The organism is Flavonifractor sp. An306 (assembly GCF_002159455.1).
Lineage (GTDB): Bacteria > Bacillota > Clostridia > Oscillospirales > Oscillospiraceae > Flavonifractor.
Window position 1 is genome coordinate 1 of sequence record NZ_NFIQ01000001.1, and the last position, 111638, is coordinate 111638.

Here is a 111638-nt window from a genome sequence, read left to right on the forward strand (position 1 = left end):
TCTCGTCCTGCTGCCGCTTTGGGATACAAAAGCCCCGTTCAGTACAGAACCGAACAGGGCTTTCGATAAATTCACTTTTTCTGTGTCTACTTTTGCTTGACAAGTGCAATGGCTTTGCCATCCGCCTTGTTTTTTTGCGTTAATTGCCCTCCCGGCGCAGCAGCTCCTGCTTGATGTCCCACAGCCGCTGGGACAGGTCCACATAGTAGTTGTGGGGGTTTTCAAACCGCTTGACCTCGTCCCACAGCAGGTCGATCTGCCCGGCGCACCAGGCCCGCATCTCGGCGATGGGGGGAGACTGGTACACCAGCTTGCCCCCCAGGAAGATGGGCACCAGCAGCTCCTTGGCGGTGAAGTTGGTGAATACGCTCCGCTTCCAGGTGGCGTCCGGGTCGAAGAGCTCCAGCGGCCGGGTCTGGTCCACCGTCTCGTCGTGGAGGGTGATGAGGTCGGCGAAGGCCTTGCCCGTCTCGTTGTCGAACAGCCGGAACACCTTTTTGAAATGGGGGTTGGTGATCTTGCCGGGGTTGGCGCTGATTTTGATTTTGGGGATGATGTTTCCCGCCTTGTCCTCCACCGCCGCCAGCTTGTACACCCCGCCGAACACCGGCTCGCTCTTGGAGGTGATGAGCCGCTCGCCCACGCCGAAGGAGTCGAGCTTGGCCCCCTGGAGCAGCAGGTCCCGGATGATGTACTCGTCCAGGGAGTTGGAGACCACGATCTTGCAGTCGGTAAGTCCCGCCGCGTCCAGCATCTTGCGGGCCTTCCGGGACAGGTAGGTCAAGTCGCCGCTGTCCAGCCGGATGGCGCAGTTGGTGATCCCCTGGGGGAGCAGCACCTCCTTGAAGGCCCGGATGGCGTTGGGTACCCCGGACTTGAGCACGTTGTAGGTGTCCACCAGCAGGGTGGCCGAGTGGGGGTAGAGCTGGCAGTAGGTCTTGAAGGCGGTGTACTCGTCGGGGAACATCTGCACCCAGGAGTGGGCCATGGTGCCCCCGGCGGGGGAGCCGTACATCTCGTCGGCCAGGGTGCAGGCCGTGCCGGCGCAGCCGGCGATATAGGAGGCCCGGGCCCCCAGAACAGCCGCGTCGGGCCCCTGGGCCCGGCGGGAGCCGAACTCACTCACCGGCCGGCCCTCCGCCGCCCGCACGATCCGGTTGGTCTTGGTGGCGATGAGGGACTGGTGATTCAGGGTGAGCAGCAGGAAGGTCTCGATAAACTGGGCCTCAATGGCGGGGGCCCGCACCGTCAGAATGGGCTCCCGGGGGAAGATGGGGGTGCCCTCCGGCACCGCCCAGATGTCGCCGGTGAAGCGGAAACGGCGCAGATAGTCCAGAAATTCCTCACAGAAGCAGCCCTTGCTCCGCAGGTACGCGATGTCCTCCTCAGTAAAGTGCAGCTGCTCGATATAGTCGATGACCTGCTCCAGCCCGGCGGCGATGGCAAAGCCGCCTCCGTCGGGAACGGTGCGGAAAAACACGTCGAAGTAGCAGATCTGATCGGCGTATCCCTCGGTCTGGAAGTAGCCGTTGCCCATGGTCAGCTCGTAAAAGTCACACAGCAGTGTGTAATTCATATGTTCCTGCATGGTTATTCAACCTCCCGGTTACGCACCGTGATCTGAAGGGCCTCCATCAGCTCCAGCACGTTGGCGTGGAGCCTGGGGTCGGGCCCGGCGGTACAGGCGGCGTCCACCACCAGCTCCGCCTCCGGCAGAGCCCCCTTGGCGATGATGGCGTTGGACAGCACGCACAGGTAGGATACCAGCCCCACCAGCTCGATGCGCTCATACTTCTGCTCCTTCAGCCAGCTGCCCAGCCAAAGGGAGGGAAAGGCGGGCTTGCAGATCACCATGTCCCGGGTCCGGTCCAGGGCCTCCGCCGTTTTTCCATAGAGCTGCCAGCCCTCCGAGTTCATCAGGCAGTGGGGCACCGGCAGCTTTTTTCCCTCCTGGGTGTCCAGATAGTTTTCCTGGTGGGTGTCCAGGGTAAAGGCCACGTCGTCCCCGGCGGCGTGGTAGGCCGCGATCTTCTCCGCGATGGGGCCGTCCAGCCGCTCCGCGCCGGGAAAGCCCAGAGCGCCGTCCACAAAGTCCTTCTGGTAGTCTACCACCAGCAGCAGCTTTTTCATACTCCCACGTCCTTTTGCAGGTCTTTTTCAAAGCAGGGATAGGTGAGGGGCCGGCCGTGGAGGTGGATCTCCCCCACCTGGGTAAAGCCCATCTTCCGGATCAGGGCCTGCATCCTGTGGTTCAGGGAATAGGTGTCCAGCCGCATGGCCTTGAGCCCCAGCCGCTTCGCCTCGCCCTCGGCGAAGCGGAAGAAGGCGGAGCCCACGCCCACCCGCTGGCAGTCCGGGTCCACCGCCATGCGGTGGATCACCACCGCCGGACGGGCGGTGGTCCAGGGCAGCGGGTCGTACTCGGGAGACTCGGCGGTGTTGATACAGGCCACCCCCGCCAGCCTGCCCTCCACCAGGGCGGCGTACAGCTCCCCCCGGTCCAGGTCCCCGGCGTAAAAGTCCAGGGTGGGGTAGTCCTCCCCCCACTGGGGGTTGCCCAGCCCGTTCATGTGGGCCACCGCCCGGCGGACCAGAGCCCAGATGTCCTCCAGCTCCTCCCGCCGGGCGGGGCGTATGGCGATTTGTTCCATGGCCTTATTCGCTCAGCGGGGTGGGGCCCATGGCCTGGTGGAGCTCGTCGGTGATGGCCCCCCGGAACAGGCACAGGGCGAAGCGGTGCATATCCTCCAGCTTGGCGGGCACCGAGTCGGCGGTGAGCTGGCCGGCGGCGGAGAAATCAGAGTCCAGGATGAACTTGACCTCCTTGTCGGTCTTGCCGCCGCCGATGAGGCCGGGGCCGGCGTGGACCTTCATGCGGTAGCCCCCCACCAGCGGGGTCTCCACATCCAGGGAGCACTTGGTGATCTCGGTCTCCTCCACGTCGGGCTGGCCCAGGATGCCCACGTAGTGGTCCCGGATCAGGTCGTCCCACAGCTGGTCCTCCAGCCCCAGCCGCTGGCGGGAGATGGCGTTGACGTACCGCAGGCCCAGCCGCTCAAAGAAGGCGGGCTGGTAGATCTGGATGAACTGGGCCAGGGGCTGGTCCAGCCGGGCGGCGAAGTCCTCCCACCGCTGATAGCTCAGGGTGGACAGGGCGATGAAGTTCTGGGTCAGGTTCAGCTTCCACCGGCCGTCCTCAGAGACAAAGTGGTAGTTGGTGATGGGCTTCTGGGGTTCCAGGGCGGTGGCGTTCCCCTTCTTCACCACCTTGGGAGGCACCTGTTCCTGCCGGGCGGCGTAGCGGGGAAAGTCCTTTCGCACCGCCTCCTGAAAGGCGGCGGGCTCGTTGGCGCCGATGGACAGGATGGTGGGGAAGCGAAGCTGGCAGATGACCTCCACCAGAGGGGAGCGGGCGTACTGGAGGCGCTCATATGGGGCAAACAGCATAATGGGCTGCTCCTTCCTATTTACAGAATACCTCTATTTTATCCCCGAATGGCCCGTATGTCAAACGCTTCGGCCTTGCAATCCTTGGGCGGGAGAGGTATCATACAGATAATTGCAAGAAGGAGGCGTTTGGTATGGAACTGGAGCTGAAGCGGAGCGGGCGGACCGCCCGGGTGGAGACCCTAGGGGCTGAGCTGGTGTCCTATCGGGACGAGGGGGACCGGGAGTACATCTGGTCGGGGGATCCGGCCTACTGGCCGGGCCGCAATCCCCTGCTGTTTCCCATTGTGGGGGGATTGAAGGACGGGAAGATTTACGTGAAGGGGAAAGAGGTATCTATGGAGCGCCACGGCTTTGCCCGCCGGCGGGAATTTGCCGTCACTGGCCGGGGGGAGGACTGGGCGGAGCTCACCCTGGAGCAGGACGAGGACACCCTGGCCCTCTATCCCTGGCCCTTCCGGCTGACGGTGCGCCAGCAGCTCACCGACGGGGGCTTTTCCACCGCCGTGACGGTAACCAACACCGGCAGCGAGCCCATGCCCTTCTGCCTGGGAGCCCACACCGCTTTCCGCTGCCCCCTGGAGCCGGGGGAGGCTTTTGCCGACTACGACATCGTGTTCCCCCAGCGGGAGACCTGCCCCACCCTGCTGCCCGATGCCAACGGGCTGGACTGGAACCGCGCCCTGCCATGCCTGGAGGACGCCGACACCCTGCCCCTGTCTTACCGCTGGTTCGATGAGATGGATACCCTGATCTTCCGCGGCCTCAAGTCCCAGTCGGTTCGGCTGGTGAGCCGCAGGAGCGGCCGGGGGGTGGAAATGGCCTTCCCGGGCTGGCCCGTACTGGCCTTCTGGACCATAGCCCACAAACAGGCCCCCTATCTGTGCATTGAGCCCTGGCACGGCTGCCCCGCCGTGGTCGGAGAGGGCCCCGAGCTGGCGGACAAGACCTTCTGCATCACCCTGGCTCCCGGAGAGAGCCGTACCCTGGACTATCAGGTGAAAACGCTGTAACAGAAATCGGGTTCGGCCTTTGGCCGAACCCGATTTTGTTTTCTCGCTCAGTCCACTTTCTGGCTGTCCAGCCGCTTGCGTACGTTCCGGCGGAGCAGGGTATAGAGCACCGAGGCCACCGGTACGCTGAAGAGCACGCCCTCCAGGCCCAGCAGCCCGCCGCCCACCGTGACGGCGGCCAGCACCCAGATGCCGGGCAGGCCGATGGAGGAGCCCACCACCTTGGGGTAGATCACGTTGCCCTCGATCTGCTGGAGGATGACCAGGAACACCAGGAAGATCAGCGCCTTCAGCGGGGAGACCATCAGCAGCAGCACCGCTGACAGCATGGCCCCGATATAGGCCCCCGCCACCGGAATGATGGCCGAAGCGCCGATGGTGACGCCGATCAGGGGGGCGTAGTCCGGCTGGATGAACAGCATCCCCACCGTACACAGCCCGCCCAGGATGCAGGCCTCAATGAGCTGGCCGGTGACAAAGCGGGTAAAGGTGTCGCTGGTCAGGTGGACCACATCGGTGAGGGGGTCGGCGATCTTGGCGGGCACATAGGCCCGCAGCACCCGGCGGCACTGGCCCAGCAGCTTCTCCTTGCCGGAGAGCATATAGATGGAGAATACCAGGGCCAGCACCCCGGTGACCACCAGGGAGACGATGCTGGTGGTGAACTCCAGCAGCTGGGGGCCCAGGCTGGACAGAAAACCCAGCGCCTGCTTGAGCAGGTTTTCCAGGGTCTGGTTCAGTCGGGACAGGTCCAGGGTCTGCATATCCAGATGGAAGTAGTCGGCCAGCTGATTGAGCCACCCCTGAACATTGGAGATATAGGTACTCAGGTTGAGGATAAAGGTCTGGATACTCTCGGCCAGCTTGGGCAACACGAAGGAGAACACCCCGGCCACCACCAGGACCAGCGCCACATAGGAGGTGACCACCGCCAGAGGCCGGGCAGCTCCGGCGGCGGGGTTTTTTCCCAGCGCACGGCGGTACAGCCGGAAAAAGAAGTGGCAGGGCCGGTTGAGAATGAAGGCCAGGGCAAAGCCGATGATCAGGGGCCGGAACAGCCCCAGCACATACCCCACGGCCCCCAGCACCACGTCCAGCCGGGCCAGCGCGATCACCAGCACCACCGCGTAGGTGATGATGAGCAGGATACTTTTGAAAAGTCGTTTGTCCATAATCCACCCCTGGTTCATATACGAAATATGGGCCTACGCACACTATATCATCCCCAGGATTTCCCGTCAACGGAAATCCGCCGGGAAAGTTTTGCTTGACAAACTGGATTGGCGTGCTATAATCATAGTAAACATATAGGAATTAAGTAAATAGAAAGGAGTTCTCTCCATGAAACATAAGATGATCTACGCCGACCACGCCGGGACCACCGCCGTCACTCCCAAGGCTCTGGAGGCCATGCTGCCCTACTTCACCCAGGGCTACGGCAACCCCTCCAGCCTGTACGCCTTCGGCCAGCAGGCCAAGAGCGACCTGGAGCAGGCCCGGGCCACGGTGGCCCGCTGCCTGAACGCCCAGCCGGAGGAGTTCTATTTTACCTCCGGCGGCACCGAGGCGGACAACTGGGCCCTGCGTGGGGTGGCCGAGCTGATGGCCCTCAAGGGCAAAAAGACCGGCCACATCATCACCACCGCCATCGAGCACCACGCCATTCTTCACACCGCCCAGTGGATGGAGAAGCAGGGCTATGAGGTGACCTACCTGCCGGTGGACGGAGAGGGCCGGGTGGACCCCGCCGCCGTGGAGGCGGCCATCCGCCCCGACACCATCCTCATCTCGATCATGGCTGCCAACAATGAGATCGGCACCATTGAGCCCATTGCTGAGATCGGTGCCATCGCCAAGGCCCATAAGGTGCTCTTCCACACCGACGCCGTCCAGGCGGTGGGCCATATCCCGGTGGATGTGCAGGCGTGGAACGTGGACCTGCTCTCCCTGTCCGGCCACAAGTTCGGCGGACCCAAGGGGGTGGGGGCCCTGTATATGAAAAAGCCCCTGCGGCTGCCCGCCCTGATCCAGGGCGGCGGCCAGGAGAAGGGCCGCCGCTCCGGCACCGAGAACGTGCCCGGGGCCGTGGGTCTGGCCGCCGCCCTCCAGGAGGCGGTGGACCACCTGGCCGAGGAATCCGCCCGGCTGGCCGGTCTGCGGGACCAGCTGCTGGAAGGGCTCACCAAGCTGCCCTACGCCAGCGTCACCGGCAGCCGGAGCCAGCGGCTGCCCGGCACCGCCTCCTTTGTATTTGAGGGGGTGGAGGGGGAGGCCCTGCTCCTCCATCTGGACGCCAAAGGGATCTGCGCCTCCTCCGGCTCCGCCTGCTCCTCCGCCTCCCTGGACCCCTCCCACGTGCTGCTGGCCATCGGCCTGCCCCACGCCATTGCCCACGGGTCCCTCCGCCTCTCCCTGGGGCCGGACAACACACAGGAGGACGTGGCGTATATTTTGAAGGAAGTGCCCGCCGTGGTGAACTACCTGCGGGAGATGTCCCCCGTGTGGGATAAAGATGCTCAAAAGCCCACCTGGGTCTTATAATTGGAAAGGAGAATATCACATGCTGTATTCGGAAAAGGTCATGGACCATTTTGAACATCCCCGGAATGTGGGGGAGATCGCAAACGCCGACGGGGTGGGCCAGGTGGGCAACCCCAAGTGCGGGGATATTATGAAGATGTACCTGAAGATCGACGGGGACGTGATCACCGACGTAAAGTTTAAGACCTTCGGCTGCGGCTCCGCCATCGCCACCTCCTCCATGGCCACCGAGATGATCAAGGGCAAGACCATCGGGGAGGCCATGGAGCTGACCAACGCGGCGGTGGCCGAGGCCCTGGACGGGCTGCCCGGCTACAAGATGCACTGCTCCGTGCTGGCGGAGGAGGCCATCAAGGCCGCCCTGGCCGACTACTATAAGCGGCAGGGGAAAGAGGTGCCCGACAACCTGAAGCTGCCCTGCGAGGACGAGGAGCACGGCGGCTGCTGCTCCTGCGGACACTGATTCCAAGCCCTCCGGCGGGCCCGCTGGCCCGCCGGAGGGCTTTTTGGCTTGACAGTTGGACAGGCTTGGCATAGAATATCGTATGCGCGAAATTCCGCCCTTTTGGTCCTATCCGGGCGGTTTCCAGACCATTTTTACAGTTAGAGAGGTACGGTTCCGTGATCGAACTAAAACAGGTATCCAAAACCTTTCCCACGCCTGACGGGGATTTCCAGGCCCTGAAGGAGGTCAGCCTGACCATTCAGGACGGGGATATTTTCGGCATCGTGGGTATGAGCGGCGCGGGCAAGTCCACCCTGGTCCGCTGCATCAATCTGCTGGAGCGGCCCACCTCCGGCCAGGTGCTGATGGACGGGGAGGACCTGATGACCTTTTCCCCCGCCCGGCTGCGGCAGGCCCGCCGGTCCATCGCCATGATTTTTCAGCAGTTCAACCTGCTCATGCAGCGCACCTGCCTGAAAAACATCTGCTTCCCCATGGAGATCGCCGGGGTGCCGGCGGCGGAGGCCAAAAAGCGGGCCCTGGAGTATCTGGACATCGTGGGTCTGCCCGACAAGGCCAACGCCTACCCCGCCCAGCTCTCCGGCGGTCAGAAGCAGCGCATCGCCATCGCCCGTGCCCTGGCCTCCAACCCCAAGGTGCTGCTGTGCGACGAGGCCACCTCCGCCCTGGACCCCACCACCACCCGGTCCATCCTCAAGCTGATCCAGGACATCAACCAGCGCATGGGCATCACCGCCATCATCATCACCCACGAGATGGCGGTGGTGGAGGCCATCTGCACCCGGGTGGCCATCCTGGAGCACGGCAACATGGTGGAGACCGGCACCGTGGAGGAGGTGTTCTCCAACCCCAAAAGCGAGGCCGGCCGGAAGCTGGTGTTCCCCGAGGGGGCCAACATCGACCAGTTCCCGGTGGCCGACGTGGTGCGGGTGGTGTTCAACGGCGGCTCCTCCTACGAGCCCCTTATCGCCTCCCTGGCCATCGACTGCGGCGTGAAGGTGAACATCCTGGGGGCCGACACCCGCAACGTAAACGGCAAGGCCTTCGGCTCCATGCTGCTGGGCCTGCCGGAGGACAAGAACGACGCCGCCAAGGCCATGAGCTACCTGAAAGCCCAGAAAGACGTTACCGTGGAGGAGGTGCCCGATTACCATGCTTGATTTTTTCAACAGCCCTGACGTGCAGGAGCAGCTGAAGGTTCTGATGGACAATATGGGCAGCGACATCTGGGCCACCCTGTACTCCACCGTGCTGGCCACCATCTTCTCCTATATCATCGGTCTGCCCCTGGGCATCCTGCTGGTCACCGGCGAGCAGGGAGGCGTGCGGCCCCTGCCCCGGCCTTTGATGAGCGTGATCAACTTCATCATCAACATCCTCCGCTCGGTGCCCTTCCTGATCCTGATGATCATGGCCATCCCCCTGTCCCGGGTGATCCTGGGCACCAGCGTGGGCACCAACGCCATGATCCCGCCCCTGGTCATCGCCGCCTTCCCCTTTGTGGCCCGGATGGTGGAGTCCTCCCTGCGGGAGGTGGACCACGGGGTGCTGGAGGCCGCCGAGTCCATGGGGGCCTCCCCCTTCCAGATCGTGCGCAAGGTGCTGCTGCCCGAGGCCATGCCCTCCCTGCTCACCAGCGCTACCACCGTCACCATCACCATCCTGGGCTACGGCGCCATGGCCGGCATCATCGGCGGCAACGGCCTGGGCGCCACCGCCATCAATTACGGCTACTACCGCAACAAGGTGGTGATCCTCTACGGCGCGGTGATCGTGCTGGTGATTTTGGTGCAGATTATCCAGTCCATCGGTACCCATACCGCGGTGGGAGTGGACCGCCGCCTCAGCAAGAGCGGCCGCAAGAAGGGCCGCCGGGACGCCAACCGGCAGGTGAACCGGGACAAGCGTACCCCCCCTGGCGCACTGTAAAATCAGCGGGGCGGGCAAACCGGAGGGTTTGCCCGCCCCCTTTTTTGTGCACAATATCCGGTTGACAGGAGAGCTGGGGGGTTGTAAACTAAATGCAACCCAAAGGGAACTGAATAACGCCCCTCAAACGCAAGGAAGAGAAGAGTAACCGTTAAGATACGGCACAGAGAGCCCGGATTGGTGGGAACGGGTACGGAAGGTTTCGGTGAAGATGGTCTCGGAGCGGCGCACCGACTGCGTGAATACGCACAGGCTGCGACGGGTGCGCCCGTAAGCGCGCAGGAGTATGGTTGTACTCCATAAGGCCCCTGTCGTGAGGCATGGGTGAAGCAAGGTGGTACCACGAAGCGAAAGCTCTCGTCCTTGAAATGGATTCAAGGGCGTTTTTTTGTGCTCATATTTGGGGAAATACGCGAAATGAAAAGGAGAAATGTACCATGAAGAAGCTTGCCTCTCTGCTCCTCACCGGCGCCCTGACCTTCGGCCTGCTGGCCGGCTGCGTCTCCACCTCCGGCAATACCGAGACCCCCGCCGGCGGCAATGAGACCACCCCTGTGGAGTCCAACACCCCTTCTGAGACCGGCGCCAACCTGGAGGGCACCGTCATCAAGGTGGGCGCCACCCCCGCTCCCCACGCCGAGATCCTGGAGGTGGTGAAGGGGATCCTGGCCGAGCAGGGCATTACCCTGGAGATCGCCCAGTACAACGACTATGTGCAGCCCAACAACGCCGTGGAGGATGGCTCCCTGGATGCCAACTACTTCCAGCACATCACCTACATGAACGACTTCAACACCGAGTACGGCACCCATCTGGTGAGCGCCGCCGCGGTCCACTATGAGCCCATGGGCCTGTATGCCGGCAAGACCACCAGCCTGGACGAGCTGGCCGACGGCGCCCTCATCGGCGTGCCCAACGACGCCACCAACGAGGGCCGCGCCCTGCTGGTGCTCCAGCAGGAGGGCCTGATCACCCTGTCTGAGGACGCCGGCATCACCGCCACCATCAACGACATTGTGGAGAATCCCAAGAACCTGCAGTTCTCTGAGATGGAGGCCGCTCAGCTGCCCCTGCGCCTGGCCGACCTGGATATGGCCGTCATCAACGGCAACTACGCCATCGACGCCGGCCTGTCCATGGCTGACGCCCTGGCCGTGGAGTCCGCCGAGGGCGAGGCCGCCCAGGCCTACGCCAATGTGCTGGCCGTCAAGGAGGGCCGGGAGAACGACCCCGCCATCCAGGCTCTGGCCGCCGCCCTGTGCAGCGACGAGGTGAAGGCCTACATCGACGAGACCTACAACGGCGCCGTGGTCACTGTGTTCTAATCCATGCCCGTAAAAGCAAGGCCCGCCTTCCGGCGGGCCTTGCTTTTTTTATAAAATGCTCCGGCGGCGCAAGCAAAGTGCCTTGCTTCGCCGTCTAATGGGTGAAAAGGAAAGGAGGGAGGGACCTTGACCGAGCTGGAATACCTGGAGCGGGCGGAGGAGGCCCGGGGAAAGCTCTACCGGGCGGCCCTGCTCACCCTGGGCAGCGAGACGGCGGCGGTGGATGCGGTGGACGAGGCGGTGTACAAGGGGTATCTGAGCTACCGCAAGCTGCGGGAGCCCAAATATCTGGAGACCTGGCTGGTGCGCATCCTGCTCAACGTGTGCCGGGACGAGCTGCGCCGGCGGAAGCGGGAGCTGGCGGTGGAGGAGCTGCCCGAGACCGCCGGGGAGGAATTTGACGCCCTCCCCCTAAAGGAGGCCATCCGCCGCCTGCCTGCCCAGCTGCGGGATGTGATCATCCTGCGGTACTTCACCGGCCTGACCCTGGAGGAGACCGCCGCTGCCCTGGAGCTGCCCCGGGGCACCGTGTCCACCCGGCAGCGGCGGGCGCTGGAACTGCTGAAACTGGACTTGACCGACGAGGAGGGAGCATCATGAACCGACAGCAGGAATATTGGGACCTGATCCGGGAGCTGGACCAGCCCCCCGCCGCCCTGGAGGGCGCCGCCCTGCGGGCCAGGGCCCGGGCCAAGCGCCGCCGGGCGGGGAGACGGTGGGGGATCTCCCTGGGGAGTGCGGCGGGGGTGTGCGCCGCCTTCGTCCTGGCGGTGAATACCCTGCCCACTTTCGCCCTGGCCTGCGGCAAGGTTCCCGTGCTGCGGGAGCTGGCGGCGGCGGTGGCCTTCTCCCCCAGCCTGTCCGCCGCGGTGGAGCACGACTACGTGCAGTATGTCGGCCAGAGCCAGAGCTTTGAGGGGCTTACCCTCACGTTGGAATATGTCATCGCGGATGCCCAGCAGATGGTGGTGTTCTACCGCACCGACGGCGGCGCATACCCCTATTACAGCGTTTCCTGCGACCTGAAGGACGAAACGGGAGGCCCCCTGCAGGGCTACGCGGTGACCAGCGGCGACAGCCGGGAGGAGCTGAAGCAGTTTGAGGTCCACTTCAGTGCGCTGGAGGAGATCCCCCAAAAGCTGACCCTGGAGGTGGAGCTGTGGGGCAGCGACCATGAGGGGAACGAGGAGCGGCTGGGCCATGTCTACACCTTCCCCATCACCCTGGATCCGGCCAAGACTGCCCCGGCGGTGGAGATCCCGGTGGACCGGTGGGTGGAGGTGGACGGCCAGCGGCTGCTGGTGGACCGGCTGGAGCTCACCCCCACCAAGACCGCCCTCTATCTGGCGGACGACCCGGACAACACCGCCTGGCTGGAGGATCTGGATTTCCACTTCACCGGCGAAAACGGAGCGGTCTACGACGCCATGGACAGCACCATTTCCGCCTCCGGAGGGTACACCTACTATTTCCAGAGCCTGTACTTCGTGGAGGACCGTTCGGATCTGACCCTGCACCTGGACGGGGCGGTATGGCTGGACAAGGAGGCCGGACCGGTGGCAGTGGAGCTGGCCGCGAACACCTGGACCGGCCAGCTGCCGGAGGAGGTGACCGGCCTGACCGTGGAGCGGGTGAGCACGCATGGCACAGGGGAGGAATGGGCGGTGAAGGTGAGCAGTACCACCAGCCGCTCCCCCTTTGAGCTGGAGTTTCGCGACCCGGAGGGAGGTGCCCACACCACCGGCGGCTACAGCATGCGAAACGACCGGGAGGCCCCGGGCAATTACGAATTTGAGTATATTCTGGAGGGCTACCCCTGGGACAGCGCCCAGTTTACCCTCAGCTTTACCCACGCTGGCTCTCTGGACCTGGCCATCCCCCTGGGTGACTCATAAATTCCTATTGATTTTGTGGGGATTGTGTGCTATCCTTGACAAAAACACCAGGAGGTCTGTTCCATGAAGATTGCGGATTCCATTGCCCGGCTGATCGGCAACACCCCGCTGCTCCGGCTGGCCGATAACGGCGGCGGGGCGGTGCTGGCCAAGCTGGAGAGCTTCAACCCCCTGTCCTCGGCCAAGGACCGGGCGGGGCTGTATATGATCCTGGACGCGGAGGAGAAGGGGCTGCTGAAGCCGGGGGCCACCATTGTGGAGCCCACCAGCGGCAACACCGGCGTGGCCCTGGCCTACATCGGCCGCCAGCGGGGGTACAGGGTGATGCTCACCATGCCCGAGACCATGAGCCAGGAGCGGCGGAGCCTTCTGGCCGCCCTGGGGGCGGAGCTGGTGCTCACCGAGGGAGCCAAGGGCATGGGCGGCGCCATTGCCAAGGCGAAGGAGCTGCTGGACACTGTGCCCGGCGCCTGGATGCCCGACCAGTTCAACAACCCGGCCAACGCCCGCGCCCACTACGAGACCACCGGCCCGGAGGTCTGGCGGGACACCGACGGCAAGGTGGACGTACTGGTGGCCGGGGTGGGCTCCGGCGGCACCATTACCGGGGCGGGCCGCTACCTGAAGGAGCAGAACCCCGCCATTACCGTGGTGGCGGTGGAGCCCGCCGAGTCTCCCGTTCTCTCCGGCGGCCAGCCCGGGCCCCACAAGATCCAGGGCATCGGCGCGGGCTTTGTCCCCGGCACCCTGGACCTGAGCGTGGTGGACAAGATTGTGCCCGTCCCCGGCCAGGCGGCCATGGATGCCGCCCGGGAGTTGGCAAGAGACAGGGGTGTGCTGGCGGGCATCTCCTCCGGCGCGGCCTGGTGGGCGGCTCTGGAGCTGACCAGGGATCCCGCCTTCCAGGGCAAGACCATCGTGGCCGTCCTCCCTGACACCGGAGAGCGCTACCTGTCCACCGGCATTTACGATTAAAGCAAAGGGACGCTGCAAAACCTTGCAGCGTCCCTTTTGTCTATGCTGTTGGAAACCGGAACATCAGCCGGCGCTCTCCTGGTCGTCCGGGCACTTTTCATGATAGCGGGCCACCAGATCGGCAAGGGTCAGGTGGTCCACCACGCTGGACACCGCCGCCTGGATATCCCGCCATACCTCCACCGTAACGCACTTGGCCGCCCGGCTGCAGCGGCACACATCGTCGCTGTCGGCGCAGCTCACCGGGGCCAGGTTGCCCTCCAGCGTGCGCAGGATCTCCCCCACGGTGTACTCCTCCGGCGGCCGGGTCAGCAGATAGCCGCCCCCCGCGCCCCGGACCGAGCGCACCAGGCCCGCCCGGGAGAGCTGGGTCACGATCTGCTCCAAATATTTATCGGAAATCTCCTGCCGCTGGGCCACATCCCGCAAAGGAACCGCCGTCCCGTTGCTGTTCAGCGCCACATCCAGCATGAGCCGCAGGGCATAGCGCCCCTTTGTGGAAATTTTCATGTGCATCCCTACCTTGCTTTAGTCGGTTATATAATACCACATTGGTGGTAGGATTTCAAGAGAAAATTCCTCTTGACTTTCGCGCCTAAAAGTGCTAAAGTGCTTACAAGGAAAGGAGGGTGTGCCCGGATGAAGTACATGACCGGTTCTGTGTACGGCTATTACCGCTGGTATGTGACCAGCGGCGATTTTGCCTGCCCATGACCGGCCTGCGACGGGGACATACCTCCCAGCGAGGAGCAGAGAGACCCGCGGCCGCCCTGGGGCGGCCGCGGGTCTTTGTTTTTTCCGGAAAGGGGTTATAACAATGGTAGTGATCATGAAACCGGGCTTTACCCCGGAGCAGCTGCAGCAGGCCATCCGCACCATGGAGGCGGGGGGCGTGAAGGTCATGGTGTCCAAGGGCTCCGAGATCACCATTTTGGGGGCCGAGGGCAACGCCGCCGGCATCAATCAGGAGGAGCTCTCCCTGCTGCCCGGCGTGGACCGGGTGATGCGGGTTACCGAGCCCTACAAGAAGGCCAACCGGAAGTACCATCCGGACGACAGCCTGGTGGACCTGGGAGGGGGCGCCCTGGTGGGGGGCAAAAAGCTGGCGGTGATCGCCGGGCCCTGCTCGGTGGAGAGCGAGGCGCAGATCGTGGCGGTGGCAAAGGCCGTCCAGGCCGCCGGGGCCGCCGCCCTCCGGGGAGGGGCCTTCAAGCCCCGCACCTCCCCCTACGCCTTCCAGGGCATGGGCAACGACGGCATCCGCCTGCTCCAGGAGGCACGGGCGGTCACCGGCCTGCCCATCGTCACCGAGATCATGTCCACCGACAATGTGGAGATGTTTGAGATGTGCGTGGACGTCATCCAGGTGGGGGCCCGGAACATGCAGAATTTCGACCTCTTAAAGCAGCTGGGCAAGACCACCAAGCCCATCCTGCTCAAGCGGGGGCTCTCCTCCACCATTGAGGAGTGGCTCATGTCCGCCGAGTATATCATGGCCGGGGGCAACGAGCGGGTGATCCTGTGCGAGCGGGGCATCCGCACCTTTGAGACCTTTACCCGCAACACCCTGGACCTGTCGGCGGTGCTGGCGGTGAAGCAGCTGTCCCACCTGCCGGTGGTGGTGGACCCCTCCCACGCCTGCGGCAAGGCCTGGATGGTGGAGAAAATGAGCCTGGCCGCCGTGGCCGCCGGGGCAGACGGCCTCATCATCGAGGTCCACAACGACCCGCCCCATGCCCTGTGCGACGGGGCCCAGTCCATCACCCCCGACCAGTTTGCCGCCCTGATGGAGCAGCTGCGGGCCCTGGCCCCCTGCGTGGGAAGGGAGCTGTAAGGGATGAAAAAGACGCTTGCCATCATCGGCCTGGGCCTGATCGGCGGGTCGCTGGCCATCGCCCTGAAGGGGTTTGAGGACTACGAGATCGTGGGAGTGGACGTGTCCCAGCCCACCCTGCGCTACGCCGCCGAGCACGGCGTGGGGGACCGGGTCACCGAGCGGGCGGAGGAGGTGCTCCCCCAGGCCGACGTGGTGGCCCTGGCCCTCCACCCCCAGGGGATTCTGGACTTCCTGGCGGCGCACCGGGACCGCTTCAAGCCCGGAGCCCTGGTGTGGGACGTGTGCGGCGTCAAGACCGCCATTCTGGAGGGGGCCCAGGGGCTGCCCGACACGGTGGACTTCATCGGCTGCCACCCCATGGCGGGCACCGAATTCTCCGGCGTGGAGCACGCCTTTGGGGAGATGTTTCAGAATTCCCATTTCCTCATGGTGCCCCGGACGGGCAGCAAGCCGGAGCACATGGCCCTGCTGGAGCGGCTGGCGGCCTACATCGGCTGCAAGGACGTGTGCCGCACCACGCCGGAGGCCCACGACGCCCTCATCGCCTACACTAGCCAGGTCATGCACATCATTGCCGTGGCGGTATGCGACGACCCGGATCTGTTCTCCTGCCGGGGGTTTGAGGGCTCCTCCTTCCGGGGCTGCACCCGGGTGGCCGCCCTGGACGTGGGGCTGTGGACCCAGCTGTTCTCCCTGAACCGGCCCGCCCTGCTGACGGTGCTGGACCGGCTGCTGGACAACCTCCAGTCCTACCGGGATGCCCTGGCCTCCGGCGACCGGCAGGCCCTGGCGGACAAGCTGGCCCGCTCCGCCGCCCGGAAGCGGCAAATGGAGCTCCCCGGCCCCGACCTGCTGGGGTGAGAGAGGACCTGTTTGGCTATGCGGAGTCCCGCAGACACCCCTCTTTTTGGTGCCAAAAAGAGCGATGCGGAAACAGCAAAGTTGTGTCATAATGATGCCATCAGCACAAGGGAGAACCCCTGTGTCAGAAAATGAGGAGGCGTCAGGTATGAAAAAACAACTGCTGCGGCTGCTGCTGTGCGCCGGTCTGCTGGCCGGCCTGTTCACCGTCACCGCCCTGGCGGCGGATTGGACCTATGATCCGACCGCTCAAACACTGACCTATACCCTGTCCAGCGACACCGTTGTGCTCAAGAACGTGACGGACGACGGTTCTGGTAAGCTGACCATTGGGAGTTACCAGAATTTTACCGGCGCCGCACTGGATCTGACGGGCCAGATTACGGACAGCGACGGCAACACATACGCCATCACCGCCCTTGGAGGTTCTGCATTTCACAGATGCGGGAATCTCACCACGGTGGCGCTGCCCGAAAGCCTCACCAGCATCGAAACATACGCATTTTACAGTTGTTCCGATCTCACCACAGTGGATTTCAGCAGATGTACCAACCTCACCATCATTGATATGTACGCATTTCCGATTGCACTAGCCTGGCCGCGGTGGACCTGAGCGGCTGTACCAGCCTCAGCACCATTGAGGGCTACGCATTCCAAGCTTGCGGTCTCACCACAATGGATCTGAGCGGCTGTACCAATCTCAGCAGCATTGGGCAGTGCACATTCACCAGTTGCGACGATCTCACATCAATGACCCTGCCCAACAGTCTCACCGGCATTGGGGATGAAGCGTTCTACGGCTGCTCCAATCTTGACGAGCTGGTGCTGCTCTCTAAAAATCCTCCAACTCTGGGCGAAGATGCCCTGCTAGCCGTCAGCCAGGACTTCCGCATCATTGTGCCGGAAGAGAATGCGGAGGCTTATAAAACGGCGGAAGGGTGGAAGGATGTTGCCGGCTCCGTCCATGGACTGACCTATCAGCTGGAGGTGACCCCGCCCAATGGCTCCCTGGAGATATTCCGGGGGGGGACCTCCACGGGGTCAAATCCCACGTCGGTGACCTTCACTGTAACCAACAAGAGCGCCGTTCCTCTTTCCGGCCTTAAGGTCTCCTTGGACAACGCCGAGAATTTCACATTGGATATTGCGCTGATGGATGCCTCTCTGGCGCCAGGCGAATCCACCACCTTTACTGTCTCTCCGAAGGCGGAGCTGGCGCAGGGGAGCTATCAGACCAATATTACAGTGACCAGCGACATTCCCGATGTTGTGGCACAATATATTCCCGACCAGGTGGCGCCGGCTGAAGCCACCATGGTCTGTACCGTAAAGACAGTTGGGCTCACCGCCGCCCCCGCCAGCCTGGACTTTGGCAGCGTCTACACCGGCTATACCCAGCCCGAGGCCAAGACCGTCACCGTCACCAACACGGGCGAGCAGGCGATTACCCTGACTCAGCCCGCCTCCCAGTATTACGATGTGATCACCGCCGGCAGCCTGGAGCTTCATGTGGGCGGCAAAGCTACCTTCACCGTCCAGCCCAAGACCGGGCTTACCGCGGGGGAATATAGCGAAACCCTTACCGTTTCCGGCACCTATGGCGTGAGCGTCGACGTGGCGCTGTGCTTTGTGGTGGAGCAGCAGAGCGGCGGCGGCAGTTCCGGCGGCTCCAGCTCCGGCGGCGGTGGCGGCGGCTCCGGCAGCGCCATGTATGCCGTGTCCCTTGCCGCTCCGGAGCACGGCACGGTTACGGTATCCCCCTAGAGCGCCGTCAAGGGCAGCACCGTGACGGTGACCGCCACCCCCGACGAGGGCTATCAGCTGGACACCCTGACCGTCACCGACAACCAGGGCAACCGGCTGAAGCTCACCGACCAGGGCGGCGGCAAATTTACCTTTATCATGCCCGGCTCCCAGGTGAAGGTGGAGGCCTCCTTCGTCCTGATCCCCGAGGAGCCGGACCAGCCGGAGCCCCTGCCCTTTGCCGACGTGGACGAAACCGCCTGGTACTACGACGGGGTGGCCTATGTGTATGAAAAGGGCCTGATGACCGGCACCGGCGACGGCTCCACCCTCACCCCCCAGGGCCAGGCCACCCGGGCCCAGGCCGCCGTCCTGCTCATGCGGTGGCAGGAGGCCCTTTCCTGAGAAAATCTGCAGGCGAACTTTGAAAAAACCCTTGACATTTCGCGGAATTTTTATATAATAATAGGGCTTGTTTGAAAAACAGGCACTATCCTTGCCCCCGACAACGGGCGGGGGCCATACGTCCATAAGGAGGTGCAAACAAAATGGCAAAACTCAGCGGAAATTATGAGGTGGTTTACATCCTCGATCCCAACCTGAACGAGGAGGCCACCGCTGCCATGGTGTCCAAGTTCCAGACTCTGGTGGAGCAGAACGGCACCCTGGCCGAGGTCAACGAGTGGGGCAAGCGCCGCCTGGCCTATCCCATCAACGACATGACCGAGGGCTACTATGTGCTGATGACCTTCAGCTCCAAGCCCGAGTTCCCCCGGGAGCTGGACCGTATCCTGCGGATCACCGACGGCGTGATGCGTTCCCTGATCGTCTGCACCGACGAGTAAGAGAGAGGGGGAGGCAGCTATGCTGAACCGGATTATTCTCATGGGCCGCCTGACCCGTGACCCCGAGCTCCGCCACACCCAGACCGGCACGCCTGTGGCGTCCTTCTCTCTGGCGGTGGACCGGGACTTCAAAGACAAGACCACCGGCGAAAAGAGCACCGATTTCATCGACATCGTTGCCTGGCGCCAGACGGCGGAATTTGTCTCCCGCTACTTCACCAAGGGCCGGCTGGCCGTGGTGGAGGGCCGGCTCCAGCTGCGTGACTGGACCGACCGGGACGGCAACAAGCGCCGCTCTGCCGAAGTGGTGGCCGAAAACGTATACTTTGGCGACTCCAAGCGGGACGCCGAGGGCGGCGCTTACGCCGCGCCCTCCGGCGGTTACGGAGCCCCCGGCGGCTATGCGCCGCCTCCGGCACCGGCCAGCGGCGCTTACGCGCCTTCCGCGGCGGGGGATCAGTTCGCCGAGCTCTCCGAAGATGACGGGGAGCTGCCCTTCTGATTGAACTTTTTGCGGCGGTGACACCGCCCTGATCAAACAAACGGGCTGCAGGCCCGTCAAAAGGAGGTTTTCCTGTTATGGCTATGGATAGAGAGCGTCCCCGCGGCCGGAAGCGCCGCAAGGTCTGCACCTTCTGCGTGGATAAGGTGGAGCACATCGACTATAAGGATGCCGCCAAGCTGCGCCGGTTCCTGTCTGAGCGGAGCAAGATCCTGCCCCGCCGCACCACCGGCACCTGCGCCATGCATCAGCGTCAGCTGACCGAGGCCATCAAGCGCGCCCGCCAGATCGCGCTGCTGCCCTTCGTCACCGACTAATTGAGCAGAAGAAAACCGCCTGTCCGTTTGGACAGGCGGTTTTTTTACGCCTCGGGCGCCTCCGGGCGGAAGGACTTTCGCAGGGTGAAGAGCTGCCACACCAGGATGAGGCGCACGATAATGCCGGTCAGCAGCAGGAGGACAAAGAGCACGGTCAGAAGCTCGTTATCCTCCCAGGGCAGGGGAAGGAGGATGAGAACGCTGATGGCTGCGTCCACATTGCGGCACCCCCGCAGCACCGCCGAGGGCAGGCCGTGCTCCTCCGCCAGCAGAGCCAGGTCGGTGATCAGCTGGAACTGGAAGTAGATGGACACGCACACCACCAGGAGGTAGACCAGGAAAAACCGCCCCACCAGGCTCTCCCCGGTGACCAGAATGGCCAGCCAGTCCACCACATCCACCGCCGCCAGCAGGATGCAGAAGGGTTTTAACAGGGGCAGGTCCCGCAGTTCCTCCCCCAGCAGGCCGATGGCCGCCAGGAAGAACAGGTAGCCCGCCCAGTTGGGCAGCACGTTCAGGGTGCCCAGGTTCAGATTGAAGGTGAGAAACACATAGCCCCAGGCTACCTTGCTCAGGCCCCGGTAAATCTGTTCCTGATTCATGACTGGCCTCCTCTCTCCAGTGTGGCCGTCCAGGTGTAGGTGTCCGCCCCGTCCCGGATGGACACCGCCAGGGCGGCGGGCATTTCGGTGAGGGTGAGGTTTTCTCCTCCGGTGATCCCGCTGCTGGATTGGACCGGATCCTCGTCCAGGCTGCCGGGGCTCAGTGTGAAGGTGTAGTTGCTCTCCGCCAGAGCCCGGACGGGGTCGTCACCCGGCTCCATGGGGGCCACGGTGATGGGCAAAGAAATGGCCTCCCCGGTCCCGGTGGACACCAGCCGGGCCCCCACACCCGTCTGCAGCTGGGTAAAGGAGGCGTGGGGCCGGGGCTTGGGGTCCAGATAGCCGGAGGTGGAGAAGGAGGAAAAGAAGTCGGAGGAGCCGGTCTGAACGGTGTTGTCCACCCACAGCCGGCACTGGAAGTCCACCTCCAGATAGAGCCCTTCTCTCTCTGCCGTGTAGGTGGCATAGGGGGTGCTGGTGCTGGGGCAGAGCCACCAGTCCTCCCGCAGCTGGGCGGTCAGCTCCCCAGTGGGCTCCACTGTCCAGAATTCCCCCAGGGGCCGGACGGCCACCGGCTGCCAGGCCAGACCCTGGGCCTCGTCACCCCTCATGGGAGTGAAGAGCAGCACCCCGGTGTAGCCCCCCGCCCCATCGGGCAGCAGATTCATCACCGACCACTCCGCCTGCCAGGCCGGGCGGTGCCAGCGAAACCCCAGGTCGTGGAAGGGAGCGCTGTATAGATAGTCCTCCAGCTCCGCCTCCCGATAGGGGGCGGAGGCCGCCTCCACGGCGGCCTGCCGGGAGGCTTCGGGGGCCACCATGGCGTAATACAGGGGGCTGTCGCACAGCAGGGCCTTGGCGTAGGTGTCCAGAGCCCCGGCCACGGTGGTGGGCCGGTTGACCTGGGCCCGGGCCAGGGCCAGGGGGCCCCGCTGGTCAAAGTCGGGAATATCTACCGCCCCGCTGGTGCCCGCCAGGCAGGCGATGGCCAGCACCGCCGCCACGCACCCGGAGCCGAAGCCCATCCCCCGGGGATACCGCTTGAACCGGGCGATGGAGGAGATGCGGGCCTTGATGTTTTTCCCGCCGTTGGCCATGGAGGTGGTGCCCGGTGCCCGGGCGTACCGGCCGTCCGCCATGGACAGGAGGATCACGCCGTACGCCCGGCGTTCCTCCCCCTCCAGCCGCTCCAGCACCCGCTGGTCGCACAGGGCCTCGCAGTCGTTCTGGGCCCTGTCCCAGCAGAACCACAGAAAGGGGTTACACCAGTGGAGGCACCGCAGGGCGCACAGGACCACCCCCGCCCACAGGTCGCCGTACTCCAGGTGGAGCAGCTCATGGAGGAGGACCTTGTCGTCCACCTCCCGCTCCGGCAGCACCAGCACCCGGGCCAGAGGGCCGCACACAAAGGCGCTCTCCACCCCCGGAAGCACCACCACCCGCCGGGGACGGGCCAGGCGGTAGCGGGCGGCCACCGCCTTCACCTGCTCCAGCGCGGCGGGGGAGGGGGTCCGGCCCCCCGCCACCCGCCGCCGGAGGGCCAGATAGGACAGGAAAAACCACAGCAGGGAGAGAACCACCCCGGCGGCGTAGAGGTAAAACAGCAGATCAGTGACGCTGCCCGGCCGGATCAGCCGCACCAGGGGAATGGGGGAGAGCACCTCCGTGATAGCATAGGGGGAGGAGAGGGCGGAGGACAGATGGGATTCCGCCCCGGTTTTCACCGCCTCCACCGCCACGCTCAGGCCGGGCAGGGGCGTCCGGCCCCAGAGCCCCGCCGGCAGCAGCAGCCGGACGGCCAGAATGGCCCACACCCCGTACTGCACCGGGGGGAGAGCTTATCCAGAAAGAGCCGCTTGGCCAGGAGCAGCACCGCCGCCGCCACCGAAGCCGTCAGCGTTTGCAGCAAAAAGGCCCAGATGTTTTCCATGGGTCATACCTCCATGTCGTCCAGCAGCCTGCGCAGCTCCTCCCGCTCCTGGGGGGAGAGCTTCTCCTCCTTCAGAAAGGCGGCCACCAGTCTGCCCGCCGAGCCCTGGTACACCCGCTCCAACAGACCCCGCCGCTCCTGGGCGGCGCAGGCCTCCCGGTCCACCCCCGCCCGGTAGCGGTGGGGAGCATTCTCCTTGTGGATGACCACCAGAGTCTTGGCCTCCATCCGGGTGAGATAGGTGAGCACCGTGTTCCGGCTCCAGCCGGTGGCGGGACGGAGGGCCTCCACCACCTGCCCCAGGGTCAGCCCCTCCGGGCCCTCCACAGAACCTCCAGCACCTGCCACTCCTTGTCGCTCAGACGCATTGCCATCCCTCCTACAGCTGTAGTATCTATAAGCATACTACAGCTGTAGGAGGATTTTGTCAACCCCGGCCGGAAATTTTGCCGAATCGAGAAAAAAGCCTACAGACCAGGCCGGAATTGTGGTACAATACCGGGTGAGTGAATTTTGCGAGAAGGGACGGGAAACCGGAACATGGACAGGATCGGTTTTGACAATCAGAAGTATCTGGAGCTCCAGTCGGCCCACATCAGGGAGCGCATCGGACAGTTTGACAACAAGCTCTATCTGGAGTTCGGCGGCAAGCTCTTTGACGATTACCACGCATCCCGGGTGCTGCCCGGCTTTGAGCCGGACAGCAAGATCCGGATGCTCAAGGAGCTGCGGGACTCGGTGGAGGTGGTCATCGCCATCTGCGCCAGCGACATCGAGAAAAACAAGGTGCGGGGAGACCTGGGCATCACCTACGACGTGGACGTGCTGCGGCTCATCGACGCCTTCCGGGGCCAGGGCCTGCTGGTGGGCAGCGTGGTCATCACCCAGTACGCCGGACAGCCCGCCGCCGACGCCTTCCAGCGGCGGATGGAGCACCTGGGCGTCAAGACCTACCTCCACTATCCCATTGCCGGCTATCCCCACAACACCGGCCTCATTGTCAGCGACGAGGGGTACGGCAAAAACGACTATATCGAGACCAACCGGCCCCTGGTGGTGGTCACCGCCCCCGGCCCGGGCAGCGGCAAGATGGCGGTGTGCCTGTCCCAGCTCTACCACGAGTACAAGCGGGGGGTGAAGGCGGGGTACGCCAAGTTTGAGACCTTCCCCATCTGGAACCTGCCCCTCCAGCATCCGGTGAACCTGGCCTACGAGGCGGCCACCGCCGACCTGGGGGACGTGAACATGATCGACCCCTTCCACCTGGCCGCCTACGGTGTGACCACGGTGAACTACAACCGGGATGTGGAGATCTTCCCCGTTCTCTCGGCCATGTTCGAGAAGATCATGGGGGAGTGCCCCTACAAGTCCCCCACCGACATGGGGGTGAACATGGCGGGCAAATGCATCGTGGACGACGAGGCGGTGTGCGCCGCCGCCCGGCAGGAGATCGTCCGCCGGTACTACACCGCCCTGTGCGACCGCCGCATCGGCACCGCCGGGGACGAGCTGGTGTTCAAGCTGGAGACCATCATGCAGCAGGCCCATGTGGACGTGTCCATCCGGCCGGTGGTGGCCGCCGCCGCCCAGGTGGCCGAGGAGACCGGCAAGCCCGCCGGGGCCATCGAGCTGCCCAACGGCGAGGTGGTCACCGGCAAGACCACCGACCTGATGGGGCCCTCCTCCTCCACCCTCCTCAACGCCCTGAAGGCCCTGGCGGGCATCGACCATGAGCACCATCTGATCTCCCGGGAGGCCCTGGAGCCCATCCAGCAGGTGAAGGTCCACCACCTGGGTTCGGTGAATCCCCGGCTCCACTCCGACGAGATCCTCATCGCCCTGGCCATCTCGGCCACCACCAACCCCCTGGCCAAGCAGGCCCTGGACCAGCTCTCCGCCCTGCGGGGGTGCGAGGCCCACTCCACCGTCATCCTGTCCCCGGTGGACTCGGGCACCTACAGCCGCCTGGGCCTCCGGCTCACCTGCGAGCCCCAGTACGAGACCAACAAGCTCTATCACAAGTGAGAGACCACAAAAACGCCCCCCGGCTCAGGCTGAGCCGGGGGGCGTCTTGCGGTTTATGGGTCAGAGGGAAGAGAAAGGGCCTCCTCCGTCTGGGGCGGAGCCTCCGGGAAGGAGAGGGTGGCCTTGAACAGGTCTCCGTCAATGGCGATGTCAAACTGGCCGCCCTGGAGCTCGGTAAGGCTGCGGGCGATGGACAGACCCAGGCCGGAGCCCTCAGTGGTGCGGGACTCGTCTCCCCGGACAAACCGCTCCATCAGCTGCTGGGCGGGGATGTTCAGCTGCTGGCGGGAGACGTTCTTGATGGTGAGCACCGCCTGGCCCTCCTGCTGGAGGATATCCACGTAGATCCGGGTGCCGCTCTGGGCGTACTTGTTGCAGTTGGAGAGCAGGTTGTCGATGATCCGCCACAGATGGCGGCCGTCGGCCATGATCCACAGCTCCTCCGGGGGAAACCGGGGCACCACCGTCAGGCCGCTCTGGGCAAATTTCTCCTCAAATTCCCCCAGGGCCTGCTGGAACAGCTGCACCATGCCCAGCCGCTCCAGGTGGACGCTCAGGCTGCCGGTGGAGGCCTTGGAGGCCTCCACCAGGTCCTCTGTCAGCTTTTTCAGCCGCTGGCTCTTTCGGTCCAGCACATCCAGGTAGGCGGGGGCGTCGGGGCTGTCCAGCCCATGCTTTTTCAGCAGGTCCACGTAGTTGATGATGGAGGTGAGGGGGGTTTTCAGGTCGTGGGACACGTTGGTGATGAGCTCGGCCTTGAACCGCTCGCTCTGGATGCGCTCCTCCACCGCCGCGCCGATGGCCTGGCCCAGGTCGTTGAGCTGCCGGGCGTGGGAGGCCAGGTCGTGGTACATATGGGCGGTGTCGATCTGATAGTCGGGCTCGCCGCCCAGAATGTGCTCCGCCCCCGTGCGCAGCCGCTTCCACTGGATGGTCCAGCGGCACAGGGCGTAGAGCACCGCCCCCTGGTAGATGGGAAAGAGAAAGACGGTGAGCCCGGTCAGCACCGAGCCCAGCAGATACAGCAGAAACACCAGCACCAGGCGCCAGGTGAGGGGCCAGCTCCGGGCCATGGCCCGGGCGGCCCGGACCACCAGCCGGCAGCAGGCAGCCACCAGGGTGCAGGACAGGACGGTGTGGGTTTTGACCCGCACCGCGATGGTAACCAGGCAGGACAGCAGGCACAGAGCCACCCCGCAGGACATGAAGGCCAGCCCCACCACCAGATCGTTGGTCAGGCCGTTGAGGTTGGCGGCGTAGGTCATGGAGTCGCCCCCGGCCAGCATCAGCATCACCAGCCAAAAGACGCAGAAGAGAAGGCCGTCCAGAGGGATGCGGTCAAAGCCGCCCCGCACCGGCTGCTCAGATCCCTTCCGCCAACCGGCGGAGCGGAGGAGGAACACCAGCAGCATGGCGAACAGGGCATCCAGCGCCAGAGCCAGCAGGGCCAGGGCGGGCAGATAGCTGGCATACTCGCTGTACTCCTGCTGGCCGATGTAGAACTCATCCTCCACGGTAAGGGGGTCGGTAACGCCATACTCCAGAGCCAGCTCTGAGGTGAGAAACTGGAGCTCCTCCCTGGTATCTACAGCCACCTTCGGCTGCTGACCTGTGGGGTAGAAGGCCTCCCGGCCCATGGTAATGGTCACCGCCTGCCGCTCCACCGTGTGAACCTGCTCATTCAGGGGCAGGTTGGCGTCCCCGTTGGTATAGAGCAGGGTGCCGGTATCGTTGCGGCGGATGGCGAAGCGGAAGTTGGTCTGCTCCGGGGAGAGCAGCTCCTGCAGCTCCTCCATCCGCTGCTGATCCAGGTAGGGCAGGGAACCGTCGCTCCACTCCTTTTGCTGGAGCAGCCAGGCCAGCTCATTGGCCTGATAGAACCGGTTGCTCACATCCTGATAATAGGAGTTGCTGGTGTAGTAGCCTGTCCCCGTCCACAGGGTATCCCACTGGGACAGAATGAACAGGGAGGCCCAGAAGCCCCCCGCGCCGGTGGCTATGGCCAGAAAGAACGCCGCCAGCTTGACGGCCAGGTTGGTTTTCAGGGTTTTCATGGCGCTGCGTCCCTCCGGGCGGAGGGGCGGTGGCCCCCTCACACCTTTTCCATCTTATAGCCCAGCCCCCACACCACCTTGATATACCGGGGGTTGGCCGGGTCGATCTCAATTTTCTCCCGCAGGTGGCGGATGTGGACCGCCACCGTGTTCTCCGAACCCAGGGAGGGGTCGTTCCACACCAGCTCGTAGATTTGGCTGGTGGAGAACACCCGGCCGGGGTTTTTGATCAGCAGCAGGAGGATGTTGTACTCCAGGGGGGTGAGGCTCACCGGCTCCCCGTCCACCGTCACCGACTTGGCTCCGTCGTCCAGGGCGATGCCCCCGTTGATGAGCACCCCCGGGTCCCCTGCCGGTCCGCCGCCTCTCTTGCCTCCCAGGCTGGTGTACCGCCGCAGCTGGCTCTTCACCCGGGCGATCACCTCGATGGGGTTGAAGGGCTTAGTGATATAGTCGTCCGCCCCGATGTTCAGGCCCAGCACCTTGTCTGCGTCCTCGCTCTTGGCGGTAAGCAGGATGATGGGTACGTTGCAGCTCTCCCGCAGCTTGGCGGTGGTGCGGATGCCGTCCAGGCCGGGCATCATCACGTCCAGCAGGATCAGGTCCACCGGATTGGCCTGGGCCAGCTGGAGACACTCCAGCCCGTCATAGGCCTTCAGGGTGGCAAAGCCCTCGCTGGACAGGTAGATGTCCAGGGCGGATACAATGTCCTTGTCGTCGTCGCAGATCAGAATGGTATTCATAGCCTCACCTCATACCGTGGTCACAGTTTAGCGGAAAGAAATTAAGTTCTGGCGGGGAAATGTTTTAAGAGTGCTTTAAGACCAGGAACATTTTACCCCACTTCCCGTCTAAAAAGCAACCGAAGAAAAAGGAGGGCCTTTTATGAAACGTAAGCTGCTGGCGCTGCTGCTGCCCCTGGCCCTGCTGGCCGGGTGCGGCGCCAACCCATCCGCTCTCCGGGTGGCGGGGGCGGTCAGTCTCATCCCCGAGCACGAGGCGGGGGACAAAGGGGATTTTCAGACTCAGCCCCAGGCCGACGCCGCCATCGGGAATCTGGGTGCCAACCTGCTCCGGGCGGTGCGGCGGCCGGGGGAAAATACCCTGCTCTCCCCGCTGTCGGTGACCCTGGCCCTGTCCATGACGGCCAACGGGGCGGCCGGGGACACCCGAGCGGAATTTGAGGCCCTGCTGGGGGCGGATGTGGACGCCCTTAACGAAAACGCCGCCTCTCTCCTGGCCGATTACCTGGCCCTGGAGGGGAGCACCCAATCCGCCATCGCCAACTCCCTGTGGGTGGATGAGATGCTGACGGCCAACGACCTGTTTCTGGAGCGGTGCGCCGCTTTTTATGAGGCGGGGGTCTACCAGGCCGACCTGGGGGCAGAGCGGACCCGAAACGCGGTGAATGACTGGATCGACCAGGTCACCCGGGGCATGATCCCCCAGATGCTGCAAAAGCCCCTGGCGGAGGATACCGCCCTGCTGCTGGTCAACGCCCTGTGGCTGAAGACCGCCTGGGCGGACGAGTTTGACCCCAACGACACCGATACCCACCCCTTTACCGCCGCCGACGGCACGGTGACCGATACCGACTTTCTCTCCAACGGCGTGCGGACCGAGGGGCATTTTCGCACAGAAACCGCTGCCGGGGTGGTACTGCCCTATGACGACGGGCGGCTGGTCTTTGTGGCGGTCCTGCCGGACGGGGAGCTGGATAGCTGGCTGGAGGAGCTGGACGGGGAGACCTTTTCCCATCTGCTGGAGTCGGCGGAGGACACCCTGGTGTACCTGCGTATGCCCAAGTTTGAGGCGGAGTGGGGCGGCAGTCTCTCCCGCGCCTTGAAGGAGCTGGGGCTGGAGTCCGCTTTCGACCCCAGCCAGGCCGACTTCTCCGCCCTGGGGAGCGTGGAAGGAGGCCTGCCCCTGTTTGTCAGTTCCGTGGACCACCGGGCGAAGATCGAGGTGAACGAGAAAGGCACCGAGGCCGCCGCGGCCACGGTGGTGGCCGTGCCGGCGGGAGCGCCTGCGGAGCCGGTGGACCCGGTGGAGCTGTGCCTGGACCGGCCCTTCTGCTACGCCGTGGTGGACCTGGAGCGGGGGGTGCCCCTGTTCCTGGGCACGTTTGAAACGGTGGAATAACGGGAATATTTGTGGTATCTTGAGGAGAAAGGGGGGAGGGCCATGGTGCTCTGGCTTGGAACAGGAGAGGCATACGGGCTATTGGCGGAGCTGCTGGCGGCCGAATACGGCTTGCCCGGACTACCGGAGCTGGAGCGGCAGGCGGGGGACAAGCCCTTCTTTCCCCACCGGCCGGACCTCCACTTCAACCTGAGCCACAGCGGAGACCTGGCCCTGTGCGGGGTGGGGGCCGCCCCTCTGGGGGTGGATCTGGAGATGGTCCGGCCCCGGCGGGCCGGTCTGGCCCGGTATATCTGCTCCCCGGAGGAGTACGCCTGGTATGAGGAATTGGGGGGAGACTGGGAGAGCCTGTACACCATTTGGACCCTGAAGGAGGCCCGGGTGAAATGTACCGGAGAGGGCCTGCGGCAGCGCCCCGAGACCATCGCCGTGCCCCGGCTCGGCCCCGGCCAGACGGGGGAGCTGGAAGGGCTTATCTTCCGCTCTTACGCCGGGAACGGCTGGCGGGGAGCGGTCTGCTGCGTTCCCCCGGAGGAGCCGCCGGAGCGCATATTGGAACACCATCCATAAAATGTTTCTTTTTCTTAATTTCTTTTTAAGAAACTGGCTCTGGTTTTCTAAAGAAAGCTCCTTTATACTAGAGCTGTAAGCTAGGAAAGGGAGGGGAACACCGTGAAAATCCTGATTCTGACCGGAAAATTCGGCATGGGCCACTGGTCCGCATCCATGTCTCTGCGCCAGCAGCTGCTGCGGGCGTTCCCCGGCGCGGAGGCGGAGGTGCTGGATCTGATCGCCTACACCAGACCCAACAGCTCCGAGGCCATGTACCGCTGGTTCAACCTGCTGGTGACCCAGGGCAGCGGACTGTTCAACCTCTATTATAAGCTCACCGAGGACCTGCCCGCCGGAGACTGGCGGCTGTTTGAGGAGCAGGAGATGGACCGGCTGGAGGAGCTGCTGGCCGACCGGCAGCCCGACGCGGCCATCGCCACCCACCCCATTTGCGCCCGGATGATGTCCCGCTGGAAGAAGGAGACCGGCAGCGCCCTGCCCCTTATTACCTGCGTCACCGATCTGTCCAGCCATTCCGAGTGGATCCACAAGGGCACCGACTGCTACCTGGTGGGCTCGGAGGAGATCAAGGAGAAGCTGGCCGCCAAGGGGGTGGACCGGGAGATCATCTGCGTCACCGGCATCCCGGTGCGCCTGGAGTTCAAGCGGCCCGGCCGGCGGCGGGCGGACGGACAGCGGCGGCTGCTCATCATGGGGGGCGGCCTGGGGCTGATGCCCCGGAAGGACTCCTTCTACGAGGCCCTTAACGCCCTGCCCAATGTGCGCACCACCATCATCACCGGCAGCAACCAGAAGCTGTACGACCGCCTGGCGGGCAAGTATCCCAACATCGAGGTGCTGGGCTTCACCGACCGGGTGTATGAATACATGGCCGCCTCCGACCTGGTGCTCACCAAGCCCGGCGGCATCACCATGTTTGAGAGTATTTTTTCCGAGCTGCCCATCCTGGCCTGGGAGCCCTTCCTGGAGCAGGAGAAGAACAACGCCCGCTTCCTGGTGAAGCGGGGGATGGGCCGGGTGGCGTCCAAGGAGCCGGAGGCCTGTCTGGAGGCCATTCGGAATCTGATCTATAACGATGTGGCCCTGGCGGCCATGTCGGCCCGGATGCGGGCCATGAAATCCCGCCTGGAGGAGGAGAGCCTGAACCGGGTGCTCTCCGGCCTGGCGGCGGAGAAGGGAGTGCGGGTAGGATGAGCAAGCGGAAAAGTCTGCTGGGCATCGGCATGATCCTGGCGCTGATGGCCCTCACCGGCTATCTGCTGCTGAAGGACCTGTCCCCCGGCAAGCTGGCCGGCGCTCTGGCTCAGGTCCGGCCGGGCTGGCTGGTGCTGGGCCTGGGCCTGATGCTGGCCTTCGTGGGGTGCGAGGCCATGTGCTCCCGGCTGATCCTGGGCCGACTGGGCCACAAGACCTGTTACCGCCGCTGCCTGGGCTATTCCTTTGTGGGCTTTTACGTCAGCGCCATCACCCCCTCCTCCACCGGTGGACAGCCCGCCCAGGTCTACTATATGTCCAAGGACAACATCCCCGCCGCCCACGGGGCCCTGAACATGATGCTCATTGCCGTGTGCTATCAGGTGACGGTGGTGGGCTATGCCCTGGCGGTGGTGCTCTCCCATTTCTCTCTGGTGTCCAACCTGGGGGGTGGACTGATGCTCCTGCTGCTCTACGGCGCCCTGGTCAACGGGGTGCTGACGGCGGGGATGCTCTGCCTCATGTTCCTGCCCAACGCCGCCCGCAAGCTCACCGGCGGGGTGCTGCGGCTGCTGGTGCGGCTGCGCCTGGTACGCAACGAGACCGCCGCCCGGGAAAAGCTGGAGCGGCAGCTGGCCGAGTACCGCCGGGGAGCGGAGTGCGTCAAGGCCAACCCCGGCCTGGTGCCCGTGCTGCTGGGGCTGAGCTTCCTCCAGCTGACCGCCCTGTTTGCCGTGCCCGTGATGGTGTACTACGCCTTCGGCCTCACCGGCAGCAGCGCGGTGAGCATCATCTGCACCCAGGCGCTGGTGACCCTGGCGGTGTCCAACCTGCCCCTGCCCGGGGCGGTGGGGGCCTCCGAGGGGGGCTTTGTCACTGCCATGGCCCTGTTCTTCGGCCCCGCCCTGGTGACCCCGGCGGTGCTGGTGTCCCGGGGGATCAGCTTCTACGCCTTCCTGCTGGTCAGCGGCGTCATCACCCTGGCCGTCCACCTGCGCTCCCGCCGGAAAAGGCAGGTGGAGCTCTCTCCTAGACTGCCCCGGCCCGCCCGGGGAACGGTAACCACATAAGCGCCCTCAGTTTACGCCCCGGCGGGGAATCTCTCCCACCGGGGCGTTTTTGTGCTTGTGCCGGGGGCGGAGGTGTTTTATAATGTCAGCAGAAGAAACGGAGGAGGCTGGGAGTATGCACTATCTTGGCATTGATCTGGGCGGCACCAACGTGGCGGCCGCCGTTGTGGACAGGGAGGGAACCATCCTGGGTAAGGTCAGCCTGCCCACACCCCGGACGGGCGCCGAGGCCGTGGCCGACCAGATGGCCGCCGCCGCCCGGGCCGCGGCGGAAAAGGCCGGGGTGCCGCTGGAGCAGGTGGAGTCGGTGGGCATTGGTTCCCCTGGTACCATCGAGCCGGAGCAGGGACTGATCAGGTTCTGGTCCAACCTGAATTTTGTGGATGTGCCCCTGGGCGGGCTGATGGAGGCGCGCCTGCACAAGAAAATTTATCTGGAGAACGACGCCAACGCCGCCGCCCTGGGCGAGTATGCCGCCGGGGCGGGCAAGGGCAGCCAGTCCATGGTGGCCATTACCCTGGGCACCGGCGTGGGCGGCGGCGCGGTACTCAACGGCAAGCTGTACACCGGCTTCAACTACGCCGGTATGGAGGTGGGCCACTTCGTCATCGAGTACGGCGGCCGGCTGTGTACCTGTGGCCGGAAGGGCTGCTTTGAGGCCTACTGCTCCGCCACCGCCCTCATCAAGCGCACCCGTGAGGTGATGGAGGAGCATCCCGACTCCCTGCTGTGGCAGCTGGCGGGGAGTCTGGAGGGGGTTGACGGCCGTACCCCCTTTGACGCCGCCGCCCAGGGGGATGCCGCCGCCGGGAAGGTCATTGACGAGTATGTGAACTACCTGGGCTGCGGGGTGGCAAGCCTGGTGAACATCTTCCAGCCGGAGGTGTTCTGCATCGGCGGCGGGCCCTCCGCCCAGGGGGAGACCCTGATGGCTCCGGTGCGCTACATCCTCAACCGGGAGGACTACGCCCGCAACAGCGTCCGCCGCACCCGGCTGGTGCGGGCCGCCCTGGGCAACGATGCCGGCATCATCGGCGCGGCCCTGCTGCCCCTGTTCCGCTGATGCAAAAGGACCCGCCTTCTGGCGGGTCCTTTTTGCGCTAATCCACCGGGACGTAGCCCTCGCAGGGGTCGGGATCAGCCTCCCCGCCGTCCTCTCCCGGCAGGGGGAGAAACAGCAGGGACAGCCCGAACAGGGCCCCCGCCAGGGCCGCCCCCGCCTCCAGCTTGTGCTCTTCCAGCCAGGGGCGGTAAGGCTCCAGGGCAGACAGCCTGCCCGCCGCCCCCAGCAGGGCCGCCGACGCTCCGGCGCACAGCAGCAGCCGGGTAACGGTCTTTTTCTGGTCCGGTTTCCATTCCATAGGCGAACCTCCTTTGTACCCATGTATAGCGGGGGACAGGACCGGGCAGACCGGATATGTCTGCGAATAACGAAAGAAATTTGTTAAAATACGAAAAAATTGTGAGGAAACCGTTAAGATTTTCCTGCCGCCCTTGTCCACAAGCGGCAAATCCAGTATAATGCCTACAAAAGACCACGAAAAGACAGAGGCGGAAGCATGGCAAAGAAACAACTGCGCCGGACAGAACCGGCTCAACCGGCCCAGCGTACCCGGCGGGAGGTCCCCCAGGTGACGGCGGACCCGGAACAGGGACTGAACCTCTCCCAGGTGAAGGAGCGGCAGCACCACGGCTGGGCCAACGACCCGGTGGAATCCCCCACCAAGACGGTGGGGCAGATCGTGCGGGAGAACTGCTGCACCTTCTTCAACTTCATCTTCATCGTGCTGGCCGCCCTGCTCATTGCGGTGGGGTCCCTTGACGATCTGCTGTTTCTGCTCATCGCCCTGGCCAATACCGGCATCGGCATCATCCAGCAGCTGCGCTCCAAGCAGACGGTGGACAAGCTGAACCTGCTGTCCGCGCCCCGGGCCAACGTGGTGCGGGAGGGAAACGTAATGTCCATCCCAGCGGCCCAGCTGGTGCGGGACGACGTGGCGGAGCTCTCCTCCGGGGAGCAGATCCCCGCCGACGCCACCGTTCTCTCCGGCCAGGTACAGGTCAACGAGGCCCTCATCACCGGCGAGGCCGACGCCATTGTGAAAAATCCCGGGGACCAGCTGCTCTCCGGCTCCTTCGTGGTGGCCGGGCGGTGCCGGGCCCGGCTGGACCGGGTGGGAGCGGACTCCTACGCCGCCAAGCTTACCCTGGAGGCCAAAAAGGACGTCACCGTGGGCAAGAGCGAGATGATGTCCTCCCTGGACAAGCTTATCCGCATCATCGGCATCCTGCTGGTGCCCATCGGGGTGGCACTCTTCGTCAAGGAGTACTTTTTCCTGGAGCGCACCGCCCAGGAGGCGGTGGTGTCTATGGTGGCCGCCCTTATCGGCATGATCCCCGAGGGGCTTTACCTGCTGACCAGCGTGGCCCTGGCGGTGAGCATGATCCGCCTGGCCCAGGGCAAGGTGCTGGCTCAGGACATGAACTGTATTGAGACCCTGGCCAGGGTGGACGTGCTGTGCGTGGACAAGACGGGCACCATCACCGAGCCCCACATGGAGGTGGGGGAGGTGGTGTACCTGGATCAGGAAAAGTACGCCGAGACGGTGGTCACCGAGACCCTCAACGCCTTCTACAAGGTAATGGAGGCGGACAACGACACCGGCCGGGCCATGCAGAAGAAGTTCCACGGCACTTCCACCTGGCACGCCGCCCAGACCATCCCCTTCACCTCGGCGGCCAAGTGGAGCGCCGCCGTGTTCCCCGGCCACGGCTCCTTTGTGGTGGGAGCCCCCGAGTTCATCATGGGCCAGCGGTACGCCGACCTGAAGGAGCAGGTGGAGCCCTGGTCCGCCAAGGGCTACCGGGTGCTGCTGGTGGCGGAGTACGACGGGGTGCCAGACCAGCAGCGGGGGCTGGATCCCCGGCGGGTGTCCCCCATGGCCCTGGCCATGCTGGCCAACCGGGTGCGCCCGGCGGCCCCCAAGACCTTCCGCTACTTTGCCGAGCAGGGGGTGGCGGTGAAGGTGATCTCGGGGGATAACCCGGTGACGGTGGCCGAGGTGGCCCGTCAGGCGGGCATCGAGGGGGCGGACAAGTATGTGGACGCCGCCACCCTCCGCAGCGACAGCGACATCGAGCGGGCGGTGCGGCACTACACCGTGTTCGGCCGGGTGACCCCCAACCAGAAGCGCAAGCTGGTGCGGGCTCTGCAGAATCAGGGCCACACCGTGGCCATGACCGGCGACGGCGTCAACGACGTGCTGGCTCTGAAGGACGCCGACTGCGGCATCGCCATGGCCTCCGGCGCCGACGCCGCCTGCCACGCCGCCCAGCTGGTGCTCCTCAACTCCGACTTCTCCGCCATGCCCCGTGTGGTGGCCGAGGGGCGGCGGGTGATCAACAACATCCAGCGGGCCGCCGCCCTCTATCTGGTCAAAAATATCTTCTCCTTCTGCCTGGCGATCATCTCCCTGTTCGCCACCGTGCCCTACCCGGTGACCCCGCTGCAGCTCTCCCTGCTCAGCGCCGTCACCATCGGCGTGCCCTCCTTTTTCCTGGCCCTGGAGCCCAACCACAGCCTGGTGAAGGGGAACTTCCTGGCCAACGTGTTCCGCTCGGCCCTGCCCGGCGGGCTGGCCGACCTGATTGTGGTACTGGGGGTGGAGGCCTTCTACCTGGCCTTCGGTTTCACCACCGACGAGCTGTCCACCATCTCCGCCATCCTGCTCATCGTCATGGGTATTCTGGTGCTCTATCAGGTGTGCAAGCCCTTCGACTGGAAGCGGCGGGTGCTGTGGGGGGCCATGGCGGGCTCCTCGGCGGTGACGATCCTGTTCTTCGGCCAGAACTTCGGCCTCAGTCCCCTGGAGCTGCAGCCCTTCCTGGTGCTGTTGGTGTTCCTGGGCCTGTCCTACTCAGTATTCAAGCTGATGCTCAACCTCTTTGAGCTGGGCAGCGCCCTGCTCAAACGGGGAAAAAGCCTGCGGGGAAGGAGGCGGAAGGCATGACCCTGCGGCCCTACCGCCCGGAGGACTGCCCCGCCCTGGCGGAGCTGTTTTATCACACCGTCCACACCGTCTGCGCCCGGGACTACACCCAGCCTCAGCTGGACGCCTGGGCGGACGGCCGGGTGGAGCTGGCGGCCTGGAATGCCTCCTTCCTGGAGCACACCACTCTGGTGGCGGTGGAGGGCGAGACCATTGTGGGCTTTGCCGACCTGGCGGCGGACGGCTACCTGGACCGGCTGTACGTCCACAGGGATTGGCAGCGGCGGGGGGTGGCCTCCGCCCTGTGCGACGCCCTGCCCGGGGCCAGGGTGACCCACGCCTCCCTTACCGCACGGCCCTTTTTTGAGCGGAGAGGCTGGCGTGTGGTGCGGGAGCAGCAGGTGGAACGCCATGGCGTGCTGCTGACTAATTTTGTCATGGAGTGCTGAAAAAGTGCCGTGGAACGGGTTCCACGGCACTTTTTGCCCGGCTCTACCGCTGGTCGGTTGCCAAAACGACCCAGCGGCGTTACCATGGCGGCAGGAAGGAGGCCGGTACGATGTATGAGATTGACCGGGAGGCCTTTGGGGCCTTCCTGGCGAGGCTGCGGAAGGAAAAGGGCCTGACCCAGAAGGAGCTGGCCCAGCAGCTCTATGTGTCCGACAAGGCGGTGAGCAAGTGGGAGCGGGGGCTGAGCCTGCCCGACATCTCCCTGCTCACCCCCCTGGCGGAAATTCTGGGGGTGACGGTGACCGAGCTGCTCCGGGGGGAGCGACTGGAGGAGCAGACCCTGCCGGTGGAGCAGGTGGAGGAGCTGGTGACCGGCTCCCTGGAGCTGTCCGGCGCCCAGCGAAAACAGAAACGGCAGAACCGGAAACGGCGGGGGCTGCTGCTGGCCCTGTCCGCGGCCCTGACGCTGGTGGAGCTGCTGGCCCTGCGGTGGGCGGGCTTCTCCTGGCCGGTGCTGTGGAATGAGCTGGGGGTGGTGGAGGGGCTGTGCCTGGGCTTTGGCGCCTGGGTCTGCCTGCTGGCCCCCGACGTGCTGCCCGCCTACTACGACCAGAACCACATCAGCTCCTTCAGCAGCGGACCTGTCCGGCTGAATCTGGCCGGCGTCCGCATCAGCAACCGGAACTGGCCCCATCTGATGGGGGCGGCCCGGTGGTGGCTGCTGGTGACGCCGGTGGTATTCCCCCTGCTCTACCTGGCCATCCAGTGCTTCGTCCCCGGACTGTGGACGGCGGGGCGGCTGTGGCTGACGCTGGCGGCCGCTCTGGGCCTGTTCGTGCCCATGATCATCGCCGGGAAACGGTATGAATAGGCCTGCAAAAATGGGAAAATTTTGTCCAACTTGTGTGAAAAAAAGAGAATCCATCTGATTTGCCTTTACTTTTTATCAGCAGGTTGCTATAATAACCAGGAAACAACTGAAAGCACTTGCAGCCGCGGAGAACCGCATCAGGGGAAGCCGGTGAAAATCCGGCGCAGTCTTACCTCTACTGTAAGCGTGGACAAAGGCGCACGAGCCATTGGCCCTCCCAAGGGCTGAGAAGGCGCGCCGGAGAAGGAAGCGCAAGCCAGGAGACCCACTGCAATGTCGTTTGCGTAACTCTGAGGTGGAGAGTGCGGCAGGACACAGGCACAATGGCCCTCCCTCATAACGGGAGGGCTTTCTTTTTGGTAAGGAGGGCGGTATGGCGAAACTGGAGGTCTACCTCCCGGTGGGGAGAGAGCGGCTGCGCTGCGGCTATACCACCGGCACCTGCGCGGCAGCGGCGGCCGCCGGAGCGGCCCGGTTGCTGCTCACCGGCGAGAGCCTGCCCGCCGTGCGGGTGGATACCCCCGCCGGCATCACCGTGGAGGCCGAGCTGCTGGAGCACGCCGCCGGGCCGGACTGGGCCGTCTGCGCCGTCCGCAAGGACGGGGGCGACGACCCGGACGTGACCGACGGGACGCTGATCTGCGCCAGAGTGGAGCGGACGGATGCCCCCGGCGTCACCATCGACGGCGGCGCGGGCGTGGGCCGGGTTACCCGGCCCGGCCTGGACCAGCCGGTGGGGGCGGCCGCCATCAATTCCACCCCCAGGCGGATGATCACGGCCATGGTGGAGGCCGTCATGGCGGCGGCGGGCTATACCGGCGGGTTGGCGGTGACCATCTCGGCGCCCCAGGGGGAGGAACTGGCCGGGCGCACCTTCAACCCCCGGCTGGGCATTGAGGGGGGCATCTCCATCCTGGGCACCAGCGGCATCGTCCGGCCCATGAGCGAGGCCGCCCTGATCGACTCACTGTATTTGGAGCAGGATATGGCCAAAGCCGCCGGGGTGAAAGATCTGCTGATGACCCCCGGCAACTACGGGGATTCCTTCGCCCGGCAGACGCTGGGCCTGGACCTGACCCACCGCTGCACCTGCAGCAACTACTTGGGAACGGCCATCGACCACGCCGCCGGGCTGGGCTTTGCCTCCCTGCTGCTGGTGGGCCACCTGGGCAAGCTGATCAAGGCGGCGGCGGGGAGCATGAACACCCACTCCCGGGTGGCCGACGGACGGCGGGAGACCCTCACCGCCCACGCCGCCCTGGCAGGGGGAGGGCCGGAGCTGCTCCGGGCCCTGTTTGACAGCCCCACCACCGACGCGGGCGTGACCCTGCTGCAGGAGGCGGGCCTGCTGGAGCCGGTGATGGCCTCCATCGCCCAGGCCCTGGAGGAGCAGCTGAAGCGCCGGGCGGGTCCGGCGCTGGAGATTGAGGCGGTCTTTTTCTCCAATCAATATGGTATTTTGGGAAAAACATCGGGGGCGGACCGGCTGCTGGTCCTCCACCGGGTATAGGAGGAGCTTATGGTACATTTTATCGGCGCGGGCCCCGGCGGGGCCGACCTGATTACCGTCCGGGGGGCCAAGCTGCTGGGGGAGGCCGACGTGATCATCTACGCCGGATCCCTGGTGAACCCCGCCCTGCTGGACTATAAAAAAGAGGGCTGTCAGGTGTACGACAGCGCCAAAATGACCCTGGAAGAGGTCATTGAAGTGATGCGGCAGACCGAGGAAAAGGGCGGCACCACCGCTCGGCTCCACACCGGCGACCCCTCCCTCTACGGCGCCCACCGGGAGCAGATGGACGAGCTGGACAAGCTGGGCATTTCCTACGACGTGACCCCCGGCGTGTCCTCCTTCTCCGGAGCCGCTGCCGCCCTCTGCGCGGAGTACACCCTGCCCGACGTATCCCAGTCGGTGATCATCACCCGCATGGCGGGCCGTACCCCGGTGCCCGAGGGGGAGCAGCTGCGCAAAATGGCCTCCCACGGCTGCACCATGGTGCTGTTTTTGTCCACCGGCCTGCTGGAAGATGTGGAAAAGGAGCTGGCGGCGGGGGGCTACGCCCCCGACACCCCGGCGGCCATCGTGTATAAAGCCACCTGGCCGGAGGAGAAGGTATACCGCTGCACCGTGTCCACCCTGGCTCAGACCGCCCGGGAGAACCATGTGACCAAGACGGCGGTGATTACGATAGGTAATTTCCTTGGGGAAAAATACGAGCGGTCCAAGCTCTATGACCCCGCCTTCACCCATGAATTCCGGGAGGCCAGCCGGTGACAGCGGCGGTGATCGCCTTCACCCGCCGGGGGGCGGAGCTGGGGCGAACGCTGGCGGACAGCCTGGGGGCGTCCCTCCATGTGCCCGCCCGGTTTGCCCCTGAGGTGGGGGCGGAGGCCTACGACAGCCTGGAGGGCTGGACGGAGGAGATGTGGAGAGGCAGGGAGGCTCTGATTTTCGTGGGGGCCTGCGGCATTGCCGTCCGGGCCATCGCCCCCCATGTGAAAGACAAATTTACCGACCCCGCCGTGGTGAGCGTGGACGAGGCGGGGCGGTTTGTGCTCCCCCTGCTCTCCGGCCATGTGGGGGGCGCCAATGAGCTGGCCCTGAAGGTGGCCGCCCTCACCGGCGGCCAGGCCGCCCTCTCCACCGCCACCGACGTCAACGGCCTGTTTGCCGTGGACGTGTGGGCCAGGGAACGGGACATGGTCCTTACGGACCGGGCCCTGGCCAAGGCGGTGTCCGCCGCCCTGCTGGAGGGCAAGCCAGTGGGCTTTGCCAGTGAATTTGGCCACCCCTGCCCGGCGGGGCTTACCGAGGGCCCGGCGGAGCTGGGAGTGTGGGTCACCTGGGAGACCGGGAGCGGCCCCTTTGCCCGCACTTTGCGTCTGGCCCCCAGAGGGCTGATTTTGGGCATCGGCTGCCGGAGAGGGACGCCGGCGGCGGCGATCCAGGCGGCGGCGGAGGCGGCCCTGGCGGGATATGAGCCCCGGGCGGTCTGCCAGGTAGCCACCATCGACCTGAAGCAGGACGAGCCCGGGCTGCTGGAGTTCTGCGCCGCCCATAGCCTGCCCCTGGCGGTTTACCCGGCGGCGGAGCTGGCGGCGGTGGAGGGGGACTTCACCCCCTCCGACTTTGTAAAAGGGGTTACCGGAGTGGACAACGTGTGCGAGCGGGCGGCAGTCCGGGTGGGCGGAACCATTCTGGTGCCCAAACAGGCAAAAAACGGCGTCACCGTGGCGGTGGCGGGAAGGAATATGCTATGAAAGTAACTGTCATCGGACTGGGCCCCGGCGGTGGGGCCGACCTGACCGGCCGGGCCAGAGCGGCCCTGGAGGAGTGCGGGCTGATCGTGGGTTATACCGCCTACATCGACCTGGTAAAGGACGATTTTCCGGAGAAAGAGGTGCTCTCCACCGGGATGCGCCGGGAGGTGGACCGCTGCCGGGCGGCGGTAGAGGCCGCGCTGACCGGAAAGGACGTGGCGGTGGTGTGCTCCGGGGACTCCGGGGTGTACGGCATGGCGGGGCTCATCTACGAAGTGGCCCAGGAGTACGACCCCATTGAGATTGAAGTGGTGCCCGGCATCACCGCCGCCTGCGGCGGGGCCGCCGTGCTGGGGGCCCCTCTGACCCACGATTTCGCGGTGATCTCCCTGTCCGACCTGCTCACCCCCTGGGAGAAGATCGAGAAGCGTTTGAGCGCCGCCGCCCAGGCGGATTTCGTCATCTGCCTCTACAACCCCTCCAGCCGGAACCGGCCCGACTATCTCCAGCGGGCCTGCGACATCCTGCTGCGGGAGAAGGACCCGGCTACCGTGTGCGGCACCGTCCGCAACATCGGCCGGGCGGGGGAGGAAGGACAGCTCCTTACCCTGGGCCAGCTGCGGGACACCCAGGTGGACATGTTCACCACCGTGTTTGTGGGCAACAGCCAGACCAAGGTGCTGGGCGGCAAGATGGTCACCCCCCGGGGCTATCTCCAGCGGGGGGAGTAAGATGGAAGTGTTGCTCTTCGGCGGCACCGGGGAGGGGCGGGAGCTGGCCCAGTGGCTGCTGACCCAGCATATCCCCGCCCTGGTGTGCGTGGCCACCGAGTACGGCGAGACCCTGCTCCCGGCGGGGATCGAGGCCCATGTGGGGCGGCTGGACGAGGCGGGGATGGCGGCCCTGATGGCCTCCCGGCCCTTCACCCATGTGGTGGACGCCACCCACCCCTACGCCGTGGAGGTCACCGCCAACATTCAGGCGGCGGCGGCCGCCGTGGGCCTGCCCTGCCTCCGGCTGGTGCGGCACTCCGACGGGGAGGACCTGTGCCACAAGGCGGGGGACATGGCGGCGGCGGCGTACATGCTGGAGCGGCTGCCGGGCAACGTGCTGCTCACCACCGGCAGCAAGGAGCTGGACGTGTTTGCCAAACCCGGCCTGGTGGAGCGGTGTTACCCCCGGGTGCTCCCCATGATGAACTCGCTGAGCCGCTGCCTGGAGCTGGGCTTTCCGCCCAAAAACATCATCTGTATGCAGGGCCCCTTCTCCAAGGAGCTGAATGTGGCCCTGTTGAAGCAATATGACATCAAGACCCTGGTGACCAAGGACACCGGCGGCTACGGCGGGTTCCGGGAAAAGGCGGAGGCCGCCCGGGAGGCTGGAGCGGCCCTGCTGGTGGTGGAGCGGCCCAGGAATGAAACCGGCGATACCCTGGAGGAGATCCAGGCGCGCCTGAGGGAGGGACGGGCATGAAAGTCTATCTCATCGGAGTGGGTATGGGCAACCCCGGCACCATGACAGCGGAGGCCCTGGAGGCGGTCCGAGCCTGCCCCGTGCTGGTGGGGGCCCCCCGGCTGCTGGAAAGCTGGGCCCAGGACCACGACTGCGTGCCCCTCATCGCCGGGGCCGATATCGCGGAATATATCGGCAAACAGCAGGAGGGGCCCATCGGGGTGCTCCTGTCCGGAGACACCGGCTTTTACAGCGGGGCCAAGCGGCTGTGGGCCCTGCTGGAGGACCATGAGGTGGTTACCCTCCCCGGTATCTCCTCTCTGAGCTACTTCTGCGCCAAGCTCCACACCGACTGGCAGGACGTGAAGATCGTCAGCGCCCACGGCCGCAGCCACAACGTGGTGGGGGAGATCCAGCGCAGCGGACGCACCTTCGCCCTCACCGGGGGCAGTACGAAAGCCCAGGACATCTGCCGGGAGCTGACCGGCCGGGGGCTGGGGGACGTGACGGTTTCGGTGGGGGAGCGGCTGAGCTACCCCGACGAGCGGGTGGTCACCGGCACCGCCGCCGAGCTGGCGGAGGAAACCTTTGCCGACCTGTCCGTGCTGCTGGCGGTCAACCCCCGCCCGGTGACCCGGCCCTGGAACGGCTCCGGCCTGCCGGACGAGGCCTTCCTGCGGGGGAATGTGCCCATGACCAAGGAGGAGGTGCGGGCCCTGGCCCTGTCCAAGCTGCGGCTGGCCGAGCGCCATGTGGTGTGGGACGTGGGGGCGGGCACCGGCTCGGTGTCGGTGGAGTGCGCCCTCTCCTGCCCCGCCGGGCGGGTGTTCGCCGTGGAGAAGAAGGAGGAGGCCCTGGCCCTGCTGGAGGAAAACAGAGAGCGGTTCCACGCTGCCAACCTGTCCATTGTGGGAGGGACTGCGCCGGAGGCCCTTAAGGATCTGCCCGCCCCCGACCGGGTGTTTATCGGCGGCACCTCCGGGGAGCTGGGGGAGATTTTGGACGTGATCTTTGACAAAAACCCCGCCGCCCGGGTGGTGTGTACCGCCGTCACCCTGGAGACGGTGGCCGAGGCGGCAAAGCTGTTCGCTCACCTGGAGGGGGCCGACATGGTGCAGGTGTCCGCCACCCGCACCCGCTCCGCCGGGCGGTATCATCTGATGGACGCCCAAAATCCGGTGTGGATTTTCTCCGGGGAGGGACGGGCATGAGCGCCCCCCGGCTGCTGCTGTGCGCCAGCGCCAGCGGAGGAGGCAAGACCACCGTCACCTGCGCCGTCCTCCAGGCCCTGATGGACCGGGGGGTAAACCCCGTGGCCTTCAAGTGCGGCCCGGACTACATCGACCCCATGTTCCACAGTGAGATCATCGGGGCCAAGAGCCGCAATCTGGACCTCTTTTTCCTGGGGGTGGACAAGACCCGGTATCTGCTGGAGCAGAACAGCGCCGGGGCGGGTCTGGCCCTCATCGAGGGGGTCATGGGCTACTATGACGGCATCGCCATGAGCCACGAGGCCAGCGCCTACCACCTGGCCCGGGTGACCCAGACCCCGGCGGTGCTGGTGCTGGACGGCCGGGGCAGCGCCCTGACCATCGCGGCGGTGGTAAAGGGGATGGCGGGCTTCCGGCAAGACAGCGGCATCAGGGGCGTGATCCTCAACCGGGTGTCCCCCATGCTCTATCCCCGGCTGAAGGCGTGTATTGAGGCGGAGACCGGGCTTGCCGTGTACGGCTATCTGCCCAGCCTTCCCGACTGCGCCCTGGAGAGCCGCCACCTGGGACTGGTCACCGCCGGAGAGGTGGCCAATCTGAAGGAAAAGCTCCACAAACTGGCGGCCCAGGCGGAAAAGAGCCTGGATCTGGACGGCCTGCTGGCCCTGGCGTCCTCCGCCCCGGCGCTGGACCCCGAGCCCGTGGAACTGCCGGAGCCGGTGGAGGGGGCGCCGGTGATCGCGGTGGCGAAGGACAAGGCCTTCTGCTTCTACTACGCCGACGGTCTGGAGCTGCTGGAGCGGATGGGGGCAAGGCTGGTGGAGTTCTCCCCCCTGGCGGACAAGGCGCTGCCTGAGGGGACCTGCGGCCTCTATCTGGGGGGCGGCTATCCGGAGGAATTTGCCAGGGAGCTGGCGGACAACCACAGCCTGCTCCGGGAGATCCACGACAAAATCCTCCACGGCCTGCCCACGGTGGCCGAGTGCGGCGGGTTTCTCTACCTCCACCGCCACCTGGGCGACGCTGACGGCCGGTACGACTGGCGCATGGCGGGGGCCTTTTCCGGGGATGCCCACAACACCGGCAAGCTGGGCCGGTTCGGCTACGTGACTCTGACGGCCCAAAAAGACGGCCTGCTGTGCCGGGCGGGGGAGTCCTTTCCCGCCCATGAGTTCCACTACTGGGACAGCACCACCCCCGGCGCGGATTTCCACGCCCAGAAGCCCCAGAGCGACCGGGGCTGGGACTGTGCGTTCCACAGCCCAACCCTGTACGCCGGATTTCCCCACTTCCATTTCTGGGCCAGACCGGCGCTGGCCCGTAATTTCACGGCGGCGGCCCGCCGCTATATGCAGGAGGCATTGCTATGACGCTGGCAGAAGTGATCCATTCCATCACCCCCGCCGACCAGAGGGCGGCGGCGGCGGCCAAGGCCCGCTGGGACGCAATCGCCAAGCCCCTGGACAGCCTGGGGGCGCTGGAGACCGCCGTGATCCGCATGGCCGCCATGACGGGCAGCCCCGACGTGGATATTTCCAAGCGGGCGGTGGTGGTGATGTGCGCCGACAACGGGGTGGTGGCCCAGGGGGTCACCCAGACCGGTCAGGAGGTCACCGCCATCGTGGCGGAGAACATGTCCTCCGGCGATACCAGCGTGTGCGCCATGGCCCGCGCCGCCGGAGCGGAGGTGGTGCCGGTGGATATCGGAACCGCCACCCCCCTGAAGGGGGAGCGGATCCTGCAGAAAAATATCCGCCGGGGTACCGCCGATCTGACCCAGGGCCCCGCCATGACCCGCCAGGAGGCGGAGCGGGCGGTGCTCACCGGGGTGGAGATTGCCCGCGACCTGTGCGCCAAGGGCGTGAAGCTGCTGGGCACCGGGGAAATGGGCATCGGCAATACCACCACCTCCTCCGCCGTGGCGGCGGTATTCCTGGACAAGGAGCCGGTGGTGATGACCGGCCGGGGCGCCGGACTGTCCAGCGAGGGCCTGCAGCGGAAGATCCGTGCCATTGAGACCGGCATCGCGGTAAACAAGCCCGACCCCGCCGACCCTCTGGACGTGGTGAGCAAGGTGGGCGGCCTGGATTTGGCCGGGCTGGCCGGGGTGTTCCTGGGAGGCGCCCTGTGCCGTGTGCCGGTGCTGGTGGACGGGTTTATCTCCTCAGTGGCCGCCCTCATCGCCGCCCGGCTCTGCCCCGCCTGCAAGGATTACATGCTGGGCTCCCACGCCTCCGACGAGCCCGCCAGCAAGCTGGTGCTCTCTGAGCTGGGCCTGGAACCCTTCCTGTACGCCGGGATGCGGCTGGGAGAGGGCACCGGCGCGGTGGCGGTGATGCCTCTGCTGGACATGGGCCTGGCGGTGTACCGGGAGATGACCACCTTCGAGGCCGCCGACATCGAGGCCTACCAGCCCCTGAGCTGAGGTAGGGCCATGCTGATTCTGGTATCCGGCGGGTCGGGCAGCGGCAAGTCGGAATTTGCCGAGGGTCTGGTGGTGTCCGCCGGACTGGAAGAGCGGGTCTATCTGGCCACCATGCAGGTGTGGGACCAGGAGAGCGTCCGCCGGGTGGAGCGACACCGGGCCATGCGGGCGGGAAAGGGCTTCGCCACCCTGGAGTGCCCCACCGGCCTGGAGCGGCTGGAGGTGCCCGCCGGCTCCGCCGTGCTGCTGGAGGACCTGTCCAACCTGTCCGCCAACGAGTATTTCTCCCCCCGGCGGGACGGCGCCTTTGACCGGGTGCTGGCGGGGGTCCAGCGGGCCGCCGCCCGGGCGGAACTGCTGGTGGTGGTCACCAACGAGCTCTATTCCGACGGGGTGCGGTACGACCCGGAGACCGCCGCCTATCTGGAGCTGCTGGCCCGGCTGAACCGGGCCATCGCCGCCCAGGCGGACGGGGTATACGAAGTGGTGTGCGGGATTCCCGTGGCCTGGAAGGAAGTTTTTGCGTGAAAAGTCTCATCATTGCCTTTGCCATGTACTCCAAAATCCCCATGCCCAGAGTGGACTGGGAGAAACGGGCCCTGTCCTGGGCCCTGTGCTGGTTTCCCCTGATTGGGGTGGTCATCGGAGCCGCCCTGTACGGCTGGATGGTCCTGGCGGAGCTGCTGCGCATCGGCCCCGCCCTGTTCGGGGCCGTGGCCCTGCTGATTCCCATTGCCCTCAGCGGCGCCATCCATCTGGACGGGTTCTGCGACACCTGCGACGCCCTCTCCTCCCACCAGAGCAGGGAGCGGAAGCTGGAGATTTTGAAGGACTCCCACACCGGGGCCTTCGCCATCATCTGCTGCGGGCTCTATCTGCTGGTGTTCTTCGCCCTCTGGTGCGAGGTGGAGGCGGCGGGGAGCGCCGCCCTGGCGCTGGCCCTGGGGCCCGCCCTGTCCCGCAGCCTGTCCGGCCTGTTCGCCGTCACCCTGCCCAACGCCCGGGGCATCGGCCTGCTGGCCACCTTTACGGAGCCTATGGACACGGCTAAGGCCCGGGGTGTGTTGGTGATCTGGGTGGTGGTGTGCGCCGCCGGCCTGCTGTGGATTTCCCCTGTCGCCGGCGGGGCCGCCCTGCTGGGGGCGGGGCTGGCCTGCCTGTACTACCGGGTGATGAGCTTTCGCCAGTTCGGCGGCGTCACCGGCGACCTGGCCGGCTTTTTCCTCCAGACCTGCGAGCTGGCTATGGTACTGGCGGTGGTGATTGTGCAGAAGGTGGTGGCGGTAGTATGATCTTGATTATCGGCGGCGCGGCCCAGGGCAAGCTGGACTATGTGCTGCAAAAGACCGGGTATGCCCCCGACCAGGTGGCCCGCACCCCGGAGGAGGCCAAAACGCTGCCCGTCTTTGACGGGGTGGAGGAGTGGCCCGACCTGGACGAGGAGGAACTGCTCTCCGCCAATCCCGGCGTGATCCTCATCTGCGACGAGGTGGGCTGCGGCGTGGTGCCGGTGGACCCGGCCCAGCGGGCCTGGCGGGAGCAGGTGGGGCGGCTGTGCTGCCGCCTGGCCAAGCGGGCGGAGCGGGTGGAGCGCATTTTCTGCGGCCTGCCCATGACCCTGAAAGGAGATTCTCTATCATGGAACTGATCCTCATTCGCCACGGCACCACCCAGGGCAACCTGGAAAAGCGGTTCGTGGGCACTCTGGATGTCCCCCTGGCCCCTCAGGGGGAGGAGCTGGCCCGTAAGGTGGGTCCCACCCTGCCCCGGGTGGAGCACATTTACCGCTCCCCCCTGACCCGCTGCCGCCAGACGGCGGAGCTGCTGTGGCCGGGGGTGGAGGCCACTGTGATCGACGAGCTGCGGGAGAGCGATTTCGGGCCCTTTGAGGGGAAGAACCATGAGGAGCTGAAGGACGACCCCCTGTATCAGGCCTGGATTGGCCAGTCGGGGGACCGCCTGAACTTTGCCGCCATGCCGGTAGGAGAGACGGCGGAGCAGGTGGTGGAGCGGGTGTCCATCGGCCTTGCCAAGCTGGCGGCGGACGCTGCCGCCCACGGCTATGAGCGGGTGGGAGTGGTGTCCCACGGAGGCGCCCTCATGGGCCTTTTGAGCAAGTACGGCCGCCCGGTGCGGGAGTACTACGGCTGGATGTGCCCCAACTGCGGCGGCTTCCGCATGGCCCTGAACCCAGACACCCTGGAGCTGACGGTGCTGGAGGAGTACAAGGGATGAGTTGGGGAATCAGTCATTTGCTGGCCCTGCTCATCGGCTTCTGCCTAGACCTGCTGCTGGGGGACCCCCACTGGGCCCCCCATCCGGTGCGGGCCATCGGGGCGTTGATCGCCGGGCTGGAAAAGCTGCTGCGCAACATGCTGCCCAAGTCCCCGGCGGGGGAGCTGACAGGGGGCGTGGCGCTGGTGCTTTTGGCGCTGGCCATCCCCACCGGCCTGACCGTACTGCTGCTGTGGGGGTGCTATCTGGTGAGCCCCTGGCTGGCCCTGGCGGTGGAGAGCCTGCTGAGCTATCAGCTGCTGGCCACCAAATCCCTGGCGGCGGAAAGCCGCAAGGTGTACGACGCCCTCAAGACCGGGGATCTGGACAAAGCCCGGTACGCCGTGTCCATGATCGTGGGCCGGGATACCGCATCGCTGGACGAGGCCGGAGTGGCCCGGGCGGCGGTGGAGACGGTGGCGGAAAACGCCTCCGACGGGGTGATCGCCCCCCTCATCTTCCTGGCCATCGGCGGGGCCCCCCTGGGGATGTTCTACAAGGCGGCCAACACCATGGACTCCATGGTGGGCTACAAGAACGACCAATATCTCTACTTCGGCCGGGCGGCGGCCAAGTTTGACGATATCCTGAACCTGATTCCCGCCCGGGTCGCCGGGGTCCTCATGTGCCTGGGCGGGGCGGCGGCGGGCTACGACGGGAAAAACGCCTGGCGTATTTTTATCCGGGACCGGAAGAACCACAAGTCCCCCAACTCCGCCCACACCGAGGCGGCCTGCGCTGGCGCCCTCCAGCTGCGGCTGGCGGGGCCCAACTATTACTTCGGCAAGCTGGTGGACAAGCCCTATATCGGGGACGACCAGCGGCCCATTGAGCCCCTGGACATCCTGCGCTCCGGCCGGATCCTGTACGCCACCGCCTTTTTTGCCCTGCTTGTCTTCTGCGGCGTGCCGCTGCTGATTCTGCTGTTCCCGTAAAGGAGGAACAAACCATGGCTGAATACACCCACGGCGGGGACCTGCTCACCGCCCAGAGCCGGTACGGCGGCGCGGTGCTGGATTTTTCCACCAACCTGAATCCCCTGGGGATGCCCCCCCAGATAAAACAGGCGGCCGCCGAAGCCGACGGCGCCGCCTATCCCGACCCCCTGTGCCGCCATCTGCGGCAGGCCATCGCCGCCCACGACGGGGTGGAGGAGGGGCAGGTGATCTGCGGCAACGGGGCCGCCGACCTGATCTTCCGGCTGGCCTTTGCCCTGAAACCCCGAAAGGCCCTGCTCACCGCCCCCACCTTTTCCGAGTATGAGGGGGCCCTGACCTGCGTAGGCTGTCAGGTGGAGCGGTACATCCTGGACAGCGGCCGGGACTTTGACCTGGACGAGGGATTTCTGAACGCCATCGTCCCCGGGGTGGAGCTGGTGTTTCTGTGTACCCCCAACAACCCCACCGGGCGGCTCATGGACCCTGAGCTGCTGGCGGAGACCGCCCGGCGGTGCGGGGATGTGGGGGCCCGGCTGGTAGTGGACGAGTGCTTCCTCCCCCTGGCTGGGGGCGGGGCGGGTCTGGCCCCCCGCCTGACGGAATTTCCCCACCTGTTCTTGCTGCGGGCCTTCACCAAGAGCTACGCCATGGCGGGGCTGCGGCTGGGCTACGGCCTGTCGGCGGATCTGGAGCTGCTGGAGACCCTGGGCCGGTTCGCCCAACCCTGGAGCGTGTCCGCCCCCGCTCAGGCGGCGGGGACCGCCGCCTTCACCCGCTGCCCCCAGTGGCCGGAACAGGCCCGGGCCCTGGTGGAGCGGGAGCGGCCCGTTCTGGCGGCGGGACTGGAAGGGCTGGGGTGCCGGGTGGTACCTTCCCAGGCCAACTATCTGTTGTTTCAGGCGGAACACGTTACAGATTTGAAAGAAAAACTGCTCCAACGGGGCATGTTGATCCGCTCCTGCGCCAATTACCACAACCTGGGCCCCGACTGGTACCGGGTGTGCGTCAAGGGCGGGGAAGAAAACCGGCGGCTGCTGGCCGCCCTGAAAGAGGTGCTGTAATGGCAAAGGCAATTATGCTCCAGGGCACCGCCTCCAACGCGGGCAAGTCCCTGCTCGCGGCGGGCCTGTGCCGCATCTTCAGGCAGGACGGCTACAAGGTGGCCCCCTTCAAGTCCCAGAACATGGCCCTCAACTCCGCCATTACCCCCGACGGGCTGGAGATGGGCCGGGCCCAGGTGGTGCAGGCCGAGGCCGCCGGGGTGGCCCCCGACGCCCGGATGAATCCCATCCTGCTCAAGCCCACCAGCAACGTGGGCTCCCAGGTGATCGTCAACGGCGTGCCCCGGGGCACCATGCCGGCGGGGGAGTATTTCCACTACCGCAAGAGCCTGATCCCCGAGGTGATGGCCGCTTACGAGTCCCTGGCGGCGGAGTACGATATCATCGTCATCGAGGGGGCGGGCAGCCCGGCGGAGATCAACCTGAAGCAGGATGATATCGTCAACATGGGCATGGCCAAGCGGGCAAAGGCCCCGGTGCTGCTGTGCGGGGACATCGACCGGGGGGGTGTGTTCGCCTCCCTCTACGGCACGGTGAAGCTGCTGGACCCCGACGAGCAGGAGCTGATCAAGGGTCTCATTATCAACAAATTCCGGGGTGATGTGGAAATTCTCCGCCCCGGCCTGGGCCAGCTGGAACAGCTCACCGGCAAGCCGGTGCTGGGGGTGGTGCCCATGCTGGACGTGGACGTGGACGACGAGGACTCCCTCTCCAGCCGCCTGTCCGGCAGCGGCAAGGTGGGCCTGGTGGATATCGCCGTCATCCGTCTGCCCCGGCTGAGTAATTTTACCGACTTCAACCCTCTGGAGCGGATGGAGGAGGTCACCCTCCGGTACGTGGGCAGCGTGAAGGAGCTGGGCAATCCCGACCTCATTCTGCTGCCCGGCACCAAGAACACCATGGACGACCTGCGCTGGCTGCGGCAGAGCGGCCTGGAGGGGGCCATCCTCAAGCACGCCGCCAAAGGCGGGGCGGTGGTGGGCATCTGCGGCGGCTACCAGATGCTGGGCCAGAGCGTCTCCGACCCCGACGGGGTGGAGGGCGGCGGCACCCTCAAGGGCCTGGGCCTGCTGCCCGCCCACACCGTGTTCCAGGGGGAAAAGACCCGTACCCGGGTGACCGGCGCCTTCCGGGCCCCCACGGGGCTGTTCGCGGACATGGGGGGCGTGCCCTTTGAGGGCTACGAGATCCACATGGGCCGCACGGCCAGCGATGCCGAAGCGCTGGTGGCCTTCACCACCCAGACCGGGGAGGAGCACACCGACGGCCTCACCGCCGGGAACGTGTGGGGCTGCTACGTCCACGGCATCTTTGACAAGGCCGAGAGCGCCGCCGCCCTGGTGAACTGCCTGCTGAAGGCCAAGGGCCTGGACCGGCAGGCGGCCAGCGTGGACTGGCAGGCCTACGCCCAGCTCCAGTACGACAAGCTGGCGGACGGGCTGCGCGCCAGCCTGGATATGGAACAGATTTACCGGATTTTGAACGGGGAGATATGACATGAAAAAGATCCAGTTACAGCGGGTGGCCCCCGCCGACATTGAGGAGCGGAGCATGGAGATCATCGGCCAGGAGCTGGGGGAGCGGGTGTTTCCCGCTGACCAGCTGCCGGTCATTAAGCGGGTCATCCACACCAGCGCCGACTTTGACTACGCCGACAACCTGGTGTTTTCCGTCGGCGCGGTGGAACAGGGCGTCGCCGCCATCAAGGGCGGCTGCACCATCGTCACCGACACCCAGATGGCCTTTTCCGGGGTGAACAAGCGGGTGCTGGAGAAGTTCGGCGGGAAAGCGGTGTGCTTCATGTCCGACCCCGACGTGGCGGCCGAGGCCAGGGAGCGGGGAGAGACCCGGGCCACCGTGTCCATGGAGCGGGCGGCGGCGCTGGAGGGCCCCGTGATCCTGGCTGTGGGCAACGCCCCCACCGCCCTGGTGCGGGCCTGCCAGCTGATGGACGAGGGCAAATTCCATCCCGATCTGGTCATCGGGGTGCCGGTGGGATTTGTCAACGTGGTGGAGAGCAAGGAACTGCTGCTCACCATGGACGTGCCCCACATTGTGGCCCGGGGCCGCAAGGGGGGCAGCAACGTGGCCGCCGCCATCTGCAACGCCCTGCTGTACCAGGCCAGCAACAACGCCAGGGAATGAACACAGGAGGAACTACCATGGAAGGAAAAGCCCTGCTGGCGGTGTCCTTTGGCACCACCCATGAGGACACGCTAGAGAAAAATATCGCTGCCATCGAGCGGGATCTGGCCGCCGCCTTCCCGGAGCGCACCCTCCGCCGGGCCTTTACCAGCGGCATGGTCCTCCGGCGGTGGAAGAAAGAGCGGGGGGTGGAGATCGACGACGTGCCCGCCGCCCTGGAGCGGCTGGCGGGGGAGGGGTATACCGACCTTCTGCTCCAGCCCACCCACGTGATGAACGGGGAGGAGTACCACAAGATGCTCCAGCAGGCGGAGCGGTTCCGGGACCGGTTTGACCGTCTGGCGGTGGGTGCGCCCCTGCTGACGGCGGCGGAGGACTATCTGGACCTGGGCCGCGCCCTGATGGAGGTGCTGCCGTCCAAAGCCGAGGAGCGGGCGGTGCTCTACATGGGCCACGGCTCGGAGCACCAGGCCAATTCCGCCTATGCCCTGATGGAATACGCCTTCCACGACCTGGGGCGGAGCGACGTGATCGTGGGCACCGTGGAGGGCTACCCCAACTTTGACGCCGCCCTGCGGCGGCTGAAGGAGCGGCCGGCGGTCAGGGGGGTGGAGCTGCGCCCCCTGATGACAGTGGCGGGAGACCACGCCAAGAACGACCTGGCCGGCGAGGAGGAGGACTCCTGGAAGAGCCGGCTGGAGGGGATGGGCTACCAGGTCAGCTGCGTCCTCACCGGCCTGGGGGAGTATTCCCAGGTGCGGGCCCTGTTCGTGGACCACGCCAGAAAGGCCCAGGCGTAAGCCTGTTTGGAATGGAGCGAGGGCCGGGAAGAGGGAAGTCGGGTGGAAGTCCCGCGCAGTCCCGCTGCCGTAAGAGAAGAGCCGCCGGGCACCATGTCACTGGGGAACCCCGGGAAGACGCGCGGCGGCAGTGAGGCTCGAGCCGGAAAACCTGCCCGGTCCGGCAATCCAACCACCTACGAGCGATAGGAAAGGATGAGACAATCATGAGACAATCCAAGCTGAACCAAATCCTGCTGACGGTCGGGATGCTGGCGGCGCTGGCGGGGGTATTCGCCGTCAACGCCGGAGCCATGCACATCGCCGAGGGCTATCTGCCGGTGAACTGGTGCCTGCTGTGGGGGGCGGTGTGCATCCCCTTTGTGGTGGCGGGCTTCTTCTCCATCAAGAAGCGCATCGACCAGGCCCCCAGAGCCAAGATCCTGCTGGCCATGTGCGGAGCCTTCGCCTTCGTGCTCTCCGCCCTGAAAATCCCCTCCTTCAGCGGTTCCTGCTCCCACCCCACCGGCGTGGGCCTGGGGGCCATCCTGTTCGGGCCCCTCACCATGACGGTGCTGGGCCTCATTGTGCTGCTGTTCCAGGCCCTGCTGCTGGCCCACGGCGGCATCACCACCCTGGGGGCCAACACCTTCTCCATGGCGGTGGCCGGGCCCATCCTGTCCTGGGCGGTCTACAAGTTGCTGCGGAAGGTCAACGCCCCCGCCTCGGTGGCGGTGTTTGCCGCCGCCGCCCTGGGCGACCTGTTCACCTATGTGGTCACCTCCCTCCAGCTGGGCATCGTCAACGGCGGCACGGTGAAATTCCTCACCATCTTCGCCGTCACCCAGGTGCCCTTGGCCATCGCCGAGGGGCTGCTCACCGTGGTGATCTTCAACGTGCTGGAGAAGTACAGCCGCGCCCAGCTCCAGGAGCTGCGGGTGCTGTGAGGAGGGAACGGATATGAAAGTTTGGCAGAAAAACCTGATTTTGATTCTTTTGGTCATCGTCATCGCCGCCGTCCCCCTGTGGCTGCTGCCCAACGCCGAGTTCGGCGGGGCGGACGGCGCGGCCGAGGAGGCCATTACGGAGCTCAACCCCGACTATGAGCCCTGGTTCGAGCCCATTCTGGAGCCCGCCAGCGGCGAGGTGGAGTCCCTGCTCTTCGCCCTCCAGGCCGCCATCGGGGCGGGGGTCGTGGGCTTCGTGCTGGGCCGGTTGACCAAATCCGATAAAAACAAAGGAGCGAACTGACCATGGGTACCGACCGCTACGCCTATCAGTCCCGGCTGCGCCGGGTGTCCCCCCTGCCCAAGCTGGCGCTGGCGGCGGTGGCCCTGGTGGTGTGCCTGTGCTGCGACAGCGTATGGGTGGGCCTGGTGACGGTGCTGGTGATGGGGGTGCTCATCACCGCCCTGGGCGGCCTGCCCGTCACGGTCTACCTCCACTTTCTCAAGGTGCCCCTGGCCTTCCTGGTCATCGGGGGCATCACCATTCTGATCCACAGCTACCCGGCGGGGACAACGGTGGTGGCCGCCCTTCCGGTGGGGGAGCGGCTGTGGGGCTTTACCGCCCATGACCTCTACCAGGCGGCCCGGCTGTTCTGCAAGGCCCTGGGGGCGGTGGGGTGTATGTACTTTCTGTCCCTCAACACCCCCATCACCGATCTGACCATGGCCCTGGAGAAGCTCCACGTGCCCCGTCTGCTGGTGGAGCTGATGGAGCTGATCTACCGCTTCATCTTCGTGCTGGCGGAGACGGCGGCCAACATCCGCCTGGCCCAGGAGTCCCGGCTGGGCTACCAGGGGTTCCGCCGGTCGGTGAACTCCCTGGGCACCCTGTCCTCCATGGTGTTCCTCCGAGCCTGGCGGAAGGGACAGAGCATCTATACCGCCCTGGAGTCCCGGGGCTACACCGGCAGCCTCACCACCCTGGCCGGGGACTATACCCCCGGCCTGTGGCTGCTCCCCCTGACGGCGGGGGTGGCGGGAGGCCAGCTGCTGGTGTTCTGTTTGGAAAGGATGGCGGTGGGATGAATCCTGCGATTGAGACAAAAGAGCTGTGCTACGCCTATGAGGACGGCACCACCGCTCTGGATCACATTACCCTGTCCGCCGGTAGGGGGAGCATTACCGGTATCCTGGGGGCCAACGGGGCGGGCAAGTCCACCCTGTTTCTCAACCTCAACGGGGTGTTCACCCCCAAGAGCGGCCAGGTGCTGCTGGACGGTCAGCCGGTGAAGTACGACCGGAAGGGGCTGGCCGCACTGCGGCGGCGGGTGGGCATCGTGTTCCAGGACCCGGACGACCAGCTCTTCTCCGCCGACGTGTACCGGGACGTGTCCTTCGGCGGGGTGAACCTGGGCCTGGAGCCGGAGGAGGTCCGCCGCCGGGTGGAGGAGGCCCTGGAGCGCACCGGTACCTCCGCGCTGCGGGACCGGCCCACCCACGCCCTCTCCTACGGCCAGAAAAAGCGGGTGGCCATCGCCGGGGTGCTGGTGATGGAGCCGGAGGTGCTGATCCTGGATGAGCCCACCGCCGGGCTGGACCCCCAGGGGGTCACCGAGATCATGCGCCTGCTGGTCCAGCTGCGGGACAGCCTGGGCATGACCATTCTGATCGCCACCCACGACATGGACATCGTCCCCCTCTACTGCGACTACGCCTACCTGCTGGGAGGCGGCAGGGTGCTGCTGGAGGGAACGCCGGACGACCTGTTTGCAAACCCGGAGGCCCTTCGGGCCAATCACCTGCGCCTGCCCCGCATCGCCCACCTGATGGAGGTGCTGCGGCAGGCCGACGGACTGGATACCCACGGCGCCCCCGCCACCATCGGCGCGGCCCGGCGGGAGATTTTACGCCTGCTCAAGGAGGAAGAAAAGGTATGAATCAGGGGAAACTCTACGGGGTGGGAGTGGGTCCCGGCGACCCCGAACTGCTCACCATCAAGGCCCAGCGGATCATCCGCCAGTCGCCGGTGCTGGCGGTACCTGACGCCGGCCGGGGGGAAAAGACCGCCCTGGCCATCGCCGGGGAGCTGGCGGAGGGCAAGCAGCTGCTGTACTGCGCCGCCCCCATGATCCGGGACGAGGCCCAGCTGGACGCCGCCTATGAACAGAACGCCGACCTGGTGTGCGCCCAGCTGGACCAGGGGAAGGACGTGGCCTTCCTCACCCTGGGAGACCCCACGGTATACTCCACCTACCTCTACCTCCACCGGAAGGTGGTGGCCAGGGGGTATGAGGCGGAGATCATCCCCGGCGTGCCCTCCTTCTGCGCCGTGGCCGCCCGGCTGGGCATGGCCCTGTGCGAGAAGAGCGAGCGGCTGCTCATCGTCCCCGCCTCCCACAAGGATATGTCCGACTGCATGGACCTGGACGCCAACCTGGTGTTCATGAAGGCGGGCAAGGAGATCGGGGCCCTGAAGGACACCCTGGCCCACCGGGGATTGCTGGACCGGGCCTCCATGGTGGCCAACTGCGGCATGGAGGGGGAGCTAATCTGCCCCAAATTCGCCGACATGGCCGACGGAAGCGGCTACTTCTCGGTGGTGCTGGTGAAGAAGGGGGAACAGGCGTGAATCTCATCATGGCCGGTCTGGACTGGCACCGGGCCCCCATCGACCTGCGGGAGGCGCTGTCCTTCACCCGCAGCCAGGTGGTGGAGCTGGACCGTAGGCTGTGGAAGGACCCCCGGGTGGAGGGCTGCGCCCTGCTGTCCACCTGCAACCGCACGGAGCTCTATCTGTCCTGCACCGACGGGGCGGAGGTGGACGCCGGGGCCCTGCTGTGCGCCGCCGCCGGGGTGGAGCACGCCCCCTTTGCCCAGGCCTTTACCGCCTGCAGGGGCCGGGAGGCCGCCCGCCGTCTCATGGAGGTGGCCGGGGGGCTGCGCTCCCAGATCTGGGGGGAGGATCAGATCGTCACCCAGGTGAAGGGGGCCATTCAGACCGCCCGGGAGGCGGGGACGGCGGACAGCGTGCTGGAGACCCTGTTCCGCAACGCCGCCGCCGCCGGCAAGGAAATCAAGAGCAAGGTGCGCTTTGTGGGGGTGCCCCGCTCCGCCGCTCAGAGCGGGGTGGAGAAGCTGGCGGACACCCTTGGGGGGCTGACCGGCAAACAGGGCCTGGTCATCGGTAACGGGGAGATGGGCCGGCTGGCCGCCGAGCTGCTCCACGCCGCCGGGTGCGCCGTCACCATCACCCTGCGCAGCTACCACCACGGCCAGACCGTGGTGCCCGCCGGGTGCGCCGTGGTGCCCTATGAGAAGCGATACGACGCCATGGAGGGGATGGACCTGGTGCTCTCCGCCACCACCAGTCCCCACTACACCGTGGCGGCCTACGAGCTGGCCGAGCTGGCCCGGCCTCCCAAGGTGCTGGCCGATCTGGCCATCCCCCGGGACATTGAGCCGGCGGTGGGCCAGCTGCCCGGCTTCACCCTCTACAACGTGGACGACCTGGGGGTGGAGGTGTGCCGGGACATTCCCCCGGAGGCGGAGGAGATTTTGCAAAAATACCTCTCCCAGCTGGAGCAATGGGAGAATTACCGGGCCTGCCTGCCCGGTTTGGAGCGGGTAAAGCAGGCGGTGACCGCCCGGGTGCTGTCCACCGACCTGGACGGCCCCGAGGCCCGGGACCTGGTGGAGCTGGCGGTGAGCCGGGCGGTGGATCTGCTCTCCGGCGGGCTGAAGGAGAGCCTCACCCCGGAGGATCTGGAGCGGGCCGCCCGCAAGATCGAGGTTCACACCGCGGCCAAACCCCGGTGGAGCCAGCCGGAGGAGAAGCCCTTCCGGTTCCCCCTGTTTGTGGAGCTGGCGGGCAAGAAAGCCGTCATTGTGGGGGGCGGCGCCGTGGCCTGCCGCCGGGCGGGGGTGCTCTCCCGCTTCGGAGCGGAGGTGGTTCTCATCGCCCCCCGGTGCAAGAGCCTGCCCCAGGGGGTCAAGTGGCTCCAGCGGCCCTACGCCCCCGGCGACCTGGCCGGGGCGGAGCTGGCGGTGAGCGCCACCGACGACCGGGCGGTGAACCACGGGGTAGGGGAGGAGGCCCGGAGCCTGGGCATCCCCGTCAGCGTGGCCGACGCCCCCGAGGAGTGTACCTTCTTTTTCCCGGCAGTGTGCACCGGGGACAACATCGTGGCCGGAGTGGCCGGGCGGGGGGACGACCACGCCCGCACCGCCCGGGCCGCCAAGGCCATCCGGGCCGTACTGGAGGGATTGGAATGAGGACCATACGGGTGGGCAGCCGGGAGAGCAGGCTGGCGGTTATCCAGTCGGAGCTGGTGATGGAGGCCATCCGGGCAAGTCACCCGGACATTGCCCTGGAGCTGGTGACCATGAAGACCACCGGGGACAAGATCCTGGACCGCACCCTGGACAAGATCGGCGGCAAGGGCCTGTTTGTCAAGGAGCTGGACGCCGCCCTGCTGGAGGGCCGGGCGGATCTGACCGTACATAGCTGCAAGGATCTGCCCATGGATATTGACCCCCAAATTCCGCTGGCGGGCTTTACCCGCCGGGAGGACCCCCGGGACGCGCTGGTGCTGCCCCAGGGAGTCACGGAGCTGGACGAGAGGAAACCCATCGGCTGCGCCTCCGCCCGGCGGGCGGTGCAGCTGCGGGAGCTGTTCCCCGGCATGGAGGTGGCCCCGGTGCGGGGCAACGTGCTTACCAGGCTGCGCAAGCTGGACGAGGGACAGTTCTCCGCCCTGGTGCTGGCCGCCGCCGGACTGAAACGGCTGGGGCTGGAGCACCGGATCACCCGGTATTTCACCGTGGAGGAGATGATCCCCGCCGCCGGTCAGGGTATCCTGGCCCTCCAGAGCCGGGCGGGGGAGGATCTGAGCTACCTCAGCCAGGTGGTGGATGAGGAAGGGACCCTGTGCGCCATGGCCGAGCGGGCCTTTGTCCGCCGGCTGGACGGGGGCTGTTCCTCCCCCATCGCTGCCCACGCCCAAATCGTGGGGAATGACATTTTGATGACGGGGCTGTATGTGGACGAGGCGGGAAATACCTTCCGCCGGAGGGTCACCGGCCCCAAGGACCAGGGGGAGGCGCTGGCCGTCGCCCTGGCGGATGAGATGAAGGAGGCTTGCCCATGCCCGGAAAAGTGACATTGGTGGGGGCGGGACCGGGAGACCCCGGCCTGCTGACCCGAAAGGGGCTGGAGGCCCTTCAGAACGCGGAGGTGGTGGTGTACGACCGGCTGGTGGGACCCGCCATCCTGGCCCTGATGCCGGAACAGGCCGAGCAGATCAACGTGGGCAAGCAGGCCTCCCACCACCCCATCCCCCAGGACCAGATCAACCGGATCCTGCTGGACAAAGCCCTGGAGGGGAAAAATGTGGTGCGCCTCAAGGGGGGCGACCCCTTCCTCTTCGGCCGGGGCGGGGAGGAGCTGGAGCTGCTGGTCCAGCACGGCGTGCCCTTTGAGGAGGTGCCCGGCATCACCTCCGCCATCGCCGCCCCCGCCTACGGGGGCATCCCGGTGACTCACCGGGACTGCTGCTCCTCCCTGCACATCATCACCGGCCATCAGCGGGCGGGGAAGGAGCTGGATATCGACTTTGAGGCCCTGGTGCGCACCAGAGGCACCCTGGTCTTTCTCATGGGGGTGACCGCCCTGCCCAATATCCGCGCCGGGCTGCTGGCGGCGGGTATGGACCCCGCCACCCCCGCCGCCGTGGTGGAGCGGGGCACCACCCCCGTCCAGCGGCGGATCTCCGCCACCCTGGAGACCCTGGGACAGGCGGCGGAGCAGGCCCGGGTGGAGAGCCCCGCCGTCATCGTGGTGGGCAGCGTGTGCGCCCTGGCGGAGCAATTTGACTGGTTCGACAGCCTGCCCCTGAAGGGGAAAACCGTGGTGGTTACCCGCCCCAAAGAGCGCATCGGTACCCTGTCCGCCCGGCTGCGCTCACTGGGGGCCCAGGTGTGGGAGTATCCCTGTATTGCCACCGTGCCGCTGGATCCCTGCCCGGCCCTGGACGGGGCCATGGAGCGGCTTTCCCAGTATGAATGGCTGGTTCTCACCAGCCCCGCCGGGGTGGATACCCTGTGGCGGTGGCTGGAGGACCACGACAGGGACGCCCGTACCCTGGGCGGCGTGAAACTGGCCGCCATCGGCCCCGGCACCGACCGGGAGCTGGGCAAATATGGCCTGCGGACCGACTACGTGCCGGAGGTGTACGACGCCGCCCACCTGGGGGCGGGGCTGCCCGCCGGGGGAAACGTGCTCATCCTCCGGGCGGAGGAGGGCTCCCCCGCCTTGACAGAGGAGCTGGCCAGGCGTAACATTGCCTATGACGATGTGGCTACCTACCGCACGGTGTATGAAAATCCCCGCTCCCAGGAGCTGCGGGAGGCGGTGGAGGGGACGGAGGGGCTGCTGGTTACCTTTACCTCCGCCTCCACCGTGAAGGGCTTTGTGTCCTCTGTAGGGGCGGACGCGGACTTCTCCCGGATGGCGGGCATGTGCATCGGAGCCCAGACCGCCGCCCAAGCCCAAAAGCACGGCATAACCGTAAAAACAGCCAAAGCGGCCACCATGGACGCCCTGGTGGAATTGATTGTAGAAGGTGTTTGACATGGAACTGATCCAACGGCCCCGCCGCCTGCGGGGCAGCGACGCGGTGCGCCGCCTGTGCCGGGAGACCCGCATGTCCCCCGACAGCCTGATCTACCCCATTTTCGTGGACGAGACTCTGAAGGGCGTCCGGCCCATTGAGGCCCTGCCGGGGCAGAACCACTATGGGCTGGACAGCGTGCACCTGGCGGTGGAGGAGTGCCTGGCCGCCGGGGTGAATCACTGCATCCTCTTCGGCCTGCCCGCCACGAAAGACGCGGTGGGCTCCTCCGCCTGGGCGGAGGACGGGGTGGTGCAGCAGGCCATCCGGGCCATTAAGCAGAAGTACCCCGACTTCTACGTGATCACCGACGTGTGCATGTGCGAGTACACCGACCACGGCCACTGCGGCATCCTCCACGGCCATGAGGTGGACAACGACAAGACCCTGGAGGTGCTGGCCAAAACCGCCCTCTCCCACGTCCAGGCGGGCGCCGACATGGTGGCCCCCTCCGACATGATGGACGGCCGGGTGGCCGCCATCCGGGCGGCGCTGGACGAGCATGGATACACCGGCACCCCCATCATGGCCTACTCCGCCAAGTACGCCTCCGCCTTCTACGGGCCCTTCCGCTCGGCGGCGGGCTCCGCCCCCTCCTTTGGGGACCGGAAGGGCTACCAGATGGACCCCCACAACGGCCGGGAGGCCCTGAAGGAGTGCGCTCTGGACATTGAGGAGGGGGCGGACATCATCATGGTCAAGCCCGCCCTCAGCTACCTGGACGTGATCCGGGCATGCTCCGAGGCCTACGATGTGCCCATGTGCGCCTACCAGGTGTCCGGCGAGTACGCCATGATCAAGGCTACCGCCGCCGCCGGGCTGATCGACGAGTACCGCATCCTGTGCGAGAGCGCCGTCTCCATCTTCCGGGCGGGGGCCAATATGCTGATTACCTACTACGCCAAGGAGCTGGCGGAGGCCATCCGGAAGGGGGATATCGGCTGATGGGACGCTCGGAGGAACTGTATGAGCAGGCGGTGAAGGTGCTGCCCGGCGGGGTCAACTCCCCGGTGCGGGCCTACCGGGCGGTGGGCATGGCCCCCCGCTTCATCACAAAAGCCGACGGCCCCTTCCTCTGGGACGAGGACGGGAAACAGTATATCGACTATGTGTGCTCCTGGGGCCCCATGATCCTGGGCCACAACCATCCGGTGATCCGGGAGGCGGTGGAGCAGGCCGTGAAGGACGGCCTCTCCTTCGGAGCCCCCACCCGCCGGGAGGTGGAGATCGCCCAGCTGATGGTGGACCTGGTGCCCAATATCGAGATGGTGCGGATGGTCAACTCCGGCACCGAGGCCGTCATGTCCGCCGTCCGGCTGGCCCGCGGGGCCACCGGCCGGAATAAGATCATCAAGTTCGAGGGCTGCTACCACGGCCACTCCGACTGCCTGCTGGTGAACGCCGGCTCCTCCGCCTTGGCGGGAGGCCACCCCTCCTCCGCCGGCGTGCCGGAGGATATCGTCAAGCACACCCTCACCGCCCAGTTCAACGACCTCTCCTCGGTGGAGGCCCTGCTGGAGGCCTGGCCCGGTCAGGTGGCCTGCATCATCGTGGAACCGGTGGCCGCCAACATGGGGGTGGTCAACCCCGCCCCCGGCTTCCTGGAGGGTTTGCGCAGGCTGTGCGACAAGAGCGGCGCCCTGCTGATCTTTGACGAGGTGATCACCGGCTTCCGGCTGGCCCTGGGAGGCGCCCAGGAGTATTTTGGGGTGAAGGCCGACCTGGTGACTTTTGGCAAGATCATCGGCGGCGGCATGCCGGTGGGGGCCTACTGCGGCAGCAAGGCCCTGATGGAGCAGGTGGCCCCCTGCGGCCCGGTGTATCAGGCGGGCACCCTCAGCGGCAACCCGGTGGCCATGGCCGCCGGACTGGCTCAGCTCACCTATCTGTGGGACCATCCGGAGGTCTATACCGACATCGCCGCCAAGGCCCAGTGGCTGGCGGAGGGGATGCGCGCCGCCGCCGCGGAGGCGGGGGTCCCGGTGGCGGTGAACCAGATTGGTTCCCTCCTCTCCCCCTTCTTCACCCCCACGGAGGTAAGTGCCTTCGTGGACGCCAAGGGCAGCGACGTGGGCCGGTACGCCAAGTATTTCCAGGGAATGCTCCATCATGGGATTGCCCTGGCCCCCGCCCAGTTCGAGGCCATGTTTGTCTCCGCCGCCCACACCCAGGCGGAGCTGGAGGCCACCCTGGCGGCGGTCAAGGCCGTATTCCCTCAGCTGTAAGACACAAAAAAACCGTGGACCTGCCGGTCCACGGTTTTTTGCGTTTTTACTTAGTGGGGTGCAGACCCATGACCATCCGCCGCCAGACCACATAGCCCTTCTTGTACAGGTAGCGGGTGCGGGCCATCTTCTGAGCCTGGGCGTAGCAGAGGTCCAGCTCCACCATGTGGGCCGTGGGGTCGGACTCCCAGGACAGCAGCTTTTTGCGGAATTTCTCAAACTGCCAGCAGTAGATCATGCGGTACCAGGCCTGGCTTTCCTGGGAGGCGTCCTGCTTCCAGTAGGCCCCGAACTGCTCCTCCATGGGGGCGAACATGACCCCCTCCATCTCCTCCGGTGTACACAGACCCTGGTCAATGGCCATGTCCACGATGTCGGTGCCCGGCAGGAAGTTGAGGCCGTGGAGCTGAAGCTCATAGGGGGAGGGGAACTGTTTCACCAGGTAGTAGGATTCCTTCAAATCCTGGATGGTCTCAAAGGGGTGCTGGAGCATCAGATCGAAGCTGCCCCAGAATACCCCCGCCGCCCGGATGGCCTTGATGGCGTTGAGGATCTCCTCCTGGGTCTCATACCGGTGGAAGATGTCCCGGCGCACCCGCTCCGAGCCAGACTGGATGCCCATGATCACCTCGGTGAGGCCCACGGATTTCAGCTTCTTCAAGGTCTCCAGATCCACCATCTTGGGGTGGGACCAGATGGTGAAGGGCAGGTGGATGCGCTTGCCGTACTCCTTCACAAACTCGTCCACCCAGCCGGGCAGGTTGGGGAAGATCTCGTCGTAGAAGTGGATGAACACCAGCTTCTTGCACTTCTTTTTGGCCTCCACCAGCTCGTCGATGACGCTCTTTACCGAGCGGGTGCGTACCCCGTGGATGCCCTTGGGCAGCAGCCGCCGCAGATTGACGCAGCAGCAGTAGGAGCAGGTGAAGGGACAGCCCCGGGAGGCGATGACCTCATAGCTGCGGGTGGACAGCTGGGGGTCTCCCTCCACCAGGGTGTCGTGCTCGATGTAACAGGCGCCCTTGCTGTCCACCACCGGCAGGCCGCACTGGTCCACCTCGTTTACCAGCCCGCCGATGTCGTTGCAGTGGGCCTCGCTTCCCTCCATCCAGCACAGGGAGGGGATGTCGGTGTAGTCGGTGCCGTTGCGCAGGGCGTTGGCCAGCCGGCACAGGTTCTCCTCGCCGTCGGCCCGGAGGACGAATCTGGCCCCCCGCTCCAGCATCTTCTGAGGAAACATGGTGGCGAAGGCTCCGCCGCACACCACCGGGGCGGAGGTGGCGGACAGGGCGGCGTCCAGCACCTGGTACACCGTGTCCAGATACATGGAGCTCATCACAGAAAGGCCCACCAGCACCGGATTGGCCTCGGCCACCACCTTGCGGAAGAGCTCCAGCTCCTGCTGGGTGGTGGGGCTGGGCCGGACGGAGTTGAAGTCCTTGTAAAAGACGGTGCGCACGGCGTAGCCCGCCCGCTCCAGGGCGGCCTGAAGGTAGCGCACCCCCAGGGCCTTCTTGTTATAAAAGGCCACCAGCACCACAGTGGGCTTGGCGGCGGCGGAAATTTCCGGCATAATTGGTGAACCTCCTGACAAAAATCCAAAAATAACCCGAATTTACCAGTATAACAGCACCATTATACCGGACAATGTGGAAAAGTCAAGGGCTCCCCCCTAGAACAGCCAGAACAGGATTTCCTGAGAAACCGCCATGCCCGCCTTGCGCTGGAGGGCCAGGGAGGGAGCGTTGTCGGTGAATACCTGGCCGTAGGCGTACTGCCCCCGGGACAGGGCCAGAGACACCACCCCGCGGAGCAGGGCCTCCCCGATCCCACGGCGGCGGTAGGGGGGCAGCACCTCCAGCATGCCGATGGCCCCCTCGATGTGGAACCCGGCAAAGCCGGCGGGTTTTCCATTCACAAAGGCCCCCAGCATCCCCCGGTCTATGGCCCCCTCCATGTACGCCACCCCCCCGAAGGCGTGGCTGTAGTGGTCGTAGACCCAGGGAGCCCAGGACCGGTCCAGCAGCCGCAGCGCCCCGCCGAAGGGCAGGGGGGCGGGGGGCGTCTCCTCCAGCCAGGCCGCCTGATAGCAGATCTGCTCGCAGGTCAGCCCGAACCGGGCGGCCAGCCGGTCCTTGTACCAGAGCTGGTGGCCGGTGAGGATGGTGCAGCCCTCCATCAGCGGGAGCATCCGCTCCAGGGCCTGGGGGGTGTCCGCCCCCAGCATGTGGGCCTCCGCCAGCCGGTCGTAGAGGAGCACCCCGTCGGCTCCTGTGTACAGCAGCTCCGCCGTGCCCCGCCGGATGGGCTCCAGCATGTCCAGGTAGAGCAGCCTATTTCGGTTCAGAAAGGCCAGCGCGGTTTCTCCGCAGACCATGGCGCCCCTCCTTGTGCAGCGGCAGGGAGATGATGAAGCTGGTGAGGGTGCCGTTGCTCTCGCACCGGATGGTGCCCCCGTGGAGCTCCACGATCTCCTTGGCGATGGCCAGACCCAGCCCAGCCCCACCGGTGCGGGAGGAGCGGGCGGCGTCCAGCCGGTAGAATTTTTCAAAGATGTTGGACAGCTCCCCCTCGGGGATCTCCAGACCCTGGTTGCGGATGGTGATTTCGGCGCTGCGGCCCTGGGCCTGGGCCAGAATGTCCACCTGGCCGCCGGGGGTGGAGTAGCTTACCGCGTTGCGCAGCACGTTGTCAAACACCCGGGCCAGCTTGTCCGGGTCCCCCAGCACCACCAGATGGGGCTGGATCTGAGGCGAGCAGGTCAGACGCTTTTCGGCGAACAGGGGATAGAACTCGTCGGCCAGCTGCTCCAGCAGCATGGACAGCTGGATGGGGCCCTTTTCCCCCGCCTCGCTGTCCAGGTCCATTTTGGAGATGTCAAAAAATTCTCCCAGCAGCTCCTGGAGCCGCTGGGCCTTGTCCAGGGCGATGCCGGTGAATTTGGCCCGCTGCTCCGCCGTCAGTCCCGGGTCGTCCCGCAGCAGGGTGAGGTAGCCCACCACCGAGGTGAGGGGGGTTTTCAGATCGTGGGCCAGAAAGGCCACCAGATCCCCCTTCCGCTGCTCGGTCTCCCGGGCGGCGGCCTCCCGGGCGGAGAGCTGCCGCCGGATGGCGTTCAGGTCCTCCTGGATGGGCTTCAGCTCCCGGGGCAGCTCCACCGGCTCCGCCCCGTCGGACAGCAGCCGCCGGGTGGCGGTGCGGATCTCGTCCAGCCAGCGGGTGAACCGGCCCATGGCCACATAGAAGGAGATCAGCATGAGCACCATGGTGCCCAGGGTGAGGATCTCCTGTTTGTTGCCCCGGATATACTCCTGATAGAGCAGGTCGGCGGCCTCCTGGGACTGGCCGAACAGGGCCCCGGCCCCCCAGATAAACAGGCGGTATATGGGGTCCTGCAGCACCCCGTCCACCACCACCTCCAGCAGGAACAGGCCCACCGCTCCGGCGATCAGGGTGCCCAGAATCACCCACAGCAGCATTTTCAGCTTCAGCCGGGTATACTTTTCCGTCATGCCGTTTCTCCTCTCCGGGGATGGGATCGGGCGGCGGAGCGCTTGGCAAACCGGCCCACCGACCACAGCCCGCCCACCAGCATGACCTCCAGGAAGGTGGCAAACCGCCACAGCACCATGCCCACCGCCAGATGCTGGCCGAAAATGGGGCCCATGAACAGGTAGAAGCTGCCCTCCGCCCCGCCGGCGTTGCCGGGGAGCATGATGATGCGGGAGAGCACCATCACCAGACACTGGACCATCACCAGCTCCCAGAAGGAGCAGTCGGTGAGCCCCAGCCCCCGGTAGAGGAAGAAAGGTACGGCGAACAGGGCGGTGAGCTCCACAAACATGCCCAGATACAGCCCCACGAACATCCGGCGGTTTCCCTTCAGGGCGCGCAGCTGCTGGCAGAACTCCTCCACCTTGTCCATGCCCTTGTCCACCATGCCGGGCCGGGCCATCACCTTCCAGTGCCGGGAGAGGAATGTGAGGATGCGGCGGATCAGCCGCTGGATGGGCTCCGGCCGGACGGCGGTAAACAGGGCCAGCCCGCACAGAAACAGGTACAGGGCGATGAGGGCTCCCGCCCCGATCACGGCGGAGCCCAGGCTCTCCCGCCGCCAGAGCAGCTCGTAGGCCAGGGCGGCCACGGCGTAGCAGGTGTACACCATGGTGTTGGCCACCGCCTTCCAGGTGTAGATGGAGGCGGTATAGGTGGCGGGCATCCCCGCGTCGTACATCAGCTTGAGCTGCACCGGCGCCCCGGCGGGGCCCAGCTTATAGTAGAATTCCCCGATATAGGCCGCGTCAAAGCAGCCCAGCAGGCTCACCGGGCAGCCCAGGGAACGGCCCATGCCGAAGAAGATCAGCGCGTCCACGCTCTCGCTGAAAGGCACGCACAGGGCGGCGGCCACCAGCCACACCGGCCGCATACCGGCCAGCAGCTCCCGCAGGTCCATGGTCCGGCCCACGTAGACCACCAGTCCCACCAGGATGCCGCCCCCAATGGTCAGACCCACAATGGAGAAAATACGGTTGAACAGGGCCTTTTTGCTCCCCTTTTTCGTGGAGATTCCTCCCTTGCATCAAAACTTCCGCAGCAGCGTGCCCCCGCACCGGCACCGGTAGCGCTCCGGGTGGAGCACCAGCGGGGAGGCCTTGGTCCGGGGGAACTCCCGGCCGCAGCTGGTACACACCACCAGATGGCGCACCGGCCTCTCGTCAGGCACCCCCAGCTCCCCGCAGGTGCCGGTGCGGGAGATGGCATAGCCGTAGGCGGCGTTCATCTGCCCGGCGTACCGCTGCCACTGGGGGCCGTGATTCCGGCAGCCGGGGCAGGTGTGGAGCACCTCATGGGCCAGAGTCTGGAGGCAGGCCCGGTCGTCAGCCTCCAGCAGCCGGTGGGTCAGCTCGATGGTGAAGCTGCCGTCCATCTGCCGGATGCAGCAGCCGAACCGGGTCACAGCCCGGCGGTTGACGGTGACATGGGGGTGGAGCCGGTGGGACACCGGAATGCCCAGCGCCCGGGCCTGTTCCACCGCCTGAGCCAGTAAAAAATCAAAGCGTTGCTCCATAGCGCGCCTCCTACGTTACATACCAGGCATTGTATCATCTTTCCCCGAAAAAGTCACTACCTGCCACATAAGGGGAAAGTTGTGATGATTTTCTTACGATCGCTCCGGTGGCTTGACTGGTCCGGCGGGATATGGCTATAATAAAACAGAAAAGGAGGGGGAGGCCCATGGACGCCAACATCCTGGTGGTGGACGACGAGCCGGAGATCGCTGACCTGATGGAGGTCTATCTGAAAAGCGAGGGCTGCACCGTGTTCAAGTGCGGCACCGGCACCCAGGCCCTGGAGGTGGTCAACAGCCAGAGTCTGGACCTGGCCATTCTGGACGTGATGCTGCCCGACATCAGCGGCTTCACCCTCTGCGGGGAGATCCGGAAAAACCACCACTTTCCCGTGCTCATGGTCACCGCCAAGGGGGCGGACATCGACAAGATCACTGGCCTGACCATCGGGGCGGACGACTATATCACCAAGCCCTTCAATCCCCTGGAGCTGATGGCCCGGGTAAAGGCCCAGCTGCGGCGGTACACCCGGTACAACGAGGTGGACAAGGCCGCAGACAGCCGGGACATCATCGACTTCAACGGCCTGGTTATCAACCGGGCCACCCACGAGTGCTTCCTCTACGACCGGGAGCTGGCTCTCACCCCCATTGAGTTTGATATTTTGTGGATGCTGTGCGAGAACCGGGGGCAGGTGATCTCCGCCGAGCGGCTGTTTGAGGCGGTGTGGAAGGAAAAGTACCTGGACCGGAACAACACCGTCATGGTCCACATCCGCCGCCTAAGGGAGAAAATGGGGGAGCCCTCCCGCAATCCCCGGTTCATCAAAACCGTGTGGGGCGTGGGTTATAAAATTGATTGAGAAAAATCGAAAAAAGTAGTTGACAAATGGGGGAACATCGGCTATACTAAATCTCGCCCTGTTCGACCGGGCAAGAAACGGCGGCATAGCTCAGTTGGCTAGAGCATGCGGTTCATACCCGCAGTGTCCCCGGTTCAAATCCAGGTGCCGCTACCAGACCCAAAAGACGGCACGCGCCGTCTTTTGGGATCCCATTTCCGTGGCGGTTCCCGCCCGCTTGGGCAACATGGCCCGTTGGTCAAGTGGTTAAGACACCGCCCTTTCACGGCGGTAACACGAGTTCGAGTCTCGTACGGGTCACCAATATGGAGGCGTAGCTCAGCCGGTAGAGCACTTGCTTCACACGCAAGGGGTCACAGATTCGAGTTCTGTCGTCTCCACCAAAAGAATCCGAACCTCTCGTCTTTGGACGAGAGGTTCGGATTTTTTCACGCCTAAAAATTGACCGCCTCCGGCGGGGGCGGTCAATAGTAGGAGAGCAGGGTGCCGGCCTCCACCTTCTGCTCCAGGTTCATGATCATGTCGGGGAAGATGAAGGAGTGCAGCAGCTCGGAGCACCAGTAGTTCTCCTTGGAGGTGAGCAGCACCGCGTAGATGGACTTGCTCAGCGGGTCCTCATAGGGAATGGGGGCCATCCCCAGCCTGTGGGTGCTGCGGGCGGCGGATTCCTTGAGGTAGATCACCGCGTCCACGCCCCCGTGCTCCAGACAGTGGAGGGTGGAGCGGTAGGGCATGTGAAAATACTGAATGTTCAGCCCCTCGCAGCACAGGCGGGTCAGCTGCGTCTGGTCGTAGGAGCAGGGGTCGTAGGCCACCCGCATCCCGTCCCGCAGCCTGGTCTCCTTGGGATTGGAGAAGGCGATGACGTGGGATTTGTTGTAGCTGCCCCGGGGCAGCTCCACAGCCATGGTCAGCTGCGGATTTTTTTCCAGGCAGACGTCGGCGGACAGGCGGGAGACCACAACAAAGTCAAACCGCCCGGCCAGCAGGCCGTTGACACGGTTCTGGGCGCTCTGCATAAAGGCCATGTTGAAGGGCAGCTGAGCGTACTCGATGCTGGTGGTGAGGGCGGTGGCCAGCCCCTTGAGGGAGTTGTTGGAGGGGAGGGGCATGGCGCCGATGAGGGTGTTCCAGCCGGTGTATTCCCAGATTTTCCGATGGTTGATGGCTGTGATATAGCTGCCCAGATGGCCGGATTTTTTCAGGGTCATGGCCTCCCCGCACAGCTGGGCCAGGGCGGACTGGACGGTGCCGCGGGACACCTGATAGCGCTCCACCAGCTCCGTGATGGCGGGGATCCGGTCCCCCACGTGGTAGGTCATCATCTCACGGGCGAGATTATTCAGAGTCAATCCGATCTTCAAACGATAGGAGTCGTTGGCTTTCATCTGTACCCCCCTCTCCCTTGGAATATGGTCGGCTTATGATGATTTAGTATAGCATTTTTTCTCTGCAAAAACAAGAAAAGGGCGGAAAAACAGGGGAGTCAGAGGGCCAGGAAACAGGCGGCAGCTGTGAAAATTACGAAAGGAAAAAGTGGAGAAAGTCGCTTCCTGTAGAAAACATACAAAATTTTGTATTTTGGGGATTGACAAATAGAACTGGAAGGTCTACTATAAGCACATGAAAAGAATGTACAAAAAAACGTACGGTAAATAAAAAGGAAAGAGCGGAATCACCAAACTGAAGATTATGAAAAGAGACAAAGGAGGGAAAAAAGGAGAAAATAGGCGGAAACAGGCGGCTCTTCTGGGCAAAATGCACACATCTACAGGTTGGCCAGATGGGCAATTTTTTGGGCTGAAAGTACAAAAAAATGTATTTTGCAAACTGACAGAAAGGTGTAGAAGCGATGAAGAAGTACATTATGGTCATCGACGAGGGCACGACCGGCGTACGCACCATGATTTTCGACCGGGCGCTGAACCTGCAGGCAAAAGCTTACGAGACGCTGAATCTGATGTATCCTCATCCCGACTTTGTGGAACAGTCGCCCGCGGAAGTCTATGAACGCACCGTAAGCACCATCAAGAAAGCCGTTCTGGCAGGTGGGATCGACCCCAAGGAGATCGAGTGTATCGGCATCTCCACCCAGCGGGTTACCTGGGTACCCTGGCGGCGGTCCGACGGCGAGCCCCTGATGAACATGGCCACCTGGATGGACCGGCGGGGCATTCCCCGCCACAAGGAACTGAAGGCGGACAAGGAGTTTGAGCGCCGGTTCCCGGAGATGTACAACTCCATCCAACCCCAGCACATCGCCTGCGGTCTGGGCTGGCAGCTGCGGCAGGACGAGAACCTGCGCAGGATGATGGACGCCGGCGAGCTGATGTTCGGCACGGTGGACACCTGGATCGTCTACAAGCTGACCCGGGGCAAGGTGTTCGCCTCCAACGCCTCCAACGCCGGCACCACCCGCCTCATCGACAACCGGACCCTCAACTGGAACGTGGAGGCCATCAAGTATCTGGGCATCAACCCCGACATGTTCCCCGAGGTGAAAAACGAGGCCGACGACTACGGCATGCTGGACAAGGACATTCTGGGGGTGGAAATCCCCATCACCGGCGTGGTGGCCGACCAGCAGAGCGCCCTGTTTGCCCAGGCCTGCCTCACCCCCTGGACGGTCAAGTCCACCAACGGCACGGGCAGCTTCGTCACCTTCAACCTAGGCGACAGGAGCGTGGAGGGCAAGGGGCCCTACGCCAGCATCGTGGGCTGGAAGCTCCCCAACCAGGTCCGCTTCATGGCCGAGGGCTTCCTGCCCACCGCCGGCAGCGCCCTGGAGTGGCTGAAAAACGAGGCCCACCTCATTGACGAGTTCGGCGAGCTGCACGGCATCATCCACAGCGTGCCCGACTCGGGCGGCGTGTTCTTCTCCCCCGCCCTGAACGGCTTCCGGGCCCCCCTGAACGACGCCACCGCCAAGGCCGGATTCCTGGGCATCTCCGGCGGCGTCAAGAAAGCCCACCTGGTCCGCTCGGTGGTGGAGGCCATCGCCTTCGCCAACGCCCACGTGATCGAGGACATCGGCAAGTGGTTCCATGTGGAGAAGCCGGAAACCGTCAAGATCTCCGGCGGCGTGGCCCAGGAGGAGCTGCTGGGTCAGCTCATCGCCAACGTGGTGGGCACCAAGGTGGAAAAGCCGGTCTCCCTGGAGGCCAGCGCCATCGGCGCGGCCGAGTTCGCCGGTATTTACACGGGCATCTACACCCTGGAGGACATCCCCAGACTGCTGACTGTGGAAAAAGTTTATGAGCCTGACGCCAATGCGCAGAAGGACGCGGAGACCTATGAGAAGTGGAAGAAGGTGATCGAGCGCACCACCAAGTGGGAGTTCTGACACGACGCTTGTGCTACCGGCAGAAAGGAAACAAGAAGACGATACGGAAAGGCGGTTCACTGTGATGAGCAAAGAAAAAGTTAGCGCACGCGCATGGATCATCGTATCGATCGTTTGGATCGGCTACGTAGTGGTCAACCTGGCGAATTTCTCCATCGGTATCATGATGCCGGACATTCAGGCCGAGTTGGCCCTCACTGTGAGTCAGACCGGCTGGCTGTCCGCCAGCTCCTGGATTCTGAAGGCGCTGTTCTCCATTCCCATCGCGCTGCTCCTGTCCAGATTCAACGCCAAGAACATCATTCAGGCTGTGTTCGCCATCGTGAGCGTGGGCCTGCTGCTGCAGGGCTTCGCGCAGAACTTCGTGATGCTGTTCCTGGGCCGGGCGCTGGTGTACGGCGTGGCGGCCGCCATCCTGGCCCCTCTGGCGGTGGTCAAGATCAAGCTGATCCCCAAGGAGCGCATGGCCAGCATCAACGGCATTGAGAACTTTACCGGCCCCCTGGGCCAGGTCCTGGGCACCGCGGTGGTCCCCTTCATCATCGCCACCATGGGCACCTGGAGAAACACCATGATCCTGATGGGTATTCTGGCCATCATCGTGACGGTGGTGTGGAGCGTCTGCTGCAAGAAGGAAGACGGTATGTCCGAGGCCAACACCACCGGCAAGGCCCAGAAGATCCAGTTCCTGGCTCCCCTGAAGGAAGCCTGCAGCCACAGAACCGTATGGCTGCTGGCCCTGGGCTGGTGGGGCACCGGCCTGATCTGGAACGCCATGTACTCCTACTGGCCCACCTTCGTGCAGGAAAGCTACGGCATCGGCACCGAGGTCTCCGGCGTGATCCTGGGCGTCCTGCCCATCGCCTCCATCATCGGCTCCTTGACTTCCCCCAAGATCGCGGATAAAATCGGCTATGACAAGCCCATGATCTTTATCTGGGGCTTCATCCTTCCGGTGGCCTACTTCTGCATGATGATCACCAGCAGCATTCCGCTGCTGTGCGTGGCGGTGTTTGTGGCCGGCTACGGCGCATACGCCTTCGTGCCCATCGCCTTCACCTCCATCTACAAGATCAAGGGCATCAGCCCCCAGGCCGTCTCCATCGGCATGGCCATGATCTTCACCACCAACGGTGTGGGCGGCGCCCTGGGCGGCACCCTCTCCGCCTCCCTCAGCCAGAGCATGGGCCTGGAGGGCGCGCTGAAGGTCTGCTGCCTGTTCCCCCTGATTTTCGGTATCCTGACCCTGTTCCTGCCTGAGACCGGCAGAAAGGCCGCCGAGAAGGAGGCCATGAAGGGCTGAACGCAGGCGTGACGGACGCGGATTGTGTCACGCAACTTATTTTAGAGAAACGGAGCGATAAGATCATGCGGGAGCTTTTGGCGAAACTTGAGAGCGACGCGCGCTTCGCGCGCTGCAGCGTATCCGCGGAAATGTCGGAAGATGGAATTGTGACCCTGGAGGGAAGCGCGGACAGCTGGCGCCATGTGGTGGATATCGGACACCTGGCCGCCTCCCTCCCCGGGGTAGTGAATGTGGTGAACAATCTTTCAGCCGAAGGCATCCGCGTGGAAAAGACCGACAACACCGAGCGTATCCGGCAGGCCCGGCAGCTGGGCCGGCTGGCCGAGACGGACGTGCTGATTGTGGGCGCGGGCATCTGCGGCTGCGGCATCGCCCGGGAGCTGTCCAAGTACAACCTGAAGGTGGCGGTCATCGAGCGCAACGCCGACGTGTCGGAGGAGGCCACCAAGGCCAACAACGGCGACATCCACCCGGGCCACAAGGCCAAGCCCGGCACCCTGAAGGCCAAGCTGAACGTACGGGGCAACTACCTCTATGACAAGTGGCAGCAGGAGCTGGGCTTCGAGCTGGTGCGCTGCGGGCAGATCAACGTGGCCTACTCCGAGGAGGACATGAAGGGCATCGAGAAGATCTACCACGACGGCGTGGCCAACGGTGTGCCCGGCGTGCGGATGCTGACCCGGGAGGAGCTGCTGGAGCGGGAGCCCAAGATCCCCGGCGACCCCATCGGCGGAGTGGAGGCCCCCACCATGGGCGTGGTGGAGCCCTTCCAGGTCTGCGTGGCCCTGGCGGAGAACGCCGCGGTCAACGGCGTGCAGTTCCTGCTCTCCACCGAGCTGCTGGACATCGACGTCAAGCCTGAGGGCGGCTTTGAGGCCGTGACTGAGCGGGGCGTGGTCTGCTGCAGATACCTGATCGACTGCGCCGGCATCCACGCCGACGACGTGGCGGAGATGGCGGGGGACAAGTTCTACACCCTCCACCCCCGCAGAGGCGGCATCGTGATCTTTGACAAGCGGGTCACCGGCCCCTACCAGCACGCCATCTCCGCCTTCCCCCGCAACAAGGACGCCGAGTCCAAGGGCGGCGGCTACGCCCGCACGCCGGAGGGCAACATCCTCATCGGCCCCTCCGCGGTGGAGATCCCGGACAAAGAGGACAAGAGCATGGAGGAGAGCGACTTCGATTACGCCTACGAGCGGGGCAAGTCCATCTACCCCGAGCTGGACCGGAGAGACGCCATCGCCATGTATTCCGGCATCCGTCCGGCGGACTACACCGAGGACTTCATCATCCAGATGTCCCGCAAGGTCCCCGGCTTCATCCACGTGGCCGGCATCCAGTCCCCCGGCCTGGCCTCCGCCCCCGCCATCGCCGAGATGGTGGAGGGCATCCTGAAAGAGGACCTGCAGGCCCATGGCCAGCAGCTCCAGGAGCGGGCGGACTACCAGCCCAACAGAAAGCCCCAGGTGCAGTTCCGGCGGCTGAGTCATGAGGCCCAGGAGGCGCTCATCAAGGAGAACCCCAAGTACGGGCACATCATCTGCCGGTGCGAGCAGATCACCGAGGGGGAGATCCTGGACGTGCTGCACTCCCCCGTGGTGCCCACCACCGTGGACGCCATCAAGCGCAGAACCAGAGCGGGAATGGGCCGGTGCCAGGGCGGTTTCTGCCAGCCCAGGGTCGTGGAGATTTTGGCCAGGGAGCTGGACAAGGACTGGACTCAGATCAATCTGAAAGGCCGGGGCGCTTATATTCTGGAGCGCAGAAGCCGTTAGGAGGGGCCAAGTATGAAAACAATACAGGTGGATTTGGCCGTCATCGGCGGCGGGCCCGCGGGCCTTGCCGCCGCCGCCGAGGCCAAAAGACAGGGTATCCAGCGGGTGGTCCTCATCGAGCGGGACCTGGAGCTGGGCGGAATTCTTCAGCAGTGCGTACACGACGGCTTCGGCCTGCACCGCTTCCAGCGGCGGATGTCCGGCGGCCAGTACGCCGAGGCGTTTATCCGGGACGTGCAGGCCCTGGACATCCAGGTACAGGACAACACCATGGTCCTGGAGATCAGCCCGGACAAAAAGATCTACGCGGTAAACGAAAAAGAGGGCATGCTCCTCTATGAGTGCGGGGCCATCATCCTGGCCATGGGCTGCCGGGAGCGCACCAGAAACCAGGTGTTTATCTACGGCAGCCGCACCAGCGGCATCCTGACGGCGGGCGCCGTGCAGCGGTACATCAACATGGAGGGCTACCTCCCCGGCAGGAAGGCCGTGATCCTGGGTTCCGGCGACATCGGCCTGATCATGGCCCGCCGCATGACCCTGGAGGGCATGGAGGTGGAGGGCGTCTACGAGGTCATGCCCTCCCCCGGCGGCCTGACCCGCAACATCGTCCAGTGCCTGGAGGATTACAACATTCCCCTCCATCTGTCCACCACGGTGGTCAAGACCCACGGCAGAGAGCGGCTCACCGGCGTGACGGTGGCCAAGGTGGACGAAAACCGCAGGCCCATTCCGGGTACCGAGCGGTACATAGACTGCGACCTGCTGGTGCTGGCCGTGGGCCTCATTCCGGAGAACGAGCTCTCCAGAGGCGCGGGCATCGAGATCGACCCCCGTACCCAGGGTCCGGTGGTGGACCAGGACTTCATGACCTCCATCGACGGCGTCTTTGCCGCCGGTAACGTGGTGGCGGTGTTCGACCTGGTGGACTACGTGTCCGAGACCGGCGAGATCGCCGCCAGAGGGGCGGCCAGGTACCTGAAAAAGCAGCGGGAGGGCTCTGCCGAAACGCCCGTCTACCATCAGGTACGCGCCAGCGAGGGCGTGAACTTCGTCATTCCCCAGAAGGTGGCGGCGGGAGAGGCCCAGCAGGACATGGCCTTCTATCTCCGGGTGAAGCAGCCCGACCAGAACATGGTGCTGAGCTGCCGGATGGGAGAGGAGACCGTCTCCAGCAAAAAGGAGCGCTTTGTGGCTCCGCCGGAGATGCTGGTGGCCCGGGTCAAGAGCGGCTGCCCGCTGACCCAGGAGCTGACCGTGGAGGTCAGAAAGGAGAAACGGGATGGACAATAAGGAAAAACTGGACAGAGAGATCACATGTATTGTCTGCCCCTCCAGCTGCCGGATACGGGTGACCGGGACCATGGAGGAGCCGGAGTTTGCCGGCTACACCTGCAAGCGGGGGTTGGAGCACGCCAAAAACGAGCTCTACCGCCCCATGCGGATGCTCACCAGCACGGTCAAGCTCACCGGCGGCAAGTTCCGGGTCATGCCGGTGATCTCCACCAGGGAAGTACCCAAGGACAAGATGAGCGACTGCCTGGAGCAGATCTACCGGGTGGAAGCGGCGGCCCCCGTTCAGGAGGGCGATGTGATCATTTCCAATATCTGCGGCACAGGCGCGGATATCGTGGCGGCCCGCTCCATGCGGGCGGCGGACCAGGGTTAAGGCTGCATATTAAGGAGGAAAATTACCATGAATCAGCAGGATATCAAGAATCAGCTGCAGGAGATGTTTGGCGAGCACTTTATCACCGATGAGGAAGTGCTGAAGGAGAGAAGCTCCGACTTGATCGGCTACCGCAGATGGGAGCGGTTCAACGGCGCCTATCTGGCGGAGAAGCCCATGGGCGTGATCATGGCCCAGAATACCGAGGACGTGTCCCGGGCGCTGGCCTTCTGCAACCAGAACAAGGTCCTGGTGGTCCCCCAGTGCGGCCGCTCCTGCGTGTGCTCCGGCACCGAAACCTACGAGGGCAGCGTGGTGCTGGACGGCACAGCCATGAACGGCATCCTGAAGTTTGACGAGGAGAACTACATGGTGACCGTGGGCTGCGGCACCCCCCTGAAGTATCTGGAGGAGTACTGCAACCAGAAGGGCTACACCACCGGCCACTTCCCCCAGTCCCTGCCCTTGGCCCAGATGGGCGGCCTGGTCTCCACCCGGAGCATCGGCCAGCTCTCCACCCTGTACGGCGGCATTGAGGACCTGCTCATCGGCCTGGAGGCCGTGCTGGCCGACGGCAGCGTGGTGCGCATCAAGAACGTGCCCAGAAGAGCGGCCGGCCCCGACCTGCGCCACCTGTTTATGGGCAGCGAGGGCAACATCGGCTTCGTGACCGAGGTGACCGTGAAGCTGTTCAAGCGCTACCCCGAAAACTGGATGGGCGCCTTCGGCATCGACTCGGTGAAGGCCGGACTGGACGCCATCAAGGAGATCATGCAGGACGGCTACCGTCCGGCGGTGGTGCGCCTCCACGACGCCGTTGAGGCCGAGATGACCTACAAGAAGTTTATCAACGAGGGCGAGAGCATCCTGCTCTTCGTCTGCGAGGGCCCCGAGAGCATCCGCAACGCCACCGGCGCGGCCATCATGGAGATCGTCCAGAAGCACGGCGGCCGTCCCCTGGGCGAGAAGCCGGTGGAGCTGTGGTACCAGGTGCGCAACGACACCTGCGACGACCTGTATCGGGCCAACAAGCAGGGCCTGCTGCGGGACACCTGCGAGATCTCCGGCAACTGGTCCGACATCTACTCCATCTACGAGAATGTCCTCAAGCGCTTCCCCCAGGAGATCGAGGACGTGGTCCAGATCAGCGCCCACTCCTCCCACAGCTACCAGACCGGCACCAATATGTACTTCGTGTTCTCCTGGAAGGGCGTCAAGGACCTGGCCAAGTCCGAGCAGCAGTATGACACCGCCATGGGCATCATCATGGAGGAGACCCTGCGCTTCGGCGGCAGCATCTGCCACCACCACGGCGTGGGCAAGTACCGCACCAAGTGGATGGACCAGGAGCACGGCAGCTCCTACCAGATGATGTACACGCTGAAGGACGCCTTTGACCCCAACGGCATTATGAACACGGGGACCTTCCTGCCCAAGCGGTAAGCCGGAGGAAAAGAATACATGGAAAAAAAGCAGTACCTGACGGACGGGGAGGTTGTGTTTCTCCCGGTATCGGAGGAGTACCTGACGGACGAGTCCGGCGGCATGGGCTGGGCGGAGCGGATTTGCTTCCCCACCAACGCCGGGGAAGCCTGCCTGGCCCTGGAATGGGCCAGGCAGGCGGGGCTGCCGGTGACCGTGCAGGGGAGCCGGACCGGCATCTGCGGAGGAGCTCTTCCGCAGGGCGGGCTGGTCCTGAACCTGTCGCGGATGAGCGGCCTGTCGGGGGAAGCCCATCCGGAACGAAAGGAACTGCTGCTGACAGTGCAGGCGGGGGTAACCCTGTCTGCACTTCGGCAGTTTTTGGATGGTTTCCGGAAAGACGGCCTATCCTACTGGTTTCCCCTCAATCCTACCGAGGAGCAGGCCACCCTGGGGGGTATTATGGCCTGCCGTGCCGAGGGGGGGCGGGCCGCCTTCTGGGGTCCCGCCGAGACCTGGCTGGTCCAGGTGGAGGCGGCGGATTTCGCGGGCAAGCTCCGCCGCTTTCAGGGCGGGGAGCTGGAGCGGATCCTGGGGGACGAGGGGCATAACTGGGTGATTCTCTCCCTGGAACTCCGCCTGCCGGAGCGGCCCGCCCACACCGGCGTACTGTTGTGCCCCTTCGGGGAGCTGAGCGGCGTCAGCCGCTTCCTGGAGCGGAAAGATGAACGCACCGGCCTGCGCCTGTCCATGGCCGAGTGGCTGGGAGTGGAGGCCCTGGACCTGCTGAGCGAAAATGCCGAGGCCCTGGCCAAGGCGGGGGTGTCCGGCCTGCAGCGGGCGGACACTCTGCTGCTGGAGTTTACCGCCCCCGGCGAGGAGGAGGCCCTCAACGGCCTGGAGGAGCTGCTGGGCCTGCTGGAGGAGTGCGGCTGCGACGTGGACGTGGTGCTGATGGGGGACAGTCCCAAGGAGCGGGAGCGGCTGCTGGCCCTGCGGCACCTGCTCAATGAGACGGCCGCCGGAAAGGCCCGCATGGCCGCCGGGGCGGTGGGGCGGCCTCCGCTGCTGCTGGATCTGGCCTTCCCCCAGGGGATCGAGCCCTTTGTGGCCCAGTGCCGCCGTCAGGCGGCCGGGCCGTGGGCGGCCTGGGGCCACGGGGCCGCGGGCCATGTGCATGTACACCTGTTTTATGAGAATGAGGACGAGTATGCCCGGCAGCGGGAGACCGCCGCCGCCCTGCTGGAGGTGGGGCGGCGGATGGGAGGCGTGCCCCACCGGGAGTTTGGCAGGGGCAAGTGCCGGACGGCGGACGGGAGCCCGGTGGAGGCGCCCTGTCCGGGAGAGGGGGAGCGCGTATGGACATCGCGGTATGTGTAAAAACGGTGCCGGACTACGACATGGTGCCCGCCAAGGAGTGGCAGGCCGTGGCGGGCGGCCATCCGGACATCTCCTACGTCCGGGACTGCTTCGGCTGTTTTGACGAGACGGCCCTGGAGCTGGCCCTGCGGCTGAAGGAGCAGGACCCCGGCGTGGAGCTGCGGGCGGTGAGCGTAGGGGAGGCGACCGGGCTGCTGAAGGGGCTGTACGCGGTGGGCTATTCTCAGGTCACCGCCCTGCCCCCCGCCGAGGCGCGGACCGAGCTGGATTTCCGGCCGGAGCGGACGGCGGGCTATCTGGCGGCCTACTTCCGCCAACATCCGGCGGAGCTGATCCTGTGCGGCCGGCAGACCGGCCCGGGGGACAGCGGTATGGTGCCCTATCTGTTGGCCCAGGAGCTGGAGGCGCCCTGCGTGCCCGGCGTGGTGGCGCTGAACGCCCCCCCGTCCGGCGGGGAGGTTCTGGCTCAGGCGGTGTGTATAGACGGGACGGTGCGGGAGCTGAGGCGGGGAACCGTGGTGATCCTGGACAATGTGCCGGACTGCTTTCTGCGCCTGCCCACCCTGAAGGAGAAGCTGGCCGCCAGGACCCGGGAGGTGCTGGTGGAAACGGCGGAGTGTCCCCAGAAGGAGCTGGACGGCGTGACCCTGGAGCGCCTGGAGGCCCCGCCCAGACGGGAGAAGTGCCGGTTTTTGGAGGGCACCGTAGAGGAGCAGGCCGCCGGACTGCTGGCGTGGCTCCGGGAGAGCGACGGTTGAGGAGGCGCGGAGGATGAAAACAGCCATACTGTATCTGGCGGGGGAGAAGCATTGTCCCCTGACCATCCCCTTTACGGCGGCGGAGGACGGGACGGACGCCATCAACTGGGTCCTGGACCGCCCGGACTTTCTGGAGCAGGCGGCCTGCCGGTATGGGGCCGAGCGACCCGACCTGCTGGTGCTGGAGGATGGCGGCGAGGCCCGGGGCCTGGCCGCCGGGCTGGCCCAGCGGCTGGGGGGAAGCTGCCTCTTCCAGGTCAGGGAGCTGTGGCGGGAGGAATCCGGCCTGCTGGCCCGGCGGGGGGCGTACAACTCCAATCTGCAGGCGGTCTACCGCCTGCGGACGCCGGCAGTGGTGACGGTGGCCGGACGGGGCGCGCCGGGGACCGAGACGCTGGAGAACGCCGCCGGGATCCTGGCGGCGGGCCGGGGAATCGGCGGGAAGCAGAACTTCCAGCGCCTGGCGGCCTGCGCCGCCGTCCTGGGGGCCCAGGCAGGGGCCACCCGGCCGGCGGTGATGAACACCTGGGCGGAGATGGAGCGGCTCATCGGCCAGTCCGGCCACCAGGTCTCCCCCCGGTGGATGGTGACGGTGGGGGCCTCCGGCAGCGGACCCTTCCTGGCAGGGGTGCGGGCGGAGCGCCTGGCGGCGGTGGACAACGACCCCAACGCCATGATCTTCTGGAACGCCGACCTGGGTATCCAGGCGGATGCCGGGGCCTTCCTGGACGCCCTGGAAAAGGAGCTGAGCGGGACATGATGAGGTATACCCATGTGATCTGGGATATCGACAACACCATGCTGGACACCGAAGAGGAGCTGATGTGCGCTCTCATCCAGGCCCTGCGGGAAAAATACGGCGTGGAGCGGAGCCGGGCGGAGCTGTGGTTCGCCATGGTGATGCCCGCCAAGGAGACGGTGCGCCATCTGGGCATCCCGGAGGAGGACCAGGAGGAGGTGCGGCGGCGCTGGAATCAGCTCACCTACACCTTCCGGGACAGGGTCACCATATTTCCCGGCGTGGAGGAGGCGATGACCCGGCTGCGGGACGCCGGGGTGGGTCTGGGTGTGGTCACCGCCAGAACCCGGGAGGCCTACCGGCGGGACATGGTGCCCCTGGGCTTGGGGAAGTATTTTGAAACGGTGGTCTGCGCCGACGACACCCAGCGGCCCAAGCCCGACCCGGAGCCGGTGGAGCGGTTCTGCGCCCTCACCGGGGCGGCAAAGGACCAGGTGCTGATGATCGGGGACAGCGCCTCGGATATGAAATGCTGCCGGGCGGCGGGGATCCACGGCGCCCTGGCCCTGTGGGGGAAGGGGGCGGATCCGTCCCTGCCGGCGGATTACCACTTTCACACCCCGACGGAGGCGGTGGAGGCCGTTCTGGGACCAGAGCGGTGAGCAGTTGCAGAAACAGGAAGGATGAAGATATGCATGGCCCGGCTGATTGAGATTCGCGACCCCAAGGCTCCCGAGCTGGAGGTGTACGCCGACCTGACCCACGCCCAGCTGCGCCGCCGGAAGGAGGGGGAGCTGTTTATCGCCGAGAGCGGCAAGGTGATCGGCCACGCTCTGGAGGCCGGCTGCCGGCCCGTCTCCTTTTTGATGGAGGAGCGGCAGGTGGAGGGCTTTCTCCGGCTGCTGGCGGGGCGGTGGCCGGATGTGCCCATCTACACCGCCCGGCGGGAGGTGCTGGCCGGGCTCACCGGCTACGCCCTGACCCGGGGGATGCTGGCCGCCATGGTGCGCCCCGCCCTGCCCGGGGTGGAAGAGCTGTGCCGGACGGCCCGCCGGGTGGCGGTGCTGGAACACATCACCGACGCCACCAACGTGGGGGCCATCTTCCGCTCCGCCGCCGCCCTGGGGATGGACGGGGTGCTGGTCACCCCCACCTGCTGCGACCCCTTCTACCGGCGCTCGGTCCGGGTGAGCATGGGCACCGTCTTTCAGATCCCCTGGACCTGGCTGGGAGAGGACGGGAGCCAGTGGCCCCAGCCCGGCCTGGACCGGCTGAAGGCCATGGGCTTTCGGACGGTGGCCATGGCCCTGCGGGAGGACGCCATCCCCATCGACCACCCGGAGCTGGCCGCCCAGGACAAGCTGGCGGTGGTGCTGGGGGCGGAGGGGGACGGTTTGGCCAACGATACCATCGCCCAGTGCGACTACACCGCCGTGATCCCCATGTGCCATGGGGTGGACTCCCTCAATGTGGCCGCCGCTGGGGCGGTGCTGTTCTGGCAGCTGCGCCCACAGAACTGAACACGTGCCCTTTCCGTCGGAACCCGGACTCTCTCCGGGTTCCGACGATATTTTTCCATTATATGGAATATACTGTCTCTGAAACTGGGCGGACAAGCCCCATACAAAGGAGACAGGGACCATGGCGACAAAGGAAAAGCTGAAAACCAAGGCGGCCCGGCTGCGGGAAGAGGCCCGGGAGACGGGGAAGGTGGTATTTCGGGCCCCAGCGCTGGTGCGGACGGCGGAGTGCGCCATCCGGTTCCTGCTGGGGGCGCTGCTGTCGGGGGCGGAGATTTTTGGCGGGTACGCCCCCTTCGCGCTGGGTCTGGTGGGGGCCTCCGGCTCGGGGCTGGACGGGTTCTGCGCCCTGCTGGGGGCCTGCTTCGGCTATCTCACCATGCAGGGCTTTGCCGAGGGCCTGCGGTACACGGCGGCCTGCATCCTGGCCTTTTCGGTGGCCTTTGCCTTCTTTGACGTGAAGGCCTACAAAAAGACCTGGTTTATGCCTGTGGCCGCCGCCGCCATGGACGGGATCACCGGCTTCGTCTACCTCTCCGACCAGGGGTGGACCAAGGAAAACCTGGTGTTTTTCGGCACCGAGCTGCTGCTGTGCGGGGCGTCGGTGTACTTTTACCGCATCGCCTTTACCCCCTGGACGGAAAAGCGGGAGGAGGAGGGGCTCACCCCCCGGCAGACGGTGAGCCTGCTGCTGCTGGCGGGGACGCTGATGCTCACCCTGGCCAATCTGACCCTGCCCGGCCAGCTGTCGGTGGGGCGGCTGACCGCCGCCCTGGCGGTGATGGCCACCGCCAGCCAGGGGGGCATCGGCGTGGGGGCCACGGTGGGGGTGGCCGCCGGGCTGGCCATGGATCTGGCCGCCGGGGGTATGCCCTTTTACTCCATGGCCTACGCCCTGTCCGGGGTGATGGCGGGAGCCTTCCACCGGCAGGGCCGGCTGGCGGCCGCCCTGTCCTACGTGCTGACCAACGGCCTGGCGGTGCTGTGGACCTGGCAGGAGGGGCTTCACATCGCCCTGCTCTATGAGGTGTTCATCGCCTCGGTGATCTTCCTGGTGCTCCCCCAGAAGGCCCTGCGGCAGGTGGGGGCCCTGGTGGCCCCCCAGCCCAGGCAGGACACCCGGGAGCGGGCCATGGCCTATGTCCGGGACCGGCTGGAGGAGACCGCCGGGGCCTTTAAGGAGCTCTACCAATCCATGCGCGCCACCCTGCGGCCGGGGCGGCCCAACGATGGGGACGCCGCCGTGGTTTTTGACCGGGCCGCCGACCGGGTGTGCAAGCGCTGCGCCCTGCAGGCCTCCTGCTGGCAGCGGGACTATATCTCCACCTTCAACGCCCTCAACGACGCCCTCCCGGCCATGCTGGACCGGGGCAAGGGGGAGGGGGGCGATTTCCCCGCCTACTTTGCCAACCGCTGCGTCAAGTTCCCGGAATTTCTGGCGGCGGCCAATGAGGAGGTGTCCGCCCTGCTCTACCGGCGGCAGTACCGCAGCCGCCTGCAGGAGAACCGGGCGGCGGTGTGCCGCCAGTATGGGGAGCTGGCCCAGGTGCTGGGGGCGGCGGCGGCCGAGCTGGGGGCGGAGCTGGTGCCGGATCCGGTGCGGGAAAAGCGGCTGCGCCAGTATCTGGCCGCCCAGGGTATCGAGTGCCAGCTGGCGGCCTACTACGACGAGGCGGGCCACCTTCGCCTGGAGCTGGAGGGGGCCGGCCTGAGCCCCCTGCGGCAGAAGGAGGGGGTGGAAAAGCTGTCCAAGCTGGTGAATTTCCCCCTGCGGGTTGTGGAGGGGGAGCGGCGGGACAAGCTGGTGCTGGTGCAGAGCGAGCCGCTGATGGCGGTGGCCGGTGCGGCCTGCCGGCGGAAGGACGGACAGATGATTTCCGGGGATACCGGGGCCTGGTTCAAGCATGACGACGGGGCCCTCTATGTGCTGCTGTGCGACGGCATGGGCTCCGGCCGTCTGGCCCAGCGGGAGAGCGCGCTGGCGGTGCGCCTGCTGGAGCAGTTTCTCAAGGCGGGGGTGCGGCCGGAAAACGCGCTGCAGACCATCAGCGCCGCCCTGGCCCTCCGGGGGGAGGAGGAGATCGGCTTCACCACGGTGGATCTGCTGCGGGTGGACCTGTTCACCGGCGAGGCGGCGGTCTATAAGTACGGCGCCGCCCCTACCTATGTAAAGAAGGGAACCGGCGTCAGCCGGCTCACCGGCGCCTCCCTCCCCGCCGGGCTGGCGGGAGGCGAGGGGGGCGCCCCAGACGTCAGCCAGCTCCGGCTGGAGGCGGGGGACTGGGTGCTGCTGGTCACCGACGGGGTGACCGGCGGCGGGCCGGACCAGTGGGTGCGGGACCAGATGACCGCCTTTTCCGGCGGCAGCCCCAGAGAGCTGGCGGAGGCCCTGCTGGAGGAGAGCCAGCGGCAGGTGGGGGCGGCGGACGACCGCACCGCCCTGGTCATCAAGCTGACCCGGCGATAAGAAAAGCGGCAGGAGGCGCTCCCGTTGGGAGCGCCTCCTGCCGTTATAGAGAGAGGAAAGGGAAAGAAGCAATCAGTCGTTCAGGTAGTCCAGGGGATTCACCGGGGTGCCGTCCTGCTCCAGGCTGAAGTGGAGATGGTCGGGCAGGGCGCTCTCGGCGATGGCGGTGTTGCCCACGCTGCCCAGAATGTCGCCGGTGGAGACGGCGTCTCCCACCTCCACCGTGGGCACAGAGGCCAGGTTGGCATACACGCTGGTGATCCCGCCGCCGTGGTCCACCACCACGGTGGTGCCCATCATCACGTCGGAGGAGACGTCGCTTACCGTGCCGGAGGCCACGGAGCGCACCTCGGTGCCGGCGCTGGCAGAGATATCCACCCCGGTGTGGGTGCGCCAGTCGGCCATGGTGGGATCGTAGGCCAGGGCGTCCACGGTATAGTCGGTAATGATTTCACCCTGTACCGGCCACAGGTAGGACGTGGGTGCGGCGGCGGGTGTGGCCGCCGGAGTGGGTGTGGCCGCCGGGGCCGCAGAAGGCTTGGGGGTGGCGGCGGGCTTGGGTGTGGCCGTGGCCGGGGGAGCGGCGGACGGCTTGGCGGTTATGGCCGCCTGAACGGTGGCCATGGGCGTGGGTGTGACGGTGATCTTGGCGGGGCCTCCGGCGGCCAGCTCCTCCGAGCTCCTGGCAAAGGAGGAATACAGGAACCAGCCGGAAACGCCGATGGCGGCCACGCAGAGGAGCAGGACGATGTAAAACCCCTTCCCCTCGATGAAATCACCGACGCGCTGATAGAACGGTCTTTTCATGCTGTTTAGCACCTCCGAGCCTATTGTGGACAACCTGGCCGGGGGATATACCCGAAAGCATGAAAAATTTTCTTGACCTTCCACCAGGAGGAGGGTATATCTTACTTTTAAGGAAAATTTAATTTTTCCTTGATAATGCCTTACATACAGGGCTGATATGATGCTATCAGGTTGACAGAGCCGCCAGCCTGGGCGTACAATGAACACAATTTTGAATAAGGAGAAACCAGTATGGAAGCAACCCAGACCAAATCTGCTGAGACCGCCGCGCCGTCGAGCCAACCGGTGAAGGAGGTACCCAAATTCAAAGCGCCCAAGAAAAAACGCAAGTGGGTCAAACGCCTGGTCATCATCCTGGTGGCGGTGGCCCTCATTGTGTTTCTGTTCTCCCGGTGCATGGGGGCCGGACAGCAGATTATCAGCAGCGCCTATCTGCCCTATACGGCGGAGGTGCGGGACATGACGGTATCGGTCTCCGGTACCGGCACCATTGAACCCCTCCAGGCCTACAAGGTCACCACCCTCGTCAGCGGTGAGATCCTGGAGGCCCCCTTTGAGGAGGGACAGACGGTGCAGAAGGGAGACGTGCTCTTCCGCATCGACGCCCGGGACCTGGAGAGCAACATTGAGCAGCTGCAGCTCAACGTCCGCTCCGCCCAGCTGGCCCTGGACGATCTGCTGAAAACCCAGAGCGACAACCAGAAGGACCGGAATGTGAAGGCGGAGGACGCCGGGATCATCACCAAGCTCTACGTGGACCAGGGTGACAGCGTCACGGTGGGCACCGTGGTGGCCGACGTGCTGGACCGGGACCACATGAAGCTGAAGGTGCCCTTCCACTCCACCGACGCCCAGAGCTTCTATATCGGCCAGACGGCCACCGTCAGCGTCACCGGCACGGCGGAGACCATCTCCGGCACCGTGGACGAGATCGCCGCCACCGACGAGGTGGGCCCCGGCGGCACCCTGGTGCGGCAGGTGACCATCTTGGTGAACAACCCCGGTGTGCTCTCCGACGCCAGCCAGGGCTCCGCCAGCGTGAACGGCACGGCCTGCGCCTCCGGCGGCACATTCGCCTACGCCTCCTCCGGCCAGATCACCGCCAAGGCCGCCGGCGACCTGGATACCCTGTCAGTGAAAGAGGGAGACCGGGTCAGCGAGGGACAGGTCATCGGGGTCATCTCGGAGGCCGACCTGGAGACCCAGATTGAAAACGCCCGCATTTCTCTGGAAAACGCCCAACTCTCCCTGCAAAACGCCCAGGAGAAGCTGGAGGACTACACCATCACCTCCACCATCACCGGGGAGGTCATTGAGAAGAACCTGGACGTGGGAGACAACATCAGCGGTATGAGCTCCAGCGGCTCCACCGTCACCTACCCCGCGGTGATCTACGACCGCTCCCAGCTCACCTTCGATATGGCCATTGACGAGCGGGACATCAGCAAGATCCAGGTGGGCCAGAAGGTGGAGATCACCGCCGACGCCCTGGACAGCCAGAGCTTTACCGGCGTGGTGGATAAGGTGAACATCAACGGCACCACCGTCAACGGCAACACCAGCTACCCGGTGACCGTCAAGGTGGACGGGGCACCGGAGGAGCTCTACCCCGGCATGAACGTGTCCGCCAAGATCATCGTGGAGGAGGCGGGCAGCGTGCTCACCCTGCCGGTGGAGGCGGTGGAGCGGGGCGACACCGTGCTGGTGGCCCTTCCCGGCTGCCTGGATGAGAACGGGCTGATCGCCAACCTCTCCGCCACCGAGCAGCGGCAGGTCACCCTGGGCCGCAACGACGACAACTACATCGAAATCGTGGACGGTCTGGAGGAGGGCGACGTGGTGGTGGCCCTCAGCCCCCAGGGGTCCAGCATCATGAGCGCAATGGGGATGGAGTAAGCCATGGGACATCTCATTGAACTCAAGGACGTATATAAGATTTACCAGATGGGGGACGAGGCGGTCCACGCCCTGGACGGCGTCTCCCTGACGGTGGACCAGGGGGAGTTTGTGGCCATCGTGGGCCAGTCCGGCTCGGGCAAGTCCACCGCCATGAACATCATCGGCTGCCTGGATGTGCCCACCTCCGGCATTTACCGCCTGGGGGGCGTGGACGTGTCCACCATGGACGACGACCAGCAGGCCGAGGTGCGCAACAAGATGCTGGGCTTTATCTTCCAGCAGTACAATCTGATTCCCAAGCTCAACGTGCTGGAGAATGTGGAGCTCCCCCTGCTCTATGCCGGGGTGTCCGCCGGCCGGCGGCGGGAGCGGGCCATGGCCGCCCTGGAGCGGGTGGGCCTGGCGGATAAGTGCAAAAACCTGCCCAGCCAGCTCTCCGGCGGCCAGCAGCAGCGGGTGTCCATCGCCCGGGCCCTGGCGGGCGAGCCGTCGGTGATCCTGGCCGACGAGCCCACCGGCGCCCTGGACTCCCGCACCGGCCGGGAGGTGCTGGCCTTCCTCCAGAAGCTCAACGCCGAGGGGGACACGGTGGTGCTCATCACCCATGACAATTCCATCGCCGTGAAGGCCAAGCGCATCGTCCGCCTCCAGGACGGCAGGATCATCTACGACGGGGACGCCCATGATCCCCAGGCGGTGGTCCAGCCCGAGGAGGAGGGGGAGGAGGTGGACGTATGAAAATGGGCCAGTCCTTCCGCATGGCCATCAAAAGCCTGATGACCAGCAAAATGCGGGCCCTGCTCACCATGCTGGGCATTATCATCGGCGTGGCGGCGGTCATCATCATCGTCTCCCTGGGCAACGGCATGCAGCAGTACATGAACGCCCAGTTCGAGCAGGTGGGCGTCAACCTCATCCAGGTCTACGTCTACCCCAGCGGCAACAACCGGGATGTGGAGCCGGAGGACTTCTATCAGCTGGTGGAGAAATATCCCCAGTATCTGGACTCCGTCTCCCCCTATCTCAGCGCCTCCGCCGCCGTGCGCCACGGCACCGACGAGTATAAGCACACCAGCGTCTACGGCGTCAGCGAGACCCTGTACAACGCCGAGAAGAACCAGACCGTCAACGGAGAAAAGCTGAAAGAGGGCCGCTTCCTCAGCTATGTGGACGTGGAGCGGGAACAGAAGGTGTGCGTCATCGGCAACTATCTGAACCAGGACATGTTCCAGGGCAAGGGCCTGGGCCAGACCCTCACCATCGGCGGCATCCCCTATACCGTCATCGGCGTGCTGGATCAAAAGGCCGACTCCACCGAGGGCAGCGGGGACGACGTGGTCTATCTGCCCTACGGGCTGGCCGGCCAGATGAGCAGCGGCGGCATGCAGGCCTATCTGGTCACCAGCACCAGCCAGGACACCTCCTCCGCCGCCAAGGGCGTTATTGAGCGGATGCTCTACCGCGTCTATCAGGATGAAGGGTCCTATATGGTGATGACCATGTCCGAGATGATGGAGATGATGGACTCCATGCTGGGCGTGCTCATGACCATCCTGGTGATCATCGCCGCCATCTCCCTGGTGGTGGGCGGCATCGGCATCATGAATATCATGCTGGTCTCCGTCACCGAGCGCACCCGGGAGATCGGCATTCGCAAGTCCCTGGGCGCCAAAGGCAAGGATATCCGCAGCCAGTTTATCATCGAGGCGGGCACCACCTCCGCCATCGGCGGCGTCATCGGCATCGCCCTGGGGGTGCTGCTGGCCAACCTGTTTACCGCCCTGGCCAGCGCCCTGGTCAGCGGCGCGGATGGCTTTGCCGCCGTCCCCACAGCCGGGGGTATCGCCGTGTCCTTCGGCGTCAGCGTGGGCATCGGCATCCTGTTCGGCTACCTGCCCGCCAACAAGGCCGCCAAGTTCAACCCCATCGACGCACTGCGGTATGATTGACTTGCGGGATGGGCGCGGTTGGTATAGTATAAAGATGAAGGCTTTCAGTTTCCGTGAGAAGGAGAAAAAAGATGAAACAACGACTGTTATCCGGTCTGCTGGCGGTGGTGCTGCTGCTGGGGCTGGCCCCCGCCGCCCTGGCCGCCGCCCCGGCGGAAGAGGAGGTTGCCCGGGTCCTGGCGGCGCTGGACATCATGGTGGGGGACCAGAACGGAGACCTGGCCCTGGAGCGCACCATCACCCGGGCGGAGTTCACCAAGCTGGCGGTGGCCGCCTCCACCAGCCGGGACACCGTGGGGGACACGGTGGCGGTAAAGCCCTACCCCGACGTGCCTCAGAACCACTGGGCCGCCCCCTACATCAAGGCGGCGGTGGACATGGGCCTGGTGGAAGGGGACCTGCGGGGCTACTTCAACCCCGACCGCACCATCACCCTGGCCGAGAGCGTGACGGTGGTGCTGCGGCTGCTGGGATATGAGGACAGCGAATTTACCGGTGTGTGGCCCTCCGGCCAGATGGCCCAGTACCGGGCCCTGAAGCTCAACGAGGGGATCTCCCTGGGACAGGACGGGCAGATGACCCGCCGGGACGCCATGTACCTCTTCTACAACCTGCTGCTGACCAAAAACAAGGCGGGTACTTACTACCTCAACGTGCTGGAGCCCACCCTCAACCTGGTGAATGCCGCCGGAGAGCTGGACCGGGTGGCCCTGGTCAACTCCGCCATGGAGGGCCCGGTGGTGGCGGGGAGCGGCTGGCAGAGCCAGGTGCCCTTTAACCTGTCCAACGCCACCGTTTACCGGGACGGCAAGACCGCCAGCCTGGAGGCCGTGCAGGACCGGGATGTGGTGTACTGGTCGGACTCCATGCGCACCGTGTGGGCTTACAGCGACAAGGTCACCGGTACCTATGAGGCTGCATCTCCCTCCATCACCGCCCCCACCTCCGTCACGGTGGCGGGCAAGACCTATGCGGTGGAGACCACCGAAGCCGCTTACGCCCTGTCCGACCTGGGGAATTATCAGATCGGAGACACCGTGACTCTGCTGCTGGGCCGCTCCGGCGGCGTGGCGGCGGTGGACGAGGCGGACGTGGCCGGCGGCGTTCTCTACGGCGTGATCACCAAGGCGGAGATCACCTCCTACGACGACGGGAACGGGGAGAGCTATAGCTCCCGCACCATCACCGTCTACGCCACCAACGGCGGCAGCTACCGCTACCAGACCACCGACCGGAATCTGACCGAGGGTCAGCTGGTGCGGGTGGAGCTGGGCAGCCAGCCCATCATTACCCGGCTGGCCGGTATCCAGCTTACCGGCAAGGTAAACAGCGACGCCACCATGCTGGGGCGGTATCCGCTGGCCGACGACGTGCAGATCATCGACACCTATGAGCAGTGTACCCCCATCCAGATCTACCCCCAGCGGCTGGCGGGCGTGAATATGACCGATAATATGGTGCGCTATTATGTACTCAACGCCCAGGGGGAGATTAGCCATCTGATCCTCAACGACGCCACCGGGGACATCCATCAGTATGGCGTCATCACCGTGTCCGACGAGCAGGAGACCATTCTGCCCAACGGGGACGTGACCCTCAGCTCCTCCTACACCTACGATGTGGGCGGCCAGAAATTTACCTTCAGTAATCCCAGCACGGCATACGGTCTGGAGGTGGGCCCCTGCCAGGCGAAGATGAGCAGCGATACCCAGGCTGAGCGGCTGTACAACCTGACCGAGCGCAAGCTCAGCGGCATTACCGGCAGCGTGGCTTTGGGTACCGACAACCAGCAGTACGCCCTGTCCGAGCATGTGGCGGTGTATGAGCTGGTGAACGGCACCTATATGCTCTCCAACCTATCCCGGGTCTCCAACGGAGGCTATGTCCTCACCGGCTGGTACGACAAGCCGGCCAGCGAGGGCGGCTGCATCCGGGTGATCGTGGCCCGGGCCCAGTAAGAGCCGGACAGAGAAAAACAGAGGCGCCGCGGAACATGTGAATGTTCCGCGGCGCTTTTTCTGTGCTGCCTCAGGAGAAATCCTCCGGAGCGAAGTGGGCCAGACCGTCGTTGAAGTACCGCCGGTAGGGGACTTCCTCCTGATATTCCGGTTCTATGGCAGGGACATAGGCCACGCCCACCCCTGTGAAGGCGGAGGTGTCCACCCCGTCGTCCATCCGGCTGGCGATGATTGTATCCCAGTACTTCTGGGTAAACAGAATGCGGTATACCGGCTGAAGGTAGGGCTGACCCTGGCTTACATCGTATTCCAGGGTGACCTGCAGGATCTCCGCCTGCTCGGGATAGGCCGTGTAGTCGCTGCCCCAGTAGTCCCTTGCCCGGAAGGAGGCCACGGCGTCCTCCGCCGGGCGGAGGGGATAGTCCGCCCCGCCGGTGGTGGGGGGCAGGCAGATGGTCAGACGGGAGCCGTAGGTATTTTCGATGCGCTGGAAGCTGTAAGAATAGAGCTGCTCTGCCAGGGAGGCGTCGGGATCCTTCAGCCAGGTGACCTGGATGGCGTCTTTCTCCGAGGTATACGCAAAGGTTTCCCTGCTTTCCTGGGTGGGCTCAAACCCGGATTTCCCCAGATAGGCCAGGGCGGCTTCCTCCAGCCGGGTTTGGTCGGGGGAATTGTATACAGAGAGGAAGTTCAGCCCGTGGAGGGAAAGCCAGGTGCCGTCGGTACATTCTGCCTCCAGAGTGGGCTCCCGGCCCATGGTATCCTCCCCCTGGGCGGGATACCAATCGGTTTTGGCCACAGTGAGGCCCAGCACCTCCGCCCACTGGTCCAGCAGCGTCCGTTGATCCTCTTCCGTGGGAATGGGATTTTCATACACCGGCAGCCGGGTCAGCTCCTCTAGCTGTCCGGCGGCGGGGTTGTTCCCCATAAGCTGGCTGGGGTCGGTGACAATGGAGAAGCTCTCATTCTGGCTATCCGGAGGCTCAGGGGTGGGCGTAATCTCCGGGTCCGGGGTGATCGCCGGCTCAGAGGTGGTTACCGGCTGGGGGGTGTGGGCCGTGCCGGGACCGTCGGGGTCGGCCGCCATCCGGCCGGACCACCAGATCCCACCCGACACCGCCAGGGCCAGGACTGCCGCCGCCGCGGTATAGGCCAGGGGCCGGCGGCGCAGGCGGACCTTGTTCCCCTGGGCGGCTTTCATGGCCTCCAGCGTGGCGTTCCGCCAGGCGTGGGAGGGGGTCAGGCCCCTCAGCGTATTGCAATAGCGCTCGTGGCTGTTCATGTCCATTCCTCCTTCAGCGCAGCCTTCAGCTTTTCTCTGGCCCGGCTCAGCCGGGAGAGCACTGTGTTCCGGGGGCAGCCCAGCAGCTGGCCGATTTCGGCGGCGGTGTAGCCCTCGATGTAGTGCAGATACACCGGCCAGCGGTATTTGGCGGGCAGGGCGGCCACCGCCTCCAGCACGTCCAGGTTTTCCGGGGGCGGCGGGGCGGCAGCCTGGTTCAGCTCCAGGGGGACGGTGCGCTTTCGCCAGAAAGACCGGCCCCAGCTCTTGCAGCGGTTGGCGGTGGCCCGGATCAGCCAGGCTCGCAGGTGGGTGTCGTCGGTAAAGGCGGGGTCGCTCTGGATGAGGCTGACAAACACCTCCTGGGCCACATCCTCCCCGTCGGCCACGCTGCCGGTGCCCTGGATGGCCATGCGGTAGACCAGAGGGCCGTAGCGGTCCAGGATCTCCTCGCAGGAGAGGGGGACTCCGTTGAGACTGGGCATACCATTCACTCCCTTCTGGAAAGAAAGCGCCGGAGGAGGGGAAATGATTGCAGGCAGGGATAAAAAAAGCGGGCGGCTTTCAGGCCGCCCGCTTTTTGGGTTCTGTTTACTTGATCTCCCGCACGGGGACGTTCCAGATATCCTTGGCATAGTCCCGGATGGAGCGGTCGGCGGCAAAGATGCCGGACCGGGCGATGTTCAGCAGGGACATCTTGTTCCAGGCCTTGGGGTCCTGATAGGCCAGGCCCGCCCGGACATGGGCGTCCCGATAGCTCTCGAAGTCGGCCAGCAGCAGATACTCGTCGGCGGCGCCGCCGTCGCCGAAGAGCAGCCGGCGGGCGATGTCGTCATAGGCCACCCCGTCGCCGAAGCCCACGTTGAGCTGGTCTACCACGGAGCGCAGGTCGGGATTGTGGACATAGTACTCATAGGACTTGTAGCCCTTCTGCTTCAGCTCGGCCACCTCATGGGCCTTCAGGCCAAACAGGAAGATGTTCTCATCCCCCAGAACCTGGTGCATCTCCACGTTGGCGCCGTCCAGAGTGCCGATGGTCACCGCGCCGTTCATCATGAACTTCATGTTGCCGGTGCCGCTGGCCTCCTTGCCGGCGGTGGAGATCTGCTCGCTGAGCTCGCTGGCAGGCATCAGCTTCTCCGCTAGGCTCACCCGGTAGTTCTCCAAAAAGACCACCTGGAGCCGGTCCTTGCAGGCGGGGTCCTTGGCGATCATGTCGGACACCGAGTTGATGAGCCGGATGATCCGCTTGGCCACCGCGTAGCCGGGGGCCGCCTTGGCGCCGAACAGGTAGGTGCGGGGGGCGAAGTCAAAGTGGGGGTCGTTCTTCATGTGCTGGTACAGGTAGATGATGTGCAGTACGTTCAGCAGCTGCCGCTTGTACTCATGCAGCCGCTTCACCTGTACGTCGAAGATGGCGTCAGTGTTGAGCACGATGCCGCTCTCCCGCTGCACCCAGGCGGCGAAGGCTTTCTTGTTCTCCGCCTTGATCTGACCCAGGCGGGACAGCACCCCGGCGTCGTCCTGGAATTTCTCCAGGTTTTTCAGCGCCTCGGGCTGGAGCAGGTATTTGTCCTTGCCGCAGCACTCCTGGATCAGGGCGTCCAGCTTGGGGTTGCTCTCCGCCAGCCAGCGGCGGTGGTCGATGCCGTTGGTCACGTTGGTGAACTTATCGGGGGTGCGGGTATAGGCGTCGTGGAATACGTCGTGCTTGAGAATGTCGGAGTGGAGGGCGGACACGCCGTTGACCTTGAAGCAGGCGCACACGCACAGGTTGGCCATGCGCACCTCGCCGCCCCAGATGATGGCCATGGGGGCCACCTTGGACAGGTCGCCGTGGAAGTAGGCGGTGAGCGCGTCCTGGTACCGGTTGGAGATCTCAATGAGGATCTGCCAGATCCGGGGCAGCAGGGACTCGATGAGCTGCTGGGGCCAGCGCTCCAGGGCCTCGGCCATGACGGTGTGGTTGGTGTAGGCGACGGTGTGGGTGGTGATATACCAGGCCTCCTCCCAGCCGTAGCCCTCCTCGTCCAGCAGGATCCGCATCAGCTCGGGGATGGCCAGGGTGGGGTGGGTGTCGTTGATCTGGATGACGTGCTTCAGGTGGAAGTTGCGCAGGGTGCCGTACTCCGCCCGGTGCTTGCGCACGATGGACTGGATGGTGGCGGAGACGAAGAAGTACTGCTGCTTAAGACGCAGGGATTTGCCCTCGTAGTGGTTATCCTCGGGGTAGAGCACCTTGGAGATGGACTCCGCCATGGCCTGCTGCTCCACCGCCCGCAGGTACTGGCCGGAGGAGAACAGGTTCATGTCCACCGGGGTGGGGCTCTTGGCGTCCCACAGCCGCAGCAGGTTGCCATGCTCGGTGTGGTAGCCGGAGATCTCCATGTCCTTGGGCACCGCCAGAACCGTGTCGTAGCCAGTGTGCTTCACCCGGTGGCGGCCCTGGTTATCCCACTCGTCCTCCACCTTGCCGCCGAAGTGGACCTCCTCCACCTCGTCCATCTTGGGGATCAGCCAGGCGTCCCCCAGGCCCAGCCAGTTGTCGGGCAGCTCCACCTGCTGGCCGTCCACGATCTTCTGCTTGAAAATGCCCAGCTCGTAGCAGATGGAGTAGCCGGTGGCGGGGATCTCCAGGGTAGTCATGGAGTCCAGATAGCAGGCGGCCAGGCGGCCCAGGCCGCCGTTGCCCAGGCCGGCGTCCGGCTCGGTCTCGAACAGGTCGGGGGCGGAGAAGCCCAGGGCCTCAATGGCGCCCTTCAGCTGCTCCAGCACGCCCAGGTTGTAGGCGTTCTTCATCAGGGACCGGCCCATGAGAAACTCCAGAGACAGGTAGTGGACCTGGCGCTGGTGCTTTTCCGCCACCTCGTCGGCGGTTTTCATCTGACGCTCGGACATGATATCCCGCAGCACCATGGCGCAGGCTTTGAACATATGCAGGCTGGTGGCCTCCTCCACATCCCGGCCGAAGTTGCGGCGCAGCTTGCCGGTAATGAGGGTCATCAGCTCTTTCTTGGTATAGTTGTGCAATGCAGACATCTCCTATTCTTGTAAGAAAGGCAGAATAAGTGCCCCGCAGGGGGCAAAATCCCCCTGCGGAGCGGAATTTTATCACAGCCCTGTTATCTTTGTCAAGGGAAGGACGGCAAACTTTACTTGCCCGTTACCCAGCTGTAAATCTGGCAATACTCCCCGGCGGATTTGTCCCAGGAGAAATCGGTGGTCATGGCGTTCTTCTGCAGGCCCTTCCACGCCTTCTTGTCGTCGTGGTAGAGGCTGACCGCCTCGGCCAACACCCCGGTCATCTCGTGGGCGTTGATGTTGGCGAAGGAGAAGCCGGTGCCCTCGCCGGTATATTTGTTGTAGGGGAGCACCGAATCCCGCAGGCCGCCGGTCTCCCGCACCACGGGGATGGTGCCGTAGCGCATGGCGATCATCTGGCTCAGGCCGCAGGGCTCCGAAATGGAGGGCATGAGGAAGATATCCGCGCCGCCGTAGATGGCGGTGGACAGGTTGGGGGAGTACATCAAGTGGGCGGCGAACCGGCCGGGATACTGGTTCTGGGCCTGGCGGAAGGACTCCTCATAGTTCCATTCGCCGGTGCCCAGCACGATCATCTGGGCGTCCATGCCCATGATGTCGTGGATGGCGGCGGTGACCAGATCAAAGCCCTTGTGCTTCACCAGCCGGGAGACACAGGCGATGATGGGGGTATCGGGGTTTTCCCGCAGGCCGCACATCTGCTGCAGGGCGGCCTTGCAGGCCTTTTTGCCCGCCATCTGCCGCCAGGAGAAGAGCTTGGTCAGGCCCTTGTCCGTCCAGGGATCGTAGAGCTCGGTGTCGATGCCGTTGAGGATCCCCTTGAGCTTGTGGCGGTTGTCGGAGATGACCCCCTCCAACCCGTGGGCGTAGAAGCTGTACTGCAGCTCGTCGGCGTAAGTAGGAGACACGGTGGTCACATAGTCGGCGGCGTAGATGGCCCCCTTCATCAGGTTCACATCCCCGTGGTACTCCAGCATATGCTCGTTGAAGTAGCCGGCGTTCAGGCCGAACAGGTCCTTCAGCGTCTGGCTGCCGTAGCGGCCCTGATATTCGATGTTGTGGATGGTGAACACGCTCTTGGTCTCGGCCAGCTGGGGGATGCGGTGGCGCTCCTCCAGCAGGTAGATGGGCACCAGGGCGGTCTGCCAGTCGTTGCAGTGGAGCACGTCGGGCTGCCAGTCCAGGTAGCCCACCGCCTCCACCACCGCCCGGGAGAAGTAGGCGAACCGCTCCCCGTCGTCATAGTGGCCGTAAATGGCCGAGCGCTTGAAGTAGTACTCGTTGTCCACAAACCAGTAGGTCACGCCGTCCCGCTTCAGCTCAAAAATGCCGCAGTAGGGGGTGCGCCAGGCCACGGTGATGTGGAAGCACTGCAGAAAGGTCATCTGGCTGCGCCACTGCGGGTCAATTCCCTCGTATAGAGGCAGGATCACCCGGACGTCATGGCCCAGCTTTGCCAGGGCCTTGGGCAGAGCGCCCGACACGTCCGCCAGGCCTCCGGTCTTGATGAAGGGGGCGCATTCTGAGGTGGCAAACAAAATATTCATAAACCTTCTCCAATCCAAATCAATCTGTTGGCACAGGACGGACGGGCCGGCGCGCAGGCCGGCCCGCCACGGGATTTACACGATTTCGTTTTTGGCGATGGCCAGAGGATAGGTGCTGTGACCCATCAGCATCCGGCCGGGATTGACCCGGACGTTCTTGTCGGTGATGGCGTACTTGAGCACCGCGCCGGCCTGGATGGTGGTGCCCTGCATCAGCACGCAGCCCGACACCCGGGCGCCCTTTTCCACCCGGACGCCCCGGAACAGAATGGAGTTCTCCACCTCGCCCTCAATGATACAGCCGTCGGCCACCAGAGAGTTCACCGACCTGGAGTCGGGACCGTAGTAGGTGGACGGGTCGGAGCGGTCCTTGGTGCGGATGGGCCGGTCGGGCACGAAGAGCTGGCTGCGGATATCCGGGTCCAGCAGCTCCATGCTGCGGGCGAAATAGCCCGCCACCGACTGCAGCCGGGCGGCATAGCCGTCGTACACATAGGGGCAGATCTTCAGCTGGCCGGACATGGCCTGGAGCACCCCCATGCTGAAGGAGGGGATGTTGTGGGCGGCGCAGTGGTCCACCAGGGAGAGCAGCAGAGCCTTGGAGAGGATGTAGACCTCCAGAGACTCGCAGCCCTGGGCGATGGAGGGGTGAACCGACACGTCGGTGATCCGCCCGCCGCTGCCGATGGAGAAGTAGTCCGACTCCTTGGGGTCGCCCATAGGCCGGGTGGTACACACGGCGGTGATATCGGCGTCGTTGCGGATATGGGTCTCAAAGATGTCCGCCAGGGGCAGGTTCACCGCCACGTCGCCGCCGGCCAGCACCACATAGTCCTGCCGGATGTTCTGCAGATAGGAGCGCACCCCGGCCAGGGCGTCCATGCGGCCCCGGTAGACGCCCTCCCGCTTGCCGGAGTAGCCGAAGGGGGGCAGGATGCGCAGGCCGCCGTGCTTGCGGGAGAGGTCCCAGTCCTTGCCGGAGCCCACGTGGTCCAGCAGGGACTGATAGTTGGCGTGGACGATCATGCCCACGTCGCAGATGCCCGCGTTGACCATACTGGAGAGCATGAAGTCAATGACCCGGTACCGGCCGCCGTAGGGGATGGAGCAGGTGTTCCGGTTGTGGGTCAGCTCCCGCAGGTCGGGGTTGGAAAGGTAGGAGAAGATGATGCCGTGCAGCTTGTTCATCATTTCACCCCACCTCCTTTCACGTTACGAGTGATCATGGCCTTGGGGGAGACCACTGCGTCGGCGCCGATGGTGAGGTGCTGGGCCACCACGGCTACCCCCCAGTCCTCGCCGCCGTCGGGGGAGGCCCCTACCCGGGCCCGTTCCCCGATGACGCTCTGCTCGGCCACGATGGCGTACTCCACCACCGCGCCCGACTTGACCACGGTGCCCGGCATCAGGATGGAGTAGCGCACCACCGCGCCCTCCTCCACAATGACCGAGTGGAAGAGCACCGAGTTCTCCACCGTGCCGTACACCTCGCAGCCGCCGGTGACCATGGAGTGGTCCACCTTGGCGTTTTTGCCCATGAAGTGGGGGGGCTTGGTGGGAGTGCGGGCGAAGATGGGCCACTCGGAATCGTACAGGTCGATGCCGTTGTCGGGAGAGAGCATATCCATGTTGGCGTCCCACAGGGAGTCGATGGTGCCCACGTCCTTCCAATAGCCCTGGAAGCGGTAGGCGGTCATCTTCTCGCCGGCGTTCAGCATGGCGGGAATGATGTTCTTGCCGAAGTCGTTGGCGCTCTTTTCGTCCTCTTCATCGGCGATCAGGTACTCCCGCAGCTTCTTCCAGGTGAAGATGTAGATGCCCATGGAGGCCAGGTTGCTCTTGGGCTTTTTGGGCTTCTCCTCAAACTCGTAGATATCGTCGTTTTCATCCACGTTCATGATGCCGAAGCGGGAGGCCTCCTCCATGGGAACCTCCAGCACCGCGATGGTGCAGGCCGCGCCCACCTCCTTGTGGCGGCGGAGCATCTGGGCATAGTCCATCTTGTACACGTGGTCGCCGGACAGGATCAGCACATACTCCGGATCGTAGGTCTCCAGGAAGTTGATATTCTGATAAATGGCGTTGGCGGTTCCCTTGTACCAGGTGCCCTTCTCGCCCTCCCGCATATAAGGGGGCAGAATATGAACGCCGCCGTAGGAGCGGTCCAGATCCCAGGGCTCGCCGTTGCCAATGTAGGCGTTGAGTTCCATGGGGCGGTACTGGGTCAGCACGCCCACCGTGTCGATGCCGGAGTTGATACAGTTGGACAGGGGAAAATCAATGATGCGGTATTTTCCCCCGAAGGGGACCGCGGGCTTGGCCACATGGCTGGTGAGGGCGTGCAGACGGCTGCCCTGTCCTCCTGCCAGCAACATGGCGACACATTCCTTTTTCATTCTATCACCTCAGTCATTGAACTGGATCTTACTATAACATGAAGGAACCATACCAGACGATGGATGATTCTGGGTGGCTGCAAGAATGGCCGGAAAGCGCCGCACATGCCAACCGCCTGCGGTCGTTTCCTCTCCTTCCGGCTCTCAGGTGGAGCTTATTTCCCTTTTTTCTCTGTTGCGCTCTTTTTTTTCTGCTTTTTTCTGCGGTGCGGCAGTTTTCTCCTTGACTGCGGGTGCGGAGGCTTTCTCCTTCACCGCAGGGGCAGGAGCCTTTTCCTTGACCGCAGGCGTGGAGGCTTTCTTCTTGACGGCGGGGGCGGGAGCCTTCTCCTTCACTGCGGGCGCGGAGGCCTTGGCCTTTGCCGCGGGCTTGGCCGCCTTTTTGGTGGTCTTGGTCCCCTCGGCCTTTTTGCGGCGGGCGGGGAACTTGCGGGTACAGCGGTAGATGGCGGCGCTCATGGCGGGCAGCTTCAGGGTAATGGACTGCTCCTTGCCCTGGCTCTCGTTGTACTGGCTCTTCACCGGTTGGGTGTCGCCCAGGCCCTTGCCGCCAAAGGCGGGGTCGTCGGTGGAGAAGATACAGGTATAGGCGCCGGGCACCGGCACCCCTACGGTGTAGCCGGTGCGGTCCACCGGGGAGAAGTTGCACACGATCACCAGCGCGTCGCCCTTGGCGTCCTTCCGCAGGAAGGCCACGGTGTTGGCCTGGTTGTCGTTGGCCTCGATCCACTCGAACCCCTCCCAGGAGAAGTCCAGCTCCCACAGCTCGGGGTGGGCCAGATAGAGGGCGTTGGCCTGCTTGAAGAACTGCTGCAGCTGGCGGTGGGGTTTGGCCCACTCCGCCTCCGGGTCCAGCAGATGCCAGTCCAGCGAGTGCTCAAAGTGCCACTCGTTCCACTGGCCGAACTCCGTACCCATCATCAGCAGCTTCTTGCCGGGATGGGCCAGCATATAGGTGTAGAACACCCGCACGCCGGCGAATTTCTCCTCGTTGGTCCCCGGCATCTTGTTGATGAGGGAGCCCTTCATATGCACCACCTCGTCGTGGGACAGGGGGAGCACGAAGTTTTCCGAGAAGGCGTACATCAGCGAGAAGGTGATGTCCTTATGGTTGAACTGCCGGAAATAGGGGTCCAGCTTGATATAGTGGAGGATGTCGTTCATCCAGCCCATGTTCCACTTCAGGTTGAAGCCCAGGCCGCCCTCCAGACCGCCCTCTCCCACCGGATGGGACACCCGGGGCCAGGCGGTGGACTCCTCGGCGATCATCATCACGTCGGGGTGGGCCATAAAGATGTGGCCGTTGAGCTGCTGGAGGAAGTCAACCGCCTCCAGATTCTCATGGCCGCCGAACACGTTGGGGGTCCACTGGCCCCCCTGCCGGCCGTAGTCCAGATAGAGCATGGAGGCCACCGCGTCCACCCGCAGGCCGTCCACGTGGTACTGCTCCAGCCAGAACAGCGCGGAGGAGAACAGGAAGGAGCGCACCTCATTGCGGGCGTAGTCGAATACCCGGGTGCCCCAGTCAGCGTGCTCCCCCTTCCGGGGGTCGGCATACTCATAGCAGGGCTCTCCGTCAAATTCGTACAGGCCGAAGGCATCCTTGGGGAAGTGGGCGGGTACCCAGTCCAGGATCACGCCGATGCCCGCCTGATGGAGCTGGTCCACCAGCCACATAAAGTCGTGGGGGGTGCCGAACCGGCTGGTAGCGGCGAAATAGCCGGTACACTGATAGCCCCAGGAGTCGTCCAGGGGATGCTCGGTGACGGGGAGCAGCTCCACATGGGTGAAGCCCATCTCTTTCACGTAGGGTACCAGATATTTGCCGATATCCCGGTAGGAGAGCATCTGGTCGTCGGCGGTGCGCCGCCAGGAACCCAAATGTACTTCATAAATATTCAGCGGTTTTTGATAAATGGGGTTGCCCTTCCGGTAGTCCATCCAGCCCTGATCCCCCCATTGGTAGCCGGAGAGGTCGTACAGCTTGGAGGCGGTGCCGGGGCGGGTCTCGGCGTGGAAGGCGTAGGGGTCGGACTTGGCCAGCACCCGGCCGTCCCTGGTGTGGACGGCGTACTTATAATTATCATATTGCTGCAGGCCGGGCAAAAATGCCTCCCAGACACCGCCCTCCAGCGGGCGCATGGGGTGGTCGGAGTCGTTCCAGCCGTTAAAGTCCCCCATCACCGCCACGAACTGGGCGTGAGGAGCCCACACCCGGAAGGTCCAGCCGGCCTGACCGTCCACAACGGCGGGGTGGGAGCCCAGAAATTCCTGGGCCCGCACGCTCTGACCCTTGGAAAAGGCGGTCAAGGCGGGATCGGCGGCAGATAAAGTCATAGGTATCCACTCCTTGTTGGTAAAAATCCCCAAACAAAGGGACTGTAAACCAAAGAATCTTGTCATTGGTCATAAATAAGGTCCAAATAAATCGGAACTTATTTGTAGAAATTATACAACGATATACCGGGATAGTCAAGATGCGTGTGGGAAAGAACCCGTAAAATTTCATGAATCAGGAAAAGCCGTACGCGGCTGGAACGGCAGCAGCCGGAGACGGGGGTTCCGTCTCCGGCTGCGGGACAGGCTCAGGACTGAGCCATAAAGAGGGTGCGGAGCAGGCGGGCAAAGATGCCGGGGAAGTTGAGCCGCTCCACGGCCTGGTCGGCCACGATGGGGATGGTCTGCACCAGCTCCTCCCCCTGGTAGACCGCCATCTCGCCCAGCTTCTGCCCGGCCTCCACCGGGGCCTCCACATTTTCACACAGGCTCACCTGGGTGGTGACCTGATTGACCATGGACTTTTCCACCAGGATCCGGCTGGATGTGGACAAAATGGGCTGCACCGTGTCGGACTCCCCCAGCAGCACGTCCACCGGCGGCAGAGCCTGGGAGGGGTAGACGTCCATCAGGGTGTAGTTGGAAAAGCCGTAGTTCAGCAGGGAGGTGGCCGCCGCGGTGCGGGTGTCCTTGGTGGGGGATTTCAGGATCACCGCGATGAGCTCCATCCCGTCCCGCTCCGCCGTGGCGGACAGGCAGTACCCGGCGGAGTCGGTGGAGCCGGTTTTCAGGCCGGTGGCCCCTTCGTAAAACCGGATGAGCTTGTTGGTGTTGGCCAGCTGGAACTGGCCGTTGCGGAGGGTGTCCATCCAGATGGTGGTATACTCCCGGATGGCGGGGTGGTTGAGGATCAGCTCCCGGCTCATCAGGGCGATGTCATAGGCGGAGGTGAGGTGGCCCGCCGCCGGCAGGCCGGTGCAGTTGACAAAGCAGGTGTCCGCCATGCCCAGCTCCGCCGCCCGCTGGTTCATCCGCTCCACAAAGGCCTCCTCGCTGCCCGCCAGGTGCTCGGCCAGAGCCACCGAGGCGTCGTTGCCCGAGGCCACCGTCACCGCCTTCAGCAGGTCGTGGACACTCATCTGCTCCCCTTCCTTTAAATAGACCTGGGAGCCGCCCATGGAGGCGGCGTAGGCGGACACCGTCACCACGTCGTCGGTAGACAGGCTGCCGCTGTCAATGGCCTCCATCACCAGCAGCAGGGTCATGACCTTGGTGACGCTGGCGGGTTCCAGCTTGTCGTGGGCGTTCTGCTCGCACAGCACCGTACCCGTCTCCTTCTCCATCAGCACCGCCGCCCCGGCGTCCACCGTGGGGGCGGCGGAGGCGGCCCGGGCGGGGACGGCCAGCAGCAGGGCGGCCAGCAGGGCCGCGGCCAGTTTTTTCATTGTTTCAAGCCTCCAATGCTCCTGAATTCTGCTTCACAGGATATGGAATCCGCCCCGGTTCTATACAGATTTTGACGGGGGTAAATTTTTCTGCCACGCCGTGCAAAACCAGAGCAGGGGCGGAGAAAATTTTAAATTCCCCTTTACAATGATGCTTTAGTGTGGTAACATACGAAAGCAACCAAGACATCACTGGTTTGGAGGAATGTACATGAAACGGAAGTTGACTGCTCTGGCCCTTGCGCTGGGCCTGACGTTTACCCTGGCCGCCTGCGGCAACGGCACCACCGGCGGCAACGCCGAGACCCCTGCCGGAGGCAACAACGAGAGCCCCGCCCCCGCTGCAGAGTCCAACACCCCCGCCGCCGAGAGCGACCTGGCCTATGTCCAGGACAAGGGCACCCTGGTGGTGGGCATCACTGAGTTTGATCCCATGGACTACCGGGATGCCGACGGCAACTGGATCGGCTTTGACGCCGACATGGCCAAGGCCTTTGCCGAGAGCCTGGGGGTGGAGGTCCAGTTCCAGGTTATCGACTGGGACAACAAGGTAATGGAGCTGGACGGCAAGACCATCGACGTGGTGTGGAACGGCATGACCCTCACCGACGAGGTCACCTCCGCCATGTCCTGCTCCAACGCCTACTGCAACAACGCCCAGGTGGTGGTGCTCCCCGCCGATCTGGCTGAGGACTACCCCGACGCCGCCAGCATGAGCGGCCTGAACTTCGCCGTGGAGTCCGGCTCCGCCGGTCAGGCCCAGGCGGAGGCCAACGGCTTCAGCTACACCGAGGTGCTGGATCAGGCCACCGCCGTGCTGGAGGTCAGCTCCGGTACCGCCGACGCCGCCATCATCGACTCCCTGATGGCGGGGGCCATGGTGGGCGAGGGCACCAGCTACGCCGACCTGATCTACACCATCCAGCTCAACAGCGAGGAGTACGGCGTGGGCTTCCGGAAGGGCTCCGACCTGGTGGAGAAGCTGAACCAGTTCTTTGTGGACAGCTACGCCGACGGTACCATGACCGCCCTGGCCGAGACCTACGGCATCCAGGCCGCCCTCATCCCCCAGGAGTAAGACGGATTTCTCACAAGTCCCAAAAGCAGAGAGCGGAGACGTTCTCTGCTTTTGGCCGGTTTTACCCACTTGAAACACTCTGACTGAAGGTAGGTTCCGCCTATGTTTCTCACGGTCATCGGGGCCCTGAACGAGGGCTTTCTCCAGACATTGAAGCTGTTCGCGGTCACGCTGATCGGCGCCGTCCCCCTGGGGCTGGTGGTCTCCTTTGGCTCCATGAGCTCCTTTCCGCCCCTGCGCTGGCTGACCAAAACGGTGGTGTGGATCATCCGGGGCACCCCGCTGATGCTCCAGCTCATCATCATCTTCTACATACCCGGCTACGTGCTCCCCGGCGGCAGCCCCTGGCCCAGCGGCGAGGCGGGCCGGTTCCTGGCCTCCGCCGTGGCCTTCATCATCAACTACGCCTGCTACTTCTCCGAGATCTACCGGGGCGGCATCCAGGGCGTGCCGGTGGGCCAGCAGGAGGCGGGGCAGGTGCTGGGCATGACCCGCAGCCAGATCTTCTTCCATGTCACCCTGCTGCAGATGGTCAAGCGCATTGTGCCCCCCATGTCCAACGAGATCATCACCCTGGTGAAGGACACCTCCATCGCCCGCATCATCTCCATGCAGGAGATCATCTGGGCGGGCTACTCCTTCCTGAAGGGCTCCCACGGCTACTCCGGCCTGCTGTGGCCCCTGTTCTTCACCGGCGTGTACTATCTGGTGTTCAACGGGGCCCTCACCCTGCTCTTCGGCTGGGTGGAGAAAAAGCTGGACTACTTCCGCTGAAAGAAGGTGCTGAGATGGCGATTTTGGAAGTTCAGAACATTGAAAAGCATTTCGGCGCCACCCGGGTGCTGGAGGATATCAGCTTCTCCCTGGAGCAGGGACAGGCCCTGGCCATTATCGGCTCCTCCGGCTCCGGCAAGACCACCCTGCTGCGGTGCCTCAACTTTCTGGAGACCCCCAACCAGGGGAAAATTTCCGTGGCTGGCAAGGTGATCTTCGACGCCGCCGACCCCGCCACCCAGCGGGAGAGCGAGGTGCGCAAAAAGAGGCTCCACTTCGGTATGGTGTTCCAGTCCTTCAACCTGTTTCCCCAGTACACCGCCCTGAAAAACGTCACCCTGGCCAAGGAGCTTTTGAGCCAGGAGCGGCCCGACTTCAAGCAGAACAAAAAGGCCATTTTGGAGGAGATCCAGGCCGAGGGGCGGGAGCTGCTGCGGAAAATGGGCCTCAGCGACCGGGCCAATCACTTCCCCTGCCAGCTCTCCGGCGGCCAGCAGCAGCGGGTGGCCATCGCCCGGGCCCTGGCATTGAAGCCCGATATCCTGTGCTTTGACGAGCCCACCTCCGCCCTGGACCCGGAGCTCACCGGGGAGGTGCTGAAGGTGATCCGCTCCCTGGCTGAGCAAAAGACCACCATGATCATCGTCACCCACGAGATGGCCTTCGCCCGGGATGTGGCCGACCAGGTGATCTTTATGGACGAGGGGGTTATCGTGGAGCAGGGCGAGGCCCGGCAGGTCATTGAGAATCCCCGGGAGGAGCGCACCCGGCAGTTTTTGTCCCGCTACGCGGAGAATTGAAAAGAGATCAAAAGCGTGGTATCATAGATACCACGCTTTTTTGAACGAGGAAGGAACGGAATACATGGAGCAGGAACTGTTTTTGCCCGTGCTCTCCCACTTTGAGAACGGGAATTTCTGGACGGCCAGCGGCGGCCGGATGCGCTACCGGGTGGACCCGGTGAAGGAGGAGGACGTGTGGACCAGCCTGAAGGCCCAGGTGTGGGAGGGGCCCTGGAGTCTGGCCGACAGCACGGTGGAGGAGACCGTCTCCTTCCCCCTGACCGAGGAGGGGCTGGAGGAGCTGCGGGCCTGGGCCCTGAGCTGGCAGGAGCGGATCAACGCCCGGCCGGCCAGAACCCTGGCCGAGACCATCCAGGCCAGGGACGCCCTCCGGCAGGCCAGGCAGGCCCAGGAGGATACCGCCGGGTAAGTGCTTGTCAGAGGCGGGGGAACGTGCTATGATGGTGACTGCCAAATAAAGGAGAAAGGCGGCGCTGCGGCCATGACCTGGGGAACCTATTATTTCTTCTATGAATGCCCGAAATGCGGAAAGAAATTCCGCTATGAGCTGGAATTTGCCTCTGATGAAAACTTCGGCATGTGTCCCGACTGCAAGGTGATGGGCACCTTTGTGGGGGAGACCAAGGACAACAAGCAGGGCGAGGACAAATTCGCCGACTATGAGTTTGTATGAAAAAGAACCGGCCTCTCAGAGGCCGGTTCTTTTTTTTCTTCTCAGAAGGAACAGCGGACGATACACGTCAGGGTCTGCCCGTCCACCGTACAGGTGATGGTGGTGTGTCCGGAGCCCACCGGCTTCACCACGCCGTCGGCGGAGATGGTGGCCACCGAGGTGTCGCCGATACTCCAGGTGGGGGTGGAGGAGGTGCCTATCACCTTCATCTGTACCGAGGGGTTGTCCTTGGCGGAGAAGGTGAAGTCGGTCTTGTTCAGAGACAGGCTGCCCGAGCTGGTGGAGCCGCCGGAACTGCCCGAGCTGCTGCTGGAGGTGCCGCTGGTGACCTGGTTGTAGACCAGCACGGTCTGGTCGGCGGCGCCGGGCATGGAGGCGGTGATGGTGGCGCTGCCCCGCTTGGAGCCGTGGCTCACCTTGCCGTTTTCATCCACCGAGACGATGGACGGGTCGCTGCTGGTCCAGGTGATGGTGCCGGTGGAGCCGGCGGGCACAAAGGTCACGCGGATGGTGATGGGGTCGGGGTAGCGGTCGGAGAAGGAGAACTCCGTCTTGTCCAGGGTAAAGCCGGTGGCGGTCTGACCCGCTGGCAGGGTATTGTCAGGGCTGGGCTGGGCCGAAGGCTGGACCGAGGGCTCCACCGGAGCGGCGGAATCCTCCGGGCCGGGGGTCTCGGACTCCACCACCGGGGCGGAGCTCTCCGGCGGGACGGAGGAGCCGGGCTCGGTATGGCCCTTGCTCACCAGGGGCATGATGATGGTGAGGACGATGATCACCGCCGCCACAATCAGGCCCAGGGAGATGACAATGCCTACAATCCGCAGCGGAGACGGGCTGCCGCCATAGCCGCCGCCACGGGTATTGGTGACTAACCGCTTGCCGCCCCGGGCAGGAGCGGCCTCCTCCTCATAGTCGCCGTCCTCATCGTAGTTCTGTTCTATCTCATCGCAAAAGGGGCAATGCTTATATGTAGAGGAGTAGTCCTCCCCGCAGTATGGACAGTGGATCATTTTGGGCTGGTCGCCCTTGTTTCTTCTGGATGCCATGGGAAATCCCTCCGATCGACATTCTGAGACCATTTTACAACGACTGCCTGCCATCCGTCAACGGCGGGGAACAAAATGTAAAGGTTTTTTAATATTTATGTCAACTTCAGCCCGCCTTGCGTTACCGGCGGCAATGGGATATAATACGGCACAGCAGAGTAAAAACGGAGGTGTGGCGGCATGAAAAGCTCCATCAGCGCCGCGGAGGTACACAGACAATACAGCGAGGGGGTGTCCGCCTTCCGGCGGCAGATTGCCGACCCCGCCCTGCGGGTGAAGTTTACCCAGCAGGCCGACGTGTTCTTCCGGGCCTGCGCCCTGGGGGTGTGGCAGCGGGACGGTGCGGCCGTGACCCCCCGGCATGTGGAATACTACAACGCCATTTACGCCAAGGGCAACCCGGCCCCCACGATCCTGTTCTGGGAGCTGTCGTCGGCGGTGCTGGAGTACCCCGGCTTCAAGCCGCCGGAGTTCTTTGCCCGGATGCGGGCCTGCGACAAAATATCTGGCACCGGCCTGGCCCGGCGGTTCATCGACCTGACCACCCTGATGCTGCTGCTCTTCGCGGCGGTGGACGACCAGGTGGGGGAGGCGGAGGCAGGGTTCGTCAATTCCTGCGCCGACGCCCTCTCCGCCCTGTGCGACAAGGACGGGCTGAAGGGGGAGCGGTCCCCGCTGGACGTGGGGGATTTCGTCACCCAGCGGCCCCAGCCCGCCCAGCCGGAGACGGCGGAGAAGCCCCAGGAGGCCCCCCAGGCGGAGGAGGAGCCGGCTCCCACCCTGGAGGAGCTGCTGGAGCAGCTGGACGGCCTGTGCGGCCTGGAGAAGGTCAAGGCCGACGTCAAGAGCCTCATCAACCTGGTGAAGGTGCGCAAGCTCCGGCAGGAACACGGACTGCCCGTGCCCCCCATGAGCCTCCACCTGGTCTTTATGGGCAATCCGGGCACCGGCAAGACCACCGTGGCCCGGCTGCTGGCCCAGATCTACAAGGCCATGGGGGTGCTGTCCAAGGGGCAGCTGGTGGAGGTGGACCGCTCCGGCCTGGTGGCCGGGTTTGTGGGCCAGACTGCCATCAAGACCGGCGAGGCGGTCCAGAAGGCCCTGGGAGGCGTGCTGTTCATCGACGAGGCCTATGCCCTGGCCAACCAGGACAACCCCAACGACTTCGGCCGGGAGGCCATCGAGACCCTGCTTAAGGGCATGGAGGACCACCGGGCGGACCTGGTGGTGATCGTGGCGGGATACACCGAGCTGATGGACCGGTTTATCCACGCCAACCCCGGCCTGGAGAGCCGCTTCAACAAGTATTTCTACTTTGAGGACTATACCGGGGACCAGCTGATGGAGATTTTCCGCTCCATGTGCGAGAAGAACGGCTACACCCTGGACGAGAGCGGACAGGCCTGCGCCGCCAGGCTCCTCCACGGCCTGTACGAGAACCGGGACGAGAACTTTGGCAACGCCCGGGACGTGCGCAACCTGTTCGAGCGGGCGGTGGCCCGGCAGGCCGACCGGGTGGCCGCCCTGGAGCAGCCGGACAAGGAGGCCCTCATGGCCCTCACCGAGGCCGACCTGCAGGAGAGCCCCCAGGCATGACAAAACCCCCGCCGCTCCGGCGGGGGTTTATGTTTGCCGTTATTGATAGGCGGCGCGCTGTGCGAAGGCCCTGATCCAGGCGTTTAAAAACAGGAGCAGCAGGCCGCCCGACAGGGCGTAGCCGATGGCCCAGAGTATGTCGGGGGCGAACAGGGCGTACCCAAACAGCATGAGCAGCCCGGCGGCCAGGAAAAACCCGGCTCTGGACGCCTTTGCGCGCCGGGAGAGGCCGGACAGGTGAAAGACCTCCAGAGGGTGAATGGAGCGGCCCTTTTCCATCCGGATGCCCGCAAGGAGGGTGCACAGGTTCAGCGCGGCAAGCACCCAGATTGCCATGAGCCAGAGAACGGGAATAAACAGCAGGGAGGCCTGGTTGTCGGTTCCTGCTATCCCCCGGCCCATCACGCCGGCGGAGCCGCCAACGAAAAAGCCCCCGTTGACCAGGGAAACGGCGCACATGGCCGACCAGAATACCCATTTTTTCATAGCGGTACCTCCTTTACCGCTATCCTATCACCGGGGAGATTGAAAGTCAATTGATTTTTATTGAAAAACAATAAAGGCTGCGGACACAGAAGTGTCCGCAGCCTTTTGCTGTGCGTTACGCCTGGGCGGGCTGCTCCGCCTTGGCCAGCTTGACGCAGGCGGCGATCACGCCGAACAGGAACCAATAGGTGAACATGTTCCGGGGGTAGAACCAGGTGTACTCCGCCAGGCCGATGACCATGATGCCGCAGAAGGCGCCGATGGCGGCGGCCAGCATCCGGCGCAGCTTGGGATCGGCGGCCCGGAGGGCCTTGACGCCCTTTTTCAGCTGCCACAGCAGCAGGCCCAGGAAGGACAGGATCCCCCAGATGCCCGTCTCCCCCCACATCTGCAAATAGTTGTTGTGGGTGTGGATGGGGTAGGAGCCGTCAAAGTTGGTGGGATAGGTCTGGAACACCTTTTTCATGATGTCGCTGCCCAGGCCAACCCCCCGGTGCCAGTAGTCCCGCATCAGGTTGGCGGTGGTGTCGTAGATGGTGAAGCGGTACTGGGTGGAGGAGTCCTGGGTATTGCCGATGGTGAGGATCCGGTTATAGATGGTCTCCGGCAGGAAGGGGATGGCGGCCAGACCCAGCAGCAGCAGCACCGGGATCCAGCGCCAGTCCAGCAGAGCCACAAAGACCACCACCGCCAGCGCCAGGCCGATCCAGCTGGCCCGGCCGTAGGTGTAGCCGATGGCCACCACGCCCAGGACCAGGGAGAGCAGGGAGAGCACCTTCCCCCGCCAGCGGCAGTTGAGGAAGAGGGCCAGGTCCAGAGGCAGCAGCATCTCCAGCTGCTCGGCGAAGTTGTTGGGGTTGTCAAAGAAGGAGTATACCCGGCCGGGCATACCGGCATTGACCACCATGTCCTGCTGGGAGGGTACCACCTCCACCCCGATATAGCCCTGATAACAGCCATACAGGGCGGCCACAGAGAGGCCCAGCACCGCCAAGGATACCATCAGCTGGAGCTGCTCGTACTTGTGCACGGCACTTACCACCACCAGCACCAGCAGGAAGCTGGTCAGGTGGAAGGCGAAAAAGCGCATGGACATGCGGGTGGACAGGGAGCCCAGCAGAGCCAGGCAGATGAAGGCCATATAGATGCTCATATAGGGCCCCAGGGTGTCCAGCTCCAGACGGTAGTGCCGCCGGGAGGCGCTGCCCGCGATGAACAGCGCCGTCAGAGCCACCGCCCCCATCAGGGCGTAGGTGTTGTTCCAGGAGCTGTGGGGGGCCATCAGCATCACGGTCATGAACAGGCCCAGGAAGAAGAAGGTGGCGCCTCCCAGGGCGGTGAGCAGGCGGCAGAACAGGCTGTCCTCCCACACCGGTTTCCCCGCCTTCCAGATAACCTTGACGATGGCGCAGGGGATGTTGACAATGGCGGTAAACAGCCGGCAGGACAGGCTGCTCCCCCAGGCACGGGACACGACCCCCTCCCGCCAGGCGAAGTTCCACAGCACGCTGCCGGACAGCAGTCGGGAAACGCCCCGCTCCAGTCCCCGGCAGAGGCGGTTGACCCCGCTGTTGGCCGCGGCCCCCTTCAGGCCCAGCCAGATGGACAGGAAGAACCGCAGAACGTAACTACTTTCGGTAATTGCCATAGTATAAATTCCTTTTTGCAATCAGTTTTCCAGGGCCTTGCGGTAGACCTCAAAGGTGGCCCGGGCCATTTTGTGGATCTCAAACTTTTCCTGGATGGTGCGCAGGGCGTTTTCCCGGCACCGGGCCAGAAAGTCCGGGTCCTCCAGAAAGCGCTTCATGGCCCCCGCCATGGAGTCCGGATTGTCGTACTCCACCAGCAGTCCGCAGCCCGCTTCGTCATTGACGATGTCCGAGTTGCCCCCCATGTCGGTGGCGATCACCGGCAGCCCGGCGGCCATGGCCTCGATGATGAGGAAGGACAGGGCCTCGTGCCGGGAGGAGTTGACGTACAGGTCGGAGCCCTTGTACAGGTTCTTGATGTCCTTGCGGAAGCCGATGAATTTAACCTGCTCCTCCAGACCCAGCTCCTGCACCTGGGCCTTGCTGGGCTCCAGCAGGGGGCCGTCCCCCGCCAGCACCAGGGTGAAGGGCCTGTCGGTCAGCCCGGTGAGCTTTTTCACCGAGTCGATCAGATACTTGTGCCCCTTGTCCTCGGCAAACCGGGAGGCGCACAGCATCACAAACCGGTCCTCCGGCAGAGCCAGCTCGCTGCGCAGGGTGGATTCCGACCGGTCCCCCGCCCAGACCTCCGGGTCC

At 64.8% G+C, this 111638-nt stretch carries 108 protein-coding genes, 3 tRNA genes, 1 pseudogene, 2 riboswitches and 1 other annotated feature (1 of these 115 running past the window's edge); of the genes and pseudogenes, 80 read left to right on the forward strand and 32 right to left on the reverse strand.

From position 1 onward, the window contains the following. Positions 1-139: 139 nt before the first annotated feature. The 4 genes from B5F88_RS00005 to B5F88_RS00020 are packed head-to-tail and all read right to left on the reverse strand — an operon-like array spanning position 140 to position 3447. Complete coding sequence (locus B5F88_RS00005; protein WP_204246174.1) at positions 140-1588, reverse strand: nicotinate phosphoribosyltransferase; 1449 nt, start codon at positions 1586-1588, stop codon at positions 140-142. A gap of 2 nt (positions 1589-1590) precedes the next feature. Beyond that, on the reverse strand, positions 1591-2130 hold the full coding sequence (locus B5F88_RS00010) for an isochorismatase family cysteine hydrolase (RefSeq protein WP_087340951.1): 540 nt from the start codon (positions 2128-2130) through the stop codon (positions 1591-1593). Then, positions 2127-2651 (reverse strand): GNAT family N-acetyltransferase, encoded by a 525-nt coding sequence (locus B5F88_RS00015; RefSeq protein ID WP_087340952.1) that lies wholly within the window; start codon positions 2649-2651, stop codon positions 2127-2129. The genes B5F88_RS00010 and B5F88_RS00015 overlap by 4 nt, the downstream gene beginning before the upstream one ends. Before the next feature lie 4 nt (positions 2652-2655). Beyond that, complete coding sequence (locus tag B5F88_RS00020) at positions 2656-3447, reverse strand: TIGR04255 family protein (RefSeq protein ID WP_087340953.1); 792 nt, start codon at positions 3445-3447, stop codon at positions 2656-2658. A gap of 134 nt (positions 3448-3581) precedes the next feature. Here B5F88_RS00020 and B5F88_RS00025 point away from each other — a divergent pair, with 134 nt between their 5' ends. Then, positions 3582-4460, forward strand: coding sequence for an aldose 1-epimerase family protein (locus B5F88_RS00025; RefSeq protein WP_087340954.1), 879 nt, complete (start codon positions 3582-3584; stop codon positions 4458-4460). Positions 4461-4507: 47 nt separating this feature from the next. Here B5F88_RS00025 and B5F88_RS00030 read toward each other — a convergent pair whose 3' ends face one another. Continuing rightward, a complete protein-coding gene (locus tag B5F88_RS00030; protein ID WP_087341060.1) occupies positions 4508-5632 on the reverse strand; it encodes an AI-2E family transporter in 1125 nt (374 codons plus the stop codon). Between the two features lie 169 nt (positions 5633-5801). On the opposite strand from B5F88_RS00030, the gene nifS reads away from it, so the two are divergent. The 8 genes from nifS (at position 5802) to cysK (ending at position 13591) form a co-directional block, all read left to right on the forward strand. Further along, a complete protein-coding gene (gene nifS / locus B5F88_RS00035) occupies positions 5802-7001 on the forward strand; it encodes a cysteine desulfurase NifS (RefSeq protein WP_087340955.1) in 1200 nt (399 codons plus the stop codon). A 19-nt stretch (positions 7002-7020) separates the two neighbouring features. Next, entirely contained in the window at positions 7021-7464 is a 444-nt protein-coding gene (gene nifU / locus B5F88_RS00040; RefSeq protein WP_087340956.1) for a Fe-S cluster assembly scaffold protein NifU, read from the forward strand. 158 nt (positions 7465-7622) lie between these two features. Beyond that, the gene (locus tag B5F88_RS00045; protein ID WP_087340957.1) at positions 7623-8627 is read left to right on the forward strand and encodes an ATP-binding cassette domain-containing protein; all 1005 of its coding nucleotides are present in this window, start codon (positions 7623-7625) and stop codon (positions 8625-8627) included. Between the two features lie 43 nt (positions 8628-8670). Further along, positions 8671-9396, forward strand: coding sequence for a methionine ABC transporter permease (locus B5F88_RS00050; RefSeq protein ID WP_242959573.1), 726 nt, complete (start codon positions 8671-8673; stop codon positions 9394-9396). A 123-nt stretch (positions 9397-9519) separates the two neighbouring features. Further along, positions 9520-9764 (forward strand) — a binding site (T-box leader). Positions 9765-9833: 69 nt separating this feature from the next. Further along, positions 9834-10721: a MetQ/NlpA family ABC transporter substrate-binding protein gene (locus tag B5F88_RS00055; protein WP_087340959.1), complete on the forward strand. Its 888-nt coding sequence runs from the start codon at positions 9834-9836 to the stop codon at positions 10719-10721. A 126-nt stretch (positions 10722-10847) separates the two neighbouring features. Continuing rightward, positions 10848-11321, forward strand: a complete 474-nt coding sequence (locus B5F88_RS00060) for a sigma-70 family RNA polymerase sigma factor (RefSeq protein ID WP_087340960.1) — start codon at positions 10848-10850, stop codon at positions 11319-11321. Beyond that, the gene (locus B5F88_RS00065) at positions 11318-12616 is read left to right on the forward strand and encodes a DUF4179 domain-containing protein (protein ID WP_087340961.1); all 1299 of its coding nucleotides are present in this window, start codon (positions 11318-11320) and stop codon (positions 12614-12616) included. The genes B5F88_RS00060 and B5F88_RS00065 overlap by 4 nt, the downstream gene beginning before the upstream one ends. A gap of 63 nt (positions 12617-12679) precedes the next feature. Beyond that, positions 12680-13591: a cysteine synthase A gene (cysK, locus tag B5F88_RS00070; protein ID WP_087340962.1), complete on the forward strand. Its 912-nt coding sequence runs from the start codon at positions 12680-12682 to the stop codon at positions 13589-13591. A 63-nt stretch (positions 13592-13654) separates the two neighbouring features. Here cysK and B5F88_RS00075 read toward each other — a convergent pair whose 3' ends face one another. Further along, the gene (locus B5F88_RS00075) at positions 13655-14101 is read right to left on the reverse strand and encodes an RrF2 family transcriptional regulator (RefSeq protein ID WP_087340963.1); all 447 of its coding nucleotides are present in this window, start codon (positions 14099-14101) and stop codon (positions 13655-13657) included. 307 nt (positions 14102-14408) lie between these two features. Here B5F88_RS00075 and aroF point away from each other — a divergent pair, with 307 nt between their 5' ends. The 9 genes and pseudogenes from aroF to rpsR all read left to right on the forward strand — a co-directional run bounded on the left by aroF (position 14409) and on the right by rpsR (position 19696). Beyond that, positions 14409-15425: a 3-deoxy-7-phosphoheptulonate synthase gene (aroF, locus tag B5F88_RS00080; RefSeq protein WP_087340964.1), complete on the forward strand. Its 1017-nt coding sequence runs from the start codon at positions 14409-14411 to the stop codon at positions 15423-15425. Between the two features lie 3 nt (positions 15426-15428). Further along, positions 15429-16289: a prephenate dehydrogenase/arogenate dehydrogenase family protein gene (locus tag B5F88_RS00085; RefSeq protein ID WP_087340965.1), complete on the forward strand. Its 861-nt coding sequence runs from the start codon at positions 15429-15431 to the stop codon at positions 16287-16289. Positions 16290-16437: 148 nt separating this feature from the next. Next, positions 16438-16902 (forward strand): leucine-rich repeat domain-containing protein, encoded by a 465-nt coding sequence (locus B5F88_RS20555; RefSeq protein ID WP_162612078.1) that lies wholly within the window; start codon positions 16438-16440, stop codon positions 16900-16902. Further along, entirely contained in the window at positions 16893-18053 is a 1161-nt protein-coding gene (locus B5F88_RS00095; RefSeq protein ID WP_162612079.1) for a leucine-rich repeat protein, read from the forward strand. Before B5F88_RS20555 ends, B5F88_RS00095 begins: the two co-directional genes overlap by 10 nt. A gap of 18 nt (positions 18054-18071) precedes the next feature. Further along, a pseudogene (locus B5F88_RS21895) lies at positions 18072-18221 on the forward strand (S-layer homology domain-containing protein); the annotation flags it as partial. A 57-nt stretch (positions 18222-18278) separates the two neighbouring features. Further along, positions 18279-18437 (forward strand): S-layer homology domain-containing protein, encoded by a 159-nt coding sequence (locus tag B5F88_RS21900; protein ID WP_338125298.1) that lies wholly within the window; start codon positions 18279-18281, stop codon positions 18435-18437. Positions 18438-18580: 143 nt separating this feature from the next. Beyond that, positions 18581-18877, forward strand: a complete 297-nt coding sequence (gene rpsF, locus B5F88_RS00105; protein WP_087340969.1) for a 30S ribosomal protein S6 — start codon at positions 18581-18583, stop codon at positions 18875-18877. Between the two features lie 19 nt (positions 18878-18896). Then, the gene (locus B5F88_RS00110) at positions 18897-19379 is read left to right on the forward strand and encodes a single-stranded DNA-binding protein (protein ID WP_087340970.1); all 483 of its coding nucleotides are present in this window, start codon (positions 18897-18899) and stop codon (positions 19377-19379) included. Between the two features lie 77 nt (positions 19380-19456). Further along, entirely contained in the window at positions 19457-19696 is a 240-nt protein-coding gene (gene rpsR / locus B5F88_RS00115; protein WP_087238992.1) for a 30S ribosomal protein S18, read from the forward strand. A gap of 44 nt (positions 19697-19740) precedes the next feature. On the opposite strand, the gene B5F88_RS00120 is transcribed toward rpsR, so the two are convergent. Genes B5F88_RS00120 through B5F88_RS00130 form a run of 4 tightly spaced genes read right to left on the reverse strand, consistent with a single transcriptional unit; the run spans position 19741 to position 22576 of the window. Beyond that, positions 19741-20298 carry a hypothetical protein gene (locus tag B5F88_RS00120; RefSeq protein ID WP_087340971.1) on the reverse strand — a complete coding sequence of 186 codons (558 nt, stop codon included), beginning with the start codon at positions 20296-20298 and terminating at the stop codon, positions 19741-19743. Further along, a complete protein-coding gene (locus tag B5F88_RS00125; protein WP_162612080.1) occupies positions 20295-22112 on the reverse strand; it encodes a M56 family metallopeptidase in 1818 nt (605 codons plus the stop codon). The genes B5F88_RS00120 and B5F88_RS00125 overlap by 4 nt, the downstream gene beginning before the upstream one ends. Then, positions 22040-22228, reverse strand: a complete 189-nt coding sequence (locus B5F88_RS20560) for a hypothetical protein (RefSeq protein WP_162612081.1) — start codon at positions 22226-22228, stop codon at positions 22040-22042. Before B5F88_RS20560 ends, B5F88_RS00125 begins: the two co-directional genes overlap by 73 nt. Before the next feature lie 3 nt (positions 22229-22231). Then, positions 22232-22576 (reverse strand): BlaI/MecI/CopY family transcriptional regulator, encoded by a 345-nt coding sequence (locus B5F88_RS00130; RefSeq protein WP_242959566.1) that lies wholly within the window; start codon positions 22574-22576, stop codon positions 22232-22234. Between the two features lie 192 nt (positions 22577-22768). Here B5F88_RS00130 and B5F88_RS00135 point away from each other — a divergent pair, with 192 nt between their 5' ends. After that, positions 22769-24253 carry a DUF1846 domain-containing protein gene (locus B5F88_RS00135; RefSeq protein ID WP_087340973.1) on the forward strand — a complete coding sequence of 495 codons (1485 nt, stop codon included), beginning with the start codon at positions 22769-22771 and terminating at the stop codon, positions 24251-24253. 53 nt (positions 24254-24306) lie between these two features. On the opposite strand, the gene B5F88_RS00140 is transcribed toward B5F88_RS00135, so the two are convergent. Beyond that, entirely contained in the window at positions 24307-26307 is a 2001-nt protein-coding gene (locus tag B5F88_RS00140; RefSeq protein WP_087340974.1) for a HAMP domain-containing sensor histidine kinase, read from the reverse strand. Positions 26308-26345: 38 nt separating this feature from the next. Next, positions 26346-27050 carry a response regulator transcription factor gene (locus B5F88_RS00145; RefSeq protein WP_087340975.1) on the reverse strand — a complete coding sequence of 235 codons (705 nt, stop codon included), beginning with the start codon at positions 27048-27050 and terminating at the stop codon, positions 26346-26348. 142 nt (positions 27051-27192) lie between these two features. Here B5F88_RS00145 and B5F88_RS00150 point away from each other — a divergent pair, with 142 nt between their 5' ends. From B5F88_RS00150 to B5F88_RS00170, 5 genes are all read left to right on the forward strand, one after another. Then, entirely contained in the window at positions 27193-28449 is a 1257-nt protein-coding gene (locus tag B5F88_RS00150; RefSeq protein WP_087340976.1) for a serpin family protein, read from the forward strand. Between the two features lie 42 nt (positions 28450-28491). Next, positions 28492-29019 (forward strand): 4'-phosphopantetheinyl transferase superfamily protein, encoded by a 528-nt coding sequence (locus B5F88_RS00155; protein WP_087340977.1) that lies wholly within the window; start codon positions 28492-28494, stop codon positions 29017-29019. A 102-nt stretch (positions 29020-29121) separates the two neighbouring features. Next, positions 29122-30216, forward strand: a complete 1095-nt coding sequence (locus tag B5F88_RS00160; RefSeq protein ID WP_242959567.1) for a glycosyltransferase — start codon at positions 29122-29124, stop codon at positions 30214-30216. After that, positions 30213-31286, forward strand: coding sequence for a lysylphosphatidylglycerol synthase transmembrane domain-containing protein (locus B5F88_RS00165; RefSeq protein WP_087340978.1), 1074 nt, complete (start codon positions 30213-30215; stop codon positions 31284-31286). Before B5F88_RS00160 ends, B5F88_RS00165 begins: the two co-directional genes overlap by 4 nt. Before the next feature lie 115 nt (positions 31287-31401). Next, positions 31402-32349 carry an ROK family protein gene (locus B5F88_RS00170; protein ID WP_087340979.1) on the forward strand — a complete coding sequence of 316 codons (948 nt, stop codon included), beginning with the start codon at positions 31402-31404 and terminating at the stop codon, positions 32347-32349. A gap of 37 nt (positions 32350-32386) precedes the next feature. Here the strand turns inward: B5F88_RS00170 and B5F88_RS00175 are convergent, their stop codons facing one another. After that, positions 32387-32647 (reverse strand): hypothetical protein, encoded by a 261-nt coding sequence (locus B5F88_RS00175; protein WP_087340980.1) that lies wholly within the window; start codon positions 32645-32647, stop codon positions 32387-32389. Positions 32648-32845: 198 nt separating this feature from the next. On the opposite strand from B5F88_RS00175, the gene B5F88_RS00180 reads away from it, so the two are divergent. From B5F88_RS00180 to hemL, 30 genes are all read left to right on the forward strand, one after another. Continuing rightward, positions 32846-35296 (forward strand): cation-translocating P-type ATPase, encoded by a 2451-nt coding sequence (locus B5F88_RS00180; RefSeq protein WP_087340981.1) that lies wholly within the window; start codon positions 32846-32848, stop codon positions 35294-35296. Next, positions 35293-35724 carry a GNAT family N-acetyltransferase gene (locus B5F88_RS00185; protein WP_087340982.1) on the forward strand — a complete coding sequence of 144 codons (432 nt, stop codon included), beginning with the start codon at positions 35293-35295 and terminating at the stop codon, positions 35722-35724. The genes B5F88_RS00180 and B5F88_RS00185 overlap by 4 nt, the downstream gene beginning before the upstream one ends. A 110-nt stretch (positions 35725-35834) precedes the next feature. Beyond that, entirely contained in the window at positions 35835-36596 is a 762-nt protein-coding gene (locus B5F88_RS21225) for a helix-turn-helix domain-containing protein (protein WP_087340983.1), read from the forward strand. A 102-nt stretch (positions 36597-36698) separates the two neighbouring features. Beyond that, a riboswitch (cobalamin riboswitch) is annotated at positions 36699-36884 on the forward strand. 85 nt (positions 36885-36969) lie between these two features. Then, on the forward strand, positions 36970-38106 hold the full coding sequence (cbiD, locus tag B5F88_RS00195; protein ID WP_087340984.1) for a cobalt-precorrin-5B (C(1))-methyltransferase CbiD: 1137 nt from the start codon (positions 36970-36972) through the stop codon (positions 38104-38106). Between the two features lie 9 nt (positions 38107-38115). Then, positions 38116-38871 (forward strand): precorrin-4 C(11)-methyltransferase, encoded by a 756-nt coding sequence (gene cobM / locus B5F88_RS00200; protein WP_087340985.1) that lies wholly within the window; start codon positions 38116-38118, stop codon positions 38869-38871. Beyond that, entirely contained in the window at positions 38868-39857 is a 990-nt protein-coding gene (locus B5F88_RS00205) for a cobalamin biosynthesis protein (RefSeq protein WP_087340986.1), read from the forward strand. Before cobM ends, B5F88_RS00205 begins: the two co-directional genes overlap by 4 nt. Continuing rightward, positions 39854-40588 (forward strand): precorrin-3B C(17)-methyltransferase, encoded by a 735-nt coding sequence (gene cobJ / locus B5F88_RS00210; RefSeq protein WP_087340987.1) that lies wholly within the window; start codon positions 39854-39856, stop codon positions 40586-40588. The genes B5F88_RS00205 and cobJ overlap by 4 nt, the downstream gene beginning before the upstream one ends. Before the next feature lies 1 nt (position 40589). Continuing rightward, positions 40590-41330, forward strand: a complete 741-nt coding sequence (cobK, locus tag B5F88_RS00215; protein ID WP_087340988.1) for a precorrin-6A reductase — start codon at positions 40590-40592, stop codon at positions 41328-41330. Then, positions 41327-42520, forward strand: coding sequence for a precorrin-6y C5,15-methyltransferase (decarboxylating) subunit CbiE (gene cbiE, locus B5F88_RS00220; RefSeq protein WP_087340989.1), 1194 nt, complete (start codon positions 41327-41329; stop codon positions 42518-42520). The genes cobK and cbiE overlap by 4 nt, the downstream gene beginning before the upstream one ends. Further along, the gene (locus B5F88_RS00225; protein ID WP_087340990.1) at positions 42517-43890 is read left to right on the forward strand and encodes a cobyrinate a,c-diamide synthase; all 1374 of its coding nucleotides are present in this window, start codon (positions 42517-42519) and stop codon (positions 43888-43890) included. Before cbiE ends, B5F88_RS00225 begins: the two co-directional genes overlap by 4 nt. Further along, the gene (gene cobT / locus B5F88_RS00230; protein ID WP_087340991.1) at positions 43887-44945 is read left to right on the forward strand and encodes a nicotinate-nucleotide--dimethylbenzimidazole phosphoribosyltransferase; all 1059 of its coding nucleotides are present in this window, start codon (positions 43887-43889) and stop codon (positions 44943-44945) included. The genes B5F88_RS00225 and cobT overlap by 4 nt, the downstream gene beginning before the upstream one ends. A 9-nt stretch (positions 44946-44954) precedes the next feature. Then, a complete protein-coding gene (locus tag B5F88_RS00235) occupies positions 44955-45473 on the forward strand; it encodes a bifunctional adenosylcobinamide kinase/adenosylcobinamide-phosphate guanylyltransferase (protein WP_087340992.1) in 519 nt (172 codons plus the stop codon). Further along, entirely contained in the window at positions 45470-46237 is a 768-nt protein-coding gene (locus tag B5F88_RS00240) for an adenosylcobinamide-GDP ribazoletransferase (protein ID WP_204246175.1), read from the forward strand. Before B5F88_RS00235 ends, B5F88_RS00240 begins: the two co-directional genes overlap by 4 nt. Further along, positions 46234-46593: a bifunctional adenosylcobinamide kinase/adenosylcobinamide-phosphate guanylyltransferase gene (locus tag B5F88_RS00245; RefSeq protein ID WP_087340993.1), complete on the forward strand. Its 360-nt coding sequence runs from the start codon at positions 46234-46236 to the stop codon at positions 46591-46593. Before B5F88_RS00240 ends, B5F88_RS00245 begins: the two co-directional genes overlap by 4 nt. After that, positions 46584-47180 carry a histidine phosphatase family protein gene (locus tag B5F88_RS00250; RefSeq protein ID WP_087340994.1) on the forward strand — a complete coding sequence of 199 codons (597 nt, stop codon included), beginning with the start codon at positions 46584-46586 and terminating at the stop codon, positions 47178-47180. The genes B5F88_RS00245 and B5F88_RS00250 overlap by 10 nt, the downstream gene beginning before the upstream one ends. Beyond that, positions 47177-48154: an adenosylcobinamide-phosphate synthase CbiB gene (gene cbiB / locus B5F88_RS00255; protein ID WP_087340995.1), complete on the forward strand. Its 978-nt coding sequence runs from the start codon at positions 47177-47179 to the stop codon at positions 48152-48154. The genes B5F88_RS00250 and cbiB overlap by 4 nt, the downstream gene beginning before the upstream one ends. Before the next feature lie 14 nt (positions 48155-48168). Further along, entirely contained in the window at positions 48169-49218 is a 1050-nt protein-coding gene (cobD, locus tag B5F88_RS00260; RefSeq protein WP_087340996.1) for a threonine-phosphate decarboxylase CobD, read from the forward strand. After that, positions 49218-50714, forward strand: coding sequence for a cobyric acid synthase (locus B5F88_RS00265; RefSeq protein WP_087340997.1), 1497 nt, complete (start codon positions 49218-49220; stop codon positions 50712-50714). Before cobD ends, B5F88_RS00265 begins: the two co-directional genes overlap by 1 nt. A gap of 1 nt (position 50715) precedes the next feature. Continuing rightward, complete coding sequence (locus B5F88_RS00270; protein WP_087340998.1) at positions 50716-51363, forward strand: precorrin-8X methylmutase; 648 nt, start codon at positions 50716-50718, stop codon at positions 51361-51363. A 17-nt stretch (positions 51364-51380) separates the two neighbouring features. Beyond that, positions 51381-52163 (forward strand): sirohydrochlorin cobaltochelatase, encoded by a 783-nt coding sequence (locus B5F88_RS00275; RefSeq protein ID WP_087340999.1) that lies wholly within the window; start codon positions 51381-51383, stop codon positions 52161-52163. 3 nt (positions 52164-52166) lie between these two features. Next, a riboswitch (cobalamin riboswitch) is annotated at positions 52167-52337 on the forward strand. A 32-nt stretch (positions 52338-52369) separates the two neighbouring features. Then, a complete protein-coding gene (locus B5F88_RS00280) occupies positions 52370-53089 on the forward strand; it encodes an energy-coupling factor ABC transporter permease (RefSeq protein WP_087341000.1) in 720 nt (239 codons plus the stop codon). Between the two features lie 13 nt (positions 53090-53102). Further along, the gene (locus B5F88_RS00285) at positions 53103-53393 is read left to right on the forward strand and encodes an energy-coupling factor ABC transporter substrate-binding protein (protein ID WP_087341001.1); all 291 of its coding nucleotides are present in this window, start codon (positions 53103-53105) and stop codon (positions 53391-53393) included. Between the two features lie 2 nt (positions 53394-53395). After that, positions 53396-54175, forward strand: coding sequence for a cobalt ECF transporter T component CbiQ (gene cbiQ, locus B5F88_RS00290; RefSeq protein ID WP_087341002.1), 780 nt, complete (start codon positions 53396-53398; stop codon positions 54173-54175). Continuing rightward, positions 54172-55026, forward strand: coding sequence for an ATP-binding cassette domain-containing protein (locus B5F88_RS00295; RefSeq protein ID WP_087341003.1), 855 nt, complete (start codon positions 54172-54174; stop codon positions 55024-55026). The genes cbiQ and B5F88_RS00295 overlap by 4 nt, the downstream gene beginning before the upstream one ends. Beyond that, positions 55023-55718 carry a precorrin-2 C(20)-methyltransferase gene (cobI, locus tag B5F88_RS00300; RefSeq protein WP_087341004.1) on the forward strand — a complete coding sequence of 232 codons (696 nt, stop codon included), beginning with the start codon at positions 55023-55025 and terminating at the stop codon, positions 55716-55718. The genes B5F88_RS00295 and cobI overlap by 4 nt, the downstream gene beginning before the upstream one ends. Further along, positions 55715-57361 (forward strand): NAD(P)-dependent oxidoreductase, encoded by a 1647-nt coding sequence (locus B5F88_RS00305; protein ID WP_242959568.1) that lies wholly within the window; start codon positions 55715-55717, stop codon positions 57359-57361. The genes cobI and B5F88_RS00305 overlap by 4 nt, the downstream gene beginning before the upstream one ends. Next, positions 57358-58248 carry a hydroxymethylbilane synthase gene (gene hemC, locus B5F88_RS00310; RefSeq protein WP_204246176.1) on the forward strand — a complete coding sequence of 297 codons (891 nt, stop codon included), beginning with the start codon at positions 57358-57360 and terminating at the stop codon, positions 58246-58248. Before B5F88_RS00305 ends, hemC begins: the two co-directional genes overlap by 4 nt. After that, positions 58233-59717 carry a uroporphyrinogen-III C-methyltransferase gene (cobA, locus tag B5F88_RS00315; RefSeq protein ID WP_087341005.1) on the forward strand — a complete coding sequence of 495 codons (1485 nt, stop codon included), beginning with the start codon at positions 58233-58235 and terminating at the stop codon, positions 59715-59717. Before hemC ends, cobA begins: the two co-directional genes overlap by 16 nt. Before the next feature lies 1 nt (position 59718). Continuing rightward, the gene (hemB, locus tag B5F88_RS00320; protein ID WP_087341006.1) at positions 59719-60702 is read left to right on the forward strand and encodes a porphobilinogen synthase; all 984 of its coding nucleotides are present in this window, start codon (positions 59719-59721) and stop codon (positions 60700-60702) included. Beyond that, positions 60702-61982, forward strand: coding sequence for a glutamate-1-semialdehyde 2,1-aminomutase (gene hemL, locus B5F88_RS00325; protein ID WP_087341007.1), 1281 nt, complete (start codon positions 60702-60704; stop codon positions 61980-61982). Before hemB ends, hemL begins: the two co-directional genes overlap by 1 nt. A gap of 46 nt (positions 61983-62028) precedes the next feature. Here the strand turns inward: hemL and B5F88_RS00330 are convergent, their stop codons facing one another. The 5 genes from B5F88_RS00330 to B5F88_RS00350 all read right to left on the reverse strand — a co-directional run bounded on the left by B5F88_RS00330 (position 62029) and on the right by B5F88_RS00350 (position 67050). Further along, the gene (locus B5F88_RS00330) at positions 62029-63555 is read right to left on the reverse strand and encodes a radical SAM protein (protein ID WP_087341008.1); all 1527 of its coding nucleotides are present in this window, start codon (positions 63553-63555) and stop codon (positions 62029-62031) included. Between the two features lie 99 nt (positions 63556-63654). Next, positions 63655-64359 (reverse strand): GNAT family N-acetyltransferase, encoded by a 705-nt coding sequence (locus B5F88_RS00335; RefSeq protein ID WP_087341009.1) that lies wholly within the window; start codon positions 64357-64359, stop codon positions 63655-63657. Further along, positions 64316-65494 carry a HAMP domain-containing sensor histidine kinase gene (locus B5F88_RS00340; RefSeq protein ID WP_087341010.1) on the reverse strand — a complete coding sequence of 393 codons (1179 nt, stop codon included), beginning with the start codon at positions 65492-65494 and terminating at the stop codon, positions 64316-64318. Before B5F88_RS00340 ends, B5F88_RS00335 begins: the two co-directional genes overlap by 44 nt. Beyond that, complete coding sequence (locus B5F88_RS00345) at positions 65491-66495, reverse strand: lysylphosphatidylglycerol synthase transmembrane domain-containing protein (protein WP_242959569.1); 1005 nt, start codon at positions 66493-66495, stop codon at positions 65491-65493. The genes B5F88_RS00340 and B5F88_RS00345 overlap by 4 nt, the downstream gene beginning before the upstream one ends. A 66-nt stretch (positions 66496-66561) precedes the next feature. Next, on the reverse strand, positions 66562-67050 hold the full coding sequence (locus B5F88_RS00350; RefSeq protein ID WP_087341012.1) for a SprT-like domain-containing protein: 489 nt from the start codon (positions 67048-67050) through the stop codon (positions 66562-66564). Positions 67051-67217: 167 nt separating this feature from the next. Between B5F88_RS00350 and vanR the strand changes: the two genes are divergently transcribed. The 4 genes from vanR (at position 67218) to B5F88_RS00370 (ending at position 68296) form a co-directional block, all read left to right on the forward strand. After that, entirely contained in the window at positions 67218-67913 is a 696-nt protein-coding gene (gene vanR / locus B5F88_RS00355) for a VanR-ABDEGLN family response regulator transcription factor (RefSeq protein WP_087341013.1), read from the forward strand. Between the two features lie 79 nt (positions 67914-67992). Continuing rightward, positions 67993-68069, forward strand: a tRNA-Met gene (locus B5F88_RS00360). 72 nt (positions 68070-68141) lie between these two features. Beyond that, positions 68142-68216, forward strand: a tRNA-Glu gene (locus tag B5F88_RS00365). Between the two features lie 4 nt (positions 68217-68220). After that, positions 68221-68296: transfer RNA gene (locus tag B5F88_RS00370), tRNA-Val, on the forward strand. Between the two features lie 81 nt (positions 68297-68377). On the opposite strand, the gene yhfZ is transcribed toward B5F88_RS00370, so the two are convergent. Further along, positions 68378-69301 carry a GntR family transcriptional regulator YhfZ gene (gene yhfZ / locus B5F88_RS00375; protein WP_087341014.1) on the reverse strand — a complete coding sequence of 308 codons (924 nt, stop codon included), beginning with the start codon at positions 69299-69301 and terminating at the stop codon, positions 68378-68380. A 464-nt stretch (positions 69302-69765) separates the two neighbouring features. Here yhfZ and B5F88_RS00380 point away from each other — a divergent pair, with 464 nt between their 5' ends. From B5F88_RS00380 to B5F88_RS21690, 12 genes are all read left to right on the forward strand, one after another. After that, positions 69766-71256 (forward strand): FGGY family carbohydrate kinase, encoded by a 1491-nt coding sequence (locus B5F88_RS00380; RefSeq protein WP_087341015.1) that lies wholly within the window; start codon positions 69766-69768, stop codon positions 71254-71256. A gap of 64 nt (positions 71257-71320) precedes the next feature. After that, positions 71321-72559, forward strand: coding sequence for an MFS transporter (locus B5F88_RS00385; RefSeq protein ID WP_087341016.1), 1239 nt, complete (start codon positions 71321-71323; stop codon positions 72557-72559). Between the two features lie 65 nt (positions 72560-72624). After that, on the forward strand, positions 72625-74340 hold the full coding sequence (locus B5F88_RS00390) for an FAD-dependent oxidoreductase (protein WP_087341017.1): 1716 nt from the start codon (positions 72625-72627) through the stop codon (positions 74338-74340). Positions 74341-74352: 12 nt separating this feature from the next. Beyond that, positions 74353-75633: an FAD-dependent oxidoreductase gene (locus B5F88_RS00395; RefSeq protein WP_087341018.1), complete on the forward strand. Its 1281-nt coding sequence runs from the start codon at positions 74353-74355 to the stop codon at positions 75631-75633. After that, positions 75623-76009 (forward strand): DUF1667 domain-containing protein, encoded by a 387-nt coding sequence (locus B5F88_RS00400; protein ID WP_087341019.1) that lies wholly within the window; start codon positions 75623-75625, stop codon positions 76007-76009. The genes B5F88_RS00395 and B5F88_RS00400 overlap by 11 nt, the downstream gene beginning before the upstream one ends. A gap of 27 nt (positions 76010-76036) precedes the next feature. Continuing rightward, entirely contained in the window at positions 76037-77452 is a 1416-nt protein-coding gene (locus tag B5F88_RS00405; protein ID WP_087341020.1) for an FAD-binding oxidoreductase, read from the forward strand. A gap of 18 nt (positions 77453-77470) precedes the next feature. Beyond that, positions 77471-78811 carry an FAD-binding oxidoreductase gene (locus B5F88_RS00410; protein ID WP_087341021.1) on the forward strand — a complete coding sequence of 447 codons (1341 nt, stop codon included), beginning with the start codon at positions 77471-77473 and terminating at the stop codon, positions 78809-78811. Next, a complete protein-coding gene (locus B5F88_RS00415; RefSeq protein WP_087341022.1) occupies positions 78790-79569 on the forward strand; it encodes a hypothetical protein in 780 nt (259 codons plus the stop codon). Before B5F88_RS00410 ends, B5F88_RS00415 begins: the two co-directional genes overlap by 22 nt. 13 nt (positions 79570-79582) lie before the next feature. Continuing rightward, entirely contained in the window at positions 79583-80329 is a 747-nt protein-coding gene (locus B5F88_RS00420; protein ID WP_087341023.1) for an FAD-binding protein, read from the forward strand. Further along, a complete protein-coding gene (locus B5F88_RS00425; protein ID WP_087341024.1) occupies positions 80326-80970 on the forward strand; it encodes an HAD family hydrolase in 645 nt (214 codons plus the stop codon). Before B5F88_RS00420 ends, B5F88_RS00425 begins: the two co-directional genes overlap by 4 nt. A gap of 33 nt (positions 80971-81003) precedes the next feature. Next, the gene (locus B5F88_RS00430; RefSeq protein ID WP_087341025.1) at positions 81004-81828 is read left to right on the forward strand and encodes an RNA methyltransferase; all 825 of its coding nucleotides are present in this window, start codon (positions 81004-81006) and stop codon (positions 81826-81828) included. A gap of 121 nt (positions 81829-81949) precedes the next feature. Further along, on the forward strand, positions 81950-84295 hold the full coding sequence (locus tag B5F88_RS21690; RefSeq protein WP_087341026.1) for a SpoIIE family protein phosphatase: 2346 nt from the start codon (positions 81950-81952) through the stop codon (positions 84293-84295). 72 nt (positions 84296-84367) lie between these two features. On the opposite strand, the gene B5F88_RS00440 is transcribed toward B5F88_RS21690, so the two are convergent. After that, entirely contained in the window at positions 84368-85102 is a 735-nt protein-coding gene (locus tag B5F88_RS00440; RefSeq protein ID WP_087341027.1) for a M23 family metallopeptidase, read from the reverse strand. A 231-nt stretch (positions 85103-85333) separates the two neighbouring features. Here B5F88_RS00440 and B5F88_RS00445 point away from each other — a divergent pair, with 231 nt between their 5' ends. The 4 genes from B5F88_RS00445 to B5F88_RS00460 all read left to right on the forward strand — a co-directional run bounded on the left by B5F88_RS00445 (position 85334) and on the right by B5F88_RS00460 (position 90908). Further along, entirely contained in the window at positions 85334-86998 is a 1665-nt protein-coding gene (locus B5F88_RS00445; RefSeq protein WP_087341028.1) for an HlyD family efflux transporter periplasmic adaptor subunit, read from the forward strand. Positions 86999-87001: 3 nt separating this feature from the next. Beyond that, a complete protein-coding gene (locus B5F88_RS00450; protein ID WP_087341029.1) occupies positions 87002-87739 on the forward strand; it encodes an ABC transporter ATP-binding protein in 738 nt (245 codons plus the stop codon). Then, positions 87736-88950, forward strand: a complete 1215-nt coding sequence (locus B5F88_RS00455; RefSeq protein WP_087341030.1) for an ABC transporter permease — start codon at positions 87736-87738, stop codon at positions 88948-88950. The genes B5F88_RS00450 and B5F88_RS00455 overlap by 4 nt, the downstream gene beginning before the upstream one ends. A 71-nt stretch (positions 88951-89021) precedes the next feature. Further along, on the forward strand, positions 89022-90908 hold the full coding sequence (locus B5F88_RS00460; protein WP_087341031.1) for an S-layer homology domain-containing protein: 1887 nt from the start codon (positions 89022-89024) through the stop codon (positions 90906-90908). 70 nt (positions 90909-90978) lie between these two features. Here B5F88_RS00460 and B5F88_RS00465 read toward each other — a convergent pair whose 3' ends face one another. The 8 genes from B5F88_RS00465 to B5F88_RS00500 all read right to left on the reverse strand — a co-directional run bounded on the left by B5F88_RS00465 (position 90979) and on the right by B5F88_RS00500 (position 102897). Beyond that, on the reverse strand, positions 90979-92190 hold the full coding sequence (locus tag B5F88_RS00465) for a hypothetical protein (protein ID WP_087341032.1): 1212 nt from the start codon (positions 92188-92190) through the stop codon (positions 90979-90981). After that, a complete protein-coding gene (locus B5F88_RS00470) occupies positions 92187-92675 on the reverse strand; it encodes an RNA polymerase sigma factor (RefSeq protein ID WP_162612083.1) in 489 nt (162 codons plus the stop codon). Before B5F88_RS00470 ends, B5F88_RS00465 begins: the two co-directional genes overlap by 4 nt. A gap of 106 nt (positions 92676-92781) precedes the next feature. Further along, complete coding sequence (locus B5F88_RS00475) at positions 92782-95229, reverse strand: glycogen/starch/alpha-glucan phosphorylase (protein ID WP_087341034.1); 2448 nt, start codon at positions 95227-95229, stop codon at positions 92782-92784. Between the two features lie 113 nt (positions 95230-95342). Further along, a complete protein-coding gene (gene glgA / locus B5F88_RS00480) occupies positions 95343-96779 on the reverse strand; it encodes a glycogen synthase GlgA (protein ID WP_087341035.1) in 1437 nt (478 codons plus the stop codon). A gap of 75 nt (positions 96780-96854) precedes the next feature. Further along, positions 96855-97970 carry a glucose-1-phosphate adenylyltransferase subunit GlgD gene (gene glgD / locus B5F88_RS00485; RefSeq protein WP_087341036.1) on the reverse strand — a complete coding sequence of 372 codons (1116 nt, stop codon included), beginning with the start codon at positions 97968-97970 and terminating at the stop codon, positions 96855-96857. Beyond that, a complete protein-coding gene (locus tag B5F88_RS00490) occupies positions 97967-99175 on the reverse strand; it encodes a glucose-1-phosphate adenylyltransferase (RefSeq protein WP_087341037.1) in 1209 nt (402 codons plus the stop codon). The genes glgD and B5F88_RS00490 overlap by 4 nt, the downstream gene beginning before the upstream one ends. 144 nt (positions 99176-99319) lie before the next feature. Continuing rightward, a complete protein-coding gene (gene glgB, locus B5F88_RS00495) occupies positions 99320-101512 on the reverse strand; it encodes a 1,4-alpha-glucan branching protein GlgB (RefSeq protein WP_087341038.1) in 2193 nt (730 codons plus the stop codon). 248 nt (positions 101513-101760) lie between these two features. Beyond that, positions 101761-102897 carry a D-alanyl-D-alanine carboxypeptidase family protein gene (locus tag B5F88_RS00500; RefSeq protein ID WP_087341039.1) on the reverse strand — a complete coding sequence of 379 codons (1137 nt, stop codon included), beginning with the start codon at positions 102895-102897 and terminating at the stop codon, positions 101761-101763. A gap of 211 nt (positions 102898-103108) precedes the next feature. Between B5F88_RS00500 and B5F88_RS00505 the strand changes: the two genes are divergently transcribed. From B5F88_RS00505 to B5F88_RS00525, 5 genes are all read left to right on the forward strand, one after another. Next, entirely contained in the window at positions 103109-103975 is an 867-nt protein-coding gene (locus B5F88_RS00505; RefSeq protein ID WP_087341040.1) for a transporter substrate-binding domain-containing protein, read from the forward strand. 102 nt (positions 103976-104077) lie between these two features. Continuing rightward, positions 104078-104749, forward strand: coding sequence for an amino acid ABC transporter permease (locus tag B5F88_RS00510; RefSeq protein WP_087341041.1), 672 nt, complete (start codon positions 104078-104080; stop codon positions 104747-104749). A 14-nt stretch (positions 104750-104763) separates the two neighbouring features. Continuing rightward, the gene (locus tag B5F88_RS00515) at positions 104764-105549 is read left to right on the forward strand and encodes an amino acid ABC transporter ATP-binding protein (protein WP_087341042.1); all 786 of its coding nucleotides are present in this window, start codon (positions 104764-104766) and stop codon (positions 105547-105549) included. A 64-nt stretch (positions 105550-105613) separates the two neighbouring features. Then, positions 105614-105961, forward strand: a complete 348-nt coding sequence (locus tag B5F88_RS00520; RefSeq protein ID WP_087341043.1) for a hypothetical protein — start codon at positions 105614-105616, stop codon at positions 105959-105961. A gap of 72 nt (positions 105962-106033) precedes the next feature. After that, positions 106034-106225, forward strand: a complete 192-nt coding sequence (locus B5F88_RS00525) for a hypothetical protein (protein ID WP_087341044.1) — start codon at positions 106034-106036, stop codon at positions 106223-106225. A gap of 41 nt (positions 106226-106266) precedes the next feature. Here the strand turns inward: B5F88_RS00525 and B5F88_RS00530 are convergent, their stop codons facing one another. After that, positions 106267-107271 carry an Ig-like domain-containing protein gene (locus tag B5F88_RS00530; protein WP_087341045.1) on the reverse strand — a complete coding sequence of 335 codons (1005 nt, stop codon included), beginning with the start codon at positions 107269-107271 and terminating at the stop codon, positions 106267-106269. 180 nt (positions 107272-107451) lie between these two features. On the opposite strand from B5F88_RS00530, the gene B5F88_RS00535 reads away from it, so the two are divergent. Beyond that, the gene (locus tag B5F88_RS00535; protein WP_087341046.1) at positions 107452-108867 is read left to right on the forward strand and encodes an AAA family ATPase; all 1416 of its coding nucleotides are present in this window, start codon (positions 107452-107454) and stop codon (positions 108865-108867) included. A gap of 39 nt (positions 108868-108906) precedes the next feature. On the opposite strand, the gene B5F88_RS00540 is transcribed toward B5F88_RS00535, so the two are convergent. From B5F88_RS00540 to B5F88_RS00550, 3 genes are all read right to left on the reverse strand, one after another. Then, positions 108907-109353, reverse strand: coding sequence for a hypothetical protein (locus B5F88_RS00540; protein WP_087341047.1), 447 nt, complete (start codon positions 109351-109353; stop codon positions 108907-108909). 115 nt (positions 109354-109468) lie between these two features. Then, positions 109469-111001 (reverse strand): O-antigen ligase family protein, encoded by a 1533-nt coding sequence (locus B5F88_RS00545; protein ID WP_087341048.1) that lies wholly within the window; start codon positions 110999-111001, stop codon positions 109469-109471. Between the two features lie 21 nt (positions 111002-111022). Then, positions 111023-111638 carry the 3' portion of a glycosyltransferase family 4 protein gene (locus tag B5F88_RS00550; RefSeq protein ID WP_087341049.1) on the reverse strand. Its footprint extends 491 nt past the window's final position, so 616 of the gene's 1107 nt are visible here — the last part of the coding sequence; the start codon falls outside the window, past its right edge; the stop codon is at positions 111023-111025.

What these genes read in the sequence shown, in the direction of transcription:
- B5F88_RS00270 (WP_087340998.1), top strand. Translation starts at nt 50,716, where the DNA reads ATGAAAAAGATCCAGTTACAGCGGGTGGCCCCCGCCGACATTGAGGAG.
- B5F88_RS00425 (WP_087341024.1), top strand. Translation starts at nt 80,326, where the DNA reads ATGATGAGGTATACCCATGTGATCTGGGATATCGACAACACCATGCTG.
- B5F88_RS00155 (WP_087340977.1), top strand. Translation starts at nt 28,492, where the DNA reads ATGGTGCTCTGGCTTGGAACAGGAGAGGCATACGGGCTATTGGCGGAG.
- cobD (WP_087340996.1), top strand. Translation starts at nt 48,169, where the DNA reads ATGGCTGAATACACCCACGGCGGGGACCTGCTCACCGCCCAGAGCCGG.
- B5F88_RS00055 (WP_087340959.1), top strand. Translation starts at nt 9,834, where the DNA reads ATGAAGAAGCTTGCCTCTCTGCTCCTCACCGGCGCCCTGACCTTCGGC.
- B5F88_RS00460 (WP_087341031.1), top strand. Translation starts at nt 89,022, where the DNA reads ATGAAACAACGACTGTTATCCGGTCTGCTGGCGGTGGTGCTGCTGCTG.
- B5F88_RS00065 (WP_087340961.1), top strand. Translation starts at nt 11,318, where the DNA reads ATGAACCGACAGCAGGAATATTGGGACCTGATCCGGGAGCTGGACCAG.
- B5F88_RS00445 (WP_087341028.1), top strand. Translation starts at nt 85,334, where the DNA reads ATGGAAGCAACCCAGACCAAATCTGCTGAGACCGCCGCGCCGTCGAGC.
- B5F88_RS00120 (WP_087340971.1), bottom strand. Translation starts at nt 20,298, where the DNA reads ATGAATCAGGAACAGATTTACCGGGGCCTGAGCAAGGTAGCCTGGGGC.
- B5F88_RS00335 (WP_087341009.1), bottom strand. Translation starts at nt 64,359, where the DNA reads ATGGTCTGCGGAGAAACCGCGCTGGCCTTTCTGAACCGAAATAGGCTG.
- B5F88_RS00140 (WP_087340974.1), bottom strand. Translation starts at nt 26,307, where the DNA reads ATGAAAACCCTGAAAACCAACCTGGCCGTCAAGCTGGCGGCGTTCTTT.
- B5F88_RS00540 (WP_087341047.1), bottom strand. Translation starts at nt 109,353, where the DNA reads ATGAAAAAATGGGTATTCTGGTCGGCCATGTGCGCCGTTTCCCTGGTC.
- B5F88_RS00225 (WP_087340990.1), top strand. Translation starts at nt 42,517, where the DNA reads ATGAGCGCCCCCCGGCTGCTGCTGTGCGCCAGCGCCAGCGGAGGAGGC.
- B5F88_RS00395 (WP_087341018.1), top strand. Translation starts at nt 74,353, where the DNA reads ATGAAAACAATACAGGTGGATTTGGCCGTCATCGGCGGCGGGCCCGCG.
- B5F88_RS00420 (WP_087341023.1), top strand. Translation starts at nt 79,583, where the DNA reads ATGAAAACAGCCATACTGTATCTGGCGGGGGAGAAGCATTGTCCCCTG.
- B5F88_RS00535 (WP_087341046.1), top strand. Translation starts at nt 107,452, where the DNA reads ATGAAAAGCTCCATCAGCGCCGCGGAGGTACACAGACAATACAGCGAG.
- B5F88_RS00165 (WP_087340978.1), top strand. Translation starts at nt 30,213, where the DNA reads ATGAGCAAGCGGAAAAGTCTGCTGGGCATCGGCATGATCCTGGCGCTG.
- B5F88_RS00430 (WP_087341025.1), top strand. Translation starts at nt 81,004, where the DNA reads ATGGCCCGGCTGATTGAGATTCGCGACCCCAAGGCTCCCGAGCTGGAG.
- B5F88_RS00530 (WP_087341045.1), bottom strand. Translation starts at nt 107,271, where the DNA reads ATGGCATCCAGAAGAAACAAGGGCGACCAGCCCAAAATGATCCACTGT.
- cobA (WP_087341005.1), top strand. Translation starts at nt 58,233, where the DNA reads ATGCCCGGAAAAGTGACATTGGTGGGGGCGGGACCGGGAGACCCCGGC.
- B5F88_RS00010 (WP_087340951.1), bottom strand. Translation starts at nt 2,130, where the DNA reads ATGAAAAAGCTGCTGCTGGTGGTAGACTACCAGAAGGACTTTGTGGAC.
- B5F88_RS00150 (WP_087340976.1), top strand. Translation starts at nt 27,193, where the DNA reads ATGAAACGTAAGCTGCTGGCGCTGCTGCTGCCCCTGGCCCTGCTGGCC.
- B5F88_RS00400 (WP_087341019.1), top strand. Translation starts at nt 75,623, where the DNA reads ATGGACAATAAGGAAAAACTGGACAGAGAGATCACATGTATTGTCTGC.
- rpsR (WP_087238992.1), top strand. Translation starts at nt 19,457, where the DNA reads ATGGCTATGGATAGAGAGCGTCCCCGCGGCCGGAAGCGCCGCAAGGTC.
- B5F88_RS00265 (WP_087340997.1), top strand. Translation starts at nt 49,218, where the DNA reads ATGGCAAAGGCAATTATGCTCCAGGGCACCGCCTCCAACGCGGGCAAG.
- B5F88_RS00385 (WP_087341016.1), top strand. Translation starts at nt 71,321, where the DNA reads ATGAGCAAAGAAAAAGTTAGCGCACGCGCATGGATCATCGTATCGATC.
- B5F88_RS00020 (WP_087340953.1), bottom strand. Translation starts at nt 3,447, where the DNA reads ATGCTGTTTGCCCCATATGAGCGCCTCCAGTACGCCCGCTCCCCTCTG.
- nifU (WP_087340956.1), top strand. Translation starts at nt 7,021, where the DNA reads ATGCTGTATTCGGAAAAGGTCATGGACCATTTTGAACATCCCCGGAAT.
- cobK (WP_087340988.1), top strand. Translation starts at nt 40,590, where the DNA reads ATGGAAGTGTTGCTCTTCGGCGGCACCGGGGAGGGGCGGGAGCTGGCC.
- B5F88_RS00455 (WP_087341030.1), top strand. Translation starts at nt 87,736, where the DNA reads ATGAAAATGGGCCAGTCCTTCCGCATGGCCATCAAAAGCCTGATGACC.
- B5F88_RS00450 (WP_087341029.1), top strand. Translation starts at nt 87,002, where the DNA reads ATGGGACATCTCATTGAACTCAAGGACGTATATAAGATTTACCAGATG.
- cobI (WP_087341004.1), top strand. Translation starts at nt 55,023, where the DNA reads ATGAATCAGGGGAAACTCTACGGGGTGGGAGTGGGTCCCGGCGACCCC.
- cbiE (WP_087340989.1), top strand. Translation starts at nt 41,327, where the DNA reads ATGAAAGTCTATCTCATCGGAGTGGGTATGGGCAACCCCGGCACCATG.
- B5F88_RS00405 (WP_087341020.1), top strand. Translation starts at nt 76,037, where the DNA reads ATGAATCAGCAGGATATCAAGAATCAGCTGCAGGAGATGTTTGGCGAG.
- B5F88_RS00490 (WP_087341037.1), bottom strand. Translation starts at nt 99,175, where the DNA reads ATGAAAAAGGAATGTGTCGCCATGTTGCTGGCAGGAGGACAGGGCAGC.
- cysK (WP_087340962.1), top strand. Translation starts at nt 12,680, where the DNA reads ATGAAGATTGCGGATTCCATTGCCCGGCTGATCGGCAACACCCCGCTG.
- B5F88_RS00390 (WP_087341017.1), top strand. Translation starts at nt 72,625, where the DNA reads ATGCGGGAGCTTTTGGCGAAACTTGAGAGCGACGCGCGCTTCGCGCGC.
- cbiD (WP_087340984.1), top strand. Translation starts at nt 36,970, where the DNA reads ATGGCGAAACTGGAGGTCTACCTCCCGGTGGGGAGAGAGCGGCTGCGC.
- B5F88_RS00135 (WP_087340973.1), top strand. Translation starts at nt 22,769, where the DNA reads ATGGACAGGATCGGTTTTGACAATCAGAAGTATCTGGAGCTCCAGTCG.
- B5F88_RS00085 (WP_087340965.1), top strand. Translation starts at nt 15,429, where the DNA reads ATGAAAAAGACGCTTGCCATCATCGGCCTGGGCCTGATCGGCGGGTCG.
- B5F88_RS21690 (WP_087341026.1), top strand. Translation starts at nt 81,950, where the DNA reads ATGGCGACAAAGGAAAAGCTGAAAACCAAGGCGGCCCGGCTGCGGGAA.
- B5F88_RS00295 (WP_087341003.1), top strand. Translation starts at nt 54,172, where the DNA reads ATGAATCCTGCGATTGAGACAAAAGAGCTGTGCTACGCCTATGAGGAC.
- nifS (WP_087340955.1), top strand. Translation starts at nt 5,802, where the DNA reads ATGAAACATAAGATGATCTACGCCGACCACGCCGGGACCACCGCCGTC.
- B5F88_RS00110 (WP_087340970.1), top strand. Translation starts at nt 18,897, where the DNA reads ATGCTGAACCGGATTATTCTCATGGGCCGCCTGACCCGTGACCCCGAG.
- B5F88_RS00525 (WP_087341044.1), top strand. Translation starts at nt 106,034, where the DNA reads ATGACCTGGGGAACCTATTATTTCTTCTATGAATGCCCGAAATGCGGA.
- B5F88_RS00515 (WP_087341042.1), top strand. Translation starts at nt 104,764, where the DNA reads ATGGCGATTTTGGAAGTTCAGAACATTGAAAAGCATTTCGGCGCCACC.
- glgD (WP_087341036.1), bottom strand. Translation starts at nt 97,970, where the DNA reads ATGATGAACAAGCTGCACGGCATCATCTTCTCCTACCTTTCCAACCCC.
- B5F88_RS00275 (WP_087340999.1), top strand. Translation starts at nt 51,381, where the DNA reads ATGGAAGGAAAAGCCCTGCTGGCGGTGTCCTTTGGCACCACCCATGAG.
- hemC (WP_204246176.1), top strand. Translation starts at nt 57,358, where the DNA reads ATGAGGACCATACGGGTGGGCAGCCGGGAGAGCAGGCTGGCGGTTATC.
- hemL (WP_087341007.1), top strand. Translation starts at nt 60,702, where the DNA reads ATGGGACGCTCGGAGGAACTGTATGAGCAGGCGGTGAAGGTGCTGCCC.
- B5F88_RS00170 (WP_087340979.1), top strand. Translation starts at nt 31,402, where the DNA reads ATGCACTATCTTGGCATTGATCTGGGCGGCACCAACGTGGCGGCCGCC.
- B5F88_RS00500 (WP_087341039.1), bottom strand. Translation starts at nt 102,897, where the DNA reads ATGAAAAAACTGGCCGCGGCCCTGCTGGCCGCCCTGCTGCTGGCCGTC.
- B5F88_RS00350 (WP_087341012.1), bottom strand. Translation starts at nt 67,050, where the DNA reads ATGGAGCAACGCTTTGATTTTTTACTGGCTCAGGCGGTGGAACAGGCC.
- B5F88_RS00340 (WP_087341010.1), bottom strand. Translation starts at nt 65,494, where the DNA reads ATGACGGAAAAGTATACCCGGCTGAAGCTGAAAATGCTGCTGTGGGTG.
- B5F88_RS00280 (WP_087341000.1), top strand. Translation starts at nt 52,370, where the DNA reads ATGAGACAATCCAAGCTGAACCAAATCCTGCTGACGGTCGGGATGCTG.
- B5F88_RS00505 (WP_087341040.1), top strand. Translation starts at nt 103,109, where the DNA reads ATGAAACGGAAGTTGACTGCTCTGGCCCTTGCGCTGGGCCTGACGTTT.
- glgA (WP_087341035.1), bottom strand. Translation starts at nt 96,779, where the DNA reads ATGAATATTTTGTTTGCCACCTCAGAATGCGCCCCCTTCATCAAGACC.
- B5F88_RS00145 (WP_087340975.1), bottom strand. Translation starts at nt 27,050, where the DNA reads ATGAATACCATTCTGATCTGCGACGACGACAAGGACATTGTATCCGCC.
- B5F88_RS00440 (WP_087341027.1), bottom strand. Translation starts at nt 85,102, where the DNA reads ATGAAAAGACCGTTCTATCAGCGCGTCGGTGATTTCATCGAGGGGAAG.
- cobM (WP_087340985.1), top strand. Translation starts at nt 38,116, where the DNA reads ATGGTACATTTTATCGGCGCGGGCCCCGGCGGGGCCGACCTGATTACC.
- B5F88_RS00015 (WP_087340952.1), bottom strand. Translation starts at nt 2,651, where the DNA reads ATGGAACAAATCGCCATACGCCCCGCCCGGCGGGAGGAGCTGGAGGAC.
- B5F88_RS00415 (WP_087341022.1), top strand. Translation starts at nt 78,790, where the DNA reads ATGGACATCGCGGTATGTGTAAAAACGGTGCCGGACTACGACATGGTG.
- B5F88_RS00330 (WP_087341008.1), bottom strand. Translation starts at nt 63,555, where the DNA reads ATGCCGGAAATTTCCGCCGCCGCCAAGCCCACTGTGGTGCTGGTGGCC.
- B5F88_RS00075 (WP_087340963.1), bottom strand. Translation starts at nt 14,101, where the DNA reads ATGAAAATTTCCACAAAGGGGCGCTATGCCCTGCGGCTCATGCTGGAT.
- B5F88_RS00245 (WP_087340993.1), top strand. Translation starts at nt 46,234, where the DNA reads ATGATCTTGATTATCGGCGGCGCGGCCCAGGGCAAGCTGGACTATGTG.
- cobT (WP_087340991.1), top strand. Translation starts at nt 43,887, where the DNA reads ATGACGCTGGCAGAAGTGATCCATTCCATCACCCCCGCCGACCAGAGG.
- vanR (WP_087341013.1), top strand. Translation starts at nt 67,218, where the DNA reads ATGGACGCCAACATCCTGGTGGTGGACGACGAGCCGGAGATCGCTGAC.
- B5F88_RS20560 (WP_162612081.1), bottom strand. Translation starts at nt 22,228, where the DNA reads ATGGAAAACATCTGGGCCTTTTTGCTGCAAACGCTGACGGCTTCGGTG.
- B5F88_RS00545 (WP_087341048.1), bottom strand. Translation starts at nt 111,001, where the DNA reads ATGGCAATTACCGAAAGTAGTTACGTTCTGCGGTTCTTCCTGTCCATC.
- B5F88_RS00185 (WP_087340982.1), top strand. Translation starts at nt 35,293, where the DNA reads ATGACCCTGCGGCCCTACCGCCCGGAGGACTGCCCCGCCCTGGCGGAG.
- B5F88_RS00285 (WP_087341001.1), top strand. Translation starts at nt 53,103, where the DNA reads ATGAAAGTTTGGCAGAAAAACCTGATTTTGATTCTTTTGGTCATCGTC.
- B5F88_RS20555 (WP_162612078.1), top strand. Translation starts at nt 16,438, where the DNA reads ATGAAAAAACAACTGCTGCGGCTGCTGCTGTGCGCCGGTCTGCTGGCC.
- B5F88_RS00475 (WP_087341034.1), bottom strand. Translation starts at nt 95,229, where the DNA reads ATGTCTGCATTGCACAACTATACCAAGAAAGAGCTGATGACCCTCATT.
- yhfZ (WP_087341014.1), bottom strand. Translation starts at nt 69,301, where the DNA reads ATGAAAGCCAACGACTCCTATCGTTTGAAGATCGGATTGACTCTGAAT.
- B5F88_RS00465 (WP_087341032.1), bottom strand. Translation starts at nt 92,190, where the DNA reads ATGAACAGCCACGAGCGCTATTGCAATACGCTGAGGGGCCTGACCCCC.
- B5F88_RS00180 (WP_087340981.1), top strand. Translation starts at nt 32,846, where the DNA reads ATGGCAAAGAAACAACTGCGCCGGACAGAACCGGCTCAACCGGCCCAG.
- B5F88_RS00410 (WP_087341021.1), top strand. Translation starts at nt 77,471, where the DNA reads ATGGAAAAAAAGCAGTACCTGACGGACGGGGAGGTTGTGTTTCTCCCG.
- B5F88_RS00175 (WP_087340980.1), bottom strand. Translation starts at nt 32,647, where the DNA reads ATGGAATGGAAACCGGACCAGAAAAAGACCGTTACCCGGCTGCTGCTG.
- B5F88_RS00470 (WP_162612083.1), bottom strand. Translation starts at nt 92,675, where the DNA reads ATGCCCAGTCTCAACGGAGTCCCCCTCTCCTGCGAGGAGATCCTGGAC.
- cbiQ (WP_087341002.1), top strand. Translation starts at nt 53,396, where the DNA reads ATGGGTACCGACCGCTACGCCTATCAGTCCCGGCTGCGCCGGGTGTCC.
- B5F88_RS00050 (WP_242959573.1), top strand. Translation starts at nt 8,671, where the DNA reads ATGGACAATATGGGCAGCGACATCTGGGCCACCCTGTACTCCACCGTG.
- glgB (WP_087341038.1), bottom strand. Translation starts at nt 101,512, where the DNA reads ATGACTTTATCTGCCGCCGATCCCGCCTTGACCGCCTTTTCCAAGGGT.
- rpsF (WP_087340969.1), top strand. Translation starts at nt 18,581, where the DNA reads ATGGCAAAACTCAGCGGAAATTATGAGGTGGTTTACATCCTCGATCCC.
- B5F88_RS00520 (WP_087341043.1), top strand. Translation starts at nt 105,614, where the DNA reads ATGGAGCAGGAACTGTTTTTGCCCGTGCTCTCCCACTTTGAGAACGGG.
- B5F88_RS21225 (WP_087340983.1), top strand. Translation starts at nt 35,835, where the DNA reads ATGTATGAGATTGACCGGGAGGCCTTTGGGGCCTTCCTGGCGAGGCTG.
- cobJ (WP_087340987.1), top strand. Translation starts at nt 39,854, where the DNA reads ATGAAAGTAACTGTCATCGGACTGGGCCCCGGCGGTGGGGCCGACCTG.
- B5F88_RS00025 (WP_087340954.1), top strand. Translation starts at nt 3,582, where the DNA reads ATGGAACTGGAGCTGAAGCGGAGCGGGCGGACCGCCCGGGTGGAGACC.
- hemB (WP_087341006.1), top strand. Translation starts at nt 59,719, where the DNA reads ATGGAACTGATCCAACGGCCCCGCCGCCTGCGGGGCAGCGACGCGGTG.
- B5F88_RS00005 (WP_204246174.1), bottom strand. Translation starts at nt 1,588, where the DNA reads ATGCAGGAACATATGAATTACACACTGCTGTGTGACTTTTACGAGCTG.
- B5F88_RS00235 (WP_087340992.1), top strand. Translation starts at nt 44,955, where the DNA reads ATGCTGATTCTGGTATCCGGCGGGTCGGGCAGCGGCAAGTCGGAATTT.
- B5F88_RS00030 (WP_087341060.1), bottom strand. Translation starts at nt 5,632, where the DNA reads ATGGACAAACGACTTTTCAAAAGTATCCTGCTCATCATCACCTACGCG.
- B5F88_RS00380 (WP_087341015.1), top strand. Translation starts at nt 69,766, where the DNA reads ATGAAGAAGTACATTATGGTCATCGACGAGGGCACGACCGGCGTACGC.
- cbiB (WP_087340995.1), top strand. Translation starts at nt 47,177, where the DNA reads ATGAGTTGGGGAATCAGTCATTTGCTGGCCCTGCTCATCGGCTTCTGC.
- B5F88_RS00250 (WP_087340994.1), top strand. Translation starts at nt 46,584, where the DNA reads ATGGAACTGATCCTCATTCGCCACGGCACCACCCAGGGCAACCTGGAA.
- B5F88_RS00510 (WP_087341041.1), top strand. Translation starts at nt 104,078, where the DNA reads ATGTTTCTCACGGTCATCGGGGCCCTGAACGAGGGCTTTCTCCAGACA.
- aroF (WP_087340964.1), top strand. Translation starts at nt 14,409, where the DNA reads ATGGTAGTGATCATGAAACCGGGCTTTACCCCGGAGCAGCTGCAGCAG.